Here is a 115343-nt window from a genome sequence, read left to right as displayed (position 1 = left end):
TGACCGGATAAAGGATAAAAAATAAATGGAACAGGGCTATGGGCAGTTCGCGTATAGTTATGATGCGCTGACCCAAAATATTGATTACGAAAAACGAGGTCGTTTCTTTCATCAAATCATGCTGGAAGCCGGCAAACAAACAGGAATATTAGTTGATCTGGCGTGTGGGACAGGCTCTTTGAGTGAGTATTTCGCACGCCTTGGTTATGATGTCATTGGAACTGACGCTTCGGAAGAGATGCTTCAGATCGCACAGGAAAAGAAGCTGGAGACCGGCAGCAATGTGCTGTATCTTTGCCAGCGGATGCAGGAATTGGATCTGTTTGGCACGGTGGATATCGTTTTATGCGCGTTGGACAGCTTGAACCATATTACGGACAAGCAGGAGCTTCAAGGCGTTTTTGACCGGATCTCGCTATTTCTGAATGAGGATTCACTGTTGATTTTTGATGTCAATACAGTCTATAAGCACCAAAATATTTTGGGAAATCATACCTTTGTGTATGATTTGGATGACGTTTACTGTGTATGGCAGAATACCCTGCTGGAAGATAATACAGTAGCGATCACGCTGGATCTTTTTGAATATGATGAGGAACACGGCAGCTATGACCGGTATCAGGAACAGTTTGCGGAGCGCGCTTACTCTATGCAGGAGTTGGAGCAAATGCTGGATCTGGCAGATTTTGATGTGATTGCGGTTTATGGAGACGACGAGTTCCATCCGCCCGAAGAAACGACCCAGCGGATGGTTTATGTTTGCAGGAATCGTTTCTGCAAAAACCAGGCGGCAGTATAAAGGAGAAAAATATGGGAAAAATGGTAAGGACCCTTTCGGCAGATGGGTTCGTGATGGCTTGTGCCATAGATTCAACAGATATGATCGCGCAGATGGAACAGATCCACCAGCCCTCTGCGGTAGTGACTGCCGCGCTGGGAAGACTGAGCACAGCGGCTTCAATGATGGGATCAATGCTAAAAAATGAAAAGGATTCTGTTACCTTAAGATTAGATGGCCATGGGGCCACCGGGGTATTGATCGCTGTTTCAGACAGCAACGGCAACGTCAAATCCTATGTGTCGAACCCGATCGTGGAGATCCCGCTCAATGAATATGGAAAGCTTGACGTAAAGGGAGCGGTTGGAACGGACGGAACGTTAAGTGTGATCAAGGATATTGGTTTAAAAGAGCCGTATTCTGGGCAGGTGCCGATCGTATCCGGAGAGATCGCGGAGGATATTACCCAATACTATGCGGTTAGTGAGCAAACTCCTACTGTCTGCGGACTGGGGGTATTGGTAAACCCGGACCTGACTGTGAAGGCGGCCGGTGGATACCTGGTACAGCTTTTGCCGTTTGCGGATGAAGCCTGCATTGACGTGATCGAGAAAAACCTAAAAACTATGCCGCCGGTGTCTTCAATGTTTGCAGAGGGGCTGACCCCAGAAGAGGTCTGCAAAAAATTGTTGGCTGGGCTGGACCCTGAGGTTCTAGATGAGTTTTCACCTGCATATCAATGTGATTGTAACCGTGGCAGGGTGGAGCGTGCTTTGCTTAGCCTTGGGGCAAGGGAACTGGAAGTTATGAAAGCAGAACAGGAACAGGTGGAAGTAGGCTGCCATTTCTGCAACAAGAAATATTATTTTACGCAGAAGGATTTAGAAAAAATGATTCGTGAAGCAAAGAAATAATAAAAAAGGTGTTGACAAATCCGCCGGGACATAGTATAATATAATACGTCGCTGAGGGAATCAGCTTCCCCGGTGGGTTTTGCAGGTTTAGCTCATCTGGTAGAGCGCCACCTTGCCAAGGTGGAGGTAGCGAGTTCGAGCCTCGTAACCTGCTCCAAAAATTTTATAAGGCGCCATAGCCAAGTGGTAAGGCAGAGGACTGCAACTCCTTCACCCCCAGTTCAAATCTGGGTGGCGCCTCCAAAAGGAAAAATCCTACAAACTCTTTTACAATGCGAGTTTGTAGGATTTTTTATATATTTCAGGACGGTCGTTATTTGAGCTATAAATTGGTATCATTTATTTTAAACAATGAGTTTATGAACAGCTTGGGATCTAGCTGTCGAGTTAAAACAATTGCCACTGACCAAGCCAGGCGGTCCCTGAAAGGAGGCATACGACCTGTACGGAAGACAACATGGCTGGTTGTTAGAGATATCTATAAAAATTGATTTTTCGACAGAGTATTGACACAAAAAGAAATAAAAGGTAAAATATATAACGATTAGCGAAATATTACACCTTTTCATTCTATAAAAATAACTGTTAAAACACCCTAAAAAGGGTGTTTTTTTTATGTTTTTTTCTAGAACGAAAAGGTGTGCTTTTCTGAGCATGATCCGTTTACGGGATCTAATTAGAGAACGTTTTTCTTGTTCGGGAAGCGCGTTTTATCGTGTGGATGGAAAAAATAACCGTTGTAATAGCAAAGGGAGGATGGGATTTTCAGGACAAAATAGTGCTGGGAAGTTATCAATAGGAGTTTAAAGATACTTGAATCTGTCAAAATATATAGAGGATAGAATAATTTATTTTACTTGGAGGGACTTTTTTGAATATTCAAATAACAGTACCTTGTATACAAAAGGTAAATAGTACAGTGCAGGACAATGATCTGTTGTTCCCCGTTTATTATGGGAACGGCTGGGTTAACGTGCAGGCATGCCAACCTGTCAATACGAGTGACATTCCGATCGCGGAGCATTTTGAGAGATTCCATGAATTGACCGTATTATACTGGCTTTGGAAACATGCAGACGCTGGATCTGAATACTGCGGCTTTTTTCAGGCGGATCAGTTTTTAGCCTTGCGGGACAAACGGCCTTTTGATGAACGGGACAACGACACGATTTCCTGCATCCGGTACCCATTTTTGGATGAACGGGCACTGGACATGTTTGGGATTCATCAGGAAGATTTAGAAATGGAATTGCGGGATGTGGATGTGATTCTGCCGCATTCTGTCGATGTGACCCGCCTGGTTTTTCCCAGAAGCACATTGGTGGAAAATGTAGATTACGCGGAAACCCTTTCCGGTGAGATCGTAGATCCATACCGTTCAGAACGACTGACTTTTCAAAATGCAGAACAGTATTATGAAAAAAATCCCCTGCAGTTTAATATGGAGGATCTTGATCAATTAAAGAAGTTGCTTGCTGACGAGGCTCCAGAATATCTACCGGATTTAGAACAGTATCTTTCTGGGAAAATGGTGGTTCATCGTATCGGCTTTGTGATGAAACGGGAGCTGTTAGATGGGTATTGCGAATGGCTGTTTAACCTTTTAATGCGTCTGGACAGGATCATGGATCAGTCCCAATACGGTGAGTTTAGACTTCATTCATTGTCTGGATTTGCAGCACTGCTTACGGAACTTTATTTTTCCAAGAATCGGGATTCTTTAAAGATACAACGCAGGAAATTTGTGCATTTTGAGAATATAGAAGATGGGGAACGGTTGAAGCCAGCTTTTTCTGAAAATAATATTGCTTTAATGTTTGTATCCAGCAATATGTATCTGCCTTATTGTTCTGTGTTAGTGCAGTCGGTGATCGAACATGCTTCGGAAGAGAATAACTACGACATCATTATTTTGCAAAGTGAAGAAGTGACCGACTTTAATAAGCGGGTAATGACAGCAATGGTTTCAGAAAGGCCAAATATTTCGATTCGTTTTTATAATCCAAAACGTTATCTTTACACTTATAATCTTCAGGCAGCAAAGCTGTATACCGAAACCACAATTTACCGTATCAGTGCCCCGTACATTCTGGAAGATTATGACCGGGTAGTTGTCACAGACAGTGATTTGGTATTTGAACGGGATGCTGCAGAACTATTTCACACCCAGATGGGTAATAATCTGATCGCCGCGGTAATAGATGACTGTACGATCGGAAGGATGGCGGGGGCTTCCCCCGGCCGGCTGGAATATTATACCGACGACTTGAAATTGAAAGAGCCATACCGTTATATCAACACAGGAGTAATGGTATGGAACCTAAAGGAATTTCGCAGGACATACAGCGAATCCCAGACGATGGAATTCGCGAGCAGCCGCCGCTTTTTGATCCAGGAGCAGGATATTTTAAATATTATGGCAGAGGGTAGGATCGAATATTTAGACAGACGTTGGGATACTTATGTGTTCGGTGGGGATTATAACCGTGTATATGGTTTTACACCAAAAGAAATCCACGATGGATTGATGGAAGCCAGAAAGGAGCCCTATGTTGTGCATTATGTAGGGCGTTCGGTCGTAAAACCAAAGCCTTGGGAAAATCCATTGATGGACTTTTCGGAGTATTTTTGGAAATATGCGCGCAAATCACCGTATTATGAAGCGCTGTTGTATCTGATGATGAAAAAACATGATGATACGTTATTAAAGCGCGCCAGAGGGCTGGTAAAAAGGGAAATTAGCGCTGCAAATGCTAACAGTCAAAAAAAACAGGTAAGGCGAACCAGATGGTATGACAGGATTTTGCCGATTGGTTCTAGGCGGAGAGGGTTCCTAAAAAAGATTTATAGGAAATTTGTGAAAACAGGGAAATAATGATACGGAAAGGGACGACGGGAACATGAAAGTAGTAATTTTAGCGGGTGGTTACGGCACGCGGATCAGTGAGGAAAGTCATTTAAGACCAAAACCGATGATCGAGATAGGGGAACAGCCGATCTTATGGCATATCATGAAAATATATTCTTCCTACGGATTTCAAGATTTTATTATCTGTGCGGGATATAAACAGCATGTGATCAAAGAGTACTTCGCCAATTATTATCTTCACCGTTCCAATATTACTTTCAATTTTTCTGATTCCAACCATCAGATTATACACAGTCATGAAACAGAACCATGGAAAGTAACAGTTGTAGATACTGGCCTGAATACAATGACTGGAGGACGGATCAAACGGATCAAGGAGTATTTGGATGATGAACCGTTTATGCTGACTTATGGGGATGGCGTGAGTGATGTGGATATCGATCAGCTGCTGGAATTTCACCGGAAGAAGGGAAAACTGGCAACGCTAACAGCGATCCAGCCAAGTGGACGCTTCGGTGTGATTGAGATCGCAGAAGATTCCCTGATCCACAATTTTGCGGAGAAGAAAAAAGAGGATACTGGCTGGATCAACGGGGGATTTATGATATTGGAACCAAAAGTCCTGGATTATATTGCAGATGACAGCACTACCTTTGAACGAGAACCGCTGGAACGGCTTGCGAAAGAAGGACAGCTTTCCGCTTATATGCACAGCGGGATGTGGCAATGCATGGATACATTGCGTGATAAGCTTTACTTAGAAGAACTGTGGCAAAGCGGAAAAGCTCCGTGGAAAAAATGGTGAAGAAAAGAGGTTGGGTATGGATCTGTCGGAATTAAAAGGGAAACGGGTATTGGTAACGGGCCATACGGGATTTAAAGGGACCTGGATGTGCATGGTGCTGCAGAAATATGGGGCGGTAGTAGCTGGATATGCATTACAGCCGCCGACCACCCCAAGCTTATTTGAATTGACCGGAATGGAACGTGAGATTTACCACGTAGTAGGTGATGTGCGGGACCTAGAGCACCTGCATGCTGTATTTTCGGATTTTCAGCCTCAGATCGTGGTGCACATGGCTGCACAGCCGATTGTGCGGGAATCTTATATAGATCCGGTGGGCACTTATTCTACAAATGTTATGGGCACGGTGAATGTGTTAGAGGCAATTCGCCGTTGCCCATCTGTCGTGTCTGTTATAAACGTGACCACTGACAAGGTTTATCAGAATTTTGAATGGGAGTGGGGGTATCGTGAAACAGATGTCTTAAATGGATATGACCCCTATTCCAATTCAAAATCCTGTTCAGAGCTGGTGACAAGCAGTTATATCAACGCGTTTTTCCGGGAAAAGGGGCTGCCCGTATCTACCTGCCGCGCGGGAAATGTGATCGGCGGGGGGGATTTTGCCAAGGACCGCATCATCCCTGACTGCGTCCGTGCTATGGAAAACGGAACAGAGATTCTAGTCCGCAATCCTTATTCGATTCGTCCATACCAGCATGTTCTGGAACCAGTCTGCACCTATTTAGAGCTGGCGCTGCGGCAGCTTGAAAACCCGCAGCAGTATCAGGACAACTATAATATCGGACCGGATGACAGCGATTGTGTTTCGACTGGGGAACTGGTGAAAACATTTTGCGATCATTGGGGAACTGATGCAGTTTGGAAAACCCAGACAGAGGAAAATGCGCCGCATGAGGCCAACTTCCTAAAACTGGACTGTTCTAAGATCAAGCGGAAGCTGGGCTGGAACCCACGATGGGACTTTAACAAGGCAATTGAAAAGACGGTGGAATGGAGCAAAGTTTATTTGGCGCATTCCTCAGGCCCAGAGCTTGTACGGGTGATGGAGCAGCAGATCGGGGAATACCTTTCTCCAGAGCGAAAGGGCGTGTAAGTATGAAAAAAGCGATTGTTACAGGGGCAAACGGCTTTGTGGGAAGCGCTGTTGTCAGGGAACTACTGCGCCATGGTGTACAAGTGACAGCACTTGACCGAACAGGCTGCTGTGAAAATCTGCCGCGAAATGAATTACTGCGCTTTATTCCGTGCGAACTGTCAGAGATGGACAGTTTGAAAACAACACTTCCCAAAGGGGAACATGACATCTTTTATCATTTTGCGTGGGCTGGCTCTGCAGGGCCGCAGCGCACAGATTCTGCACTGCAGATGCAAAATGCGTTATGGACATTAGACGCTGTGAAAACAGCTTCTGCATTGGGCGTTAAACGCTTTGTAAGCGCAGGAAGTATTATGGAATACGAAACTACAGCTGCCACCTTTACCCAAGGAAGCCGCCCGGGAATGGGATACATTTATGGGGGTGGAAAGCTGATCGCCCATGTTATCTGCAAAGCGTCTGCGGCAGAAATAGGAATGGATCTGCTGTGGGCGCATATCACGAACGCTTACGGGCCAGGTGAACGGTCTTTGCGCTTTGTGAATACGACGATCAGAAAAATGATCGAACGCCAGCCTTTACAATTTACTTCCGGTACACAGAATTATGATTTTGTTTATATCGACGATGTGGCAAGGGCATTTTACCTAATAGGGGAGAATGGAAAGCCGTTTTGTGAGTATATGATCGGTAGTTCCCATGCCAGACCCTTACGGGAGTTTATTGAAGAAATGGGACAGGCTTTGGCGCCCCAGCAGGAGCTTGTTTTTGGAGATGTCCCGTTTACGGGCACAGACCTTCCGCTTTGTCAGTTTGACTGTTCCGTCACAGAGCAGGATACTGGGTTTAAGGCGGAAGTTTCTTTTGCGGAAGGAACCAAAAGAACCATGGACTGGATCATAGAAACGGAGTATCAAAAATGAAAAAATTTGCGTTTAGTCAAACTGAAATAGAGGGTCTGATCATTGTACAGCCGTTTGTTTCCGAAGATTTGCGGGGAAGCTTTGTAAAAGATTATTCCAAAGAGGTGTTCGAGGCAAATGGACTGGAACATGACTTAATGGAAGTATTCTACACATACTCTAAAAAGGGAGTTGTGCGCGCTTTGCATTTCCAACGCGTCAAACAACAGCCCAAATTAGTACGTTGTGTCAGCGGAAAGATTTATGATGTGGTCGTAGATCTTAGAAAAGATTCTCCGACCTTTAAAAAGTGGCTCAGTTTTACCTTGACCGGGGAAAATACCCAGGAATTATTGATTCCGAAAGGATGCGGGCATGGGTACTTAGTGTTGGAGGATTCCGTTGTTTCGTATAAATGCTCGGAAAAATTTTATGGGGAATACGACGATGGGATTCTTTGGAATGACCCGGATATTGGGGTGGATTGGCCGACGGAGAAAGTGGAAAAGGTCATTCTTTCGGAAAAAGACATGGCTCTGCAAAGTTTCCGCCAGTTTATGGACCAATACCAAGGGTTTTAAGATTATAACAAATTGAAGGGTTTTTTAAGATGGAGCATTACGATATTATCGTTGTTGGGACAGGTTTCTGCGGAGCCACGGTCGCAAACTTGATGGCACGTTCTGGGAAAAGGATGCTGATGTTAGAACGCCGCATGCATGTGGCAGGGAATATGTATGATGAAGCAGTAGAGGGAATACTCGTCCAGCGGTACGGGCCTCATACGTTTCATACTAACAATGACAAAGTTTTCCAGTTTGTTTCCCAGTTTGGCGAATGGGAGCCATATTATCTGCGCTGCCAGGCTGTGATGAATGGGAAGGCTACCCCGTCTCCCTTTAATTTTAAGACGATTGACGATTTTTACTCTCCAGAAGAAGCGGCACGTTTAAAGAAACGGATCGCACAGGTGTATCCGGGGGAAAGCCAGAAGACGATTTTGGAACTGTTGGAATCTCCCGACGAGTTAATCCGGGGATATGCGCAGTTCCTATTTAAAAATGACTATGAACCGTATACTTGTAAGCAGTGGGGGATTTCGCCGGCGGAGTTGGATATCAGTGTCCTACGGCGTGTCCCGGTATTATTTTCCTATCAGGAACGGTATTTTTCCGACAAGTATCAAATGATGCCTAAGCACGGTTTTACAAAGCTGTTCCGTTTGATGCTGGATCATGAGAACATTACAATAAAATTTGGTACAGATGCGCTGAAGTTTTTTTCTGTCCGGCCAGATGGAATTTATTTATCCGGAGAGAGGACCACAGTACCAATCGTTTACACGGGAGCTATCGACGAACTGTTCCAATTTTGTTATGGGGAGCTTCCCTATCGTTCTTTACGTTTTGAATACAAGACTTTGCCGATAAGAGATTATCAAGACGCACCGATTGTAGCATACCCGCAGGAAAAAGGGTATACCCGGATCACAGAATACACCAAACTTCCAGTTCAGGAAGGCTTAGCACGGACATTCATTGCAGTGGAATATCCCCTGCAGTATGACCCGAAACAGGGACATGAGCCATATTATCCTGTCCCATGCGACAGTTCGCATAAGACTTATCAGCAATACTTGGAACGGGCTAAGCGATACGCTAATTTACATTTATGCGGGCGCTTAGCTGATTATCGGTACTATAATATGGATCAGGCGATCGCACGCGCTTTGTTTGTGACAGAACAATTACTTGACGGGGGGCGTTCTAATCATGACTAGAATGATTTTAGAAAAGCTGAAAAAGATGTTTCCAAAGTCGGAGCGTATAAAACGACAGCTGATATATGCCAAACAAAATGAGTACCGAAGATTTGCCGAATCAGTTCCTACACAGGAAAATTGGATCGTATTTTCCTCCTTTGCAGGAGGAAGCTATTCCTGCAGTCCCAGAGCAATATATGAATACATGCTGCAAAGTGATGATTACCGGGATTTTGAATTTATTTGGATCCTAAAAAATATAGATGAATTTCAATTTTTGAAGAAAAACCCCCGCACACAAGTTGTTAAATACTACTCCAAGGAGTTTTGGAAAGTATATGCCAGAGCGAAGTACTGGGTAAACAATTATACAATGTCCGTTTATCTGTATCCGAAAAAGGATCAGGTATATATCCATACTTGGCACGGAAAGCCAATTAAAAAAATAGGCTGTGACGTAAACGGCAGTTTGACAGAATGGAATAATTACCGGGATATTTTGTTCCGGTATACAAATGACGTGAAAAAAATGTCTTTTCTGCTTTCCTGTTCTGATTTTTACAGCGATTGTATGAGAACGGCGTTTCGTTTTGACTTGGCGGGAAATCCTGACGTTTTAGTAAAGACAGGGTATCCGCGCAATGATTCTTTATTCAAGTTTACGCAGGCTGATGTTGACCGCCTGAAACAGAGGATGGGAATACCTGTTGGAAAAAAGGTGATCCTGTATACTCCTACATGGAGGCCGGAGCATTACATCAAATCAAAAGGATTTGAATATAATCAGAAATGCATTGATTTTACCAAGCTGAAGCGTGCATTGGGAGATGAATATGTCATTTTATTCCGGACGCACCACATGACGGTGGTAAAGGATGTCCCGGAAGGGGTTATCAACATGAGTGACTGGCCGGATGTGAATGAAGTCTTTATTGTAAGCGACCTGATGATAGGAGATTATTCCGGAACGGTTTATGATTTTGCGGTATTAAAACGACCAATGGTTTTTTACTTGTATGACCGGGAAAAATATGAAAAACTGCCAGGCGTTTATATGGATCTGGATGAACTGCCGGGCCCGATCGTGTACCATGAAGAGGAACTGGGAAAGGCAATTGTTGAAACGCTGGCCAATTTCCAATATGATGAAAAATACCGGCGTTTTAATCAGAAATATAATCCATTGGAAAGCATCGACTGTGCCAAACGGACAGTTGAACTGTGTATTCCGCCCAAGAGAAAGGAATCTTCCGTTTAACGGACAGAGTACTTATTTGGTGGTAAAAAAATAGCGGTTGAAAAAAGAGGGAATAATTTGTTCCCTCTTTTTTACATGGGTAGTTCAATCATTCGTGTCCCTTCCTAAAAGTTCGGAAGGGTAACGTCTAAGCCGTGATGAGTTTTCTAAATAAATTTGCCTCAAATTTGACGGAATTTCATTTATATAGTTCTGAAAGAATGATTACTGTAAAACTTTCAAAAACTGAGCGCCTACCTTTTAAGGTAGGCGCTCAGTTTTTGAATAGGGCATGGACCGTTAAATCATTTCATATGTTTCAATACAAAAAATAGAATGATCAGAATTCCTGAAAACAACAGAAAACAGATTATCCAACACACTTTTTGCATGGGGTTAAACCGCGTGCTTTTGCTTCACTTAAAGTAGACTTAATATAAGTGCCTCCATTGCAATTACCGTTATAGTGATATCGCTTTCCGGTTTTAGTGATATATACTGTTTTTGAATTTGATTTATTACTTTCTTTTTTACTGCTGCTTGAGGAAGAGTTGGACTTGCTGCTTTCTTTTTTACCGCTGCTTGAAGACGAGCTGGACTTGCTGCTGCTTTTCTTACTGCTGTCCGAAGTGGATTTAGAAGCCGTTTGCTTCTTGGATTGGTTTTCTTTTAAGCTCTGATATGTCGTTTCAGCCTTTGTAAGATCTTCATAATTGCTTACGATTTCTTTGATTTCATCGGGGGCAGCATCATATTTTTCCCGCGCAGCCGCAATGGAATCCTTGCTGTCTAAGCTTACGGAACCAATGGAGGTGATCGATTCTTCGATTTCTTTTGCCTTTGTTTTGTTCTCTTCCAGAATCACTAATTCGCTGTATTTCTTTTCGGCTTCCACAAGTGAATCAAGGTTTTGTACAAGTGATTGCACCTGTTCTGAAGAATTGTCGTACTGGCTTCTCGCTGATTCTATCGCTTCCTTGCTATCCAGGGAAACTGTCCCGATATTGTTGATTAGCTCCATGATCCTTTCTGCTTCACTGATCTCAGCAGAAAGTTCAGAGGCTGATAATGTGGAAGACTCTGTAGGATTCGACACCGGCGAAGCACCTTCGCTGCCACAGCCGGCTATTGACAAGAGTATGATTGCCGAGAATAAAAAAGATAAAATTTTGTTTTTCACTTTATGTTCTCCTTTCAATTTTTGTCCTAATTAAAATTTGACCTATTTTACTCATGTTCATCATACCATATCTTTGACAGCGTTACAATAGCCTTCTTAAACCTAGAAAGCAAGAGAAAGAACTCCTTGATGGTATGGCAGTATGCCGCGCAAAAGAGAGTTCTTTCTCAAGTTAGCTTCTTATTTTAGGACTTCTAAGCAAAATAGCTGGCGTTGGTTTGATTGGCCAAGAAAATCATTTTCTGGATAGTTTTCATCCCCTGTTTAATAGGGAATTGATGCAGATAAGAATACATTTTGCAGATTCGGAGCCGGTTAAGAGGCAGCAATCAAAAAAGTCTTTTTTCCGACAGTTGCTGCATTGTTTTAAAACGTGTTTTAAAGGGCATTCATTTTGAAATGTAAGCTGACTATCAGTTCCATATAAAAGCTGTCCGCTTGGCACCTCCAATATTTCTGAGATCCTCCATAGTGTGGAATAACTGATATTTTTTCGTCCCATTTCAATTTGCCATATATAAGATTCACAGACGTCTGCCTGAACAGCTAACTGCTGGATCGTCATGTTTTTCCTTTGACGGTTTACACGGATCAATTTCCCAAGGGCTTTCATCTTATTGTCAAATTCATCTGGAAGTAACTGTCTTTTCTTGATCATGCATCTCACCTCTACTTCTACAGAATATTCCAAAATTTGGCATATTTCAATAAGTTTATAATCAATGTATTATAATAATATTACTATAGTCATAGTAGGATACATGGGGACCATCTCCCTTGCTTGATGCCTTTATTATATCATGGAAATATCTCATCAATATGCGAATGAAGTTTACTCTGAAAATTTATAATGTAAGAAAAGTCCGCCGGGACATGCACCGGCGGACTTTTTGGCTTTTTGATCTTCTATGACTCTAATTTTTTTTGAATATCGTGATTGAACTTAGTACGCCGATCTTCAGTATAGGTTCTGGCATTTTTTAATAGTTCGTCTACAAAGCCGGCAACATCTTTCCCGGTCACTTCTAAAACAGTTTTTCCTTCAGCTACGCCTTCTTCAAACAGATCGATCAACCCATAGTGCACTTCCATCATATCGTAGCCAGCCCCAGCGGTAAACTTCCACATGTGCTCCTGGATCTTTTTGAAAACATATTGATAATCTTCCGGCAAGGCGTCTACTCTTGCCATTTGCCGTTTATATTCCTGTTTGCTTTTTATGATTTTCTTGATATTAAAATAGTCTTGAAAAAAATTACTCATGTTCTTGCTTCTCCTTTAATTCATTGATTTTTGAGGATACAAAATCCCACTTGTTCCAGAACAGGCGCAATTCTTCCTGCCCTGCATCATTTAACTGATAAAATTTGCGTGGGGGACCTAGTTCTGAGGGCTTTCTTTGGACGGTTACCAGCTTGTTTTTTTCAAACCTTACTAAAATTGTATAAACGGTTCCTTCGACCACATCTTTAAATCCTAAGCGGTTTAACTGGCGGGTAATTTCGTAACCATATGTTTCCTTTCGGCTAATGATCTCTAAAACACAGCCCTCCAAAATTCCTTTCAGCATTTCTGTGATATGTTCCAATATGATCACCCTTTCTGTTATTTTACAGCATAGGTATTTTGTATTACTTAATACTGGTATATAATAACACGTAGTAGTTTGTTTGTCAACAGAAGGTAAAAAGAGGATATAAATTTGACGGTTGTGTACTGTTAAAGAGCAGGGGATAGAGGAGATTATCGGGTTTGTCTTAAATTTGTATTGACACATTCTCCAAAAGAGGTTATCCTAATTATCAGGAACCCTAAAAGGAGGATAAAACAATGAAATTTCAATCTGGTATTTATCATATGATAGAGGTCTTCTCCATGTCGAACGAGGGAAAGGAAGGGAAAATCCTTCTGATCGATTCCCAGGGAAAAACAGTTGAGGAACTTGCTGGGAACGGGTACCACCGGTGGATCAAATTGCCGCTTGCCGAAGATCAGGAATACACATTAGAGCTGGAGCATTGTGATGCCCCTCTCATCTATCTAAGTGAGTGTGAGAATATTCTGGAGAAAGGTATCTGTTACTTAAACGAACAGGTGGAGGGCAACTGCCTGACAAACGACAAGCTTGCCCGGTGGTATGATACGCCGTATCGGGAACAGTACCATTTTAATCCGTATCAGGGCTGGATCAACGACCCAAACGGCTTATGCTATTTTAAAGGCTATTATCACCTGTATTATCAATATAATCCGTTTGGACAGGAATGGAACAATATGTATTGGGGACATGCGACCAGCAAGGATTTGATGCATTGGGTACATCTCCCTGTCTGTCTGGAACCGCAGGAGGAGCTGCGGGGGAATACTCAGGCAAAAGGCGGCGCGTTTTCGGGGAGTGCGGTCGTCAGCGGGGATGAGATCCTTTTTTATCTGACCAGACATTTTGGCCCCTTAGAAGATGGACCGGAAACCATAGAATATCAGACGTTCACCCGAAGCCGCGACAGCATTCATTTTGAACCGGAACAGGTGATCGTGGAGCGTCCTGGTCCGGAAGTATCTTATAACTTCCGTGACCCAAAATTGTTTTTCTATGGTGGCAAGTGGAACATGGTGCTGGGGTCGGCTGTCAGCGGCGTGCCGGCATTGGTGAACTTTACCTCTGAAAACGGGATCGATGGCTGGGAATACCAAGGACCGATTTTGACCGATAGCAGAGGCGGGATAGAGACCATCGAATGCCCTGACTTTTTTGAGCTGGATGGAAAATATGTGGCAGTTGGTGACCTGATGTGGTACCATGACGCATATGGTCGTTATCAGCCGCTTTGGTATTATATCGGGAACTATCAGGATGGGAAACTGCAGGTCGAGCAAGACGGGCTTTTGGATTTTGGTACGAACTTTTATGCAGTGCAGTCTTTTGAACATGAAGGCCGCAGGATCGCGATCGGCTGGATCTCGGACTTTTATAGTGAACATCAAATCTTAGAACCGGGTGCATACGGCAGTATGTCGCTGCCCCGTGAGCTGCATCTCAAAAATGGGAAACTGACCATGCTTCCGGTACAGGAGGCCTACGCCCTGAAAGGGGAAGCACTCGCTTCTGTAAAACAGCAGGGATTACATTTGGAGCAGGTTCCCGGAAATTCCTATTATGTGAAGCTCTGCATGGAACGGCAGACGGATTTTGAATTAGTACTGGCTCAACAGCCGGGAGCTTCCCTGCGTTTTGTTTATCAAAACGGGGTTGCTGAGATCAAAACAGCCGGTGTTGCTACCGAATCGGTGCGTTTCCCGGCAGACGTGTCTGCGATCTGCACGGCGGAGATCTTTGTCGACCGCCGCACAGTTGAGATCTTCCTCAACGATGGGGAAGCAGCAGGGGCGAAGGTGTTTTATCTGGACAGCGCGGATGGAAGCTTTTCTGCCGAATTTGCAGATGCTGCTGCGGTTTCTGAGCTATCCGTTCACCGTATGAACTCTGTTTGGGGAAAATAAGCGGAATTTATCAATAAAAAGAGCCGCTGATGTGGAAGCAAAAATAAATGATGCTTCTGCCTTCCGTTTCTTTTGAGGTTAAGAGGTTATGGCTGCTCCTATTAGTAAAAAACCCGGATCCAGTTTTCTGGATCCGGGTTTTTTTATATGGAAAGATCGATTATTCTTGTACAAAGCCTTTGAAGCAGATGATGGTTGTGGCTGACGACCAGCATCCCCAAATCGCGTTTTTGTGCTTCTGCAATCAAAAAATCCCAAATTTGCGCCTGAGTGATTTGATCCAGCATAGCGGTGATCTCATCGCACAGCAAAAATCGCAGACCGGGCTGAAAAACCCGCGCAATGCAGAAACGCTGTAATTCCCCGCCCGAAAGCTCGGAGGGGAAGCGATTTAACCAAGCGGGATTGATTTGCAGGGCGTGCAAGGTAGATTCCTCTACCGGACCGGCTTCCTGAAGCGTCCTTTTCAGTTGAAGCAATGGATCTATAGCAAGCTCCGGATGCTGCCAGATCATTTGGACTGGACAAAATCCACGGTGACGGGAAAGTGGCTTTCCGTCTAGTAAGACCTGTCCATGATCCGGCTGCTCATACCCGGCAAGGAGCTTGCATAATGTCGTTTTTCCACGCCCGCTGGGAGCGATAAGCCCAACCCGTTCCCCGGAACGCAATGACAGAGTCACATCCTGTAGAACGGGAAAACTGCCCTTATGGCGATAGCTGAAACCCAGCTGTTTTCCTTCTAGGATCATACTATTCCCCCCTTTTTCGCGTTCAGACAACGGACATATCCTGCGCCTACAGGAGAGTAGGGAATATTTTTTTCTTGACAGTCCTTTGTGCGATCGGGGCAACGGGGGGCAAATAAACAGCCGGATACGATCTCCCCGGGATACGGCTGTGTTCCGGAAATTGGGACAAACCCATTTTGGGGAAGGGCGTTCCAGAGGGCTTTGGTATAGGGATGATAAATTTTTCCATTGTTAAAGTCCGTTACTGCCGCGTTTTCTATCGTTTCCCCTGCATAGATCACGGTGACACGGTCGGCAACCGACAGCGCTAGTTCCAGATCGTGAGTGATCAAAAGCACTCCGGCGCCATCGTCTGCCAATTCCCGAAAATGGGTTAGGATTCGTTTGGCCGCGGCAGCATCCAGCCCTGGTGTGGGTTCGTCGGCAACGATCAGCTTTGGGGATTCCACAGCGGCGGTGGAGATGAGCACCCGCCGCGCCATACCGCCGGACAGCTCAAAGGGGTACAGGTTTTCTGTTTCAGGCCCCAGACCATAGCGGTTCAAGACATTGCGGCAGCGTGTCAAGGCTGTTTTATCTTTTTTACCTTTCCGGATCTGTGCGCCGATCTTCATCAATGGGTCCAGATAGGCGACGCCCTGAGGAACCAAGACGATTTCAGTACCGCGCAAATGTCCTGCAAGCTGCGGGTCCAGTGGCTTTCCCTGATAACGGATCATTCCAGCCATGTGGGCATTATACGGCAGGATACCAAGAATCCCATGGGCGAGCAGGCTTTTCCCGGACCCGCTGGAACCCACGACTGCGACGATGCTCCCGGCTTCTATCGTTAGGGATAAGTCATGCACGACCTGTAGTTCCCTCTGCCGCATTCCGGTTTGATATTGGGTAAAGGAGATCGACAAATGCTCCACTTCTAATATTGGGTTCATCTTTCTCCTCCTTTACTGATGAACGTTTGCCGGATTAAGCAGACGGCGCAGGTGCTCACCTGTTATGGCAAACAAAATCACGACTAGAACTAACGCCAGCCCGGGAAACAGGGCGAGCCACCATTTTCCGGTGGTGAGGTAGCGCATGCTTTCCGATAGGATGACCCCAATGGCCGGTTGTTCCGGCGACAGGCCAAAGCCCAGAAAGGTGATGCTGGCTTCGTGCAGGACTGCGTGGGGAAATTGCAGGATCAGCCCGGTCAGAAACTGGGGCAGCAGATGGATCAGAATATGCCGCTTTGCAATGTTAAGGCGGGAAACTCCCAATTTTTCTGCCGCTTGAATATACGGCGCCTGCCTCAGCTGCAAAACTTCACTGCGGATGACACGTGCCAACGAGGGCCAATGGCTGAGAGACACCCCGGCGACTACGCCGAGGAATCCTTTCCCGCACGCCAAAGAGATCAGCATCACCAGCAAAATGTGAGGGATCCCCATACAAAGGTCGATACACCAGGAAATCACCGCATCTACTTTCCGGCCAAGCGTTGCGGCGGCGGTGCCAAGGATTAAAGCTAAAATAGAGCTGACCGCGGCTGTTAAGGCCCCGATACGAATACTCATCGAAAGGCCGGTAAGCGTCCGTGAAAGCATATCCCGCCCCATCCAATCGGTCCCAAACAGATGGGAAAGGGAAGGGGTAAGGTTTTTTTGTGTAAAATCGGTTTCCATCGCCTGTCCGGAAAGAATAATCCCGGCGGCGGTGACAGCGGCTAATAACAACCCAGTGATACAAACTAAAAAGACGGCAGACCGCCGGTTGTTCCAGTGGTGGTTCATTTCCGGGACGCCCCCTTTCGGATCTTGGGGTCAACTGCCCCGTAAAGAAGGTCTGCTGCTAGGTTTCCACCGAAAACCATAGCTGCGGTGACTACTGTGATCCCAAGAAGCAGGGGCAGATCACTACCCAGCCCGGCGGTGACAGCGGCCTGTCCCAGCCCGGGATAAGAAAATACCTGTTCCACCAGGACCGAACCGCCGATGATCTCACTGATCGAAGCAAATTGCAGGGTAATGGCGGGAAGCGCTACATTTCTCAAGCAGTGGCGCCAAAGGATAGAACGGTTGCTTTCCCCGCGGGCACGGGCAAACAGGATGTAATCAGAATCCAGTATATCGATCATTTTTTCCCTGGTATGCAGGGCGATATTGGCTACCCCTGTGATGCTCAAGGTAAGCGCAGGAAGGACCGCATGCTGTATACGATCGGCAAAGGTGATGCTGCCGGACTCCATTCCGATTGGAACGGAAAGGCCGATCGGGAAGATACCGAGCCATACCGAGAAAATGATCAGCAGTAAAAGGGCAAGCCAAAAGACTGGTGTGCTGGAAATCGTGAGACAGTATCCCCGGATCAGCTTGTCCGGCCATTTGCCGCGGTTCATCCCGGCGGCCATCCCAAGAAGCAGCCCCAAAATCCCGGATAGGACCCATGCAAAAGCCATCAGCCAGAAGGAACTGGCAAGGCGCTGGCCGATGACCTGAGCTACCGGCTGGCGGTACAGCAGGGAGGTTCCCATATCGCCTTGAAGGATCCCCCCCAGCCAGCTTAAATACCGCTGAACGGGAGGAGTATCCGTTCCCCAGTATGCTTTTAGATTTTCGATCTGTTCCTGGCTCATCGATCCCAGCGCCGCCTGCCCCACGTTTGTTTGGAGAGGGTCGAGCGGGGAAGCGTTGACCAATAAAAAAGCGGCCAAGCTGACACCCAACAGCAAAAGAGCCATACGGATCAATTTTTTCCCTGCAAATTGCAGCCGATGTTTCATTGAGAGAGATTCCTTTCGGTTTTTAAGACCAACTCCATTGGTCTACGTTATTGACAATGGACCAGCCGTGTCCATGGGGATGGATCTTCTGCTCCGCTACCTGAAGCCCGTCGCGGACCCAGTACAGGTGGCTGACATTTACCAGCCATACCCATGGAATATCTCCGTCCTGTGTTACGCCTGTAGTGCCATCCCACTGGGATTTCTGCCACAGTTGATAGGATTCCTCCAAATCAGAGCTTTTCAAAGCTTGGTCCATGTAGGTATCAACAGTTGGATTGGAGTAGGGGGAATACTGGGCAGAACCAGTATCTCCGATCGTGTGGTAGATGTTGTAAAGCTCCATAGGGGTATGAGCGCCCCAGCCCCAGATCAAGGGTTCTGACAAGGCGCGGTCATATGCCGTGTCCCAGCCTACGCCCTCGATGGTGCAGGAGATCCCCAGCTTTCCAAGCTGGTTTGCCGCGTCGGCGCAGAGGGCCTGACGGACAGAATCTTCACTGGAATAAAGCAGAGTAAGCTCTGCGCGTACACCGTTCTTTTCCCGGACACCGTCGCTGCCCATGACCCAACCTGCTTCATCCAAAAGACGGGTAGCCTCTTTAGGATCATATTCGACCTGAGAATCTGGGTTGTACCATGGCATCTGATCGCAGACGCTATAGGCCGGCGTTCCATAACCGTTCAGGACATGGTCGATCATTTCCTGCCGGTCTATCCCGATGTTGATGGCACGGCGTACTGCAAGATCCGAAGTGACTTCGTTTCCGGTAACGGGCAGGTTAAAGCCTCGGTTGTCCACACTGTCGCAGGAGAGCAACTGGAACCCGGAGGGAGTCTGATCCGAATAGGTGGCGGAAGTATAAGACAGATCTACCTGTCCGGCCTGAACAGCAAGAAATGCCGCATCCTCTTCCATAAAGAGGATCGTGACCTGCTTCATTTTAGGTGTTTCTCCATAATAATCTGGGTTTGCCTCCAAAATCACCTGCTGTCCACGGTCCCATTGCTTTAGAAGATACCGTCCGGACCCGATGGGGTTTTGCCCGTAGTCAGCACTGTCATAGGCGTGTTCCGGGACGATGCCTACGATCGCCATAGTATACGGCCAGATAGAAAATGGAGTGGACATATGGAAAAGCACTGTCGTATCATCAACAGCTTCCGCATAGTCCAACATGGTAAAATCGTTGACAGAGCTTGTTTTTTTCACGGTGTTGTAGGTAAAAGCCACGTCAGAGGCGGTCAGGGCTTCGCCGTCAGTAAAGGTCACGTCGTCTCGGATCGTAACAGTCCAAGTCAGCCCATCCTCGCTGGCAGAATAGCTGGTCGCAAGGTCGTTCCCGATCGTTAGGTCGGGATTTGTGACGGTCAGGGTGCTCTGGATCAGCGGTTCATGGACATGCTCCCCGGCGCCCCAGCCAAAAGCCGGGTCGAAGCCTGACTCAGGCTCTGAGGTAGGCCCCATAGCAACGATGACGGAATCCTTCGTCTGCGGTGTATCAGAAGCAGAAGGCGTGTCCTGAGCGCCCTGACAGCTGGAGAAGATCCCCAGCGTCAATGCAGCGCTTATCAGTAAAGTAAGCGGTCGCTTGATCATGATATGTTCCTTTCTTGATCCAGTATTAGATTGTATGAAACGCCAAAAAAGAAGAAGGCGTCTGCTTTCCTCCGGATAGCGGACACCTTCTTGGTATCATTGCAACAATATAAAACTGGCTGGTGTACTGAAAATAAAAATGTTTTTACAATGGTATAAGGCCCAACAACAGTTTCAGCTGCTCTGTTTCAGCTTCTTGCTGAATACAGGGGCGCGGGATACGGAAAAACTCCGCTCTAATTTTTTATTATAACGGATATGCCTTTAAAAATCAAATATTTCTAAAAATAAAATTTAATAATCGATCCGCATCAGAATATTTTGCGGATAGTCCCCGTATTTCTCCCCAAAGAGATTGATCCCGCCCTTAAATTTGGCGTCGTGAGAAATCCCTATTTGAAAGGAAATATAGTTGTTCGATGCAAGACGGAGCTCCTGCAACGTGTAGGAACGCGGGATCGGCGTACCATCCAGATAACAGCCGTCGTGCCTGACGGTAAAGGTTTTTAACAGACCGTATTGTGTAGAACCGGTCCGCCAGCATTCGGGGGTAAGTTTTCCTCTTCTGGCGCCAAAATCCCCGGGTGAGCGGTAGACAAAGCAGGGAAGCCCATTGATGCTGACTGTTATGTCCGAGGGCCAGACCTCCTGATAACCGGGGGCTTCTGAGCAGAGCTCCAAACTAAAGCTAATGGCTTGGAGGGTCCCGTCTTCAATGCAGGGATAGCAGTTGGGGAAACGGTACTCCACAAAGCCCTCCTGAAACCAAAGCAGCTGCGCTTTGCTCCTGCTTGGGGAATAAAAGGCGCGTGGGTTGTCATAGACATTCAGCACCCCGTCTTCGTCCGCCATACCGCAGGTGGGCTTCACATCACAATCGGAAAAATTTCCGATGGGCATGTCCACAGTAATGTTGCGCATTTGAGGGAACACATTGTCGATCGCAGTATGGATCAAAATAGAATTTACACAACTCATTGAGATCCTCATAGAACCGCGTATTCCGGGCTGAGTTTTTGTAATGATGAGTTTAGCCTCCTCCAGACACTTTAAATGGAAAGCAGTGGAGGACACCGGAAGATTTAATTGACTGGCGATCTCAACCACGGACATGGATTTGATGCGCAGAAGATTTAAGATCTCCATCCGCACTGGAGAAGAGATCGCCTTTCCTAATTTTTCAAAATAAGGGTAGGTTTCCCGGTTCCCAATATCCAGAATTAGGTTTCGTTCAGTGGGAATTTCCTCATAGGATACAGCAGCAGGCACAAAAAACACCTCTTAATTACGATATTATTGAAATAATAGAATCGTATAATTACAAGAATATTGTAATTATATACAAATAAATATTGAAAAAATAAAAAATATTTGTTGATTTATTTTAAATCAGTGGTATAATTACAACAGGAACTGTTGTGATTTATCCTTATCATACAACGGAGTGGAAAAATAATCAACAGCTTTTTCTGATTGATCATTGAGGAGGAGAATACAAATGAACGATATGCCAAGGCCGGAATATCCAAGGCCAAATTTAGTGCGGGAGCATTGGGTAAATTTGAACGGGGTCTGGGAATTTTCTTTTGACGCCCCGGTATTTGACCAAAAGATCTTGGTACCGTTTTGCTACCAAAGCCAAAAAAGCGGGATCGGAGATGAAACAGAGCACGGTACGGTTTGGTACCGGAGATCCCTTTCCCTGAAAGAAACAGATTTTGCGGGGAAACGCGTGCTGCTGCATTTTGGCGCGGTGGATTATGAATGCAGAATCTATTTAAACCAGCAGCTGGCAGGGACGCACCAAGGCGGAAACAATGCGTTTACGGTTGACATTACCAAATGGGTGCAAGATGGCGAGAACGAACTAACAGTAGAGGTGAACGATTCTTACCGGCAGTCTCAGCCGCGCGGAAAACAGCGTTGGAAGGATCACAGCTTTGGCTGCTGGTACACCCCTGTTACCGGGATTTGGAAAACTGTTTGGCTGGAATATGTAGGGGAAACTTACATAGAAAAGGTGCATTTTACTCCTGATATTGACAAAAACCAGGCTGTGGCGGAGCTTTTTTTGAATGGGACAGAATCAGCTGAGGTCACAGTGCAGGCCTATCTTTCAACAGATGGAGAAAAGAAGCTTTCAGCAGAATGCACTGCTTTTTGCCGCTGCGGCTATGGAAAAGCAGTACTGGATTTCCCGGATCTTGATGTAAGGACAGGGGAGGAACTGCTTTGGTCGCCAGAACACCCTAACCTGATCGATGTAGACGTAACGGTGCGCCGGGACAATACGGTGGTGGATCAGGTGTCCACCTATTTTGGGATGCGGAAGATCCAGGTGATGAACGGTCAGGTATATCTGAACAATATGCCGCTGTTCCAACGGCTGATCCTGGATCAGGGATATTGGAAAGAAAGCCTGCTTACCCCGCCTTCTGATGAAGCGATCCGGCAGGACATTGAGTTGACCCTAAAAATGGGCTTTAACGGCGCCCGGAAACATCAGAAGATCGAGGACGCCCGGTACTACTATTGGGCTGACCGTATGGGGCTGCTGCTTTGGGCAGAACTGCCAAGCTGTTATGAATTCAACACCGAGGCGATAGGGCGTTCGATGCAGGAAATGAAAGAAGCCGTTGATTCGCATTACAACAGTCCTTCCATTATTTTCTGGACGCCGCTGAATGAAAGCTGGGGGATCAACAAGGTTTTGTGTGATCCACAGCAGCAGGATTATGTCCGGGCGATGTATTATTACTTGAAATCATTGGATCCGACCCGGCTGGTAAGCTCTAATGACGGCTGGGAGCAGGTCTGTGAAAACGACATTTGTGCGATCCACGATTATCATTTGTTCCCCAGCAATGTAGATAAATATGCCGATATGGGGAAGATCTTAGATACCGTGGCTCAGGTACGGAAGCTTTACGCAGAGGGGAACGCCTATCAGGGAGAACCAATCTTGCTGACCGAATATGGCGGGATCGCCTTTGAGGATCAGTGCGAGGGGGAAAACTGGGGATATTTTGGGGCTGTCAGATCAGAGGAAGAATTTTTTGACCGTCTTGCCCCCGTGACCCGGTACCTGTTCGATAGCGGGAATTTCCAGGGCTTTTGTTATACGCAGTTGACAGATGTACAGCAAGAGATCAACGGGCTGCTGACCGAGGACAGGAAGCCTAAAGTATCTATAGAATGGCTGAGACAGGTATTTGGCGGAAATTTATAACAAAAAAACGGACATCAAAATGATGTCCGTTTTTTTGTTACTCCGCTTTATTGATTTGTTTCAATGCTTTTTTGAACTGGAATGTAAAGAGCACTGCAGTAAAGGAAACTGCCAAAAAGTCCGCGATCGGTTCAGCCATATACACAGCCATTGTCTGGTTCGAGGTCATGATCCTTGGCAGGATATAGATCAATGGGATCAAGAGGATAAATTTCCGCATGACAGCCACTAAAATAGAGGCTTTGGCGTTTCCAAGGGAGGTGAAGGTCATCTGACAGGCAAGCTGAATCCCGAACAGGAGGAGACATGCCATATAGATCCGCAATGCCGTTTTGGTGAACGCAAGGAGTTCTGCATCAGCGGTGAACATTGCGGCAAACCCTTGTGGGAAAATCAATACAAGGAGCCAGAGCACGGTTGCATAGCACATGCTTGCCTTTAAAAGCAGGCGAAAAGCCGCTTTGACCCGTGTGGCATTGTGTGCTCCATAGTTATAGCTTATGATTGGCTGCGCGCCTTGCCCCAGTCCCTGCAAGGGAAGCATAGCAAACTGCATCACACTGGTAAGGATCGTCATAGCGCCAACCGCTACATCCCCGCCGTACCGAAGCAGGGAAGAGTTGAAGCAGATCGAGATGATGCTTTCACTGGCCTGCATGATAAATGTAGAAAGTCCCAAAGCAAGACTGGGCAGAATGATATGCTTTTTCAGGAACAGGTTTTCTGTCCGGATCTTTAGGTGAGTTTTTTTGCCAAACAGGAAAGAAAGCACCCAAATACAAGACAGTGCCTGCGAAATGATCGTAGCCAGCGCGGCACCCTGCACGCCCATCTGGAAGGCAAAGATAAAGATCGGGTCTAAAATGATATTGGCGACCGCACCGATCAAAACGGAAAGCATTCCGGTCTTGGCAAACCCCTGCGCTGTGATGAAGGCATTCATCCCCAGCGTGACCTGGACAAAAATGGTACCAATGGCGTAGATATTCATATAAGCGACACCATATTCAATGGTATTTTCACTGGCGCCGAATGCCAGAAGCAGATCTCGGTTCCAGATCAATAAGACAGCCGTTAAAAAAATGGAGATGAGAATCTGTGCGGTAAAGCAGTTGCCCAAAGTTTTTTCGGCAGCTTTATGATCCCCTTTTCCCATGAATATTGAGGCTCTGGGCGCGCCGCCATACCCTGCAAACGCCGCAAATGCGGTTACGATCATAATCAGCGGCATGCAAACGCCCACACCAGTGAGCGCCAGCGCCCCGGTTTTTGGAATGTGTCCAATATAGATACGGTCTACGATATTGTAAAGCATATTGATGATCTGCGCCGCAACGGTGGGAAGGGCCAGCTTTAGAAGGAGCCTGCCAACAGGCTCCTTCCCCAAAAAGTCTTTTTCTTCGTTCATTTTTCATCTCTCCCAGATAATGCGTATTTTGTATTTTCTATGATTTTATCATTGATACGTTCAAACAGTTCCCGTTCTTCACTGGAGATACCGGAAAAAACGATCGTTTCAAATTGCCGCCACAGCAGGTCCATGGAATGCAGGATCGGAAAGGCGGAAGGAGTCAATGACAGATGTATCTTTCGGCGGTCTGATTGGTCCGGCTTACGTCTAAGAAGCGATTTTTGGATCAGGCTTTCCACTGCCTGTGACACATTCCCTTTGGACAGCATCCGCAGTTCAACGATGTCGGCCGCGGTATCCTTTTCGGGATTGTTGTGCAAAAAGCTGATGATTCTGGTTTCGATGGGGGTAAGCTGGTATTCCTCCCCTACCTTTTTGAGCATGCCTTCATGTAGCTTAATGATCCGCCTGAGGTTGGTTAAAAATTCTGTGATTCGGCTCATTTTAGCACCTCTTTAGATATAGTTTTTATAAAAACAGTTTTAAAAAGAACTTAATGCAATTTTATTTTAAAGGATTTTGTGCCATTTGTCAAGAAGCAGAAATATTTTTAACGAAAATGATCGGATTTTATTTAGGTTTTATCGGAGTGGCTCAAATTTTTAATGAATAAAGAAGGAAGGTGGGAAAATTCATTGTCGAAATTTTGGGGATAAAAATTAAAGTAAATTTATTGGTATTTTTATCCAAATATTTTTCTAATAATTGACAATTAAGAAAATTTAAGGTAAAATATTTAGGTATAGTAAATCTCCTAAGTTTTCATTCAGTATGAAATAGCCTTAAAGCACCCTTTTAGGGTGCTTTTTTTATGTCATTTTCCAGCGTTTATCAATGAACGAAAAGGTAGACTTTTTCAGTCTTTTAGAAAGATATTAAAAAATGCCCTAAAAGGGCAAAAACAATATCATTTTGATTTGACCGAAAAACTCTACCTTTTCCATTTGAAACCCTATTTTTGCAGAAATGAAAGAGCGTATTCCTAAAAACGGACAAAAGGGCGGAGGGAATTCCTTGAGGGTATGCCGTCAAACCATATAAGCGCCAGCCTTCCAAGGATTTCAAAATATACCGCGATCCAAAATTGGGGACAGGGTATCCCGAAAAAGAAACAAGGGGGAATATTCATGGGAAGATGGCGACCTAGGGAAACTGGGAAACGATTTTTGTCGGTATTTCTCAGCCTTTTGATCATCATGGGCTATGTGATGTCAAGTTTACCGCTGAACGTTATAGCATCTGACCCGGATGCCGGAAGGACAGTCGGATACCAAACAGAGACCGACCCGGAAACACATACGGACTGGACTGACAGCTTTGGCCCGGATGCTTCCGACACATCAGATGCCGGACGGATTTGGACTGATAAAACTGTTTGGGACAGCAATGTTAATTTGCAGCCGGCCGGGATCAATGTGGTAAGAAGCAGCGCAGAAAATCTGCTGGTTGGATTATCCGCAATCTCTTCTAATAAAAGCGTATTAGGGGAGTCGGCGCTCCCGGTTGACGTTGTGTTTGTACTGGACATGTCTGCTAGTATGAATGGCAGCCGGTTTAATAACATGTACCCAGCGGTGAACCAGGCGATTGATAAATTGTTAAATGATGAACGCCTGCACCGCGACAACCGTGTGGGGATTGTGACCTATAGCACTGATACGACCGAATTGCTGCCATTGGGAGAATATACCACAGTAAACGGCCAATATGTGAACGGGAACAATAATACGCTCAGCCTGAACGGAAACCTTAAAAACGAAGACGGAAGCAACGTGACTTATGCGCAGGTGAGGACCGGCAGCGCCACCAATATTCAGGACGGGATCCTGCGAGGCGCCGAAATGCTGGAACAGGCGGATGGCAAAGATGTGGAGGGTGTAAAACGTATCCCGATTCTGATCGTGATGAGCGATGGGGTTCCCACTACTGCCAATGAAAACTATACGGGAGAAGGCCAAAATGGAACGAACGTTTCCAGTCGCTTCGACAGATTAAGCGAACCTTTGGCGGGATTTTTGACCCAGTTGACCGGGCAGTATGCTAAAGAACAGGTGGCCGACGCTTATGGCCGGGATGCTTTGGTCTACACGCTGGGGCTGGCTGTTAACAATGATGGACGGGCTGTTTTGGACCCGACGAACTACCGCAACAACAGTGACTTAAACGACCTGTGGGATGCGTTTTCCAGCGTTGGAAAAGGGGACCGTTATACAACATATAACAGAAGCCCGATCGAACGTTATGAAGACACCTTGACCACCAATAAATATAACGACCAATATTTTGCCTCGGCTGAAGGGGAGCTGGAAAGCGCCTTTGACGCGATCGTGGAACAGATCATCATTCAGTCGCGGTATTACCCAACAGACAACGAAACGGTCGGCGGGGAACAAAACTTTACCGGCTACCTGACCTTTGAAGATGAGATCGGTCAGTTCATGGAGGTAAAAAATATCAATGGGATCGTTTCCGGGGACCAGATGATCTCCGGCGCTGCGTTCGCAGATGCGATCGTAAACCATGACGGTTCTTACGGCACCGCGACAGGGGATAACTTTGTGTGGTCGATCCAACAGCGTCTCGGCTTTCAAGAGGGAGAAGCCGGCCGGGAACAGGCGCGGCAGCTGATTATTGACGCCTACAATGACGGACAGATTTCCTACACAAATGATACAGATTACAGTAACTATATTGCGTGGTATTCTGATGCTGATAAAGACTACTTAGGCTTTGCAAAGAAAGACATGTCCAACAAAACGGACGACGCGGTGTATTTTAACCGTTCCTACACCTTCTACGGGGCAGCCGCGGGGGTACAGGACAGCACCGATCTGATGTATGTAACTGTCAGAGTGGAAACCGAGATCGCGACCGGGAACCAAAAAATGATCGTTAAGATCCCATCTTCTTTGGTACCGCTTGTGATGTATGAGGCTTCCATCAGAGGAGATAATGTTTCGGAAGCGGATACAGGGGAAATTTCCAGAAAAGCCGCCTATCCGATCCGTTTGTTCTACGAGGTCGGGCTGCGCAGCGACATCAATGAATTTAACGTGAAGGACAAGGTGGGTGGCAGCTATCCTTATCAGGATCAGAACGACAGCGACCTGTATCATTTCTACTCCAACGCATGGACAGATGCGGATCACGCAAATACCCTTGTCACCTTTGATCCGAACGAGATGAACGAGTTCTACTATTTTAGCAAGAACACCACGATTTATACAGATCCTGACTGCCGGAATCCCCTGAGGTCAGAACCACAAAAGGGAAGAACATACTATTATCTGAAAAATGTTTTCAGCGTTGACGACAGTGCGCAAACTGGAGAAAAGCACCCCTCTACCATTACTCATAAAGGGGTGGAGATAACGGAAGAATCTTTATTTGGCGAGGACGGCGCTCATAAAAATTATACGCGAAGCGACGACGGTTCTTATTATGTAAAGATCGGCACTCCAAAAACAGCAACGGGGACATACCAGCGCTCCAAAACGCAAAACAGTACTGGGACAGCAAGCCACTTTATTTATCCAACGATTGGTTATGATAATCAACAGGATATACATGTCAATGTCCGCCTTGGAAACAACGGGCGTTTCAGCTTGGAACAGCAGGAAGGTATCATGATTGAAAAGCAGTTCGACGCCGACGCGCCGAACCCTGATCCAGAGCAGTCGTTCACCTTTACGGTAAAGCTCGCTGGCAGAAATATTGCAGCTAATTACCCAATGACGGTCTTTACTGCCGACGGGGAACGGATCGACAGTAAGGCACAGGTTCAAAACGATACCATTACTTTGAGTCTAAAAGAAGGAGAACGGGCTTATATCACCGGTCTGGAAGCAGGCGTTACTTATACGGTGAGTGAAAATGACGTTGCCGGTAATACCGATTACCTGTTAAAAGAGGTAACGAAAGACGGCGTTGAGGATCAGGACAAGCTGGTGGAAGGCACGATCGCGGCAGATAAGATCGATGAGCTCGTATTTGTCAACCAGTACGTGGAAACCGCCCAGATCACCGTTATGAAAACGGTGAGCGGAAACTATGTGGACCCGAACCGGTCATTTGCCTTTGACATGACGGTAGACGGTGAAGCATACCCCGGATTTTCTTTGAAGAATCAGGGCAGCACGACCATTCGTGTGCCGGTCGGAGCTGAGATCGTGATCCGGGAAACGAATGCGGCAAACTATGACACAACAGTCACAGCGAATCCACAGGTCGGTTCTTCCAACGGACAAACCTTTACTCTGGACACTATGCCGGACGAGAATGTTACGGTCACCTTCAACAATGCCTTTGATGCGCAGCCGGTTTCTGTTCCGATTGCATTTGACGGGATCAAAACGATCATTGACCGGGAATTTTTGCCGGGCGATAATTTCTCCTTTGAGGTACGCGACGCGAATAATAATGTAGTGTCAAACGGCACGCTGGGTGATACGATTGACGAACACAACAAAAAGATCGAGTTTGACCCGATCCAGATTGCCCATCCTGGAACCTATACTTATACGGTTGCTGAAGTGATTCCAACGCAGGGAGGGCTGCACGGGATTTCCTACGATCCATCTACCTACCGACTGGTGATCGTTGTAGAGGAAGCTTCTAACGGCGGGCTGACCGTAGCCAGCCAGACTCTGACGAAAAACGGTGCTGGCGCAGATGAGATCCTTTTTGAAAACACCTACACCCCGGATGAGATCAATGTACGGCTGCAGGTGAACAAGGTCATCAACAACCAAAGCGGAGCCGATGTGGATTACAAAGACTTTGAGTTTGTCGCCACAGGAAACGGCGGAACTTATAACGGCGTTGTTGATGACAACGGCAGAGTCACCTTTACTGTTCCGGTCAAAAGTGACGGCACCTTTACCTATCAAATTACCGAAACACCGGGAAGCGACGCTGCCATTGCCTATGACGGAAAAACGGTCACCGCTACGGTAATAATCAACGCGGATGATCAAACAGGCGATCTGTACGTTGATGATATTACCTATACCAATCAGGCAACCTTCACTAACACAGTGACCGGAAATCCGGACTCTGTCACGGTAAACGGCACCAAAACACTGGATGGACGTAATTTCCTGCATGGGGATGACTTTGTCTTTCAAGTATATCCATCTGACGCCAATGGCAATATCAACGGCGCAGGGGAAAACGCTGTCTTTTCCAAGACTTCGGATAATACTGCAAACCTGACCTGGAGCAAGGAATTTGACAAGGTTGGCACCTACTATTTTGTGTTTGACGAAGCCGAAGGATCGGTAAAGGGGATCAGCTATGATAAAACCCGTTACCTGATCCAGGTAGATGTAACGCACGACCTGCAGGATACCTCTTTGGACGCAACCGCCAGCATCATCAAAAAGACCGATGCGGATGGGAACTTCCAGACAGTTACCGGGGTGACCAGCGCTGACTTTACAAATACCTATCAGGCCGCGCCGACTACACTGGATCTGCCGTTCAGCAAAACCATTGAAGACAACGGAACAGGCAGAGGCTGGCAGGATAACGACAGATTTACCGTTGTCCTTTTCAGAAGTAATGACGACACGTTCCAAACAGTTACTTATGCAGAGAATAAAACCCTGACCAAGACGGCACAGAACGGTAAATTTACCGTCCAGGTGCCTGGGGATGGGACCTATTATTACCAGATCCGGGAAAACCGCGAAAACCAGCTTCCGGGCTTCAGCTATTCTACGGCAGTTTATAACCTGATCGTAACAGCCGATACTAACCCGGCAACCGGACTGTTGGAAGCAGATTATGAAATCGTTGATTCTGCCGGCAAGGATATGGAATTTGTCAACGAATACCGGGCAGTTCCGGTTTCTACAACGATCCAGGCAAGCAAGGTGTTTACTAACTCGACCAACTATATGGGCAAGAAGATAACTGATTTTGAGTTTGAACTTTCCCGCTCCGGTTCTCCTACACAGACGGCAAAACCGGACAGCCGCGGAAATATTTCCTTTGCTACAGAAACCTTTGACAAAGTCGGAGAGTACGTTTACACCCTGCGTGAGATCCCGGGCACTGACGGGATCGACTATGACCCGAGCGAGTATCAAATCACGGTAAAGGTAAGCGACAATAAGACTGGAAACCTGGTCGCAAGTGTCGACTACGGCACTGCAGGAAACACCCCTGTCCAGTTTAAAAATACCCTCTCCATTAAGGAAAAAGCGCAAGTAACTGTGAAGGGGGTAAAAAATCTTGACGGAAGGGATTTGAAGGACCAAGAGTTCCAGTTTATGATGCAGCCTTCCAACTCTGCCGGAGAAGTGGCGGGGGATCCGGAGGAAAGTATCTTCCTGACAGCCAGCAACGACGCTGATGGGAATTTTGCGTTTGATTTGACCTTTGACAGTTTAGGTGAATTTTACTATGTGATTTCGGAAAAGAACAACGGTCTTGGCGGAGTAGGCTATGATGATACCAGATATCTGGTGAAGATCAACATTACCCACAAAGACGGCGACCTTTCCAAACTAACTAGTCAGACAACCATTACAGAACTGGGTGGGAACAGAACTTCTGTAGAATTTGACAATACCTATCAGGCAACGCCTGCTAAGGCTGGGCTGACTGTCAATAAGGTGTTAGATGGACGCGATTGGCAGGACGATGATTCATTTGATTTCCAGCTGACCAAAATGAGCCGGTTCCTATTCTGGAATCTAAAAGGCGACAAGGAAGTATTCCAGCTGACAAAGGATGCAACCTCCTGCAATGTTTTTGACGGTATGGAATTTGAAGAGGGAACGTATACCTACCTTTTGGAAGAGTTGAAACCGGATGACGCGGATCCGAACCTTTCTTATGATGATACACAGTATAAGATCGTGATTGATGTGACAGATGATGCGGAAGGTTCCTTGAAAGCGAAATTGAGTATCTTCGATAACAAGGACAATACGCTCATTTATGAAACAGAAGACTATACGGCGCAGGCGGAAGGGAAAGTGACCTTTACAAACGTATATACGGAACCTGAGCCAGAACCGGTACCACCGGAAGAGCCTTCGAATCCTGAGCCGGAAACAGATCTTCCTAAAACGAACGACGATCTGAAATTATGGCCGTTTGGCTTGGCGATACTGGTGAGCGGAGGTGCGCTGACCTGCTTAGTCTGCATAAAACGCAGACGTAAGCACGACTGATTTTGATTATCTCTTAGGCAGAGTTGCCCTATAGGAACAGGCGGCAGAATTGCCCCCCTGATCCGCAGTGTAGAACGGCGCTACACTGCGGATTTTTTTATTCAGGTTTATTATGGCTACGGATGTAAAATATTTGTAAGTTCTATTGACACGGAAAGAAAATTTTTCTATAATAACACCATTATCATCTTTACATAGGGAGAAAGGAATTATTTTTTATGGAAAACGTGGATGACGGTACTGATCAAAGTAACTGCCATAACGGATATCATTCTATAAAAGTGGAAACGATAAGGCATGGTCCGCATTGATCAATGGCGGGCTATGCCTTTTTACGTTTTGGTATCTGAAAGTAATTTGAAGGAGTGTTTATGTTGAGTTCTATCCCACAGCAGTTATTGCTGCAGGTTTTATTGATTTTGTTAAATGCGTTTTTTGCCGCGACGGAAATTGCGGTGATCTCTTTAAATCCCACTAAACTGAAAAAGCTGGAAGAGGACGGGGACCGGAAAGCCGCACGCCTGTTGAAGATGGTAGAGCAACCAGCAGGGTTCCTTTCGACGATACAGATCGGGATCACGCTGGCCGGGTTTTTAGGAAGTGCGTTTGCTGCGGATAACTTTTCAGATTATCTGGTTTCCTGGGTCTATGACGACCTTGGCGTACGTGCGATCCCTCTTGGGGTTTTAGATACTTTATCTGTGATCGTGATCACCCTGATCCTGTCTTATTTTACCTTGATTTTAGGAGAATTGGTGCCAAAGCGGATTGCTATGCAAAAGCCAATGCAGGTTGCAAAGATCTCCTGTGGAGTCGTGTCGGCGGTAGCTTTCGTCATGAAACCGGTGGTGTGGTTTTTATCGTTTTCTACCAACCTTGTCTTAAAGCTGCTTCATATGAAAACAGAGGCAGAAGATGAAACTGTGACAGAAGACGAAATTCGAATGATGGTAGAACTTGGGGAAGAAAAGGGGACTATCGACACGGGAGAAAAAGAATGGATCCAGAATATTTTCGAGTTTGATGACACCTCAGTGCGGGAGGCGATGACCCGTCAGCCGGACGTAAAAATGTTTTCTGTAGAAGCTGAAACAAAAGAAATTTTACAGACGATCGAAGAGACCGGGCTGTCGCGTTACCCGGTATACGGAAAAAACACAAACGATATTTTGGGAATATTAAATGCCAGAGAATTTTTGTTGGACTTAAATCGGGAACAGCCAAAGGGACTGAGAGCTTTGCTCCGGCCGGCATACTTTGTGTCAGAGATGATCCACACAGATGATCTGTTCCGCGATATGCAGCAGAAAAAGGTGCATATTGCAGTAGTGATCGATGAATACGGAGAGATGAGTGGAGTCATTACCATTGAAGACATGCTGGAAGAAATCGTGGGGAATATCTATGATGAGTTTGACCCGGCAGAACTTCCGGAGATTGAGCAGCTTGGGGAAAATTTGTGGCGTGTTTCCGGCGGGATAGACGTAGACACTCTTTCGAAAGAACTAGACATTGAATTGCCGGAAGACGTGGAATACGATACGGTAGGCGGAATGGTGTTTAGCTGCTTGCACACCATCCCAAAAGACGGCACCCAGCCAACTGTACAGATAAATGGGTTGGAGATCCAGGTACAGAGGATCGAAAACCGTAGGATCGAAGAGGCGCTGGTAAGGAAAATACTGCCGTCGTCTGAGAAAACTGATTCAGGGAATATGGCATAAAAAAGCCAACAGGGGGATACCCCTGTTGGCTTTTTGCTTGGCAAGAGCGCCCTTATGGCTGATTTCGTTAAGAAAACCGGATAAATTTTATGTTTGCTTCGTTCAGAAATAACTACCTGATCTTCTTTTTTAAAGGGGGCCCGCTAAAACGTGTTTGCCAGATGACAGGAATTAAATTTGATGGCAGACTGTACGATATGGCACTTTTTATTTCCAGTTTGAGGCGCATTGATGTTCTTTTTTATTTTTCCGAACGATCCAGGCAGTGGAAGCATCCATTGCGGCCCTGCATGCTGCGGATTGATCCAATGCATTGAGCATGACAAAATCGTGGATCGTCCCCTGAATCAAAAGGTCGGTCACTTCAACGCCTGCACGGCGCAGTTTTCTGGCATAGGCCTGCCCCTCGTCGCGCAGGACGTCGGCTTCTCCGTTGATGATCATGGCATCCGGAAGCCCATGCAGCTGCCGAAGAGAAGCGCGCAAAGGAGAGGCCGTTACCTGCCGGCGGTCCCTTTCATTGGGGGCGTATTGATCCCAAAACCACTGCATTCCAGCGCGGTATAGGTAATAGCCGCATGCAAATTCTCGGTAGGAACCAGTGTGAAAACAAGCGTTGGTGACAGGATAATACAAAAGCTGTTTCTGGATTTTTGGACCGTGGCGTTGTTTGGCCAGAAGTGTCATGACAGCCGCCATATTTCCGCCTACACTGTCCCCAGCTACGGTAAAGGTCGAAAAGTCGAGCTTCAGCCCAGCTTGGCGCGCTAATCCAGGCGCCTGGCACAGTACAGAATAGCACTGTTCGATCGCAGTGGGATATTTTGCCTCGGGAGAAAGGCTGTATTCCGGGAAGATCACCACACAGCGGGAGCGGGAGGCCAATTCCCGCACTAATTTATCATGGGTGTGCAGGCTTCCGAATACCCAGCCGGCTCCATGGATATAAAAGATAGCGTCGGCTGGGGTACTGATCCCATCTGGGATCACAAAATGTACTTTTATTTGCCCCCATTGGCCGGTGTCCGCCATGCAGGTGACCGTGTGTGCGGGGTATTTTTTTATAGGCGTGTCTTGCGCTTTTTCCAAGGAGGCGCGCCCTTGATCAGGGGGCAACTGAAAGATAAACGGCGGGCAGGCGCTTTCTTTACTGACCTTTTCCGCCGCCGGTTCTAAAGGGAGATGTCGTTCCATATCATTCCACCTTTCACGGAATATTTCCAGATCATTTTAGTCTATTCCGATGAAGAAACTTTTGTGCCGATAGAAAGAAGGAAGATAATCTTTGAAATCTGCAAAAAGATATTTACTTTCTGTCCAAATCGAGGTAAAATAAAGACTGGTTAGAAAGCTGGCCGGCAGGGAACGGCAGAAGAACGGAACACCTGCTTTAAATTTGAGGAAAGAGAGTGATTAACATGGCAGAAAAAGATGTTAAGGACGCATTTAAAAACCTATCTAAAGCAAGAAAAGAGGTCGATACCTCCCGCAAAATGAAGGTTGGTATCATTGGGACAGGCTGGATTGCGGAAGCGCATATCGCCGAATACAAAAAAATGCCTGATGTAGAAGTCATTGCGATGGCGGATTTGATCGACGGGAAAGCCGAGGCCTTTGCAAAGCAGTTTGAAGTGGAAAACGTCCGCTTCTACAAGGACCATAAGGAACTGATCGACAACGAAAAGGATTTAGACCTGGTCAGCATTTGTACTTATAACAGGACCCATGCGGAGTGTGCGATTTATGCACTGGACCACGGGGTAAACGTGATCTTGGAAAAACCGTTCAGTGTAACGGTAGAAGAAGCTGCTGAAGTGATGAAAGCGGAAAAGAGAAGCGGAAAGATTTTGTCTATTGGTTTCCAGCCGCGGTTTGACGCAAACATGCAGCAGATCAAACGGATCGTGCAGTCTGGTATGCTGGGCAAAATCTACTACATCCAGACTGGCGGCGGCAGACGGGTTGGGATCCCGTTCCCATACGGCACCTCTTTCCTGGAAGATAAAACGGCAGGGATCGGTTCTATGGGTGATATTGGATGCTATTCATTGGATATGGTGCTCAACGCGATCGGTTATCCGAAACCGCTGACCGTTTCCGGCTATACCTCTAATTTCTTTGGTACCAGCCCAGAATATGCAGGCTATATTCAAAGCGGGCACGAGGATTATGCCAAAGTATTTGAAGTAGAAGACTTTGCGGCTGGTTTTGTACGCTTGGAAGGGGATATTATTTTAGACTTCCGTATTTCCTGGGCAATGAATATGGACAGCATGGGCGATACCATTATTTTGGGTACCAAGGGCGGATTGAAGATCCCATCTGCGGAATGCTATAATGGCAGTTTTGACCGTCCGTTGAAAGTGTTCCACAACATCGCAGGCAATCCTGTAGAAACTGAGATCCCGCTGTCTACCGAACCGGATACCGCGTTCTATGACAAAATCAGAAGCGTTTTGGATGCGATCAAGGAAAACGGGACTACGCCGATCCCATCCTCTGAAATTATTTTGAACCAGGCGATTATCAACGGAATCATTGATTCTGCAAAACTTGGAAAAGAAATCGAAATCACCATTCCAGAGATCTGATCGGGAGAGTTATCATGAAAATTTATTTACAGCTTTGGTCTGTGGCCGACGCAACAAAACAGGATTTCTTCGGCACTTTGGAAAAGGTCGCCCAAATGGGGTATGCCGGTGTGGAATTTGCTGGGTTTGGCGGTATTCCGGCTAAGGAAATGAAGAAAAAACTGGACGAATTGGGTTTGGAGGGGATCTCCGCCCATGTCGGCTGTGACTTATTGCGGGATGACTTGGATGGGGTGATTTCCGACCTCAAGACGATCGGTGCAAAATTTTTGATTTGCCCGTCAGCAGAGCTCCGTACCTTGGAAGACGCAAAGAAGCTTGCCTCTTTCTTTACAGAGATCGGGAAAAAGTGCGCCGAAAACGGGATCGTGTTTGGATACCATAACCATGATTTTGAACTCGCGGCACAGGACGGGGAATATCCCTTGGACGCGTTGTATGGGTATGCTGACCCGGCGTTTGTAAAACAGCAGCCTGACGTATTTTGGCTGGAATATGCCGGTGTGGATGCGATAGAATACCTAACGCAGCACAAGACACGCTGCCCGATGATCCACTTAAAACAGATCCGCGGCAAGGACAATGTTGATGCACAGGACGGCACGATCGATTTTGCGAAGATCGTGGAAATGTGCCCGGAAGCGGTATTTGTCTACGAACAGGAAGAATACCCGAACGGAACCTCCATGGAATGTGTGGCAAGATCGGCAGAATATCTAGTGACACTTTAACGAAATAAAGCCCCCGCAGCATTTGCTGCGGGGGCTTTATTTCGTTAAAGGAAACGGCCGCATTGACACGTTAAAAAACTTTTCGTAAAAACAGCTCCATCGGCTGATGAAAGGGAGTATCATGAAAGGTGATCCCCCCGCAGTCGACATATCCTAATTTACGGTAGAAATGCTGTGCGCTTTCATCGACCTGTGTTGAGATCAAAGCCATTTTAAATCCCTGTTGTTTCATTTCATGTTCCCAGGCTTTGACTGCATTGCTGGCATAGCCCTTTCCGCGATGTTTTTCCTCTATATACAAAAGATTCATAAAAGGCAGATTATCCCATAAAATGCAATGGACTATGATACCGACACGATGTTCGTTTTCCCACAGGACATAACAGGATTTCGTATAGACACGGTAATCAAAACTAACGTCAGTGACATGCCTGTCAATATGCATGACATACTGCTTGTCGTCGTGCGTGACTGCTTTTAATTCCATTTTGCTTCTCCATGAACGGCGGTTTGCTCCCGAAATTCGTTTTCCCATGATCATCGAGATCCAGGGCATTTTCGGTTTGGATCGTTCTAGAATCGTTATTCCATGAAAAACACCTGTTGTAATTTTGGCTGTGCGCCGGTAACAGGATCCATTTCCATGGTCATCACATCTTTCATGTACTCGTTCCATTTTGCTACGACAGGGCTTTTGGCCTGTACTTTTGCGGCGTAGTCGGCGCCTTGCTCGCATTCATAATAGCCGAATAATTCATCCCCAACATTCCAGATGGTGTAGTTGCGGATCCCCGCCTCTTTTAAAACTTTCAGCATTTCCGGCCAAATTTCGTTGTGGCGGCGCTTGTATTCCTCCAAACAACCGGGGTTTATCAGCCCTTTCCATGCGTATCGTTCCAAATTGCTTCCCTCCCTGCATAATTTGCCTTTATTATAGCATGAGGGACAAATAAAATCCAGTCCCCCAGACGCTCCGCCAGCAGAGTATTTTTTCTTTTATTTTACAGTTTTCTCTTGACTCTGTAAAAGGAGGGTGGTACAATAAAAACAAAAAGCGAAACGTTTCGTTTTTATTGTAAGGAGAGAGTAACATGCCATTGGAAACAACGCAGGAGATGTTGAAAAAAGCACAAAAAGAGGGCTATGCTGTTGGCGCGTTCAACGTGGAAAACATGGAGATGGCGCAGGCGATCATATCGGCGGCGGAGGAAATGAAAGCGCCTGTGATGCTGCAGACGACACCCTCCACGGTAAAGTATGCGAGCCTTGGCTTATATTACGCGAATGTAGAAGCGCTGGCAAGAAACGCAAAGGTACCGGTAGCGATCCACTTAGATCACGGGAGCAGCTTTGAACTGGCCGTGCAGGCCATCCGTGCGGGATACACTTCGGTGATGATAGACGGCTCGCACGAAGCCTTTGAAGAAAATATCGCACTGACCAAACGGGTGGTGGATGTGGCAAAGCCAAACGGGATTCCAGTGGAAGCAGAGCTTGGAAAGGTCGGCGGAAAAGAGGACGATCTGGATGGAGGAACGGGCGGATACACAGAACCGCTGGAGGCAAAGGAGTTTGTGGAGCGAACCGGAGTAAGCTCCTTAGCGGTAGCGATCGGAACAGCTCATGGGGTATATGCAGGAGAACCAAAGCTTGATGTGGAAAGGCTCAAAGAGATCCGGAAAGTGGTGGAGATCCCACTGGTACTGCACGGGGCCTCCGGATTATCAGATGAGGCGGTGCAAAGCTGTATTCGGGAAGGTATCTGCAAGGTGAACTTTGCGACAGAGCTGCGGATCGCATATACCGAAGGCGTGAAGGCGGTATTAACCGAAAAGCCGAAAACGATAGATCCAAAAGCATATGGAAAAGCTGGAAGAGAACGGGTAAAAGAACTAGTAAAGAACCGGATCAGCGTTTGCAAAAGCGCAGGGAAGGCATAAGCTTGAAAGGAAGAGGAACATGGCCGCGACCATGAAGGATATTGCCAGCCGGACTGGGCTTGGACTGGCAACGATTTCAAAATACCTAAACGGCGGAACTGTCCGGGAAAAGAACCGGATCGCGATTGAAGAGGCCATCAAGGAACTGGATTTTACGGTAAATGAATTTGCGCGCAGTTTGAAGACGCATCAGTCTAAAACGATCGGTATCGTGATCCCGGAATTGAGTAATGTGTTTATTACCTCGATTATTTCTGTGATGGAGGATGTGCTTCGGAAAAAGGGATATGGGATATTGGTGTGCGACAGCCGGACCGATGAAGTACTGGAACGGCAAGCGGTCCAGTTTTTGCTGAATAAAATGGTAGACGGGATCGTGATGATGCCGGTTTCCCGCAACAGCCATGCATTGGAACCGGCTCTTCAGAAAAAAATCCCGATCGTCCTGATTGACCGGATGATCGACGGGACAGAGCATTTTGTGGATGCCGTACTGGTCGATAACCACAGGGCTGCCTATGAAAGTACTTCCTACCTCATTGAACAGGGGCACCGAAAGATCGGGATCTTGGTAGGTCCAAAAGACGTGTCAACTTCCTTGCAGCGTTTGCAGGGATACCGGGAAGCGTTGCAGGAGAACGGACTGCCGGTTTTAGAATCACTGATCTATTATTCTGATTATACGCTTCAAGGCGGCTACCAGGCGGCAAAAGTCTTTTTTGAACAGGAAAATCAGGCGACCGCGTTATTTGTTACCAATTATGAGATGACGCTGGGAACGATTTTACGGGTCAATGAGCTCGGGCTTTCGATCCCGGAGCAAATATCCTTAATAGGATTTGACAATCTGGAGCTTGCAAGGATCGTAAATCCGGCGCTCACTATTGTGGAACAGCCGATCCACAATCTTGGCGTACAGGCGGCCGAAATGCTGCTTTCCCGTTTTTCCGGCGGACAGCGGGAAAAGGCGGTCCGTCTGGTGCTGCCTACCACCTTAAAATTCGGCCGTTCTGTAAAGAAAATCATAAAACAGGAATAGGGGGGAAGATATGCCAAAGTTATTGGGAATTGACATTGGGACATCTGCGTGCAAGGTGGCGGTCTTTGATGAAAGCGGCAATGTACTGGCACAGCAGAATGAAGAATATCCGGTTTACTATCCCCAAAGCGGATGGGCGGAACAAAACCCAGAACACTGGTGGGAGGCTGTGTGCCGGGCGATACGGGCGATACTGGAAAAAAGCGGCGTGCAGGACGGCGGGATCGCAGGGATCGGGGTAGACGGGCAAAGCTGGTCTGCGATCCCTATGGATAAAACCGGGAGAGTACTGGCAAACACGCCAATTTGGTTTGACACCCGCTGCAAGGAGATCTGCAACAGGTTAAAGCAGGAAATTGGGGAGGATCAGATCTTTGCTTTGTGCGGGAATCCTGTCCAGCCAGGGTATACCCTGCCCAAAATCCTTTGGTTTCAGAATGAATATCCGCAGATATACCGGCAGGCGGCGCAGTTTTTGCAGGCAAACAGCTTTTTGGTGTACCGGCTGACCGGTGTGTTTTCTCAGGATAGATCTCAAGGATACGGGCTTCACTGTTATGATATGAAAAAATCTGCTTGGGATCAGACAATGTGCGCCGCAATGGACGTTGATATTACAAAGCTGCCGGATATTTACGCCTGCCATGATATTGTTGGGCAGGTAAGCCGTGAGGCGGCAAAGCAGACGGGGCTTTTGGAAGACACCCCTGTTGTGGCCGGCGGACTGGACGCCGCCTGCGGCGCTTTGGGGGTTGGGGTGCTGTATCCCGGCGATACCCAGGAGCAGGGCGGCCAAGCCGGTGGGATGAGCATCTGCATTGATTCTTATCATGCTGACCCAAGGCTTATTTTAGGAAACCATGTCGTGCCCGGGCGGTGGCTTTTGCAGGGCGGTTCTGTTGGCGGAGGCGGCGTGATGCGCTGGATGGAACGGGAACTTGGCGCGGAAGAACGCCTGATTGCCCAAGAAAAGGGAACAGACCCGTTTTATGAAATGGACCAAAAGGCGGCGCGGATACCGGCCGGCTGCGAGGGCGTCGTATTCCTGCCATATATGGCGGGGGAGCGCTCTCCAATTTGGGACGAACAGGCCAAGGGCGTGTATTACGGTCTGGACTATGCCAAGACAAGGCCGCATTTGATCCGCGCCGGTATGGAGGGCGTTGCGTTTGCCCTGCGGCACAATTTGGAAGTGGCGGAAGAATGCGGGGTAACAGTGCAGACGCTCCGGTCTATGGGCGGTGCGGCCAACAGCCGGATCTGGACGCAGATGAAAGCCGACGTTACAGGAAAGCGGGTCGTGGTGCCTTCCTCTGACACTGCGACGACCTGGGGCGCCGCTATGCTGGCTGGCGTTGGTATAGGGCTGTACCCAAGCTTTGAAGAGGCGGTGGGAAAAACTATCCGCGTGACGAGAGAACACCTGGTAAATTGGGAAGAACATCGTCGATATGAAGACAGCTACCAAACCTATTTATCGTTATATCAGGCATTAAAGCCAGTTATGGACCGTTAGAAGAAAGGGAGAAACAAAGTATGAAAGCGGCAGTTTTATATGGGAACGAAGACATTCGTTATGATGATTTTAAGACCCCGGAAGTAAAACCGGGTACTGTGAAGGTGCGGGTACGCGCAACCGGGATCTGCGGTTCGGATATTCCGCGGGTACTTCACAATGGGGCGCATTTTTACCCCGTGGTGCTGGGACACGAATTTTCCGGGGATGTAGTGGAAGTAGGGGAAGGCGTTACCAAGGTAAAGGTAGGAGATACGGTTTCAGGCGCCCCGCTTTTGCCCTGCCTTGCCTGTGACGACTGCCAGAACGGGAATTACTCGCTGTGCAAGCATTACAGCTTTATCGGTTCCAGGGAACAGGGCAGCTTTGCAGAGTATGTGGTGATGCCCGAACGCAATGCCATTCCTTATGATTCCTCTATTCCCTATGAACAGGCGGCGATGTTTGAACCCTCTACCGTTGCGCTGCATGGATTGTTCTGCAACGACTATCAGGGAGGAGAAACTGTAGCGGTGCTGGGAGGCGGGACGATCGGCCTGTTTACCGCGCAGTGGGCTAGGATTTTCGGTGCGAAAAGGGTCGTGGTATTTGACATTGTGGATTCCCGGCTGGAGCTTGCCAAAAAGCTTGGAGCAGACGAGGTGGTCAATACTGCGCAGCCTGATTTTATGGAAAGGGCCATGGAACTTGCCGATGGAAAGGGATATGGCTATGTGTTTGAAACCGCTGGAAATACGGCGACTATGCAGATGGCGTTTGACTTGGCGGCAAATAAGGCGAAGGTCTGCTTTATTGGCACGCCGCATTTAGATCTGACCTTTACCCCAAAACAGTGGGAAAATATGAATCGTAAGGAATTTAAGCTGACCGGTTCTTGGATGAGCTACAGCGCGCCGTTCCCGGGAAAGGAATGGGACTTGACCGCCCACTATTTCGCAACCGGCCAGCTGCGGTTTGACCCGGCGCTGATTTATAAGACCTTCCCGTTGAGCAAAGCAGATGAAGCGTTTGCACTGTATAAAATCCCCGGCGAGGTCAAAGGGAAGATCATGCTGGTAAACGAAAAGTAGAAAGGAAGAGCAACATGTTAAAAGGGATTCCAAGTATTTTACCGCCGGAACTGTTAAAAATCATGATGGAAATGGGGCATGGCGATGAGCTGGTGCTGGCAGACGGAAATTTTCCCAGATCCGCTCATCCGGAGCGTGTTGTCCGTTGTGACGGACACGGTATTCCGGAATTATTAGACGCGATTTTAAAATTTATGCCGCTTGATCCCTATGTCGAGCATCCTACTATTTTGATGGACGTTCTGCCCGGGGAAGAAATTCCTGTCATTTGGGAAGAATACCGAAAAATTATTGGACAGCATGAAACAAACGGCGCGCGGGAAGAAGCGATCGGGCGGTTTGATTTTTACAACCGCGCCAAAAAGGCATATGCCGTAGTGACCACCAGTGAATCCGCACTGTATGCCAACGTGATCTTAAAAAAAGGCGTAGTGATAGAAAAATAAGAAAAGAAAGGCAAGGGAACTGCTATGAAAGAACGGATTGACCCGGCAATAGTGCCGAAGCGGAAGTTGTATACTGGGGAAGAGATCCCCTGTATTGGAATGGGCACGTTTGGTTCCGACCGCTTTACTGCGGAGCAGGTGTCGAGCGCAGTATACGGCGCGATCCGGTACGGATACCGCCTGTTTGACTGTGCGGCAGTATACCAGAATGAAGATCAGATCGGGAACGTGTTCGAAAAGGCATTTCGGGAAGGAATCGTAACACGGGAAGAACTGCACATCACCTCCAAGGTATGGAACGACATGCACGAACAGGGCGATGTACTGTTATCCTTGGCAAAAACCTTAAAGGATTTGAAGCTGGATTATATCGACACATTTTTTGTGCACTGGCCGTTTCCGAATTACCACGCGCCAGGCTGTGACGGGGATTCCAGAAACCCGAATTCCAGACCGTTTTCTGTCGAAGAATTTATGACGACCTGGAAACAGATGGAACAGATCCAGAAAATGGGGCTGTCACGGAATATCGGGATGTCGAATATGACAGTGGCAAAACTTAAAAAGGTGTTGCCTCTGTGTGAGGTCAAGCCGGCTTTGATCGAAATGGAACTGCATCCCTGTTTCCAGCAGCCGGAATTATATGATTATTGTGTGGAACAGGGGATCCAGCCGGTGGGATTCTGCCCGATCGGTTCTCCCACTCGTCCGAACCGGGATAAAACAGAAGGGGACATTGCGGATATTCAAGTACCGGAGCTGGTTGAGATCGCTAAAGCGCATGACGTACATCCAGCTGTGATTTGTTTGAAATGGGCTGTCCAGCGCGGACAGGTGCCGATCCCATTTTCGATTCATGAAAACGAATATGCCAGCAATCTGAAATGCACCACCGAAGACCCGCTCAGTGAAGAGGAAATGAAAACATTAGCTGGGATCGACAAAAACTGCCGTCTGATCAAAGGGCAGGTGTTCCTATGGCCGGGTGCAAAGAGTTGGGAAGACCTTTGGGACTTGGACGGGACCATCACAAAATAGGAGAAAGGGAGCAGCGAGATGAGCCAAAAGTTTGAGGCAAATTTTGATTCTTTATCAAACTATCAGTGCCCGAACTGGTTTCGGGATGCCAAATTTGGGATCTGGAGCCATTGGGGGCCGCAGAGCGTGCCCATGTTCGGCGACTGGTACGCACGGTTTATGTACATTCAGGGGACCCCGCAGTACCGTTATCACCTGCGGCACTACGGGCATCCTTCCAAGTTTGGCTACAAGGACATCTGCAAGCTGTGGAAAGCGGAAAAATTTGACCCGGATGCATTGATGGAGCTTTATACCCGCGCAGGGGCAAAATATTTTGTTGCGCAGGCAATGCACCACGACCATTTCTTCAATTATCCGTCCCAGTATAACCGCTTTAATTCAGTGGAGATAGGACCGCATAAAGACATTTGCGGGCTGTGGAAAAAGGCGGCGGAAAAGCACGGCTTGCCGTTTGGGCTTACCGAGCATCTGGGTGCGTCTTTTTCTTGGTTCTCCACCAATAAGGGACGCGATACATACGGCCCGTTTCAAGATGTTCCTTATGATGGAAACGATCCGGAATACCGTGACTTTTATTATGACAACGGGGAGCATTATCAGGAATTTCCCCAACCTACTCCGTTAGAGCCGTGGTATACCTCAAACAGGAAATTCTGGGATTACTGGCTCAAAGTGATGAAAGAAATGATTGACAAGTATCAGCCTGACATGCTGTATACCGATGGCCCGCTCCCATTCGGGGAGATGAACAAGGAATTACAGGCTTCGGAAAACTACCGGCTGGGACTGGAAGCGGTTGCGCATTTGTATAATCGTTCGATTGAAAAATATGGGAAAAACCATGCGGTATACACGCAAAAGGACCGCCGGCCGGAGATCTATCAAATCGGCGTGCTGGATATTGAAAAAAGCCAGCTTCCTGGCATCCAGGCCGCGCCCTGGCAGACCGATACCTGCATCGGCAACTGGTTTTATGATGCGGCATGCGAGTTTAAAAAGGCCGGGCATATCATCGAAATGCTGGTGGATATTATCTCGAAAAACGGGACGATGCTCTTAAACATCCTGCAAAAGCCGGATGGTTCTATTGACGAGGAAACCACCTATCTGCTGGAGGAATTGGCGGATTGGTTCCCGGTCTGCGGAGAAGGGGTATATGGCACCCGGCCGTGGCGGGTCAATGCTGAGGGAGACAGTAGGGTCGTGATCAACGGTTTTCAGGAAGATGCGGTAGCTTGGAACCCTTCAGACTTCCGGTTTACCCAAAAGGGAAGTACGGTTTACGCGTTTATGATGCGGGTTCCAGAAAACCGTGTGGCAGTACTGAAAAGCTTTACCCCGGACGAAAAGGTGAAACGGGTGCGCCTGCTTGGTATGGGAGAAGTGCCGTTTGAGCAGTCCTTTGGTGTGCTGACTGTAAAACTGCCGGAAGCTCTGCCTACAAAATACACGAATTGTTTTGCGGTTGAATTATAAAAAAGGCTCCTGACCATTTGGTCAGGAGCCTTTTTTATAATCTGTTACGAAACAGTTGTTTCGCGTTTTCTTAGTTGCAGGAAAAGAAAGATCCCCAAAATCAGGATCACTGGGAAAACTGTAGCGGCTAAGATACCGATTTTCAAGTTATTCTGGAATGCACCGGAGATTAGCCCCACAAAAGTAGGCCCGCTGGAGCAGCCAAGGTCACCTGCTAAGGCAAGGAATGCAAACATAGCGGTACCGCCCCGAATAGATGCTGCCGCAGAACTAAACACACCCGGCCACAGAATACCCACAGACAGCCCGCACAGGCCGCAGCCCACAAAACCGAGGACAGGAAACGGCGATAGGGAGATGATCAGGTAAGAGCAGATACAAAGACCGCCGCTCAACAGCATAAAACGCTGCAGATTGATCTTTTCCCCGTATTTTCCATAATAGAGACGGGATAAGCCCATCATGGTCGCAAACAGCATAGGGCCTGCCAAATCACCGATCGTTTTGCTGACGCCAAGCCCCTGCTCTGCAAAAGCAGATGCCCATTGGCTGACAGCCTGTTCACAGGCGCCTGCACAAAGCATCAGGAGCATAAATACCCAAAAAAGTTTATTTCGGATCAAGGAGGTCACAGGAATCGTGGAGCCCTCCTCTGTACTTGGGGAAGCGATCGGGACCTTGGCAAATACAAAGGTGTTCACGAGAGGGACCAGCGCCCACAGCAGAGCCAGAAGCTTCCAGTTGGAAATACCGAAGACCGCAAAAAATAAGGTGGAGATCAGCACAACGCCTACATGTCCCCAGCAATAGAATGAGTGAAGTAAGCTCATCGTCTTTTCCTTATTGTCAGACGGACAGGACTCCACGATCGGGCTGACCAGCACCTCTAGCAGCCCGCCTCCCGCCGCATAGATCAATACGGAGATCAATAATCCCACAAAAGGATCGGGGATCAATTCAGGGAGTACGGTCATTCCTGCTAGACCCAGAACCGACAAAATATGAGCCAGCATAATGGAAGCACGGTACCCAATTTTATCTACAAAACCGGCGGACAGCAAATCAACCAAAAGCTGAAGCCCGAAGTTTAGGGTGACCAGCATGGTGATCTTGGAAAGCGAGATCCCATAACTGGATTGAAAGGTCAAAAATAAAAGCGGTGCAAAATTGTTGATGATCGCCTGCACAATGTAACCGGCAAAACAGGCGCGGATCGTGCCTTGATAATGAACTGTCATAACAAAGATACCTCACAAAACATACTTTTTGTATTATATCAAATCCTCCCGGGGATTTCCAGCTTTATTTTTTGTGTTTGGCCTGAAAAGTGATTTGAGAAACCCTTTTCTTAATGGGTCAGCGCTTTCTGAAAATCAGATATGCCCTATGATACAGTACCGAACGCCATCTGGCGTCCGGTACTGTATTTCAAAAAATCAGTCTTTCACATATTCAGCGATGTCTTCTAATTTGCAGTTGAGTGCGGCGCATAACTTATTTAATGTTTTTGTTTCTATATTTTCATTGGCTTTCAGCCTGCGGATCGTTTTGCTGTCTATTCCGCATTTTTCCCGAAGCTGGTAGGTAGAAATGCCTTTCTTTTCCATAGCCTCCCATAATTTGTCAAATACGATCATCTTTCTATCCTCCCTTGACAAGCTTTATTATGGGGGTTATAATCTTTTTTTGTTAAGGGGATATAATCCCCATGTATTGGAGCGTTTTATGGACTTATATTTCCGGATTTGAAACTTTCCACAAGAGATTTAAGCGACGTCGTACCAAGCTTTGCGGCAGATCAAGGCGATCTTAGAGGATGACAGCTTGGAAGCCCCGGAATGTTTCATGAAAATAGAAGAAACGATCCATCAATTGGAGTCAGTTTAGAAGCAATGGGGGGAATCGGCATGATTTCTTATAAAGTAGGAGCCGGTTTCTAAAGGGTTGTTTTTCTAAAATATATAAAATAAATGAGGAACTTCTCCCAGCTACTTGCAATTTCAACTTTGCCTTTGCTATAATATGGTTATTGCATCAGGGAACAGGGGGCGGAAGCGTGAAACGGGAAAGACAATTAACAAATGGGATCACAGAAGGAATAATTTGGAAACAGCTTTTGTATTTTTTCTTCCCGATCGTTTTGGGAACGTTTTTTCAGCAGCTTTATAATACGGTAGACGCAGTGATTGTCGGAAATTTTGTCGGCAAGGAGGCGTTGGCGGCAGTTGGCGGTTCCACTTCAACACTGATCAATTTGCTGGTGGGCTTTTTCGTCGGGCTTTCCTCCGGTGCTACGGTCATTATCTCCCAATTTTATGGGGCAAGAAAGGCCAAGGAAACCAGTCAGGCAGTACATACGGCGGTTGCGCTTGGACTGGTAGGCGGGGTGCTGTTTACCGTGGTTGGGCTTTTATGCTCCGAGTGGGCGCTTAACTTGATGGAAACGCCTGAAGAGATCATGGACCAGTCTTTGTTATACTTGCGGGTCTATTTTGGCGGGATTATTTTTTCACTGTTATACAATGTCGGCGCGGGGATTTTGCGTGCGATCGGGGATTCCAAACGCCCGCTTTATTTTTTGATCGTCTGTTGTATCGTAAATTTAGTGCTGGATCTTTTGTTTGTGGCGGTCTTTCACTGGGGTGTTTTTGGTGCGGCTTTTGCAACCACATTATCGCAGGTGACGAGTGCAGTTTTAGTCATGGTTTCCCTGCTGCGCAGCACAGAAATGTATGGTTTGGCGATCAAGCAGATACGGTTCACGGCTTCTATTTTAAAAGATATGATTCGTATCGGTTTTCCTGCTGGGATGCAGTCTGTGATGTATTCGGTTTCTAATGTGATTATACAGTCTTGTATCAACACCCAAGGAACAGACGCGGTTGCGGCATGGACTGCGTTTGGCAAGATCGACGGGATATTCTGGATGATCATGGGAGCTTTTGGGGTATCTATCACCACCTTTTCTGGGCAGAATTTTGGGGCGCAGAAGTACGATCGGATCAAAAAAAGTGTTCGGGTCTGCCTGTTGATGGCCTTTGCTGTTTCAGCGCTGATCAGTGTGATTTTGTTGTTCGGCGGGCATTATGTGATGCGGCTCTTTACCGATGACAATGCGGTCATTGCCTATGGTATGCGGATGATCCGGGTAGTGTCGCCGTTTTACTTTACCTATGTCTGCATCGAGGTACTGGCAGGCGCGGTGCGCGGCGCGGGAGATTCGCTGCTGCCGATGCTGATGACCTGTATTGGGGTGTGTTTGTTACGTGTTGTTTGGGTATGGACCGCAGTTCCGTATTCTAACACCATTGAAACGGTGATCTTTAGCTATCCTTTAACTTGGGCGATCACATCGGTGATGTTTATCATCTATTATTTGCAGGGTGGTTGGCTGAAACGATGTATCCGAAAAGCAGGCTTCCCAATACCGAAAAAAAAATAAAACTAATACAAAAAGCCAGGTGGAGAAATCCATCTGGCTTTTTGATATATTTTTTCTGAATCTAAAAATAAGGGGATTCTTGATAAATCCAGGCGTTTGCGGTATACTGAAGAAAGCGGTTGTGTCATTAGAAACCGGCCAAAAAGCAGGGGAGAAGAGCATGATAAAATTATTGAGATATTTGAAATCATACCGAAAAGAAAGCATTTTGGGGCCTCTTTTTAAATTGCTGGAGGCGTCTTTTGAACTGCTGATCCCGTTGGTCGTTGCGCAGATCATCGACGTTGGGATTCCCAATGAGGATGTGCCTTATATTATAAAAATGTGCTTGTTGATGGTACTGCTGGGAATCATCGGGCTTGTCTGCTCCCTGACGGCCCAGTATTTTGCGGCGAAGGCGGCAGTTGGCTTTTCTACAGTGATTCGGCGGGATTTGTTCGCGCATATCCAAAGCCTTTCCTACTCTGAATTAGACCAGATCGGAACCTCTACCTTAATGACGCGGATGACCAGCGACATCAATCAAGTTCAAAATGGAGTAAATCTGGTATTACGGCTGTTTTTGCGTTCCCCGTTTATTGTGTTCGGCGCCATGGTAATGGCATTTACCATTGATATAAAATCCGCGGGAGTATTCGCGGTGACCATCCCGGCACTTTCGGTAGTCGTATTTGGTATTATGCTCGTCAGCATCCCGCTTTACCGGAAGGTACAGGCTAGGCTGGACCGTGTGATGCAGATCACCCGGGAAAACTTGGCAGGCGCCAGGGTAGTGCGCGCCTTTAATAAGGAAGCGGATGAGATCGCTGCCTATGACCAGGCTGGGGAAGAATTAAAAGGGGTACAGGTTTTTGTGGGGAAAATCTCCGCCCTGCTAAACCCGGTCACCTATGTAATGGTAAACCTGGCGATCGTGGTGCTGATCTGGGTCAGTGGGGTACAGGTCGATGTGGGGAACCTCTCACAGGGGGAGGTTGTCGCGCTGATCAGCTACATGTCCCAGATCTTAGTGGAACTGATTAAGCTTGCCAACTTGATTATCTCCTTTACCAAAGCGATCGCATGCGGCAACCGGATCCAGAGTATCTTTGAGATTCAGCCCGGCATGAAAGAAACTGAAAAACCGGTTGTGAAGATGCCAGTGACAGACAGCGTGGTGGAATTTCATGACGTTAGCTTTACCTACCAAGGGGCAAAGGAAGAATCTTTATCTGGAATCCACTTTACTGCCAAACGGGGCGATACGATTGGAATTATTGGGGGAACAGGCTCCGGGAAAAGTTCGTTGGTAAACCTGATTCCCCGTTTTTACGACGTCACTGACGGCGAAGTGCTGATACATGGGGTAAATGTGAAAGAATACCCGTTTGAACAGCTCCGGGATAAGATCGGGCTGGTGCCGCAGAAGGCGGTGCTGTTTCAGGGTTCTATCCGGGACAACCTGCGCTGGGGGAAAAAGGATGCCACCGAAGAAGAAATGAACCGCGCCCTTGAAATCGCGCAGGCAAAGGATTTTGTGGATGCCAAGGAAAACGGGCTGGATTCAGAAGTCCTGCAAAATGGGAAAAATTTATCCGGAGGGCAAAGACAACGCCTGACGATCGCGCGGGCGGTTATCAAGAAACCGGAAATTTTGATTTTAGACGACAGTGCTTCGGCGCTTGATTATGCGACCGACGCGCGCTTAAGGAAAGCGATCCGGGAAATGGACCCGGATATTACGGTGTTTTTAGTATCGCAGCGCGCGGCGACGATTCAGTACGCAGATCAGATCTTGGTGCTGGATGACGGGGAATTGGCAGGGATTGGAACCCATCAGCAACTGTTGGACACCTGTGAGGTTTACAGGGAAATTTACTATTCTCAATTTCCAAGAAAGGAGAGCGGCCATGAAAGCAACGAACCTGTCTAGCGCACAGACGATCCGCAAGGTGCTGGGCTATATCAAGCGGTATTGGTTTTTGTTGGCGCTGTCCATCTTCTTTGCGGCGGTAACCGTTATTTTAACGCTCTATGCGCCGATCCTGATTGGGTACGGGGTGGATAAAATTGTAGGAAAGGGGAATGTGGATTTTGACGGCCTGAAAGGGATCATGCTCCAGATCTCGGTGGTAGTTGCGCTGACTGCGGCGGCACAGTGGATTATGAACACCTGCAACAACCGCATTACCTTTCAAGTCGTTAAGGATATTCGTGATAAGGCGTTCCGTAAGCTGGAACGGATGCCTTTAAAATATATTGACCAGCATCAGCACGGGGACCTGGTCAGCCGGATCATTGCGGATGTAGACCAATTTTCGGATGGCCTTTTGATGGGCTTTACCCAGTTTTTTACCGGTGTGATGACTATTTTGGGAACGCTGGTATTCATGCTGGTGATCGACTATAAAATTGCGTTGGTAGTGGTTTTGATCACCCCGGTATCGTTGTTTGTGGCAAACTTTATTGCTAAAAAGACCTTTTCCATGTTCCGCCTGCAATCCCAGACCAGAGGGGAGATTACCTCTCTCATCGACGAGATGATTGGGAATCAGAAGGTGGTCAAGGCGTTTGGGTACGAGGACGACGCCATGGAGCGTTTGAATGAGATCAACGGCAGACTCCAGTCGTGCAGTCTGCGGGCCACTTTTTTTTCCTCGATCACGAATCCGTCTACCCGGTTCGTCAACAGTTTGGTTTACACCGCGGTGGCCTTGGTAGGTGCTTTATCTGTGATGAGCGGCTCGTTAAGCGTGGGGTTGCTGACCAGCTTTTTAAACTACGCGAACCAGTACACCAAGCCGTTTAACGAAATTTCCGGGGTGGTCACGGAGCTGCAAAATGCTCTTGCTTCCGCTTCCCGGGTCTTTGAACTGATCGAAGAGCCGTCGGAAACACCGGACGCGGAACATGCAACAGTGCTGGAAGAGGTAGACGGGAGCGTCACCTTGGATCAGGTATATTTTTCTTACCGGCAGGACCGACCGTTGATCGAAAACTTAAACCTGTTGGTCCGGCCGGGACAGCGGGTGGCGATCGTAGGCCCGACGGGCTGCGGGAAAAGTACGGTCATCAACCTGTTGATGCGCTTTTACGATGTTGATAAGGGCGCTATCAAAGTAGCGGGTCTGGACATTCGGGAGATCACCAGAAAAAGCCTGCGGGAAAATTACGGTATGGTGTTGCAGGAAACATGGTTAAAATCCGGTACCGTGCGGGAAAATATCTCGTTTGGAAAGCCGGAGGCAACGGAGGAGGAAGTGATTGCGGCGGCAAAAGCCTCCCATGCGCACAGCTTTATCAAGCGTTTGCCCAATGGATACGATACCGTTATCACCGAAGACGGCGGGAACCTTTCCCAAGGACAGAAACAGCTTTTGTGCATTACCCGCGTAATGCTGAGTTTGCCGCCCATGCTCATTTTGGATGAAGCGACCTCGTCGATCGACACCCGGACCGAAATCCAGATCCAGAAGGCATTTGCCAAAATGATGAACGGAAGGACCAGCTTTATTGTTGCGCACCGCCTGTCCACCATTCAGGAGGCGGATGTGATTTTGGTGATGCGGGATGGGAAGATCATCGAGCAGGGGACTCATGATCAGCTTTTGGCACAGCAAGGGTTTTATTATGAGCTTTACAACAGCCAGTTTGCGGTGTAAGGGAGGGAAATGCAATGCCGACTCCGCTTTCTGAACAGGAAGTTTCAGCTCGTGGGATCATGCTCCGGCACGAGAAGATGGACAACGGGGAACTGCGTTTCCGTTTGGCAGCCCCAGACGGCACCTGCTATATCCGCTGCGAGAACCCGGGTGGGGAAACATGGGAAAACAGCCATTCCCATGCCGCCTTGCAGGAATGGACGGTGGTGCAGAAAGGCCAAGTCATCTATGCGGAACAATACGGGGAAAAGACCGTTTACCGTTTGCTGGATACTTGGGATACAGTGATTACTACGCCGGGGATCCCGCACAATATCTGCATGGGCCCGGACTCTGTGATTTTAACAGTGAAATTTGGGGATTGTGCATCCCCGGATTGGGTCCCCTCCGAATTATTGGACCGGCGCACCAAACCGTTGACCTTTAAGCAGGCGCAAAAGCTTTGTGATACAGGAATATAAAGTGTAAAAAGCCCTCTTTTTAAAGAGGGCTTTTTCTATTTACCTTTGTTTTCTGGGACATGTTTGATCCTTACACTCAGATCAGGAAATAATTTTGTATTCTGGACAACAACAGAGTAAAAAATCACATTCATCACAAAAACATTCTATCCAATTTCCATAGTTGTCATATTTTGTTCCATTTTTAGGGCAATCTAAACCAGAATTCCCTGGCATTAGTTGAAAATTTACTGGTTTCATGATTGGAGTCGCAGCCTTTTCTTACAAATAGTTATGTTTTCATTATATAATGTAACAATCTATATGTAAAGAGGGAAAATAAGATATGATCCTATTAAAACATAGATGATGGAGAAATATCTGATGATTAGGTTACGGGTATTGGAGCTTTTGGAAAGTCAGGGAAAAACAAAATACTGGCTTTATAAACAACTGGGGATGAGCTATCAAAACTTTAATAATATGGTGCAGAATAAAACGCAGTCCATCCGGTATGAGAACATTGAAACGATCTGCCGGCTGCTTGGCTGCACACCGAACGAATTGTTTGAGATCACCGATGAATAAAAAAGCCTGTCTGGAATATTCCAGGCAGGCTTTTTCTATGGCTCACATTTTACATATACATACCGCTGTTCTGTAGACAGATTTTTTTGAAACAGGTAGCCGTTCCAGGAAAATCCGCGCAGGAGTTCGGGCTTGGATACCTTGTTTTGAATGATAAAGCGCGCCATTTCGCCCCGCGCCATTTTGGCTTCTGTAGCAAGTGCGATCAGCTTGCCGCGGCGGGGAAGCAAAAATTCACAAGTAATTAGCCGCGGGATCAGGTAACGATAGGGGAGCAGAAGCTTTGCATATTCGGCAGAAGCAAGGTTTATCACGGTATCTGTTGTTTGGGAAAGCTGCCGGGCGACGAGATCGCCCCAGAATGCATACAGGCTTTTCTGATCCGGCTTAAAACGGCATAAAAATTCCAAGCGGTAAGGCTGTAAGCTGTCCAACGGGCGCAAAAGCCCGTAAAAGGCGCTGAGTATCCTAAGGCGCCGGTCGGCAAACAACAGGCTTTCATCGCTTAGATCCTGAGCATGAAGATGCTGGTATGCCAGCCCATGATAGGATAAAATAGCAGGAGGTCCTGTGTTTTCCAGAGAAAAATTTTGATAATTTGTGTATGCTTTCATGGCAAGCTCTGGGTTTATCTTTAAAAGTGCCTCCAGTTCCCATGGGGAAAACCGGGAAAGTTCCTTTTGAAGGATGCCTGCCTGCTGTAAGAAAACCGGCTGGGAAACAGGCAGGGATTCCCGAACAGCAGGCAGCATCTGTTTGGCTGGGGACAGCACTGCGATCATAATAAGCTTCACCTCATGGTCGATTATATCATGAAAGGACAGCGGACAGCAAGCAAAACCGGCAGTTTTTTAAAACTGCCGGTTCTTTTTATTTGGATTTTTTTGTTTTTTTGGATACAGCTTCCTTTTGCGGCCTTGGGATGGGATAAAGATCGGTATAAGATTCAGCTTCTGCCTCGGATTCTGGGGGCGTTGGGATCAGTCCGGTACACTCGGTCATACTGGCGACATCGTCTAAATCAAAATAAAAGTCTTCTACGTTATTAAGCGCTTGTTTGTCAACTGGCTCCTGATCGATCGGTTTTGCTGGCATGTAAAACATCTCCTTTTCTGTTTTAGATACCATTAGTATGGACCGGAAAAATGGAAAACATACCAGTTAATGGAGCAGGGAAGCAAACCATTTTAAATCTTCTTTTTTTAAGCAGGAGAAGAGGAATAAAAATAACAGATAACAGCCGATCAAAAATAGAATGCGGACTGCCAGTATTTCGGGGAAATGTTCATTGGTCCACGATCCGGGAAACCACAAAATCCCGCAGGTAACAGCGGTACAGGCCACACAGCATAATGGCTTTATCACCGTTTCCTTTAAGGATATCTGAAGCCGGGTGATTTTAATGAGCCTGCCCAGGCTTAGGGAAAAGTTTAATACCTCCGAAACCATCACAGTCATCACATAACCCTTGATGCCGAATATTGGTAGCAGGAAGTAGACCATGCACACGCTGGCAAACGAATCGATCACATTGTACTTCATAGATTGGTACTGTTCGCCCAGCCCCTTGAGCATCCCATCAACAATGGTGTCCATATACATGACCAGCACCAGCGGGGAAAACAGCTTGACGTAAAAGGATACTTCCCCGCTTTGGTAAAAGGTCAGTCCAAGCGGTTCGGAAAAACAGAACAGCACTCCCATTACACAGACGGCAAACAAAAAACTTAATTTTAATACCCGTGTGACGATCCAGCTGATGCGCTCTTCGTTATTTTGGACCTGGCATTCGGTCAACTCGGGGATCAAAAGCTCCGCAAGCACGGTAAGCAGGGCAGACGGATACAGCACCAAAGGGAGCACCATGCCGTGGACAGTGCCGTAGGCGGTGAAGGCCTGTTCTTGGGAAGCGCCCCATTTTTTCAGTCCGCGGGGGATCAGGATATGCTGGAGGGTGGATAAGGCGGACCGGGCATAAGCGCTTAAGGCAATGGGAATGGCAATTTTGAACATCCGTTTTGGGATCCCATGGCCCGAATCGCCGGAAGCCCCGCGCTTTTTTTGATCCCAAAGGCAGCAGAGGAATAAAAACAGGCAGGCGGCCGCCTCAGACAAACAGGAGCCGGCAACCATGGCAATGCAGCCGTATTCCAACCCCTTTGGAAGGAGCAGTCGAAGGCCGGTGATGGTAACGGCGATCATGACAAATTGATCCGCGATCTGGATAAACGCACAGCGGTTTACCTGCCGGACTGCTGTCAAATATCCGCCGACCACTGCGGAAACCGCAATAAACGGCAGACCGATGGGAAGGATACGCAGGGAGGACACGGTACGGGGGTCATCCAGCCAGACAGTACCGATCCACTCCGCCCCAAAAAAGAGTAGGGCGGCGGTGGCAAAGCTGAACAAGAGACTGTACATCAGGCAGCTTCTTAATGCCTTGCGCACACCAGCGGGATTCCCTTTTCCTAATTCTTCGGAAACAAGGCGGGTCGCGGTAAATTTGATTCCCGATGTGGCAATGGTGATCGCAAGCGTATACACCGACATGATGAGCTGATAGATCCCGATCCCTACCGAACCAACGGTACGGAAAAGATAGGCAGAAAAAAAGACGCCCGCAGTGCGGATCAGCAATGCGGTGGCAGTCATTAAGATCATATTATAGAATAGTTTTTTCCCTTTTTTCATTGCATACACCCGTTCTTTCTGCTAAAGTATATGCGTTGAAAAAAAGGAATAGTATTCCTGCTCTGCCGGAAAAGGCTTTACTTTCCCAATATGTTATGGTATCCTGAACGTGAAAGGATCATATGAGAAAGGGAGTGCTCTGATGAAACGAAAACGGCTGTGGATCGCATTGGCAGTTGTTTTGGCCATTTTGATGATTCCCGTACCCAGCGTCTTGAAAGACGGCGGGACAAAGGTCTACACAGCGGTTCTGTACCGGATCGTGATATGGCATCAGCTGGACGAGGACGTCCCGGGCGGATACCGCACTGGAACAGAATTTGAAATTTTCCCGTTCCACTTTTTGCATTCCATTTAAAAATGCTGCCTGCTTTCTTTGCAGGCAGCATTTTCTATATCGTAGCTTATTGCCCCAGCCGGATCATTTCGTCGATCGCACGCTTTGCGTTTTTGCGGATCGTTTCGTCTAATTCGATCACATCCCCGCCTTCACCTTTCATGGCTTTCAGGATGTCGGCAAGCGTTGTGACCCGCATATCCGGGCACATCAGCTTTTTGGAAAGCAGGTGATAGTGACAGCCTGGTTTTTCCAGTTTTAAGGTGTCCGCAATGCTTTTTTCGGTGCCGATGATACAGTCTTCGTCAGACTGGCGGGCATATTTTAAAATGTCGGCTGTGGAGCCCACTACATCCGCGTATTGCAGAACGTCGGCAGGAAGCTCCGGATGCATCAGCAACTTGGCGTTGGGATAAGCCTGCTTTGCGGCAAGGCATTCCGCTTCAGTCACACTGTTGTGGACAGGGCAGCAGCCATCCCAAAGAACGATGTTTTTATCCGGAACGTTTGCCTTGACATAGGAACCAAGGTTTTTATCCGGAATAAAGAGGATATTCTTGGCCTCCATATTTTTTACAATGTTCAGTGCGCTGGAACTGGTGACGCAGACGTCGCAGACTGCTTTCAGCTGGGCGGTCGTGTTGACATAAGCTACCACCTGATAATCGGGATGTTCCTCCTTAAATTGCAGTACCCGTTCTGGGGTGATCTGTTCCGCCATCGGGCAGGTGGCGTCCGTTACTGGCAGGATCACCTTCTTTTCCGGGGAAAGGATCTTCACCGTTTCCGCCATAAAACGGACCCCGCACATCACTACTGTTTGTTGAGATAGTTTTTCCGCCGCTACGGAAAGGGCGTACGAATCCCCCTTGCAGTCGGCAATTTCCAGAATATCCGGCGACTGGTAGCTGTGCGCCAGAATGGCGATGTCCTGTTCTTTCTTTAATTGTATGATCTGATCCTGCAATGTCCTGAGCATCCAATCGAACCCTTCTTTTTAGTTTATCCCCATTTTACCATGGGGTGAAATGGTTGTCAATTTATGGGGGCATTTGCCTTTGGAAAAAGAAAAAACCGCTGATTTTTTTCGGCGGTTTTAAAAATTTTTATCCTTTATGACCTCAGTGTGTCGATCACTGCCCGGATCGTTTTTTCCGGAACCTCCAAAAAGCGTTCCCTTTCTGCGATGTGCTCCAGATAATGTGCGTCGGAATCGGTAATGATCCTCCCGGAAAAATCCCCGGAAAACGGCGGATTTTTCACCTCGATACAGGGGAAACCGTACTCCGGCGGCAAAAACCCCAAATTTGCGATGATAGAATAAGAAGACTTGTCTACATGTGCCGGAATGGCAAAGCCGCCGTATTCCGGCAGGACGGAAAGCAGCCGGTCAATACTCAGGCTCGCGGCGTTGATCAGCAGTTTGTCTACACTGCCCACAACCTCATCCTGCTCGTTCATGACCCACTGCTCTCCGAAAATATCAGGCTGGTTCATCACCGGTGGAAGCAGATCGTACAGATATTTTCCAAAGGCTTCACACTGCTCAAAGCTGTAAAACAGGCAAAGGATATGCACCTCTTCCATGGTACAGACCTCAATGGCCGGAATGACTAAAAGCCCGGTGCCTTCTGCGACTTTCCGCACAGCCTGAATGTTCTTGGCGGAATTATGGTCAGACAGGGCGATCACATCCAACTCTTTGAGCAGGCTCATATTGACAATGTTGTTGGGCGTCATGTCCCGGTCCCCGCACGGGGAAAGGCAGGAGTGCATATGCAGGTCGTAATACAGCTTCATAGCGCGCAGAACTCCGCGATCTTGCGGGAAAGCTCAAAGGTGGGCAGGTCGCTTTTCAAAATGCACACATCCTGCTCCTGTGCCTTGGCGATACTTTCTTCATCGATCCCCATCCCCTCGGATAAGACGATGCAGGAAACATCGGCCAGCACCGCGACCGCGACCGCGTTGATGTTCCCCATTACGGTGATCCATGCGTCGTCTGCTTTGGCACGGCCCATTACGATGCTCAACAGGTCGCAGCAGTATACACCGTGGATCTCACGCACTTCGGCTTCTCCTTTCGATATAATCTCTAAATGAAGTTCTTTTGCCATTTCCAGTACAGTCATTGATCTTTACCTCTTATTTCTTTTCAGGGTCATCTGGCTTTTCCCGATAGGATTGCGGGAATGGGAATTCCAGCTTGTGGATATTGTCTACAAAGGAAGCGACATTTTCCCGGAATTTAAAGATGCAGTCGTCTACCGAGGCGAACCCGCGGACAACATCCTCCGCCAGCGCTTTGCAGCTTGGCGCCCCACAGGAACCGCAGTCCAACCCGGGAAGGGAAGCTTCGATATGCTCCATCTCGTTCATCTTGTTCAGCGCTACATGGAAATCAGCGTCCAGCTCCATGACCGGGGTGAATTCCAGCGGTTCGTCCCATTTCATCTGGTCGGGGATCTGGGACAGGTGATTTAAAGAAACCGGCAGATACTTGCGCAGGCGTTTTAGCTTGGTCCGCGCGATATATGGGTTTTCCACATTCAGCACGCCGCCCACACATCCTCCGTTGCAGGCGTTGAGTTCAATGAAATCCAGGTTCGAAAACTTTTCATCCTCCAGGTCTTCCAGTACCCGGATCACATTTTCAATGCCGTCTGCCGCTAAGTAATTGTCGTTGAGCAGGGCAGAAGATTCCCCGGCGCTGGACGCCCAAGCAACCCCCATTTTCCCGGAATCGGAAAGCCCCTCCCGATGGTTTGTATGGTCCATGTATTTTAGCAGTTTTGGGTACACCTCGCTGACAGCCAATACTGCGGAGATCTCACTTTTCTGGGTGCCAAGGGGCATTTTTGCCGCAGTTACTTTCGCCGGGCAGGGCGAAATAAAGACCGCGCCGATCTTTTCAGCCGGCAGGCCGGTTTTTTCCATTGCTTCCTGCTTGGCAAGGCGAGCCGCCACCTCGACCGGGGCGTTTAAGTCCAGGATATTGTCGATCAGGCTTGGAAACCGTACTCGGATCAGACGGGTAACGGCAGGACATGCCGAGCTGATCAGCGGTTTTGGGCAATCCGGCTGGTGCAGGATCTTACGGGTAGCGTCCGAAACCAGTTCGGCGGCTTTGGACACTTCAAATACCGCATCGAACCCAAGGTCGATCAATGCGCTCAGAACAATATCCACATCGTCCAGATTGTTAAATTGTCCATAAAAAGACGGGGCGGGAAGCGCAATGGTGTATTCATATTGGTCAATGACCGAAAGCGGGTCAAAAATCGCTTTTTTGGCATGATGCGGACAAACACGGATACACTCCCCGCAGTCGATGCATCGTTCTGAAATGATCTTTGCTTTTCCGTTCCGTACCCGGATCGCTTCCGTCGGGCAGCGTTTGATACAGTTGATGCAGCCCATGCATTTATCCCGGTCCAAGGTCACAGAATGGAAAAATTCTTTCTGCTTCATAGGAAGCCCCTCCTTTCCAATAAAGTCAAAAGGCCGGTTAGGGGATATATACGGTCATAGTCACCGTGGTCCCCACCCCGACAGTGGAATCGATTTCCATTTCATCGCTGTATTTTTTCATATTGGGAAGTCCCATCCCCGCACCGAAACCAAGGCTCCTCACCTCGTCCGGTGCTGTGGAATAGCCCTCCTGCATCGCCTTTTCTACATCTGCGATCCCTTTTCCGTGGTCTTTGAGCACCATGGTAACATGTTCCGGAGAGATCTCCACATCGATCACACCGCCTTCAGCATGGATCACCATGTTGATTTCGCCCTCGTAAAGTGCGATCGCCACCTTGCGGATCACCTCGGGAGGGACACCAAGCTTGCGGAGACTTTTCTTGACATTGGCGGAGGCTTCCCCGGCACGGGTAAAATCATCCCCGTCAACTTCATAAGACAGTTGGATCAGATTCTCCATAAATATCATTCAGACCGTTTCACCAAAGGCAGAAACCGTCTTCTCCTTTCCAATTATTCGTAATAAGCCGTGGGTAATTGGTTTAGCCTTCGCCGCGCAGGCCATTTTCCCAAAGCAGCCCGCAGGCGGTGAACATTCTGAGGGAAGTGGACATCAGCGCGATCTCCCTTTCTTTGGCAAGCTCAATGATATCTTCATCGGGACATTTTCCGCGTACAAAGATGATACAGCGGATGTCCATCATATCTGCGGTGCGGACGACCTGAGGATTTACAAGCCCGGTCAGCAGGACGGACTGGTCCTTGACAAAGGCGAGGACATCGCTCATCATATCCGATCCGCAGGCGGTGTGGATCTCCTGCTCCATCAGCCCGTCACCATAGATCACATCAGCGTTTAAAATGGATTTTACATCCTGGATTGTCATAAATCTCCCTCCGTTTGACTCATAAGGATTTTGGAATATTTCCCAAATCAGTATTTTTGATCTGAGCGATTTCTCATATCAAATTCAAGATATTGGATATATTGAAAATCATATGTATTTCGTGTGTTTTTTCTAATAGAAAGAAAAATTTTAAATCGACATTTGTATTATATCACTATAGATGTAAGCTCTACAACTCTATTTCTTATTTTTGAATCAGAAAAGTATTTTTTTGTCTGTTTTCTACAAAAAATATAAGTTTGTTTATACTTTAACAACATAGATTTTAATCGGAAGAAATGCTATAATAAATTGTATCTGAATGCGCGGGGGCACCCCGTGCGCGGAAAGTAAGTCAGATCAGTTTTGCCGTAATTTTGAGGTTTCTGCGGCAGGGCATTGATATTTTAAGGAGGTTATACAGTATGGCTGAAAAAAAGGGAACAGTACCTTTTAGCGGTACGCCGGAGCAGGAAGCGCAGCTTATGCAGGTGATCGCTCAACACAAAGAAGATAAAGGTGCTTTGATGCCGGTCATGCAGAAAGCGCAGGACATTTACGGCTACCTTCCTATTGAAGTTCAGACTATGATCGCAAAAGGATTAGGCGTTTCTTTAGAGGAAGTTTACGGCGTAGCAACGTTTTATTCCCAGTTTTCCCTGTATCCGAAAGGGCAGTACAAGATCTCTGTATGTCTTGGGACCGCCTGTTATGTAAAAGGCGCGGGCGACGTGTTTGACAGGCTGGTACAGAAATTGGGGATCAAAAGCGGTGAATGTACTCCGGACGGAAAATTTTCTTTGGAAGCGTGCCGCTGCATCGGCGCCTGTGGCTTGGCGCCGGTCATGACCGTAAACGACGACGTTTACGGAAAGCTGACAGTAGACGACATTGACGAGATTCTTGGAAAATACAACGCGTAATCCTGATTCGGCAGGTATTGTGCCTGAAAGGGAATCATCATGCAGGAATTATCTTTAAATATACTGGATATTGCGCAGAACTCGATCCGTGCTAACGCCAGCCTGATCACGATAGAGATCATTCGTTCCACAGCGGAAAACCAGATGACCATTTCGATCGAGGATAACGGCTGCGGAATGAGCAAGGAAAAGGTAGAACAGGTGATCAATCCCTTTTTCACTACCCGGACTACCAGAAGCGTGGGACTGGGCGTTCCCTTTTTTAAAATGTCGGCGGAGATGACCGGCGGCAGCTTTTCGATTGACAGCGAAGTTGGAAAAGGGACAAAAGTGACGGCGGTATATGTGTTGGATCACATCGACCTGATGCCGCTGGGGGATATGGCTTCCACCATGGTGAGTCTGATCTCAGTGAATCCGGACATTGATTTTGTGTACCGGTACCAGTACAATGATGCTGAATTTACCCTGGATACCCGGGAAGTAAAGCAGATTTTAGAGGGATTACCTGTTAATTCGCCCCAAGTGCTGGTGTTTATCAAAGATTTTATTGAGGAAAACACCCGGCAGGCGGAGCGTCCAGAAATTGAATAAAGGCGTTTAAAATGTTTTAAGCGCATGTTTGTGCCTTAGACGCTTTTTCAGCGGTGCTGGTCAAAACAGCTGTTGGGCACGACTTTGAGAGAGAGGATGGTCATTAAAATGAAAAGTTTAGCAGAATTAAAAGCAATCCGCGATAAAATGCAGGCTTCTGTGAACGTGAGAGACAACGCCGACGACACGATCCGTGTTGTTGTTGGAATGGCTACCTGCGGGATCGCAGCCGGCGCCAGACCGGTTTTGAATGCTTTTTCTGAAGAAGTAGCAAAAAGAGGATTAAATAATGTCATGGTAACACAGACCGGCTGTATCGGCATCTGCCAGTATGAACCGGTAGTGGAAGTATACACCAACGACGGAAGCAAAACTACATATGTAAAGATGACCGCGGAAAAGGTTGCAAGGGTGGTTTCCGATCATCTGGTCAACGGCAATGTGGTTGAAGAATATACCATCGGCGCAGTCGCGAAATAATAAGGGAGGTAAATGCTCATGTATCGTTCTCATGTACTGGTGTGCGGTGGTACTGGTTGTACCTCTTCCGGCAGTGAACAGCTTGTTTCTGTACTGGAACAGGAAATTGCAAAACAGGGACTTTCTGAAGAGGTAAAGGTTGTAAAAACCGGCTGCTTCGGCCTGTGCGCATTAGGACCAATTATGATCGTATATCCAGAAGGTTCTTTTTATTCTATGGTAAAGCCGGAGGATATTCCGGAAATCGTTTCTGAACATCTGTTGAAAGGACGTATCGTAAAACGCTTGCTTTACTCTGAAACAGTAGCGGACGACAGCGTAAAATCCTTGAATGAAACAGATTTCTATAAAAAACAGCAGCGTGTCGCGTTGAGAAACTGCGGCGTCATCAACCCGGAAAATATTGATGAATATATCGGTTTTGACGGGTATCAGGCTTTGGGAAAAGTTTTGACTGAAATGACCCCGGATCAGGTAATCCAGACCATTAAGGACAGCGGACTGCGCGGCCGCGGCGGCGGCGGGTTCCCGACCGGACTGAAATGGTCCTTTGCCGCTGCAAATGATGCAGACCAGAAGTATGTATGCTGTAACGCCGATGAAGGCGACCCGGGAGCGTTCATGGACCGTTCCATTCTGGAAGGCGACCCGCATGTACTGATCGAAGCAATGACGATCGCAGGCTATGCGATCGGCGCTTCTCAGGGTTACGTTTATATCCGTGCGGAGTATCCGATCGCTGTTAAACGTTTGCAGATCGCGATCGATCAGGCGCGTGAATACGGCCTGCTGGGCAAAAATATCTTTGATTCCGGCTTTGATTTTGATATGGAACTGCGTTTAGGCGCAGGGGCGTTCGTCTGCGGGGAAGAAACCGCTTTGATGACCTCCATCGAAGGGCACCGCGGTGAACCGCGTCCGCGTCCTCCGTTCCCGGCTGTAAAAGGCCTGTTTGGCAAACCGACAGTCCTCAATAATGTAGAAACTTACGCAAATGTTCCGCGCATCATTTTAAACGGTGCAGAATGGTTTGCTTCCATGGGTACTGAAAAATCCAAAGGTACCAAGGTGTTCGCTTTGGGCGGCAAGATCCACAACACCGGGCTGGTAGAAGTTCCGATGGGTACCACCCTGCGCGAGATTATTGAAGAGATCGGTGGCGGTATCCCAAACGGCAAGAAATTTAAAGCGGCTCAGACCGGCGGACCATCCGGCGGCTGTATTCCAGCTAATTTGATCGACACTGAAATCGACTATGACAACCTGATCGCGATCGGTTCTATGATGGGCTCCGGCGGGCTGATCGTTATGGACGAAGATACCTGTATGGTAGACATCGCGAAGTTCTTCCTGGAATTCACCGTTGATGAATCTTGCGGAAAATGTACGCCGTGTCGTGTCGGTACTAAACGGATGTATGAAATGCTGGATAAGATCACCAAGGGCAACGCGACCATGGAAGATCTGGATAAATTGGAAGAGCTTTGCTACTTTGTAAAAGCAAATTCTTTGTGCGGTCTGGGACAGACTGCTCCAAACCCGGTACTCTCTACTTTAAAATATTTCCGTCATGAATACGAAGCGCATATCAAGGATAAAACCTGCCCGGCAGGCGTATGTAAGGGCTTGGTACGGTATAGCATCGACGCGGATAAATGTAAAGGTTGTACTTTGTGTGCAAGAGTTTGTCCGGTTGGCGCGATCGAAGGTACTGTGAAGAATCCGCATGTGATCCACACAGAAAAATGTATCAAGTGCGGCGCTTGTATGGAAAAATGTCGCTTTGATGCGATTTCTAAGAAGTAGGAGGGTACCAGAATGGAACAAGTAACTTTAAAGATTAACGGCATTTCTGTCACTGTGCCGAAAGATTATACCATTTTGCAGGCTGCCCATGATGCTGGGATTGAGATTCCGACCCTTTGCTACCTCAAAGACATCAACGAGATTGGTGCCTGCCGTATGTGCGTAGTTGAGGTAAAGGGTGCCAGAAGCATGGCTGCTGCCTGTGTGCATCCGGTTTCGGAAGGCATGGAAGTTGTTACTAACTCCCCGGCTATTCTGAAAGCGAGAAAAACAAACCTGGAACTGGTTTTGTCTACCCATGAAAGAAAATGTCTTTCCTGTGTTCGCAGCGGTGACTGCGAGCTGCAGCGTCTGTGTAAAGAATACGGCGTAGATGACGAAACGAAATATGCTGGCGATAATCAGCATTACGATATTGATGATTCCGCTCCGCATATGTTCCGTGACAACAATAAATGTATCCTGTGCCGCCGTTGCGTTGCCGCTTGTAAAAACAATCAGGGCGTTGCAGTGATCGGTCCGAACGAAAGAGGTCAGGCAACCCACATTGGCTGTGCGTTTGAAACGCCGCTGGGCGAAACCAACTGCGTCAACTGCGGCCAGTGCATTACTGTCTGCCCAACTGGCGCACTGGGCGAAAAAGACAGTACAGATGAAGTATTTGCCGCGATTGCAGACCCGACCAAGCATGTTGTCGTACAGACCGCTCCGTCTGTCCGTGTTGCATTGGGTGAAGCATTTGGAATGCCGGTAGGCACCAATGTAGAAGGAAAAATGGCCGCTGCGCTGCGCCGTTTAGGTTTTGACAAAGTATTTGATACCGACTTTGCGGCTGACCTGACCATTATGGAAGAAGCAAACGAGTTCTTAGACCGCTTTAAAAATGGCGGTACTTTGCCGATCATCACTTCCTGTTCTCCTGGATGGGTCAAATTCTGTGAACATTTCTTCCCGGAATTTATCCCGAACCTTTCTTCCTGCAAATCCCCGCAGCAGATGTTTGGTGCGGTTACCAAAACCTACTACGCTCAGAAAATGGGGATCGACCCGAAAGACATTGTCTGCGTCAGTGTAATGCCGTGTACTGCGAAAAAGTTTGAAATTGGCCGTGAAGACCAGAGCGCTGCCGGGGTTCCGGACGTTGATATTGCGATCACGACCAGAGAATTGGCTCGCATGATCAAACGTGCCGGACTGATGTTTGATCGCCTGCCGGATGAAGGTTTTGACGATCCGTTGGGCGAATCCACCGGTGCCGGCGTCATCTTTGGCGCAACAGGCGGTGTTATGGAAGCTGCTCTGAGAACCGCTGTAGAGACCCTGACTGGGGAAGAACTGGGCAAGCTGGACTTTAACGATGTCCGCGGAACTAAGGGAATCAAAGAAGCTTCTTACAAAATTGGCAATATCGAAGTAAAAGTTGCCGTTTGCTCTGGCTTGGCAAATGCAAAGAAACTGTTGACCGACATTAAGGAAGGCCGTGCAAATTACCACTTCATCGAAGTCATGGCATGTCCTGGCGGATGCGTCAACGGTGGCGGACAGCCGATCCAGCCAGCTTCTTTGAGAAACTTCGTTGATATTCGTGAAGTTCGTGCAAAGACGATTTATGAACTAGATGCGAGTATGCCGCTGAGAAAATCCCACGCGAACCCATCTGTTCAGAAACTGTATCAAGAATTCCTGGGCGAACCAGGCAGCCACAAAGCGCATGAGATTTTACATACCTCTTATGTAGAACGCGACTTATATTAATCGTTAAAACCCCCGGAGATTTCTCCGGGGGTTTTGTTTCGATTGGAAATATGGTATAATAACGTGAAACGGGTCGTTTCACGTCCAGAAAAACGGCTGTCGGAACGAAGTTCCTTCTTGCCTTATGGCACCGCTGTTTTTATCCCGGAAGGCTTGTGTGGAATGATAGCTGTGAAGCTTGTTTTACGTCCGGAAAGCCGAGGTGTAGCTTTTTCCTTGTGATTCAGGGAAGAGTCGTTTTTGGGAGGATTGGCCGGGAATGTTAAGGCAGTCTAAAATGATACGGTTCATCCGCAAAAATCAATTAAAGTGGGTAGATTATGATGAAGTTAAGTTGTCCAGTATGCAATATGCCATTATTTCCGGAAGAAGGGCGTCTTGTATGTGAAAAGAACCACAGCTTTGACCGCGCAAAAAGCGGTTATGTGAATTTGCTGCTTTCTAATGGGAAGCACTCGAAACTGCCGGGGGACAACAAGCTAATGGTGAATGCTCGGCGGGATTTTTTGCAAAAAGGGTATTATGCTCCGCTGGCGAAAGCGCTGTGCGAGGAAGCTATGTCCCTGTACCGGGAAGCGGAAACGCCGGAATGGGCTGTTCTGGATGTAGGATGCGGAGAAGGCTACTATACCAATGCGGTATTTGAAAGCCTTAGCGACCTTGGCAATATACAGGTAGCGGGGATCGATATTTCAAAATTTGCGCTGAATGCGGCGGCAAAGAAAAACAAACAGGTCGAATATGCGGTGGCAAGCGCCTTTCATCTGCCGGTGGCGGATAGATCGGTGGATCTACTGCTGAATCTTTTCGCTCCCTACTGCGGGGAAGAGTTTTGGCGCGTTCTAAAGCGGGGCGGGCTGATGCTCATGGTGATCCCCTCTAAACGCCATTTGTGGGAATTAAAACAAGCTGTTTATGATTCCCCTTATGAGAATGAGGTAAAGGGGTATGATTTGCCGGGATTCGAGCTTTTAAAGGTACGCAAGATAAAGGATACTATTACCTTAGAATGTCAGCAGGATATTCAAAACTTATTTATGATGACTCCGTATTTTTACAAGACTTCTGAGGAAAATACTCAGCGGCTTGCAGCACTGGAAAAACTGACCACAAAAATAGAATTTGAACTGCTGATTTACCGGAAAGGGGACTGTCAATGATTGAATTGGGAAACGAGTGGGATGAACTCTTAAAAAGTGAATTTGAACAGGAATATTATCAAAAGCTTCGCCGGTTTCTGGCGCATGAATATAAAACGCGGACTATCTACCCAGGTATGTACGACATTTTTAACGCGTTTCGGTACACTTCGTATTCTGATGTGAAAGTAGTTATTTTGGGACAGGATCCTTACCATGGGAAAGGGCAGGCGCATGGGCTTTGTTTTTCGGTACAGAAAGGGGTGCCTCAGCCGCCTTCCTTGAAAAATATTTTTCAGGAGATCCGGGACGATCTGGGTATCTCAATGACAGAAGAACACGGAGATCTGACCGCTTGGACAAAACAGGGTGTTTTGCTGATGAATACCGTGCTGACCGTGCGTGCCGGACAGCCTAACAGCCATAAAGGTATTGGCTGGGAAACCTTTACCGACCACGTGATCCGGCTGTTGGACCAGAGGGATAAGCCGGTCGTATTTTTGCTGTGGGGAGCAAATGCCCGTGCTAAAACTTCTTTCATTAAAAACCCTAAGCATAAAATCTTTACTTGTGCCCACCCAAGCCCGTTTTCAGCAAATAACGGCTTTTTTGGCTGCCGGCATTTTTCCAAGACGAATCGCTTTTTGCAGTCGGTAGGGGAAACGCCGATTGACTGGCAGATCCTGTAAGCGGCAGGTTGAAATATACAGGTAATATAGAAGGCAGAGCGTTATTTATGGGAAATTTTTTTATGCTGTTGATATATGTTATTTTTGCGTTTATTTTAGGAATTTTAGCATTTGTATTAAAAAGCATGCTCAGTCAGTTTCTCTTATCCCCAGTCATAAAAAACCGGGCGGTGTGTATCTTATGATACACACCGCCCGGTTTTTTATGATGAAAGCCTTGTAAAAGTAATACTCTTATTCAGCGTCGTCCATTGCAAGATAGTAGTTTGCAACGACGAGGTCCATGATGACTGCATCAACACGGCCTGTTTTCAGCTCGTTCAGGCAGGCAACATTATCTGCCAATTCTACGGTTTCTGCATTGATACCGGAAGCTTCGTATGCCTCTACTGCGGTAGACGCTTTCTGCATAGCGACCTTTTTGCCCTCCAGATCGGCGGAAGACTTAATATCAGAATCCTTAGGTACGATGATCGCCTGTGCATTTTGCATGTAGGCTTCTGTGAAAGACATAGCGGCTAACCGTTCATCGTTAATGGTCAGCCCGTTCCATAATACGTCAACCTTTCCTGCGGCAAGCTCCGCTTCTTTGTTAGACCAGGTGATCGGCTGGATCTGAAGTTTTTTACCCATTTCGTCTTCAATAACAGCTTTGGCAAGATCAATATCGAACCCTACCACTTCATCGCCGTCTTTAAAGCCCATTGGTGCAAAGTTTACATCGCATCCCAATACGATGGTATCTTTGTCATAAGTGGCATTCGGATCTGGTTCAAAGGTTTTGCTTTCCGGTTTATAGATAGTATCGGAACCAAACCATTTTGTGGCGATCTCGGCGGCGGTGCCGTCTTCAATAGCTTTGTCCAACCCGATCTGGATCATATCGCGCAATGCAGTGTTATCCTTTGCGGTAGCGATCCCATATAATTCGTCAGCCAGTGATTCGTCAAGAACTGTTAGGTCCGCGTTGGTCAGGTTTGTTTTGCCGCAGCTGGCCAGCAGAACTGTGGACATCATCCCCGCAAGAATCACCGATACAAGCCGTTTCATTTTCATTCTTATGTTCCTCCTTGATTTGTCGCTTTCATCAAATGATAGATTATCACTTTAATCTGTAAAAATCACAATATTTATTCTACACAAAACTGATAAAAAAAGCAAGAGGTAAAATAAATTTTTTTAAAAGATCCTTTCTTTTCCAATCACGCATATTCGCTGGACAGCCTGAATAGATTGATAATACTAGGAAATAAGAAAGGGCGGAATGTGCTTGAGTTTATTGGATGTATGGAAGGAAAAGAATGCTCAGCCGCAGCATGGCAAGGGGTTAAGCACCAAGCAGGCACAGCAATTGCTTGCCGAAGGCGGGAAAAATCAGCTAAAACAGAAAAAGGCAGTCAGTCCTGCCAGAATCTTTGTCAATCAATATAAGGATATTTTGACAATGATCCTGCTGATCTCTACTGTAATTTCCCTGTTTTTACAGGAATACGTGGAGGCAATCGCCATCGCGGCGATCGTTCTGCTCAACGGGGTGATGGGGTTCATTCAGGAATACCGGACCGAACGTACATTGGAAGCCCTGCGTAAAATGGCGGCTCCTACCGCGAAGGTTTACCGTGACGGAGAGATCACTGTGATCCCGGCAGATGAGGTTGTGCCGGGGGACGTCGTTTTGCTGGAAGCGGGCGACCGTGTGTGCGCGGACCTGTGTGTGACGGAATGCTTTAGTTTAAGCGCCGATGAGTCGATTTTGACAGGGGAATCCCAGCCGGTCAATAAAAAGGTATGCCGGCGCAGGGTGACGGAAAATGAGCTCAATTGTGATGACCTGATGTATATGGGTACGACCATTACCCAAGGACATGGAGAAGCCGAGGTACTGGCAACCGGGATGGACACCCAGATGGGGAAGATCGCCGGGATGCTCCACCAAATTGAGGAGGAAGAAACCCAACTGCAAAAGAAATTAGGCCAGCTGGGGAAATTTATCGCCATTGGATGCCTGATCATTTGTGTGATCGTTTCGGTCACTGGGATTCTGCGGGGGGAGAATCCGCTGGATATGCTGGTAGTCGGGGTATCGCTGGCAGTGGCGGCAGTTCCAGAGGGCTTGCCCGCGATCGTAACGATCGCTTTGGCATTGGCTGTTGGGCGGATGGTAAAACAAAAGGCGTTGGTGCGTAAACTCCATTCTGTGGAAACGCTGGGGTGTACCAATGTCATCTGTTCGGATAAGACCGGCACGCTTACCCAAAACCGCATGACAGTGACCCAAATCAGCACTCTGGAAATGGCTATCCCATTAGACGACAAGCTGCGCTTTCCGGAAAGGAGTGTGGAACATCGTGCGGCGCTGTGCTGTGCGCTGTGCAACAATGCGGTGCTGAACAACGGAGAGCTGTACGGGGAACCGACGGAAAACGCGCTGATGTTCTTTGCAGACCGGAACGGCACCCCTTTAAAAGAGGTACTGAGGAACTACCGCAGGATCTCGGAGATCCCGTTTGACAGCAAGAGAAAATGTATGTCTGTCATTACAGAGGACTTGTCCGGAAAGCGGATGCTTTGGATGAAAGGTGCCTTTGACGTCATGGCGGACAAATGCAGCCAGATCCAATCGGCACAAGGGGAACGGGTATTTTCCGCTTCTGTCAAACGGAAAATGTCCGAGGAGAATGACAAGATGGCTGGGAAAGCTTTGCGGGTCATCTGTACTGCTTATAAAAAGCTGGATCCGGGCGTGCCGCCGACCGAAGATGGGCTGACGATGCTGGGTTTAGTCGGTATGATCGACCCGCCGCGGCCAGAGGTGAAAAAAGCGGTGGCGCTTTGCAGCAGGGCAGGGATCAAAACAGTGATGATTACCGGCGACCATAAGCTGACCGCCTGCGCTGTGGCGAAAGAAATCGGCATTTACCGGGAAGGGGACACCGTTCTGGACGGAAAACAGCTGGAAGCGATGAGTCAGGAAGAGCTGGAGCGGGAAGCGGAATATACCACAGTGTTTGCACGGGTAAGCCCCAAGCACAAGCTTTCGATCGTGACTGCCCTGCAAAAGCGGGGCAATGTGGTTGCGATGACCGGAGATGGGGTAAACGATGCGCCAGCGGTAAAACAGGCGGACATTGGGGTAAGCATGGGTATTACAGGGACAGACGTCACCAAAGAAGCCTCCGATCTGATTTTGCTGGACGACAACTTTGCAACGCTGGTTAACGCCGTGCGGGAAGGTCGCGCCATCTACGCCAATATCCGGAAGTTTATCCGTTACCTGCTCTCCTGCAATATCGGTGAAGTGATCACCATGTTTTTGGGAATGCTGATGGGGATGCCGGTAGTGCTACTGCCGATCCAGATTTTGCTGGTCAACCTGGTCACCGACGGGCTGCCCGCCATTGCGCTGGGGCTGGAACCGCCGGAAAAAAACACGATGAACGTCCGGCCGAGGCAGAAAAACGAGGGAGTGTTCTCCAACGGATTGCTTTCTAAAATCGTGTTCCGGGGGATTTTTATCGGACTTTCCACCCTTGCTTCTTTTGTGACCCTGCTTGATATGAGCGGGGGAGATGTTAACGTGGCGCGCACCGGGGCATACTTTACCTTGGTAGTGACCCAGCTGATCAACGTCTTTGAATGTAAAAGCGAAACCAGAAGCCTGTTTGGTATCAGTTATTTTAACAACAAAAAACTGATCGGCGCCGCGCTGATTTCATTGGCGATTTTATTGTGTACGATCTATGTCGCCCCTTTACAAACGATCCTAAATACAGTATCATTACAGAAAGGGTATCTTGGCATTTTACTGGGGTACTGCTTTATTCCCACTTTGATGAACACATTAAGCTTTTGTGTTCGGAGAAAATCTAAGGGAACACGGTGATGCAATGAAAAAACGGATCGGGACGATGATAATTGCCTGCTTTTTGCTGTTTGCGGTAGTCCAGTTTGAGGAATCGCAGAAAAGTGAAGAGGGTTTTTGGCGCTCCCTGGCTTCGGCTCTGGAGGGGAAGTATCACGTCACGAACATGGAATATATGGATGTCACGCAGATGTCTGTATCAGAACAGGCTTATCAGAAGTTGCCGAATCGTTTGAAAAAGGCTTACAGGCAATTAGATGAATATGTTTATAAATTTTATGATAATATTGACGATATCGTCATCCCAAAAGACGATTTCCAAAAGGTGCTTTCCTATTACCGCGCGGACCATCCGCAGGCGTTTTGGGTAAGCAGTGCGTACCGTTACCAGTATGACGCGCGTACAGATAACCTTTCCCGCGCGACTCTTTCTTTCAGTTATCCGGACCCGGAAACCAGAAAAGAAAAAAGGATCTCGCGCAGTAAGGCGGAAAAGATGGCGCGGGAAGTGCAGGAAAAGGCAGAACTGATCCTTTCCGGGATCACCGAGGAGATGACCGATTATGATAAGGTGCTTTACCTGCATGATTACCTTGCCTCCACGGTGGCATACGACGACACCGCGCCGTACCAGCACACGGTTTACGGCGCGCTGGTAGAGGAAAAGGCTGTCTGCGACGGATATACCTCGGCGATGCAGTACCTGCTTCTTCAGGCCGGGCTGGACAGCCAGATCGCCTATGGATATGACAAGGCGGATACCTCTCAGCAGCATGTTTGGAATGTAGTGAAGATCGAAAATGAGTATTATCATCTGGATATTACCTGGGATCTCCCTCCCGAGGGAGGAACCGTACCTGTTTATGCCAATTTTCTGCTGACGACCGAACAGGTGGAAAAGAGGCACAAGATCCTTTCACCGATCGAGGGCCGGCAAGAAGAGGGAAAAGAAGATTCCATCTACCCGCCGATCGCCGACTGTACGGACGGGAGCCTGAACTATTACCTGCAAAACGGATGTTATATCACCGATTTAAGCGACGACAGCGTGGCAAATATCCTGCTGAAAACCAATATCGCTTTGATCGAGGGGGAAGAGCAGGTCCAGTTTTTATTTGAGAGTTCTTATGATTTGAACCGATTTTTGAACGAGGTAGAGGAAAATGTGCCGAGGGTAGCCAGGGCGTTCCCGTACAGCTGTGAGCAGTATGATACCAGCATGATCACCTATGTGGAGGACAATATCCTAGTTTTACAGTTCCGGTATCATTAAAGAAGGACAGAAAAAAGCACGGAAACACCGATTCAGTGGATCCGTGCTTTTTTTGTATCAGCCGATCAGTTCCTGTACCAGCTCAAATAATTCGGAGGCGTGGTTTGCCACCCGGTCTGCGTCAGAGATCTCCGGCGCATTGTAGCCGTATGCACAGCCGATAAAGGGAAGGCTGTTTTCGCGTGCGGCCTCTTTGTCATAAACGCGGTCGCCGATCATCACCGCCCGGTCCGGAGATGTCCGCTCCAGCAAAAGACGGAGGGTATCGGCTTTGATCAACCCGGGAAGCAGGGGCTGGATCTCGTCGACTAGGTCAAGCACGCCGATCGTTTGGGTGACCAGACGGATATACCGTTCTGAGGCGTTGGAGCAGACCGCGGTCAGATAGCCTGCTTTTTTTAAGCGTTCCATACTGCCGCGGGCACCGTCAAATGCTTTTCCGCAGGTTGGCAGCAGTTCGTTTTCGTATTTGGATTCCAGTTCAAGGAATTTGCGGTGAAGCGCCTCGTCTCCATTCGGCAGGTATATTTTTACATAGTCTGCGGGACGGGCGCCGATCTGCGCGCAGATCTCTTCATCGGTAAGGTGGGTCACGCCAAGGTCTGCCAAAGCATGACGGATCGCCTGAACACCGTAAAGCCTGGTCTGGTTTAAGGTGCCGTCCAGATCAAAGACAACTAATTTCTTCATCGTAAAAACCTCCGGGATTTGAAATAAAAACCTGTTTGGTTTTTCATTGTACCACAATTTGTCATAAAAGAAAAGTTTTTCTGTGGGCAGTACTTGAAATTCGATCTCAAAAGCTTTATACTAATAATAACTAGAAAAAATTTGAGGCAGGGCGGGAAGTGCCTGTCCCTATAGGTCGGGAGGAAACAGCATGGAAATGAAATCTTTTAAAACTGCGGCGTTCGGCGGCTTTGATAAGCAGGACGTTTTAAATGCTTTTGAAGAGCTTAGCCGTGAATATAAAAAAGAAAAAGAAGAGATGCAAAAAGAGATCACACAGCTTAAGGCCAAACGTTTTGAAGCGGTGACTCAACTGGAAAAATTAAAGGCTGGGGACAAGGATAGAAGCGACCTGATTGGGAAATTACAGCTTTTGATCAAAAAGCAGAATGCTGATAATGATAAATTAAAACAACTCAATATCGCAGTGGAAAAACATGCGAAGGAGATCAAAACACAGAATGAACAGCTGCAAAAGCGGCTTCAGGATGTGGAGGGACGTACGGCGAATGAAACGGCCCGGCTGAAAAAATTTGATGAGTCCGGCTACACCGCAGAGCGCATCCTTTCCGAAGCTAACGCCCGCAGCGCCTCTACCTTAGCAGATGCAAATAACCGTGCTTCTTTGATCCTGACCGAAGCGGCGAAAAAGGCTTCTGCCAATATCGCCCAATCCACAAAGCGCGCGGAAGAGATCATTGCCAAGGCGGAAGAAGAAGCGGAAAAGCTGAAGCTGGCTGCGCAGGATTACAACCATCAGGCTCAGAAACGGATCAGCGACCGGGAAACGGAACTTGCTGATAAGGAAAAACGCACCACGATCCGCTCCGGGGAAATTATCCGGGAGGCCAATGCCCGTGCGGACGAGATTGTAAAATCTGCCAAAATCAAAGCGGATAAGGCAAACGAAGAATACACTCGCTTTGCCAAACAGTTGGAAAGCATGAAGCTTTCGATCTTTGAAGTGATGCAGCAGATCCATAACCAGGTCGACGGGCTGGAAAAGAATATGCCAAACAGCCTGCAAGTAGACGATGTGCTGCAAACAGAAGTAAAACAGGATGAATTTTTGACCGACCAGTTATTCAAAGAGCAAATGCTGAAAGAGGGGATCCTAAAGGCAGAAGACCTTCAGGAAGAAACGGAAAAAGCATCTGAGGATGGTAGCTATCCAACTCCGGAAAAAACCTTAGAGGAATTGTTCCCAGAACATTCTGATTCTGACTTTTTTCGTTAAGCCGCAACAATCCGTTCTATCAGGAGAGATCGAGCTTCCCGAAGTAGAGGACGGTAGCGGCGAATTATTGGAAGCGTACCAAAAAAAGATCCAGCATGCCAACGCGTTGCTGGACGATATTTATGAAAAGATCAGGAGTTTGCAGTAATACTATGGCAACTTATCATCTGGACGCCGCCCAGCTAAAGGAAGCGGCGCCGACTTTAAAGACCTTTGACCGCGTTTATTTAAGCGGTACTGTTTATACGGCAAGGGACGCCGCCCACAAACGGATCGCAGCATTGATCCGGGAGGGGAAAGAGCTTCCTTTCCCTTTGGAGGGAGCGGCGATTTATTATGCGGGACCTACCCCGTCGCCGGAGCATCTGCCGATCGGCTCTTGCGGGCCGACCACATCTGGAAGGATGGATGTTTACGCGCCCCAGCTTTTGGATTTAGGGCTAACTGCTATGATCGGTAAGGGAGAACGCAAACCTCCGGTCGTGGAGGCGATCGTCCGGAACAAGGGAGTTTACTTTTGTGCGGTCGGCGGTGCGGGCGCGCTTGCCTGCAAGTCGATCACTAGCTGTGAAGTGATCGCGTTTGAGGACTTGGGCTGTGAATCAGTAAAGCGTTTAACGTTGCGGGAATTTCCGCTGATCGTTGCTATTGACAGCGAGGGCACGGACATTTTCCGATCCGGCAGGGAAGAATATCTCAAACAAAAATAGAGCTTCTGAAAAGTATTGAAAAACCGGCAGAAATTTTTCTGCCGGTTTTTTGCAAGATGATTGGGGTTGGTATCTTGCACGGACTCCGGGCGGGCAGTGGGAATTATTGTCCTATGGCTTTGTATGATCATCGCGGCTGCAAAAACAGTGCGGAGATCTCTGCATGTCGGAAACAAGTATTTTACAGCGGGAGCAGTCCGTTTTTAACCGGTAAAACAGCGGTATACGGGCAGACTGGATATTTAGACATAGAGAGGAAACAGGGATAACTGTGAAGTGTCCCTGCTTCTTTTTTTGAATAATTTTTTGTTTTAACTTGCATTTTTAGGAGAAACAGGATACAATACAGTATAGAATAATACGGTTCTAAGGAGTATGAAAAATCAATGAAAAATGATATTTTATATGACATTGCCCAGAAGATGGACGAAATGTCAAAAGGGCAGAAGCGGATCGCCTCTTACATTTTGGACCACTATGACAAGGCTGCGTTTATGACAGCGTCAAAGCTGGGCGCCATTGTTGGAGTCAGTGAATCCACTGTGGTGCGTTTTGCCTTTGAACTGGGTTATGACGGTTATCCAAAACTGCAAAAGCAGCTTCAGGAAATGATCCGCAACCGCTTGACTGCCGTACAGCGGATTGAGGTAGCAAGCGAGCAGTTGGGGTCGGAAGAGATTTTAGACAAGGTGCTGAACCTAGATATTGAAAAGATCCGCCGTACCCTTGAGGAAACCTCCAGGGAAGATTTTAACAGCGCGGTCCAGTCGATCGTTAAGGCGCGGACCATCTATATTATTGGCTCCCGCAGTGCGGCGACGCTGGCAAGCTTTATTTCCTTTTATTTCAACCTGATCTTTGAAGATGTCAAGCTGGTGCAGACTACCAGCGCCAGCGAAATGTTTGAACAGATTTTGCGGATCAATGAAGAGGACATTATGATTGGCATCAGCTTTCCGCGCTATTCTAAAAAGACGATGAAGGCGCTCAATTATGCGCATACCAAACGGGCAAAGGTCATTGCGATCACCGACAGCGCTTCTTCTCCGTTGGTGAAAGAGGCGGACTACTTTTTGCAGGCGCGTAGTGAAATGGCTTCCTTTGTGGATTCTCTGGTCGCTCCGCTCAGTTTGATCAATGCCTTGATCATGGCGGTCGGTCTTCAGAAGCGGGAAGAGTTAAAACAGACCTTCGACCATTTGGAACAGATTTGGGACGAATACGATGTATATGAAAAGGTAGAGAATCAAAATGAAAAAAGCTGATGTGATCGTCATTGGCGGCGGGGCTGCCGGTATGATGGCAGCCCATACCGCGGCTTTGTACGGTAAGCATGTTCTGCTGCTGGAGCGTAACAGCCGTTTGGGGAAGAAAATACTGATTACCGGAAAGGGCAGATGCAATGTCACCAATCGCTGTGACATTGACACGTTTATCAAGAATGTACCGACTAACGGCCGTTTTTTATACAGTGCGGTGAACCACCTTTCCCCGGAGGAAACCATCGCTTATTTTGAAAACAGCGGGCTTTCTTTGAAAACAGAACGGGGAAACCGGGTGTTTCCGGTATCGGACCGCGCGGCGGATGTTTCGCGGGTGCTGGAAGAAAATATCCGGCAGGCTGGTGTGCGAATCGCTGAGGAACGGGCCAGTGAGATCCTGACAGAAGCAGGGGACGTTTGCGGGGTGCGCTGTGAAAGTGGAGAGATTTATCATGCGCCGGCTGTGATATTGGCAACCGGAGGGAAATCTTATCCGGGAACAGGCTCTGCCGGGGATGGGTATGCCATGGCTCAGGAGCTTGGGCATCGGATCATACCGTTAAAACCGTCGTTGATCCCAATCGTTACCGAAGAGGACTGGTGCAGAAAGGCGCAGGGGCTTTCTTTGAAAAATGTGACCCTTTCTGTCACGGATCAGAAACGCAAAAAGGTGATCTTTTCAGAACTAGGAGAAATGCTTTTCACCCATTTTGGGGTGTCTGGGCCGTTGGTGCTCAGCGCGTCTTCCCATATTAGGGAACCAGAGCCTGAGCGTTATAAGCTTGAAATTGATTTAAAACCGGGTTTGACTGACCAGCAGCTCGACGTAAGGATTTTACGGGATTTTGCGGAACAGGCAAATAAAGATTTTGGAAATAGTTTGGGCGCTTTGCTGCCGCGGAAGATCATTCCGGTGATCGTGCGACTGTCCGGCATCCCCTATGAGCAGAAGGTCAACCAGATCACTAGGGAGATGCGGGGAGATCTGTGCCGCCTCCTCAAGCATCTGTCCCTGACCGTGGCGGGATTCCGGCCTATTGAAGAGGCTATCGTCACCTCGGGCGGGGTGGACGTCAAAGAAGTAAACCCAAAGACAATGGAATCTAAAAAAGTTGCCGGGCTTTTCTTTGCCGGAGAAATTTTAGATGTGGACGCCTATACGGGCGGGTTCAACTTACAAATTGCTTTTTCTACAGGATACACCGCCGGGCTTTCCTGTTAAAGGGAAAGCTATTGGTTTTTTCTGGAAAAATTTCATGAAATTCTAAAGAATGGCTTTACAAACAGGAAAAAACGGTGTAAAATAAATTTATATGCAGAATCGGGGATTCTGTTTTATAAGGAGAAGAAAATATGAGAGCCATTGCCATTGACGGACCTGCGGGTGCCGGAAAAAGTACGATCGCCAGAAGAACGGCGGCAGAATTGGGTTTCATTTACGTGGATACCGGGGCGTTGTACCGCACCATTGGATATGCGGTCGACCATTTTGGCCTGTCCACTAAAAAGGAAGAAGATATTATAAAAGCGCTTCAAAAGATCCATGTAGAACTGCGCTTTATCAATGGGGAACAGCGGGTTTTCCTGAATGGGGAAGATGTTTCCGATTATATCCGCACACCGGAGGTTTCGATGTTTGCATCCGAGGTTTCTGCAGTCCCAAAGGTGCGGGAATTTTTATTTGACCTGCAGCAGGAGATCGCGCGCAATAATGATGTGATCATGGACGGCCGGGATATTGGCACGGTAGTGCTGCCAAATGCCGATTTGAAAATTTTCTTGACTGCTACTGCGGAAGACCGTGCAAAACGCCGGTACCAGCAGCTGTTAGAGTCCGGCACGATCGTGGATTTTGACCAGCTGCTAGAAGAGATCAAACAGCGTGACTATAATGATTCGCATCGGAAGATCGCGCCTTTGCGCCAAGCAGAGGATGCGCTTTTGGTCGACACGACGGGGAACACCCTGGCGGAATCCATTGATTTATTGCAGCGGATCATCCGCAACAGATTAGGCTTGGAGTAGGAGTAACTTGCTGTGAGTAAAATGACAAAGTTCTACCGCTTTGCCAAGGCGGTCTGCAATGGTGCCCTTACATTGTGGTTTCGGATAGAGGTGCACGGTGTAGAGAACCTGCCGGCAGAGGGCGGCTATATCGTGGTGGCGAATCACCGTACCTATTTGGATCCTGTCCTTGTTGGGATCCGTATGAAACGCCAGGTGAATTTTATGGCGAAAGCGGAACTGTTTTCCAATAAGCTTTTAGGGCCGATCATTAAACGGTTGGGTGCTTTTCCGGTGTCCCGGGGAACAGGGGATTCCTCTGCGATTGAAAAGGCAGTGGATACGGTGAAGCACGGCGATGTGCTGGCTCTGTTTCCGGAAGGAACGCGCTCCAAAACCGGCGAGATCATGCGCTTTAAATCCGGAGCAATCGTTGTAGCGGCACAGACCGGCGCTGATATCGTGCCGACTGCTATCTATTTTGAAAACTGCGCAAAGTTTCGGAGCAGGGTAGTGATCCGCTATGGAGCACCAATTCCCAACGGCGCGTTGCAGGTTGATATTAAGAAACCCCGAACCATCAAAGCGGCGAGCAATTTGGTAAGGGATGCCGTGTGCGCCTTGTGGGAAGAATCGGGAAGTAAAAATTCATGAAACCAACTATTACCGTAGCAAAGACCGCAGGCTTCTGCTTTGGTGTGAACCGGGCGGTAGACCTGGTTTATCATCTGGTGGAAGAAGTAACGTCAGTGAAAACCTTAGGCCCGATCATCCATAACCCGCAGCTTGTGGACGATCTTTCTCAAAAAGGGGTTTCTATTTTGGACAGCCCTCAGCAGGCCCGGTCTGGGGATACAGTCGTGATCCGGTCGCATGGGGTCGGGCAGCAGGTTTATGAAGAGCTGGAAAGACCGGGGATCCATTTGGTGGACGCGACCTGCCCGTTTGTAGCGAAGATTCACAAAATCGTGGCGGAGCATTCCGCTGCGGGAGAAACGATTATTATTGCGGGGGATAAAAACCACCCCGAAGTGTTAGGCATTCAGGGACATTGCCAAGGGGAATGTTACGTTGTGAAAGACGAACAGGAACTGCTGGAAGTCCTTAAAAATATCAAAAAACCAGCGATTATGGTCGCACAGACCACATTTCATGCGAATTTATGGAGAAAATGCGTAGAAATTGTAAAAAATCTCTGTACAAATCTTGTTTTTTTTGATACAATATGTAATGCGACTAATGAACGTCAAGCAGAAGCTGTTTTGCTGGCACAGCAAAATGATCTGATGATCGTGATAGGCGGAAAAGAAAGTTCCAACACAAAAAAACTCAAAGAAGTCTGTGCTGAATTTGCGGAAACTTATTTGTTAGAAACTGCAGAGGAACTGGACAAACTTCCGCCGCTTTGTCAATATGCTTCCATTGGCGTTACTGCCGGGGCTTCGACGCCGGCTTATATCATTAAGGAGGTTCTTAAAACCATGAGTGAAATGTTAAACAAGCAAGAAGGAGAAATGGACTTTGCTACCCTTTTTGAGCAATCTTTGGAGTCCGAAAAATTATATAACGGGAAAAGGGTAAAAGGCATCGTAACAACGATCGCTCCAAATGAAGTCCATGTGGATATTGGTGCGAAGCAGGCTGGGATCGTTCCGGCTGATGAGCTGACTGATGATCCAAGTCAGGCAACCTCTGATGTGGTATCCAAAGGCGACGAAATCGAACTGGTTGTACTGAAAGTCAATGACCAGGAAGGCATTGTTACATTGAGTAAAAAACGTTGCGATGCAGTTGCAGGGTTTGAAGAAATCAAAAAAGCAGCAGAAGACGGCACCGTTTTGACCGGTACTGTTGTAAATGTTGTAAAGGGCGGCGTATTGGTGCTTTCCAACCATACAAAAGTATTTATTCCTGCTTCCCAGGTTTCTGACAAGCGTGTAGAAGATTTGAACACCCTGCTGAAAACAGAGGTTCAGTTCAAGATCTTAGAAGTCAACGAAAGACGAAACAGAGCTTTGGGTTCTGTCCGTGCAGTTTTGGAAAGCGATAAGAAAGAGAAAGAAGAAAAGTTCTGGTCCGAAGTTGAAGTCGGCAAGATCTATAAGGGAGAAGTAAAATCCCTGACCTCTTACGGCGCATTTGTTGATTTGGGCGGCGTTGACGGCATGATCCACATCACTGAATTGTCTTGGTCCAAGATCAAACATCCGTCTGAGATCGTAAACGTTGGCGATATTGTAGAAGTTTATGTGAAAGACCTAGATCCGGAAAAACGCAGAATTTCTTTGGGTTACAAGAAATCTGAAGATAACCCGTGGGAAATTTTCAAACGCGATTATAAGATCGACGATGTTGTGAAGGTTAAAATCGTTTCCTTTACCAACTATGGTGCGTTTGCTGAGATCATTCCGGGAATCGATGGATTGATCCATATTTCTCAGATCGCAAACCAGAGAGTTGAAAAGATTTCTGATATTTTGGAAATCGGCCAGGAAGTTGAAGTGAAGATCATTGACATCAACTATGATGCAAAACGCGTCAGCCTGTCTATGAGAGCGCTTCTTCCGGAAGAAGACCAGAAGATTGCCAAAGAGGGCGACAGCGATGTCGTGTACTCTTCTGAAGATGGTGTGATCTCCGAAGAAATGGCGGCTGAAATCGAAGCAGCTGTGGCAGAAGAGGAATAATATTCCGGAGAAAGCACGATTTTCGTTTTACTGTTGTACAAAACAGCCGCCGTGGAATACGGCGGCTGTTTGAAACAGAATAGGAAGTTGTGTTTTCGAATTCCTAAAATATGGGATCTCTGCAAGAAAAAGCAATGTTTTTCGTTCAACAGAAATATTTATAATTGCGCCTGTTTTAGGCGCTTTTTTTATGTCTAATTCTCTTTTTTTACAATGCAAGAAAAACTTTAGGTTATGCAAAAAGAGAGGAGAAGACAAAATGAAACATTTAAGGAGAATCCTTTCCGTATTCCTTGCTTCTGCGGTAATAGTCGGCGGAGGGAGGTTAGGTGCAATGCCAGCCGTATCCGCACAGGAAGCCGGGGAGGGTACACAAAGCATCTGGTTTGGCCGCCCGGCAGAAATTATTCCTACGGCAGAAGGGGATCATGTTACAACCATAGGCGTGGGCGGAGAAGAATGGTATGTAGCTGGATACAACGGCTCTGGGATTCACAGTGAAGCCGGGAATGAAAACAATGTGACCCTGCTCCATAAGCTGGATGAGTATAGTGGAAAGGATGAAGATCTGCGTTACGGTTGGTATCCTTTCCGAGACTATGCGTTCCTGGAAGGAGACGGCAATGGGAATTTTGAACAATTTCAGGAGCACTGGGGGAAAAGATGGGTTCTGTATCTGGGTTCATCTGGAACAGTGATCAACCCGATGATGCCGGATGATACTCAAAATGGAACATATAAGAAAGAATTAAACCGTGCGTTATATTACGAGGTGGATGCTGATGCCCAAGATGGGGAACAGGGCTTTACTGAACCAACAGATTATTATGGAGGTTCTTTACAGCAGAGGATGGAGGAAATCGCCTCCTCTACAGAATATATGCTTTCCGGAGAATCTGAAAGAATGGTTCCAAGGACTTTGACCAGTGCCGATGGAATTGAGGGAAAAGACATTCCGGATCAAAAGCTATGGCCGTTATCGACCGCGGAATATAAGATGATTGCCAATACCCCCGCTGAAAATTATTTTGAACTGTTCCATTCCCGTACGCCTTCAGGAAACGGGCTGATGGATATTTTATTTGGGTATAATGGTATCGTCATACCCAACAGCTTGTATTCTGCTCATCAGCAGGAAGACCCGAATTCCGACAGACTGATCCCCAATGAAGATTTGACCGGCCCTGTACGTCCGGCGTTTAATTGGGATATTTCCGATATTTTATTTACCTCTGATGCAACGGGGATCAAAAGTACTGCCATGATCGGGGATGCACTTTATCAGATCCCTGCACTTCCCGCAGACAGCACCATCAAATTTACCATGAAAGACAACGATCAGACACTTTCTGTTCCTAAAGAAGAATTAGATGCCAGAACTGCTCTGGTGGATTCCACCTTGACATTTTCTTATTCCAATGCGAAGACTGGGAAAAACCAATATGTTTCTTGTATCTTATTGGATCAGGACGGAAAGATTATCCGATATGGGAAGATCGCTGATAGCTCGACCAATGCATCTGGGGACCTAATTGTTCCTTTAAAGGGGATTCCTGCCGGGAGCTATACTTTGGGGTTCTTTTCTGAACAGGCTAATGGGGACAATTATACCGATTTTGCCGGAGAGATCTTGGAAGTAAAGCTTACTATTCAAAAGCCAGTTGCCTCTACAGTTACTTATTATGGGAACGGCAATACCGGGGGGAATTTACCAGAAGTAAAAAGTTATCTAACAGGAGATACTGTAACCGTGAGCGGAGCAGGGGATCTTGTTAAAGAGGGATTTACATTTCAGGGCTGGAATACCGCCCCAGACGGGACAGGAACTTCCTACGCGGAAAACGATGTATTCACCATGGGGAATGAAGCGATTGCACTGTATGCGCAGTGGGAAAAAACACCGGTTCTCCCAATCCCGGAAGAACCAGAGCAGCCGGAAAAGCCTTCTGAAGAAACCTTTGAACCGGAACAGGATCATGAAAAAACGGAACACACTGCAAATCCCAAGACCGGAGACCCGTTGGGATCAGCTATTTTAGCCTCTCTGCTTTTGGCATCTTCAGGGTCATTGGTGGTTATAGCACGTAAAAAACTGAAAAAGGGCTGTTAGCAGACATGCCTTCATTAAAAAATACTCCGCAGGAGATCAACCTGCGGAGTATTTTTGTGGGTCATTTTGTTAAAAAGTCTATGATCTGTGTATAGAAAGCGGCAGGATCCTGTAAAACCTTTTCTTGAACTGCTTCTGCCTGCGCTTTGTCAGGAACGAACAAGTCCAGGCGGAGCAGGTCCATATCCGTGTCATGCATTACGACCTGTACCTGATAGCCGTTAAGTACTTCCTTGATCGCCACTTCGTTTTCGCGTTCCAGCTTGCGGCGTGCCAAAAGCTGTTTGGCTGATTGTGCAAGATGCTCCCGGACAGAACGGGGAAGGGTATGCGCCAGAAAATGCGCGGCTTCCCGTCCTAGAGGGTTAAGCTGGTAAGTTTCTTCTAATTCCGGTACGGCGGAAAGTTGCCCTTCCTGCAAAAGCTGGGCCAATGCGGTGGACAAGGTAAAGAAATTGACAAGATTATTTTCCTGAAACAATAAAGCCAGATCGCTTTTGGAAACTGGTTCTTGGAGAGTGTCCAGTAGATCGCAGATCAGAATTCGGACCTCGTGGACGTTTTGAAAGCCATCCGGCGATACGCCGGCAGCTAGTGGACTGGGGGGGTTCGGCATTTCCCTTCACGCTCCTTTCTTCTTAATTTCAGTATACTGAGGAAAAAGGGGATTGTCAACCAAAGATAAGTGCGATGTTCTTGACAATTTCTGTGAACTTTGCTAAAATAATTATAAATTTATGCTTTTAAAGGAGCGTGTTTATTTTGGGCGATATACCGCCGCTTATATTTGTGCTGTTGGTGTTTTTGATTGCAATGTCTGCATTTTTTTCTGGTACGGAAACCGCATTTGCAACAGTCAACCGAATCCGTATGAAGAATATTGCAGCAGCAGGCAATAAAAAGGCTAACAAGGTGATTCGGATCGCTGACGAGTATGATCGGGCTTTGTCTGCTCTGCTGATTGGAAATAATATTGTCAATATTGCTTCCGCTTCTATTGGTACTGTTATTTTTACGACATGGTTTGGCCCTTCTGGTGCAGGGATCTCCACTTTGGTTATGACGATCGTGGTGCTTATTTTCGGTGAGATCCTGCCGAAAACCTATGCGAAGCAAAATGCTGAATCCTTGGCATTGAAAGTCGTTAATATTCTGGATTTCTTTATTAAGCTTTTTTCTCCGCTGATTTTTTTGTTCTTGAAACTGACGAATTTGGTTACCCGCAATGGGGAAAGCACTCCTTCAGTTACGGAGCAGGAGCTGAAGTTTATTATTGAAGAAAGTGAAAATGAAGGCGTGCTGGAACAGCAGGAAAGCGAATTGGTACAGTCGGCGCTTGACTTTGACGAAATCACAGTAGAAGAGATCCTGACCCCGCGGGTAGACGTTGTTGCAGTGGAGGAGCAGGAGGACCCGGAAAGGGTGAAAAGCTTATTTTTTGAAGAGGGCTATTCACGGCTCCCGGTTTACAGCGGTAGTATAGACCATGTTGTGGGCGTAGTCCACAATAAAGACTTTTTCCGCGCTTATGTTCAGAATCAGCAGGTATCACTGAACGAGATCATGCAGAATACGGTATATGTACCACCGAAAAAACTCATTTCAGAACTGATGAAAGAGCTTCAGCGCTTAAAATCTCATATGGCGATCGTAACTGACCAGTATGGCGGGACGATCGGAATCATTACCTTAGAAGATATTATTGAAGAGCTGGTAGGTGAGATCTGGGACGAAAGCGATGAAGAAGAAACACCGGTGGTGAAGCTTTCGGAGAACCGTTATCAGGTTTCTGGGGATTTGGACCCAGAAGATTTTTTTGATGAGATCGATTATGATTACCCGGAACAGGATTTTGAGGAGCTAAATTCCTTTGCCGGCTGGGCTTTGGAAACGTTGGAACGGATCCCCGAGCCAGGCGCTTCTTTCACTTACCGCGATATGGAGATCCTAGTGAAAGAGGTTACCGATCAACGGATCGTGACATTGGAAGTGATTTTTCACCCAAAGGAAGAAATTACTGAAAAGATCTCCGAAAAATAGGAAATTTGGAGCGTTGTTCATGAAAAGTGAACAACGTTCTTTTGTGTATTTTGTTAAATTTTTCTTTGACAAATAACGCATAACATGGTATTATTAGATAAACAAAAGATTGTTAGCAGGCGAATAGCCTGATAAAAGAGATACGGGGGGACAATGGCCCCGGTTTTTTAATTTGCTAACCATCCATATTTTCTTTCTTCTTTGAAAAGGGGTCCTGCTTGATTTGGCAGGACCTTTTTTCATGGAAATCTTTCTTTTTTCGGTATTTTATGTTACCATGAAAGTACAGTTTTGAAAGGAGGCACCAAGCATGTTTCGTGTGTCGGTCATATTGGTCGCGGCGGGAAGCGGGACCCGAATGGGCGGCGTCCCAAAGCAGTTTTTACATCTTGGCAGCATGACTGTAGTGGAACACAGCATCCATACCTTTGCCCAGATCCCTTCTGTGGCAGAGATCATTGTTGTGACAAAAGAAGAAGAAATTTCGCGTATGAAATCCCTGCTAGATGAATATAATGAAGTGATCCCAATCAAAGTAACGGCAGGGGGAAGCACCCGGCAGGAATCTGTGGCCAGAGGTGTGGAAGCCTGCGGACAAGAGATCACCCATGTGGCGATCCATGACGCCGCAAGACCGTTGGTACGCCGGAGAGATGTGGAACACGTTTTTGCAGATGCGCTGGAATACCGTGCTGCGACCTTAGGGGTAGTGTCTAAGGATACCATTAAGGTAGTACATCACGGGATCATTGACGAAACACCGCAAAGAAGCACGTTGTACCTAACTCAAACACCGCAGGTTTTTGAGATCGCTCTGTATCGCCGGGCCATGAAGTTTGCCGCTTTGCATGAATTTGATTTTACTGATGATTGTCAGCTGGTGGAGGCGATTGGGGTACCAGTGCACATGACGCCGGGGGATTACCGGAATATGAAGCTCACCACTCCGGAGGATATTGCAGTGGCGCGGGCCCTGCTTGAGGAAGAGGAAAGGAAGTCATCTCGTATGAGAATAGGGCATGGATATGACGTGCATCGTTTGGTAGAAGGACGGAAATTGATCTTAGGAGGAGTGGAGATCTCCCATACAGTAGGGCTGCTGGGGCATTCGGATGCAGATGTACTGGTCCATGCAGTGATGGATGCCTTATTGGGCGCTGCAGCTCTGGGTGATATTGGACAGCATTTTCCGGACACTGATCCCGCATTTGCCGGGGCGGACAGCATCAAGCTTTTGGAATACGTCTGCGCGCTTTTGGCAAAACAAGGGTATCATGTTGGGAACATTGACGCGACCATTATCGCGCAAAAACCGAAACTAGCAGAATTTCTGCCCCAGATGCGGGAAAAAATCGCCACGGCTTGCAAGGTCGGACTTGACGCGGTAAACATAAAAGCGACGACCGAAGAAAAATTGGGCTTTACCGGGGAAGAACGGGGAATTGCTGCCCATGCGATAGTGCTGATCGAATCCTAATCCACGCAAAGAAAGAACAGGATATTATGCACAAGGGAACTTACTTTTCCATAGAATAAAAGAGGAGTGGAAACACTCCAAACTCTTTACGGAAAGGTGAAGGTTTATGAGTGAATGCTATCTCAGCTTAGTGTCGCTCACGTATGCATATAAGGCAAAGGAAAGTTTAAGACGACGGGGGATCTCATGCCGGATCGTTTATACTCCGGAACACCTGCACACCAGAGGTTGCGGCTATTCGGTGGCGGTACAGGGGGATTGCGAACGTGCGGCGCGGGTCCTTCGGCAGGATGGGATCAAAATTTTAAACTAAATCCATTTGCCTGAGGTGAGATGATGATATATCTAGACAATGCAGCCACAACCTTTCCGAAGCCACAAAATGTTGCAAGAAGCGTCATAGAAGCTGTTAAAACTTATGGCGGGAATCCGGGAAGAAGCGGACACAGCATTTCGATGCGCACTTCCGGAAAGATCTATCAGGTCCGAGAACTGGTAGGAGACTTTTTCGGGGTCAGCGCAGAACAGGTCGTGTTCGCTTCAAACTGTTCCCATGCATTAAACATGGCGATCAAAGGAGTCATGTCCTCTGGGGGACACGCGATCACTTCTACACTGGAGCACAATTCGGTCATGAGGCCTTTGTATGCGCTCAAGAAAAAAGGGATCATTGACTATGACTGCGCCCCGGTTTATGAGGGAGATGTAGAAAAGACATTAAGAAGCTTTGCCGCTTTGATCCGTCCCAACACCAAGGCGATCGTCTGCACGCATGCCTCTAATGTGACGGGACTGATCCTGCCGATCAAAGAACTGGGGGACTTGTGCCACCAGGCAGGGATCAAGCTGATCGTAGACGGCGCGCAATCGGCTGGGGTTTTGCCGGTCAACCTGCCTAGGATGAATATCGACATCTTTTGTACAGCTGGTCACAAAGGACTTTATGGAACTACAGGGACCGGGCTGATGTTGTTAAACGGGGATTTTGCGATGGACACCATTATGGAAGGCGGCACCGGAAGCGCTTCTGCCCAGCTAGAGCAGCCTGACTTTCTGCCGGATCGGTTTGAAAGCGGAACCATCAATACTGTAGGGATTTTGTCTGTCGGGGCCGGCCTTTCCCATATTAAACAGATCGGATTGGAAAAAGTGTATGAACATGAATTTGAACTATGTCGATTTTGTTACGAACAGCTTGCCTCGATCCGGGCGGTAAAAACATACCATTATTATTATGAAAAGGGAAGATATGCGCCGATCGTGTTGTTCAATGTGGGCGAACTGCCCTCAGTCGATGTGGTAGCACGGCTTTCTGCACGGGGGATCTGCGTGCGCGGAGGCTTGCACTGCGCACCGACGACCCACCGGGTATTACATACAGAGGAGAGCGGTGCAGTGCGGGTTTCGCCCTCTATTTTTAACACAAAACGCGATATGATGAATTTGATAAGGGAATTGAAACAAATTGCAAAATATTCTGAGAACGCTTGAATTTCGGGGGTAAAATTGTTAGAATAGAGATAGATTCATGAATAGACGTCATATGGGAAGAATATGAGTTAAAGCAGGAAAGAAAAAGGATGTTAACCAAATGCAAGTAATACAGAATTTTTTCGATGCAGTTTACAGCGTCATGAAGGGTTTTACCCTGTTTGACCTGCTGGACATTGCACTGATTTCTTATATCGTTTATAAAGCGTTCCGGATCGTTCGTGAAACGCGGGCAGAGCAGCTCCTTAAAGGGATATTGCTGCTCTGCTTGGCGTTTTTTGTCGCCAAGATATTTCAACTCAAAACCATGGAGTTCTTATTTACCAATCTGTTCCAGATCGGGATCCTGGCGTTGATCATCCTGTTCCAGCCGGAACTGAGAAGGGTTTTGGAACGGGTAGGACGTACTAAGGTGACATCGGTATTTACTTCAGAAGCATCGGACAAGCATGCGGGCGAATGGGGAAGGGTGATCCCGATCATTGTGGAATCGGTGCAGCGGCTTTCTAAATCCACCACCGGTGCTTTGATTGTAATTGAACGGCAAACGAAGCTGGGGGAGCAGATCGCAACCGGAGTTGAGCTAAATGCCAAACCCAGTGTAGAGTTGTTTGGAAATATTTTCTTTGTCAACACACCGCTTCACGACGGCGCTGTGATTATGCGCAATGCCAGAGTTTTAGCGGCTGCCTGCTTTTTGCCCAAGCCGCAAAAGGAAGAGCTGATCGCCACCCATTTGGGGTCTAGGCATCGGGCGGCGATTGGGATCAGCGAGGTATCGGATTCCATTACCATTGTGGTGTCTGAAGAAACTGGAACAGTTTCTGTTGCTGAAAACGGGGAATTGCAGCGGGGTTTTACCAGCGAAAGGCTGGCGACTTACCTGACAGAAAAGCTTGTGCCGCAGACAGATAAGGAAAGCAAAAAGCACACTTTCCTGAAGGGGAAGAAGAAATGAAAAAGTTTGAGTTTAGTAAATTATTTGAAAACAGTAAATTTTTAAAGGTGCTGTCTGTTTTAGTTGCGGTCGCGTCTTGGTTCGCGGTGACAACGCTGGTGAACAACGACGCGGTTTCCACGATCCGGGATATTCCGATCTCTATGAATATATCAGGAAGCGCCGCCGAAACAAATGGATTGAGCATCGTCGGTATCTCGAAGGATACGGTCGATCTGCGGATTATTGGGAAGTCCTATCAGATCGGGGGATTGGAAAAGGAAGATTTTGAGGCGACGCTGAATCTTTCTTCGGTGACCCAGCCGGGGCAGTATGAACTGCCGATTGAGATCAAACAGGTAAACACAGAAAAAAATGTGGATTATCAGGTAGATAAAATAAAGCCTGAAACAGTGACAGTTGAGTTTGACCGCTTGGTCGACGCTACATTAACGCCAGAAGCCTATGTACCGAATATCACGGCGGCAAAGGGCTGCTTTTTGGAAAAAGCAATGGTAACTCCGGACGAAATTAAGATCACCGGTCCGGAAAGTGTGATCAAACGGATCAAGACCACCCAGATCGTTAATGAGGAAAAACAGGAGATCTCGTCGTCTCAGACTGTTACTGGTACTTTGAGGCTGTTAGATGAAAATGATAATGAAATCGATCTTTCCAGAATCACATCTCAGCAGAATGAATATAAGATCACGATCCCGGTGTACAAGCAGGTCGAAGTGCCGCTGACCTTTGATTTTGTAAATGTACCGGCGGGGATCGATGCCGGCAAGCTGGAATATGAAATGTCGGCCGATAAGCTTTTGATCGGTGTTCCGGTAGATGCGGCAACAGATGTGAAATCTATCTCTTTAGGTGAGATCGACTTTAGGAAGATCGACATAGGTTCTGTATTCCAATTTGATGTGTCGCTGCTGGCTGGCTATATCAATATTGACGGCGTGCAGGAGGTAACGGTCTCTTTCCCAGATGAGGGAATGGGGTATGTGAAACTTAACTGCGACAATATCGTCATGAAGAACGTTCCAGCGAATTATAACGTGAAGCTGATCACGGAAAAAATCTCGGATATCAAATTTGTGGGTCCGATTTCTGTGGTGAGCAAGCTGAGTGCAGAAGATGTTGTGGCTACTGTTGACTTTGCCAATATCTCTCTTTCAAAGGGGGAAAAGCGGGTCGCCGCTAAGATCACTTTGGTTGGGGATCATCAGGCGTGGGCTGTCGGGACGGATTATTCCGTACTGGTCCGTGTCACGGAAAAGAAATAGAAAAATAAAGGCGGCTGATGGGCCGCCTTTATTTTTGGTTGGGAAGGATAAATATGTCAGTATTGGTAACAAATCTGAAAGCGGGGTTGTCTGCTCCAGAAGAGGTGCTGATCGAAAAAGGGATCCGGCGGCTGGGGGTAGAACGGGCTGCCGTTCAGGAGGCACAGCTTTATAAAAAATCATTAGACGCTAGAAAACGGGGACAGGTCTGTTTTGTCGGTTCTGTTTTAGTGAAGCTTTCGATCGATGAGGAAACGCTTTGCAGACGGTTGGCTGATAAAGACGTTCAATACCGCCCGGATACAGAACTTCGTTTCCCGCATGGGACACAACGGCTGAAGACGCCGATCTACATTGCCGGCTTCGGGCCGGCCGGGATCTTCTGCGCCTATGCGCTGGCGCAGGAAGGATACCGTCCGATCGTATTAGAGCGCGGCTATGATGTGGAGCGACGGGTAGAGGCTGTAGAGCGGTTTTGGAAACACGGGAAACTGAATACGGAATGCAACGTACAGTTTGGGGAAGGAGGAGCAGGCACTTTTTCCGATGGAAAGCTGACTACTCGGATCTCGGACGAGCGGTGCGGGTATGTGCTGGAACGTTTTGTGGAGTTTGGTGCGCCGCCGCAGATCGTAGCAAAGGCAAAGCCCCATATTGGCACCGACAAACTGCGGGGTGTGATCAAGCGGATGCGCCAAGCCATTATAAAGATGGGCGGAGAAGTGCGTTTCGGCCAGCGGCTGGATTCTGTCCGGATAGAAAACGGGAAGCTGAAAAGCATTACTGTGAATGGGGAAGAAGTGGAGACAGGTGTTCTGGTGGCGGCACTGGGGCACAGCGCACGGGATACCTTTCAGATGCTGTTAGAGCAGGGCGTCGCTATGGAGGCAAAAAGTTTTTCGATAGGGATGCGAATCGAGCACCTGCAATCAGAGATCGACAAGAGCCTTTATGGAGAGCTGGCAGGGCATCCTGCCCTGCCGGTAGGGGAATACCAGCTTTCTTACCGTGAAAACGGAAGGGGCGTATACACCTTTTGTATGTGTCCGGGCGGGCTGGTAGTCCCCTCCTCTTCCAGCGAGGGGACGGTCGTCACCAATGGGATGAGCGAATACCGCCGTGACCGGAAAAATGCGAATGCGGCGGTAGCGGTATCGGTCACACCACAGGATTTTGGCACCCATCCTATGGATGGGGTAAGGTTCCAGAGCTCTTTAGAAACATCGGCGTTCCGGCTGGGCGGCGGAGATTACCGTGCGGTTGGGACAACGGTTGGGGAATTTTTGAAAGGCGGGGCAGGGCTTTCGCTCGGCCGGGTGGAGCCAAGCTACGCGCTGGGGGTGACCGCGTGCAGCCCGGATAAGGTCTTCCCTCCCTTTGTAACAGAGATGCTGCGCAAAGGGCTTTTAAAGTTTGACCGGAAACTGCATGGCTTTGCGGCGCCAGACAGCGTACTGACCGGGGTAGAAACCCGAACCTCCTCTCCGCTGAGGATCCTGCGGGACGGGGAGAGCATGGAGTCTATCTCTGCAAGCGGGATTTATCCCTGTGGTGAAGGGGCAGGATATGCAGGCGGCATCATGAGCGCCGCCGTGGATGGGCTGCGAGTGGCGCAGAAGATCATTTCCGTTTATGCGCCCAAAGACTAGGAACCGCCTAAAGCGCCTCAGCATAGCATGGTAGTGAATCAGTTTTGGTTTATTTTCTAAAACTTGGGGGCGCTGTGATGAAACTCGGTGTGATCGTACGGAATGACGACTGCATACAGGAGAAGATCGTAGAGGCCTTCGCATTCCTAAAGACCTGTGGAGCAATGCCGGCGGTCTGTCTGGTGCCGATGGAGGCCGCTGGACGGCTCCGCTTTTTAAGCCGGAGCATGCCGGTATTTATTTACTGCCATGATTTCTTTGGACAAACGGATACCCTAATTCCGTTAGACCGCCGAAAAAAGGGCCGGAGTAGGCGGTTCCTGAAAGGGAAAGATTCCGTTTGGAGCAGGAAAACGCTTTATACCTCCCGGTACATAAAAGAAAGCGCTCTGCTGCGCTTTTTGCGGGTTGCCGGCTGTGACCGGTATTTAGTGCTGGAGTCACACGGAGGGGGCAGAAACACCGCTCGGTGCTTCCGGTGGGACCTTTCCGCCTACCGTCCGCATGATCAGGAATCGGCGCGCAGGATGCAGGCAAAGCTATGTGATTTCCTTTATTTTTCTTCTTAAAATGATAAAACGGACAGCAGGAAAATCCTGCTGTCCGTTTTTGGTGGAGAAAATTTAATTGGGGAAAAAATAAATCCAGTTGCTGGAATGAAAATGTACAGGAGAAAACTTTTCCCCAAAAATTGATCATGGTTCTTCGAACCCAAAATATCGCATGGCATTATAGTAAGAAATATCCTGTACCATTTTGCCAAGATAGGGCAGATCGTCGGGGTACTTGCCCTCTTCCACCCACTTTCCAATGACGTCGCATAGGATCCTGCGGAAATATTCATGCCGGGTGTAAGAAAGAAAGCTGCGTGAATCGGTCAGCATCCCGATAAAATTGCCCAAGACGCCGGCATTTGCCAGATCACAAAGCTGTTTGCGGATTCCCGCTTCGTGATCATTGAACCACCATGGGCAGCCATGCTGTAATTTCCCTGCGGCTTCGGTTCCCTGAAAACACCCGATCACGCTGAGGATATATTCATTATCATTGGGGTTGAGGGAATAAACAACTGTTTTCGGCAGACTGTTTTCCTGTTCTAAAGCGTTCAGCAATGGAGCCAGTCCGGCGCCGTTAAAACCGGGGGCGATCGAATCGAATCCGGTGTCCGGTCCGAGCAGTCCATACCGGAAGGTGTTACAGTTGCGTGCGGCGCCATAATGGAGCTGCATCACAATATTATATTTTGCGTACTGTTTTCCTAAAAAGAGGAGCAGGGCAGTCTGATATTGGGCGGCTTCGGTATCGGTAAGGTCTGCTCCGCCGCGCCGTTTTTGGAACAATTCTTCCACTGTTTGAGCATCTGCTTCCTCAAATACAACTCTGTCCAGCCCATGATCCGCCGCCTTGCAGCCATGGAGAGAAAAATATTCGATCCGTTCTTCCAGTGCAGAACAAAGCTCTTCAAAACAGCTGACTGGGGTATGGCAGACCTGTTCCAGCTGGTCCAGATATTCATTAAACTCCGGCTTTTGGATATTCATTGCTTTATCGGGACGAAAGGCTGGAAATACTTTGGCAGAAAAGGCAGCGTCATGCGCTAGCTGCTCATGCTCCTGCAAGGAATCTATCGGGTCGTCGGTGGTACAGAGGACCCGAACGTTGGAATGCCGGATGATATTCCGGGCAGAAAGGGCGTGGGCGGCGCATTTTTTGGAACTGATCTCCCAAATGCGTTCCGCGGAGGATTCATTGAGCGGTTCATATATACCAAAATAACGCTGCAATTCCAGATGTGTCCAATGATAAAGGGGATTTCCGATCGCTTTTGGCAGGACCGACGCCCATAAACAGAATTTTTCATAATCCGTAGCATCAGTGCCGGTAATTTCTTCCTCCGGGATACCGTTTGCCCTTAAAAGCCTCCATTTGTAGTGGTCTCCCTCCAGCCAGAGCTGGGTCAGGTTTTGAAACTGCCGGTCCTGAGCGATCTCTGCCGGGCTGATATGACAGTGGTAGTCCACGATCGGCATGGGTTTAGCATATTGGTGGTACAGGATTTTTGCCGTGTCGGTCGACAATAAAAAATTCTGGTCCAGAAACGCCTGTTTCATCGAAATTCCTCCCTTTCAAGTCATTTACCTGAATTATACGCCTTTTTTCCTTTAGTTGCAAGGGTTTGACAATCCGTTAGAAACAGAATAAAATAACAAGGAAAGCAGGCCTGAATAGGATATGTACCTTTTCAAAATACAGGCTTACTGGGAATTTGTCAAATGAAGAAAGAGATGATGATAACATGGAACAACGGATCACAGGGAGCACAGTATTGCTGGGGCTGTTTGGCTCGCCGGTAAAACACAGTGTTTCCCCGATGATGCATAACCTCTCCTTTAAAGCGCTGGGGCTGGATTATGCTTACCTGGCCTTTGAGGTGGGGAGCGGCGAGGTGCCGCAGGCAATCGCAGCGCTGAAAGCTTTTCGGATGCGGGGGGCAAATGTGACGATGCCCTGTAAGACTGCGGTAGTTCCATTGATGGACAGATTGACACCTGCCGCTCAAATGGTTGGTGCAGTCAACACCATTATCAACGATGAGGGAATTCTGACCGGTCATATTACCGATGGGGAAGGCTATCTGCGTTCCCTTCGGGAAGAGGGTTTTGAGATCTCTGGGAAAAAAGTGGTTTTATTAGGGGCTGGGGGCGCCGCGACCGCGATCTGTGCTCAGGCTGCTTTGGATGGCGCCGCTCAGATTACAGTTTTCAATCGAAATGAAGAACGTGCCCGGAATATGGTTTCCCGGATCGAAGGCAAAACGAACTGCACCTTAGAAGTATTTCCCTTAAATGACAGGGAAGCATTAAAATACAGTCTGGACAAAAGTGAACTGCTGATCAATGCCACGCAGGTAGGGATGAAGCCCATGGAGGGGCAGTCGCCAATTCCGGATCAAAGCTTTCTGCATCGGGAACTGTTTGTAAGCGACGTGATTTATCAGCCACGGGAAACCCTGCTGCTGCAAATGGCTAAAGAAACCGGCTGCCGCACCATGAATGGGCTGGGAATGGTGCTGTATCAAGGAGCGGCTTCTTTTGAAAAATGGACCGGAAAGCCAATGCCGGTAGAACTGGTGAAAAAAGCGTTATTTCCCGAAAAATAGCAGAGACTTAAAAGTTAAAATCCAAAGAAGCTCCATTGTAAGGCTGATCGCCTTTACAATGGAGCTTCTTTACAATCAGGGCTATTGCTGATCAAGGTTTTTCAGGTATTCCTTTAAAATCAGATTGATGTATTGTGAAAGGGAACGGTCACATTCTTCTGCTAACGTTTTCAAATTTTTGATCACATCCTCATCTAATGTGATGCTGACTTTTTGTTTTAGTGGTTTCATAGCTATCCCCTCAGCTTAAAAATAATAATTATATTATACTATATTGTAGGATAAGATATTGACTATTCGCTTAAAGTGGTATAAAGTAGTATAGATGTGAGGAAGATGGAATTATATCAAGAGATCTTATTGAAAGTACTGGAACGGGAAACTGTACAGGTCACCTTTCCCGGCCTGCGCCTGAATGCGGATGAGATCATTCGGCAGGAAAGCTATCGGGCATTGTGCAACATAAAAAGGATTCTTGAAGATGACAGTTTGGAGGATTCGGAATGCTTCATTAAAATTGAAGAGATTGTCCGTACATTGGAAGAAGTGGGGAGTAACGCCGGAAACCGGCATGATTTTGGATAAAAATCTGCGCTGGTCCTTGACTAAAAGCATTTTCTGTGTGTTTCTTGTTTCACGGGCTTTTTTTCGGAACTGATTTATGGTACAATAAAACCTGTGATTTGAAGAAAGGAACAGGCTTTTTATGATAGAACAGCAATATTTTTCCCTGAAACGGGAGATCTTGGAATCGGAATACCATTTTTTAAATGAACAGCAGCGGGAGGCGGTTTACCGGGTAAATGGACCGCTTTTGATCTTGGCGGGCGCGGGAAGCGGAAAAACCACGGTATTGGTAAATCGGATCGGGCATTTGCTGGAGTTTGGAAATGCATGGTTTGATGATACGCTGCCATATGACCTTTGTGAGGATGACATTGCGTTTTTAAAGGACTATGCTGCCGGAAACAAGGAAAACCGGGAACGTATGGTAAGCCTTCTGGCTTCTCCAACAGTATCGCCATGGAATGTACTGGCCATTACCTTTACAAACAAAGCGGCGAATGAATTAAAGGAGAGGCTGACGCAGCGGCTGGGCGATAGAGGAGCCGACGTCCGTTCTGGGACGTTCCACTCTATTTGCGTACGGATCCTGCGCCGGGAGATCAGCGCTTTGGGATACACCTCTTCCTTTACGATTTATGATACTGACGACAGTGTACGGGTGATGAAAGACTGCTTGGCGGATCTTGGGGTAAGCGATAAGATGTTCCCGCCTAAAAGTTGTTTGGGGGAGATCAGCCGCCGGAAAGACAGCATGCAGACGCCGGAGCAGTTTATGGCAGAAGCGGAATCCGATTTCCGTTTAAAAACTATTGCAAACCTGTACGGGCAGTACCAAAAGCGGTTAAAAGCTTCTAATGCAGTGGATTTTGACGACATCATCCTGCTGACAGTCCAGCTGTTTGAGCAGTTTCCCGATGTGTTGGACCATTACCAGAACCTTTACAAATACATATTGGTAGACGAATACCAGGACACCAACCAGCTTCAGTACCGGCTGGTGAGCCTGCTTTCTCGGAAACATCAAAACCTCTGTGTTGTCGGGGACGACGACCAGAGCATCTACCGCTTCCGGGGAGCTACTATTGAAAATATTTTAAGCTTTGAACACCAGTTCCAAAACGCCGTAGTGATTCGGCTGGAGCAAAACTACCGTTCTACCCAAAATATTTTGGACGCGGCAAATGCGGTCATCAAGCATAACCTTGGCCGGAAGGGGAAAAACCTGTGGACAGACAACGGAGAGGGGGAGAAGATCACCCTGTTCCGCGGTCGGGACGACTATGAGGAAAGCCGTTTTGTCACCGATGTGATCCAGGAAGATGTTCAAAATGGGATGTGTTTTGCCGACCATGCGATCCTGTATCGTATGAACGCGCAATCCAACCAGATAGAGCGCGCGCTCATCAAAAGCGGGATCGACTACAAGATCGTGGGCGGCACCAAGTTTTTCGAGCGGAAAGAGATCAAAGACGTGCTGGCCTATTTCCAAGTCATCAATAATCATGCGGACAGCGTGCGTTTAAAGCGGATCATCAACGAGCCGAAGCGCGGCATTGGGGGAAGCACTGTAAAGGCGGTAGAAAGCATCTCTCTGCAAACTGGGATCAGCATGTTTGAGGTAATGCGCACTGCGGATGAATATGGTGTGCTTTCCAAAAAGGCGAGAGTACTTCAGGAGTTTGTGGACATGATCGAGGAAATGAGTGAATTGGCACTCTCCCTCCCGTTAGATGAATTATTGGATGAACTGATGGAACACACCGGTTACCGCATCGCTTTAATGGCGCAGGGGGTAGAGGGGCGCGTCCGTCTGGAAAATATTGAGGAACTAAAATCGAACCTGGTAAAATATTCGGAGGAAAATGGGGAGGACGCGACCCTTTCCGGATTTTTGGAGGAGGTTTCCCTTTACACCGATCTGGACAGTATGAACGCGTCGGATGACAAGGTCATCTTGATGACGATCCACTCCGCTAAGGGTCTGGAGTTCCCGGTGGTATTTTTGATTGGCATGGAGGACGGGATCTTCCCAAGCTACAACTCTATGCAGAGCCAGGAGGAAATCGAGGAGGAACGTCGTTTGGCCTATGTTGGGATCACCCGGGCGAAGCAGCGGCTTTATGTTACCAATGCCGGGCAGAGGATGATGTTTGGCAATACCTCCCGTAATCTGCCGTCCCGCTTTATTAAGGAACTGCCTCAGGAGGTACTGGAATGTAAAGATAATACGGTGCGCATCTATCAACAGGCTTCAGCTCAGGCTGTGCTGCGGCGTGCTGTTGAGCCAAAGCCGGCTGCGGGACTTTCCGGGTTTGCACCGAAGCAGGAAACGGTTGCTGTGGATTTTGCCCCCGGCGATACGGTTCGGCATAAGGTGTTTGGTACGGGAATGGTGTTATCCCTGACTCCAATGGGGAACGACACGCTGGTTGAAGTAGCATTTGACAAGGTGGGGACCAAAAAAATTATGGCAAACTTCGCCAAGCTGCTTAAAGTATAAAAAAGACAGTTTCAGCATTTGCTGAAACTGTCTTTTTTCTGTGGAAAATGCTCAAAAAGGGCGGATAAAGTTTTGTGGGATTTCTGTTTTGCGGATGCTTTACCATAAAGGGGAAGTATGATATAATCATCTTAATGCGTTCCTAACAGGAACGGTGTTTTTTTTATGCAGTTTTTATTTTACTGCCATTTCATTATGAGGGGGAAAAAGAGTGAGTACAAAAGCGTTGCAAATGTCGGAAAGCAAACAGTTTTACCGGTCGGTTTTCACGTTGGTAATGCCGATGGCTTTACAGAACCTGATTAATACAGCAGTAACCTCTGCGGACGTTATTATGCTTGGGAAAGTCGGGGAAACGGTGCTGTCGGCAGCTTCTTTGGCAAATCAGGTCTATTTCATCATGAACCTGATCATATTTGGGCTGACTTCGGGGGCGGCGGTGCTGACCGCGCAGTATTGGGGAAAACAGGATGTCCGCACGATTGAAAAGGTGATTGGGATGACCATGCGGATCTCTGTCTGCGTGGGATTTCTTTTCTTTATTATCGCGATGTTTTTGCCGCGTTATGCCATGCTGGTGTTTACATCAGACGAAGCGGTGATCGAAGAGGGGATCAAATACCTGCGGACTGTAGGGATCTCGTATCTGTTTTCTTCAGTGACGATGATCTATCTGAACATCATGCGCAGTGTGGAACGGGTCGTAATCTCGACTGTGATTTATTTTATCTCATTGCTGGTGAACGTCGGGGTCAATGCGGTGCTGATTTTTGGGATGTTCGGGATGCCAAAACTGGGGATCATCGGTGCGGGCATTGGGACGAGCGTTGCAAGGGCTGTTGAATTAGCTGCTACGATTTTTTATGCAAAAAAGATAAACCGGGACATTCGCTGGAGGCTCAAGGACTTGTTTGTCCGTGATCCGCTTCTGTTCCAGGACTTTTTAAGGTATGCGATCCCTGTTGTGCTAAACGAGATGTTTTGGGGAATCGGAAGCTCCATGAACTCGGTCATTGTAGGGCATCTGGGCACCTCTGTAGTTGCTGCAAATTCAGTAGCTCAGGTCACCCGGCAACTGGCTATGGTCATCGCCTTTGGAATCGCAAATGCAACGGCGATTATGCTGGGTAAAAGCATCGGTGCAGGCAGAACAGATGAGGCAAAACGCAATGCAAAGCGTTTTATCAAGATCACCATGATTGTAGCTGTTTTGGGGGCGGCGCTGATTTTGATTATCCGCCCGATCGCTATGGCAAACCTGACCCTGAGCGACGAGGCGCAGGGATACCTTTCGATGATGATGTATGTTATGTCTTATTTCTGTATCGCGCAGGCTTTCAATACCACGATGGTAGTAGGAATCTTCCGCTCTGGCGGAGATACCCGTTTTGGGCTGTTTATGGATGTGAGCACCATGTGGGGTGGTTCAATCCTATTTGGTGCTTTAGCTGCCTTTGTTTTCCGTTGGCCGGTAACGATCGTTTACATGATTTTGATGATCGACGAGATCTTAAAGATCCCACTTTCCATTTATCGGTATCGAAAAGGAGTCTGGCTGAGAGATGTTACCAGATAAAAAAGATTTACAAATTCGTATTTTGCCTGTATACTTAACATATAGATTGACTACAAGGAGGTAGGCTATGTTTTGTCAAAATTGTGGAAAAGAATTTGAAGGGAACTTCTGTCCGGATTGCGGAACTCCCGCACAACGGGCAGAAACCGTTGACCAATGGAAAGCTCCTGTTGTTCCTGAGGAAACACAAACTCCAGTAATGGAAGAAACGGAGGCACCCTCTCCTGATTTGTCAGAACCTCGGATGCAGGAAGCTAAAGATCCGGCGGGCGATCCGGTAATAGAACCCACTTATACAACAGGTGGAGTTACTTTGGAGCCCCCGCAGATGCCGCAAGGACAGGTGCCGCCGCAAATACCAATAGGCAGTCAGACACCTCAGCAGTGGAGTTATGCCTCGGGTCAGCCAACTCAGTTCCCGGGGGATCCGACGCAGCCAATTGGGCAGCAGCCGCCAAAGAAAAAACATACTGGTTTGATCGTGGGCTGCGCGGTCGGCGGAGGGGTCTTGATCCTGGTTATTGTGATTTTACTGGTTGTTTCTTTTACCAACAGCCTAAAAGACGCGGTGCAGGATCAAATGCTCAATGGGGATTATGATTACTATGAGGATTACAGTGAACCCGACGTATGGGAGGACACTGAACCCGATGTCGACGTCAATGAACCTATAGATGAAGGAACAACGTCTGCTTATCCAGGCCTTCCGGAAGGGGATTATACGGTTTACAAATCCGGAATGTATAAAGTAGGCGACACGATGCCGGCTGGAGAATATTTATTGCTTGCTAATGATGAATGGAGTAATTCCGGTTACTATGAAGTGACCAGCGATACCACCGGGGAATTAGATTCTATTATTGTCAATGATAACTTTGACAATAGGGGCTTTGTTCAGGTTGAAGAGGGGACTTATATCAATCTTCAGCGCTGTGTTGCGATCCCGGTAGATGAGGTTCCGCCGTATGAAGCGGAAAACGGATATTATCCGGAAGGAACCTACCGTGTTGGGATCGACATTCCAGCCGGGGAGTATACGCTTTCTCCAATTGACAGCGATATTTCCGGTTACTATGAACTGCGGGAAGACGCAAGCGGGGACTGGGATAAGATTATTTCCAATAAAAATTTTGACGGCGAGTTTTTCCTGACCATTAAAGACGGACAATATTTTACCCTGTCTTTGGCTGAAATAAAAGGAGAATAAAAAAGGACTGTACGAAAAAATCGTACAGTCCTTTTTGTTGTAGAAAATCAGCTTTTTTGGCAATGAAAAGGGAAGATAAGAATAACTTCTTTTGTGGGATACCTCCTGCCTATCTTGGATAGTAAAAGCCCCGAGTATATCGGGGCTTTTTGTTATTCCGTTTCTTTTGCGGCTTCCTCCAGCAATTTGCTGATATCGAACATATAGGTTCCATCACCGGATACCTGAGGCAGCTTTCCATCCCACTTTTCGATCCAGTCATTTAACAGGGTCTTATCGGTGATCTGCGCATTTTTTAATTTGTATGCTTCGGCTTCCGCCTTGGCTTCTTCTACCTTCTGTTCCGCCTCTACCTTGATACGCTCTAAGTCTTGTTCTGCTTTCAGGGCATTTTGCTGTGCGGTCTGTTTTGCTTCGATCGCGGCATTGAATTCTTCCGAGAAGTTAAAGTCCGTCATATTGAATACTTCTATGTACATACCATAAGAATCGATCTTTTCAGAAATGGCAGTTTTGATCTCCTCGCTGACATTCTGCCGTTTGGTAATCAATTCTTCCGCGGAATACTGTGCCATAACTGCCTTGATACATTCCGGGATAGCTGGGATCACCAAGGTATCTTCTACTGAACGGCCAAAGTTTTGGTATACCAGCGCGCTGCTGTCCGGGCTGATACGGTAGTTTACCGAAACGCTTCCTTCAACGGTCTGCAAATCACGGGAAGCAGAGGTAAACGGTACTTCGACCTTGGTAACGCGGTTATCCACTTTTACGACATTTTGCACGAATGGCACCTTAAAGTGCAGTCCCTCCTGTAGTACGGAATCGCTGACTGCCCCGAAGTTCGTAACAACCCCTGTATGTCCGGCTGGGATAATGACGATTGACAAAGCACCAATGACGAGCACTACAATAATAATTGCTGCAATGAGGATTGTTTTAAAGATTTTTTTCTCTTTCATAAAAAACTCCTTTTGAAATAATAAAAACATATGATGAAAAAACAGCTCTGTTCTTTATGTTTCTCATTATATCCGAGGAAAGAGAAAGATGCAATCACCACATTTGTTTGAAATTTAACAAAAACGTGTAAAACGGCTGATTTTGTGTGTTTAAATATCTCTTTAATATTAAGGATTTCTTTTTATATCTCTTGTTTTCTGTTTTATCCTTTTTTGAAGATCATTTTCTTTTGGTTTTTTCAGAAGCGGGTAGAAAGCAGAAAAATTTTAGAAATATCCGGAAAAAGTGAACCAATTTCTATCTTTTTCATAGTATGTATTAAAGCCGAACGCTTAATACTTTTCTAGGAGGATTCATATGCCCGATAATAATTTTGCTGCTCAGGGAAACTGCGGGAACTTCAAAGAAGCGGTCTGCATCAACGCGGGAAGGATCTACGATTCGTGTTCTGAAAAACAATAAACAAGATAGATCGACTACTTTAAAAAAACTTTTAAGTCAAAAGTTCCTATTTCAGATCCGTTTTCTTTGCGATAGTTGATATGGTCAACAACATCTTTTAGCATACGGTTTTTATCTCCCGGCTGGCTGGACCAGTAGTTCCTGAAGAGATATTCAAAGGCAGGAAGTAAATAAGACTTATCCTCTGATTTATGTTTCTCCTGTTCGCGAAGCAGTTCCTCTTTTTGCTGTTGTAATTTCTTTAATTTGTCATTTAGAATTGCAGAGCGTTTAACAAAGGTATCAATATCATAGATACCCTGTTCCAGCAAATCATGTAGACGCTCTAGTTGCGTTTCAGCAGTATGTTGCTCCTGTTCGACAACTGCAAGTGCAAGTGATCCAGAATCAGATGAATTATTCGACTTCTCTTTTGCCTTAGATTTGATTTCGATGAAACGTTCATATAACGCATCAATTACAGAGCGCTCTACTAACTCCATTCTATCATACGGGGTGCAGCCGCGTGTAACACAAATAAAGTTTACTGCGCGCTGCCGATTTCCAAATGAAGTATATTTTCTACGAACCATTTGTTTCCCACATTTATCACATACCATAATCCCAGATAGCGGGTTGTATAACACACCTGTATTATGAGGTGGGTGATATCTCTCGTTTAATATCTTCTGCGCCATATTGAACGTTTCCGGGGCGATGATAGGGGAATGCAAACCATCTACGACAACCCATTCTTCTTCAGGCAACTTAATGACCTTTCGGGATCCATCAGAGTTCTTTACTCGCTTAAATTGGTTCCATACAACCTTTCCGATATAAACCTGATTGCGTATGATTTTTAAAATGGAGGTTCGGGAGAACGCTGCTGATCGGTGCGGCTTCGCTCCCATACGGTTGATTTCCTCGGCAATACTCACGGCCCCCATGCCTTGGTTGACATACATATCAAAAATAAGACGGACGAATTTGGCTTCTGGTTCGTAAATCTCCAGAGTAGACAATTTCCCTTCTTTTGTTTTTTTATAACCATATGGTGCATTCGGGATATAAGCGCCGTCTTGAACAGAGCGTTCTATCCCTCGCCGCATTCTTCGCTTTATCAGTGATAATTCACGTCGGGCGATAAATGTTTCAAACTCAGTGTATTCTTCGTCAAATTCGTTATTTAGGTCATAGACTTTGCGCAGGGTGATGATTTTGGTATCAGAGGCTTTAAAAGTTTCTAAAATAACGCCTTGATCGCTCATTGCTCCTCTTCCAAGTCGGTCAATATCCATGCAGAGGACAGCATCATATTTCCCATTTTCCACATCATTGAGCAGCTTCAACATTTCCGGACGTGCATATAAGCTTTCGCCAGAAACAACTTCTTCATAAATATGTACAACGGTCAGACGGTTGTTTTTAGCAAATTCCAGAAGTGTTTCCTTGTGGCGTTGCAGAGTATCCTCTACGGTTGCGGTTGCTTCTTCTGCGCGTGATTTTCGCAGATAGATTGCGGTGTTCATTGAATATCACCCCTTTGATATCATTATATGGCTAAAATTACCCGGTGAGAAATCACCGGGATTTTTTTATTCCTCTACCTTTTCCACATCAACCGCGGTGGCGCTGGCAATTACTGCGATGATGTTGTTATAGATCAGTGGATAATCAAAATCTACGCCAATCAAAGCATTAGCGTTTAAATCAATCGCTTTTGAAATCAACTTGCTTAAAGAAGAGTCTTTCGCCTGTTCAAATTTCTTTGCGAATTTATCCGTTTCAGTTCCTAAAAGATTTGCGACACTGGCAGAAAACTCGCTGGCAAATCCAGTTCCCAAAACCGTTTCAGCCGAAATCACTTTGATGTATTTGGTGATACGCCAGCCCTCGAAATTAAAGCCGGAAGTTGTCATCATGTCACGAAACTTTTGATTCCATTCAGCTATTTGGGCCTCTTTGGCCTTTTCTTCCATTTCTTTTCTTATGATGTCTTTCGCCCACTCTTCATCTTCTTCAAATTTAGTTTGATATTGGTTATCCCAATCTTTAATCATACTATCTATTTCTTGCTTAACACTTGGGATTGGATCGGCAACACAAGATAAAAAAATTTCTTTAGCATTTGGGTAATTTTGGGTATTAAATTCGAGTGTTCTAATACAGCCTTGTTTTCGTTCTTCACAGGCGGCACAAATCCTGTTTCCGGGGTCGTTATCTGAAAGAGGGAAATCAGCAATAAATCCACTTTGCTTTTTCCCACAAATGCTACAAATAATTGCCATATAAACACGTCCTTTACTTTACGTCACTTTGGAAAGCGATTGCTTTTCCTAAAATATGAACCGTATCTAATTCATCGCCAGAGTAAATCAGCGGTGGGAAACTAGGGTTTTCAGCAACAAGTTGTAAAATACCAGACTTACGATTATAGTAAACTCTTTTCAAAGTAGCTTCATCATCAATAATAACTGCTGCAATTTCCCCGTCGTCAACACTTGGCTGTTTTCTTATAAAAACAATGTCCCCATCTAAAATTCTAGCATTTATCATGCTATCACCTTTAGCACGTAAACAAAAATCTGCTTTTATATTGGTTCCCACTTCAACATAACTTTCATGTTCTTCATCTGCATATATGGGAACACCGCAAGCAATTTCACCTAGTAATGGGATTTTATGTGTTTTGATAGGCAAGATGTTATCATATGAGAAAACATCAATATTATCGGTATCATCTTCAATAATGTCTGATTTTTTTACTTGAAAAAAATCAGCAAGATTTTGCATTGCACCCATTCTTGGCGTTTTTGTTTCTAATTCCCAAGATGAAACCGTTTTTCCAGAAACACCGATTATTTTTCCTAATTCATCTTGTGTCAGCCCTCTAGATTCTCTTAAAGATTTAATATTTTTCCCTATAGACATTACTTCACCACCTTTGAATTGATTATATACCAAAAGTAGAAAAAAAGCAATAAAAAATTTTAAAAATTCTACTAAAAGGTATTGACATTCTACTTAAAGTAGGATATAATACAAAACATAGGAGGTGACAAAAATGAAATTTACCTTGAAACAAGCCAGAAAACATGCAGATAAAACACAGCTTGAAATGGCAAAGATTCTGGGAATTAGTCGTGATACTTATATGAAATTAGAACGTTCTCCCGAAGAAGTTACAATAAAACAGGCTTTAATAATTTCTAACATTACTGGCATTCCATATGACGATATTTTTTTTACAAACTAATTCTACTTAAAGTAGATAATGCGTGAAAAAGTAATTGCGAAATCCGAAAAGGAGTGAGGAGAACGAATAGATGGGTGTGGCTTTTAGTAATTGTTATCATCTCAATATTGTGTATTGTTTTTTCTTATAAAAAGAAGTTGTTTCTAGGACATTGGTACATATGGTATGCGTTGACAATAGATATTTTATTTGCCGTTTTTTTGTTCTTTTATAAATCTTGATGTATATGAAGATAGACGTTTAGACAATTCTTGAAATTTTGGAAAAGCTAGTTGATTTTCATGGGCAAAGATCAATCTATTTAATTCTTCAATATCTTCCCAAAATTCAGTAGGCGTGTATAAAAAAATTTCTCCTGCGTATGTGCCAAGATCAACTAAATTATGTCTGGAGTCGCCCAAAGTTTTTCCAACATTTGATAGATAATTTTCAATAACTTCAAGTTTTCTTTTAATAAACATTTCTTCTTTTTTCATTTTAGCTTGATGCCTGTTGTTTAGTATGGTTGTGGCTATTGGAGAAATAAATGCAATTAGAGAAACAAGAAAAGCCAAAGTAATTGTAGAATCTATTTTCATCGTAACACGTCCTTTCACATGAATTATAGCATGTCAAATGAAAGGATACAATTTAAAATCGAAAGGAGTGAGGAGAATGATAGAAATAATAACAATTATACTGGTGATTTTGACATTAGCATTGAACGCAATAACTTTTTACATGAAGCGCTGATATTGATAGTTGGATTTCAGAATAGGACAAATTCAAAAAATCATAGAATCAATAGGAAAGGAGTTGTAAATATGCCTAAAAAATTTGATATGTCAAGATACAGAGATGAACCGGATTTCGTAACCACGACGAAGTATGGGGGAAAAGTAGAATTTTATACACCGATTGACCGGGAAAATGATGATTTCTATATTGAGCAGTTGCAAAAAAATAATAAGTTGTTTCAAAAACGTATCTATGATGATATTTATCATGGACGTCGAACATGGCAGGAAATTCTTGCTCAAATCAGAGAATATTATCCGGACTATAACCCGCCGATGGTCCCATGGGAAGAGATTTATGGAAAATAGTTCAAAAAGAAAGGACGTGCAAAGATGCAGGAAGTAATGACAGCTCTGATTAGCGGTCTGATCTTTGCCGGGTGGATACCGGCATGTATGATGATGGACAAGCTGAAAAAGGGCAGAAAAAAGCGCCCCTTCGTCTGCCAACGAAAAAGGCGCACACAAAATATTGTATACATACAGGATACACCAAAGGAGGCGTAAAGTCAAGTGGAAGATATGGGATACAACCAGCACGGCGATGATTTGCCTGAGCCAGACCTAAAGCTTGTGGGAATGTCAGAAGAATGCGAGCGCCTTTCTGATGAAAAGGACGAACTTGTGAAAGAAAAGAAAGATTGCGAGGATTTTTTTAAGGAGCTTCACTATTTAAACAATAATACCAAGGAAAGGATTTTGTCCGAATATGATGATAAGATCGAGAATTGTTCTGAACTTCATCGGGCGATCAGCGAGAGGCTTTGCGAATTGGGGTATTCAGCATGAACCCACAGCACAGCGGGGCAATGTACATAGGGTACTGGAATGGATATGAATATAGTATTCCCGCGAAAGCATTTGTTTGCTTTTACTGCGACCTGTGCGTGAAAACACCGATCCATCAAGCGTGGTTCTGCTTCGCGAATGGGTATTGGCTGTATAAAATTGACAAACAAAGAGGGCCGATGTGCCCGATAGAATGGAGGCTGGAAGATGGAAATCAGGACATTGCGGGCAGATGAAATAGAATGCCGGGCGGCAATGGTAAAAGAAAGAGGAGTAAGCCTGCTTTTGTATAAAGACGCCCGGTGCGATATGAGAATCCTTGATGAGATGTTTACGCCGTTTGGGTGGCAGAGACATCATGAAACAATAAACGGGAAAGAGTTCTGCACGGTGTCTGTAAAAAGTGAAACCGGGGAATGGATAGAAAAACAGGACTGCGGGACGGAATCCAACACGGAAAAGGAAAAAGGGCAGTCCTCAGACGCGTTCAAACGTGCCTGCTTTAACTGGGGGATCGGGAGGGAACTCTATACAGCGCCGTTCATCTGGATCCCGGAAGGGAAAGCAGAGATCCAGAAAAACAGCAATGGGAAATACTATTTGAAAAACAGCTTTGAAGTTTCAGAAATACAGTACGACAAAGATCGTAAGATCAGCGGGCTGGTCATTGTAGACGCTAAAACAAAGAATACGGTATATTCCATGGAGCAGGAGAATGCGGCTGTACAAGCCCCTCCGCAGCAATATATCTGCGAAAAGTGCGGGAAACCTGTCAAAGGCCAGCGGGGAACAAATGGAGAGATCATAACCCCAAAAACTGTTTATGAAAAAACAGGACATCTTTGCATGAGCTGCTGGAAACAGGAGAAACAAAAATGATCCTGCAAGGGAAGATCAAGGGATACGATGGGCAGGCGCTGACGATCCAGGCACCGTTTTCGGATACCTTTGGCTTTATCAAAAGGAAATACGGGGAGTGCGAGATCCGGCTGGACGATGGGCGCAGGATCAGCACAGACCAGCGGAGGAAGATCTACGCCACACTACGGGACATCTCAGAATACACAGGCCACGAGCCGGAATACCTGAAAGAACTGATGAAATATTCCTTTATGGCTAAAACGGGAAAAGAACATTTTAGCCTGTCAGACTGCGATATGACAACGGCAAAAGAATACTTGGAGTTTTTGATCGAGTTCTGTGTGGAATTTGATATTCCCTGTGCGGAAAGTTTGGCGGAACGGTCGCCGGATATTGCAAGATATATTTATGTCTGCCTGAAAAATAAAAAGTGCTGTATCACTGGGCAGAAAGCACAGCTGCACCATGTAGACGCTGTGGGAATGGGACGGAACCGGAACGACATCATTCATTTAGGAATGCGGGTCCTGCCGCTTCATTGGAAACTGCACCGGGAGGCGCACGATATCGGACAGGCAGAGTTTGATAAAAAGTACCATGTGTTTGGGATCAGGTTAGATGAAGAATTATGCAGAGTTTGGAAGGTGAGAAAAGGATGAGCGTTACAGAAGAAACCAGACGGGAGAGCTATTACAAAACAGACCGGAGCACCCGTCAGATTGAAGTGCTGGGAGCGTTTCGGAAATACGGCAAGATGACCGCTAATGAATGCGCCAAACGTCTGGGATATACAGACGGGAACCGGGTGAAGCCCCGGATCACAGAATTAAAGAACAAAGGGCTGCTGTTTGAAACAGGGGAAAAGAGATATGACCCGGATACAAAGCGGAATGGGGCAGTCTTTGATATTTATGATAAGGAGTTAAAATCATGAAATTAAATTTTAATGTGTCACAGGATATTGATGAAATTAAAGGGATCCAAGTGAAACGACGGGTGGGAGAAAAACATAAAATCATAGAACGTTTTATCAAAAGCAGACAAAACGTTGCAAAGGTAGAATGGAAGTCAGACTATAAAAATGCGGCAAGCTGTGTAAACTGTTTACGCACAGAGATTCGGGAAATGAAACAACCCGTCAAAGTAATCTCAAGAAACCGTGAGGTCTATCTGGTTAAGGAGGTATCAGAATGTTAAACAGAGTAATTTTAATGGGCCGTTTCGTTGCTGATCCGGAATTAAGGACAACACCGAACGGGGTATCGGTGACAGCGTTCCGCATTGCGGTGAACCGTACATATAACCGGGAACAGACCGACTGGATCGACATCGTAGCGTGGCGGCAGCAAGCGGAATTTGTCTGCAAGTATTTCCAGAAGGGGAGCATGATCGTTGTTGAAGGGTCTATCCAAACCCGCAATTACGAAGATAAGAACGGGAACAAGCGCACCGCCGTGGAGGTGGTTGCAGACCAAGTACATTTTGCAGAAAGCAAAACAAAGGAACCCGTACCGCATGAACCGAAGCAGGAAAGCTTTTCCGTTGGAAACATGGACGAATACGAGGATCTGGATACCGATGACGGCAGGTTGCCGTTTTAAGGCGGTGGCATATGGACCAGACGTATTTTAAAATGTTTGTTGATTATGAAAAACACTTAAAGCTGCTTGGGGCAGAGGGCTGCGGCCGTGTCGTTTTTGCATTATTCGACTATGAACATGGAATACAGCCAAAGCTGGAGGGAGCTGAATTGATGTGCTTTTCCTTTATCGCTTCGCAGATCGACAGAGATAGGGAAAGCTATCAAAAACGCTGTCAGAAGAACCGGGAAAATGTTCAAAAACGGTGGGAATCAAAAAATACGAGCGTATACGATTGTATTTCTGAAAATACGAAAAATACGAAAGATACCAAGACAAAGACTAAGACTAAGACAAAAGACAAAGACAATATAGATATAGCTCAACATGATCCCTTTTTTGAAAAATTTTGGGAAGCCTATCCGAAACATATGGGAAAAGAAAAAGCCAGGAAAGCATTCGCAGGTCTGCGGGTTAGTGAATCGCTTTTATCGGAAATGCTGGCTGCTTTGGAGGTGCAGAAGAAATTACCTCAGTGGCAGGACAAGCAGTTTATCCCATATCCAGCCTCGTGGTTAAACCAACGGCGCTGGAAGGACGAGGTAGAAGAAATCCCCCCGGAACGTGAAGACTGGAGAGGCGGAGGGCCGCGGCTATGATCCACTATGAACTGGAAGAAACGGTATTAGGGGGATTGCTCAGCAGGCCGGAGGAATACGACGAGTATTTTGAACAGCTGATACCGGAGGACTTTTTCGGAATCGGCTGCAGAGAGATCTTTGAGAAATGCGCGGTTTACCGGAAGAAACACGGGAAGGTAGTTCCGCTGGACCTTGGCCTAGACGAAGGGCTGAGAAAATACGCCGGGCATTGCAAACAGTGCTATATCAGCCCGTCGGCATTTCCGGACCATATCAGGATTCTGAAACAGAAAGCAAAGATCTGCCGGGTGAAGGAATCGGTGGAGGAGCTGCTTAACGGGGATTCAGAAGAACTGGTCCCGGGACTAAAAAAGGTGCTGGAGGACGAAGAGCAGGAGCGGAGCAGCCGGGACTATGAAACAATGGCGGTGGAACAGCTGATCCAGTTCTCTCAGGAATTATTCAGCAAATCGGAACGGGATAACAGGATCCTGACCGGCTTTAAACGGCTGGACGCGGCTTTGTCGGGCCTTAGAATGAGGACGGTGTCATACGTCGGGGCAAGGCCAAGCACAGGCAAGACGGCCTTTGCCCTGAATATCTTGAAAAAGCAGATCAAAGCGGGAAAGAAAAGCGTGTTTTTCAGCTTGGAAATGTCGGTAACGCAAATCTGTGAACGCCTTGTATCCGATATAGCGGCGGTGAACTACGGGAGGATCAACGCGGGGGAACTGAAGGAACAGGAAAAGAACCAGATGATCCAAACACTGGACCAGATATTCAGCCAAAAGAAAACGTTTATTATTGACGACCAGTACACGATCGAAGCGATAGGCGGGACGATCGCGGATCTTCGGCCCGATTTTGTGGTGATAGATTTTATCCAGTGTGTAAGGACAACCGGGAAATTCCAGTCACGGAGAAACGAAGTGGACTACATTTCCCAGGAATTAAAGCGTTTAGCCAAACGGTATCACTGCCACATCATGGGGCTGTCCCAAATGGCAAGAGGTGATAAAACGAACCAGCCGCCGAAAATGAGCGACCTGAAAGAATCGGGCGGATTGGAACAGGACGGGGACTATATCATGATCCTGCACAGGCCGTATATCATGGACCGGGAGCACTTTGAACCGGAAGATACAGATTTGCAGCTGGAGAAAAACAAATACGGCCGGACCGGCGGGATAGAGTTTTGTTTCAAGGGAGAATACCAGCGTTTTTTGGAGGTGGAAAAGCGGCATGAGTGAACTTGAGATTTACGAGGTACTCAAACAACAGCTGAAAGCGAAAAACTTAAAGCCACAGGAATATGAGGAATGTATCCGGGAGATCTCCGAATGGCTGGCAATTTGAAATACATGATCCCGGAAGTGCCGCCGAGCAATAACAAATATATTGGGAGAATGAACCGGTGGGAATATCAGGAGGAGAAGAAACGATGGGCGGCGCTGGTGCAGTTCCTGTGCAGCCCGAAGCCTGAAAAACCAATCCCAAAGGCGAAAGTAACCCTAACATACTTTTTCCCGACAAGGGTAAGGCGGGATCCCGACAATTATTCGGGAAAGATGATCCTGGACGGGCTGGTAAGATCCGGGATATTACTGGACGACAGTTTTTCCTGTATAGAGCTTGTCCTGCTGGGCGGATACGACAAAGAGAACCCAAGAACGGAAATAACGGTTGAGGTGAAGGAATGACCAATCAGGGCATACAAAAAGTATTAGACCAGTACCACGCCGGGATCCCGACGCCGGAGATCGTTACAGGCGTTATGCGGTCAGAACAGGTAAAAAAGTGGGAGGCAAAAGACCTTGTGGAGAGAATCATATACGAAGATTTGACCCGGAAAAGGCGGGAGAGAAAGAATGACGGAAAAGAAGTGTAAACTCTGCGGAAAACAATACACCGGCCACGGGAACAGCTTTTACTGCAAAGACTGCCGCGGGGAGATGGAGCGAAGCCTGCGCCGGAAACGGACAGGGTACGACCCGATGGGGTGGTATAAAAAGATCGTAGCAGACCAAAAGGCGGGGAAATACTCCGGTGTAAAGGGCGCTAAGATCAACAGCGATTTTTCTAAAATAGACCGAAAACACGCAAGGGGGAAATGAACGATGACAAATCAAGAATTAGAACAGATGATAGCATATGAAAATCAGGCCAACAGCAATGCGAACAGCGCGCAGCGCTGGCAAAAGCAGGCGCAGGAGCTTGAAAGGGAATTGGAACAGGTCAAGGCGGAGCTGGAAAGCCTGAAAGGGGAAACAGAGAGTGACAGAAGTTAAAACAGAGCTGTACCATGATAATTTTCAAAATTACAAGCGGTATCATATCCCCAAAGCGCAGCTAGTGATAGCAGATATTCCATATAACATCGGGAAAAACTTTTATGGATCTAACCCAACATGGTACATAGGTGGAGACCGAAAAAATGGAGAAAGCAAAAAAGCAGGGAAAGCAGCATTCAAGACAGATATCAATTTTAATATTGCCGAATACTTCCACTTCTGTAACAAGCTGCTGAAAAAAGAACCCGAAAAAAGCAACGGGCGAGGAAGATCATCAGATGCACCTTGTATGATAGTGTTTTGCGCATTTGAGCAGATAGAAACGGTAAAGGCATATGCTCAAAGATATGGTTTTAAGAATAGCATTCCCTTGGTGTTTTGCAAGAATTACAGCCCACAGGTACTAAAGGCAAATATGAGGATATGCGGAGCGACAGAATATGCGCTAGTGCTATACCGGGGAAAACTGCCAAAGTTTCGTAATCAGGGGAAGATGATATTTAACTGGTTTGAGTGGAAACGGGACAATCAAAAAGAATACCCCAAGATTCACCCGGCCCAGAAGCCGATAGGACTTTTAAAGCGGTTGATAGAGATATTTACAGACGCGGGGGATGTGGTGATAGATCCCTGTGCAGGAAGTGGGTCTACTCTGCGGGCGTGTATGGAACTGGGAAGAAACAGTTATGGGTTTGAGATAGACCGAAATTTTTATCGAGAAGCTAAGGAAAAGATGCTGAAGGTCACAGCAGGAAAGCAATTAACATTTGAAACAAAGGAGGGGCAGCCATGTACGAAACACTGACGTTCCGGGCGAAAGAAGCGGATCAGGAAATAAAGTCAGACGCGGGGAAATGGAGGATCACCCTAGTGCCGCCGCAGATCATCTTTGACATTGCCGAGGTACGGGAATACGGGGTGAAAAAATACAAGGACCCGGAAAACTGGAAACGGGTGGAAAAGGCGCGGTATGTCAACGCGTTGTTCCGGCACCTGTTTGCGTGGCTTACAAGCCCATATTCCAGCGACCGGGAAAGCGGGATCAGCCATTTAAAGCACGCGGCCTGCAATATGGCTTTCTTGTGCGAGCTGCAAGCCCGTGAAGAAAAGGAGCTGGAACGCTTGGAAGAGGAGATCACGGCATGACGGGGGAAGAACGGATAAAAATCCGTAAGGGGCAGATCATGCTGTGCCGGGTGTTGATTCAAAAGGTGCTGGCGATGAAAGACCAACGGATCGCTTGGAGAGAACAGGAAGCCATGCGATACGAAGCGATGATCGAAGGCTGGGAAAGGGAGGTCGAAGAACTTGAAAAACAAAACGGACAATCCTAGGAAGTTTATCAACCGTGTGATTGGTACGGCGAACGGGAAAGACCGGAGCAAAGCCGGGAGGAGGAAAAAGAGGAAATGAGGGAATGGATCAGCGTAAAGGACAGGCTGCCAGAGTTAGGAAACGGACAAGGCAAAAAACAATATCTTGTTTGCTATACTACGCCAAAAGCTAAGCGGAAACATGTTATTCAAAGCGGTTA

Annotated in this window: 116 protein-coding genes and 2 tRNA genes (2 of these 118 running past the window's edge); 82 read left to right on the top strand and 36 right to left on the bottom strand. The window is 47.0% G+C overall.

The window, feature by feature from the left end:
* The 12 genes from CIB36_RS07700 to CIB36_RS07645 form a co-directional block, all read left to right on the top strand.
* A protein-coding gene (locus CIB36_RS07700; RefSeq protein WP_093988925.1) for a YerC/YecD family TrpR-related protein crosses the window boundary here: on the top strand, window positions 1–25 show its final stretch. Its footprint begins 269 nt before the window's first position; the window shows 25 of its 294 coding nt (coding positions 270–294); the start codon falls outside the window, past its left edge; the stop codon is at window positions 23–25.
* A complete protein-coding gene (locus CIB36_RS07695) occupies window positions 26–799 on the top strand; it encodes a class I SAM-dependent DNA methyltransferase (RefSeq protein ID WP_093988924.1) in 774 nt (257 codons plus the stop codon).
* An 11-nt stretch (window positions 800–810) separates the two neighbouring features.
* On the top strand, window positions 811–1692 hold the full coding sequence (gene hslO, locus CIB36_RS07690; protein WP_093988923.1) for an Hsp33 family molecular chaperone HslO: 882 nt from the start codon (window positions 811–813) through the stop codon (window positions 1690–1692).
* A gap of 81 nt (window positions 1693–1773) precedes the next feature.
* Window positions 1774–1849: transfer RNA gene (locus CIB36_RS07685), tRNA-Gly, on the top strand.
* A 12-nt stretch (window positions 1850–1861) separates the two neighbouring features.
* A tRNA-Cys gene (locus tag CIB36_RS07680) sits at window positions 1862–1935 on the top strand.
* 628 nt (window positions 1936–2563) lie between these two features.
* Window positions 2564–4567 carry a glycosyltransferase gene (locus CIB36_RS07675; RefSeq protein ID WP_093988922.1) on the top strand — a complete coding sequence of 668 codons (2004 nt, stop codon included), beginning with the start codon at window positions 2564–2566 and terminating at the stop codon, window positions 4565–4567.
* A gap of 25 nt (window positions 4568–4592) precedes the next feature.
* A complete protein-coding gene (gene rfbF / locus CIB36_RS07670; RefSeq protein ID WP_093988921.1) occupies window positions 4593–5366 on the top strand; it encodes a glucose-1-phosphate cytidylyltransferase in 774 nt (257 codons plus the stop codon).
* 16 nt (window positions 5367–5382) lie between these two features.
* The gene (gene rfbG / locus CIB36_RS07665; RefSeq protein ID WP_093988920.1) at window positions 5383–6462 is read left to right on the top strand and encodes a CDP-glucose 4,6-dehydratase; all 1080 of its coding nucleotides are present in this window, start codon (window positions 5383–5385) and stop codon (window positions 6460–6462) included.
* Between the two features lie 2 nt (window positions 6463–6464).
* Window positions 6465–7388, top strand: a complete 924-nt coding sequence (locus tag CIB36_RS07660; RefSeq protein WP_093988919.1) for an NAD-dependent epimerase/dehydratase family protein — start codon at window positions 6465–6467, stop codon at window positions 7386–7388.
* The gene (rfbC, locus tag CIB36_RS07655; RefSeq protein WP_093988918.1) at window positions 7385–7948 is read left to right on the top strand and encodes a dTDP-4-dehydrorhamnose 3,5-epimerase; all 564 of its coding nucleotides are present in this window, start codon (window positions 7385–7387) and stop codon (window positions 7946–7948) included. Before CIB36_RS07660 ends, rfbC begins: the two co-directional genes overlap by 4 nt.
* A 29-nt stretch (window positions 7949–7977) precedes the next feature.
* Complete coding sequence (gene glf, locus CIB36_RS07650; protein ID WP_093988917.1) at window positions 7978–9147, top strand: UDP-galactopyranose mutase; 1170 nt, start codon at window positions 7978–7980, stop codon at window positions 9145–9147.
* The gene (locus CIB36_RS07645) at window positions 9140–10387 is read left to right on the top strand and encodes a CDP-glycerol glycerophosphotransferase family protein (RefSeq protein ID WP_093988916.1); all 1248 of its coding nucleotides are present in this window, start codon (window positions 9140–9142) and stop codon (window positions 10385–10387) included. Before glf ends, CIB36_RS07645 begins: the two co-directional genes overlap by 8 nt.
* A gap of 349 nt (window positions 10388–10736) precedes the next feature.
* Here the strand turns inward: CIB36_RS07645 and CIB36_RS07640 are convergent, their stop codons facing one another.
* From CIB36_RS07640 to CIB36_RS07625, 4 genes are all read right to left on the bottom strand, one after another.
* Window positions 10737–11546: a hypothetical protein gene (locus CIB36_RS07640; protein ID WP_093988915.1), complete on the bottom strand. Its 810-nt coding sequence runs from the start codon at window positions 11544–11546 to the stop codon at window positions 10737–10739.
* Between the two features lie 253 nt (window positions 11547–11799).
* Window positions 11800–12204, bottom strand: a complete 405-nt coding sequence (locus CIB36_RS07635) for a helix-turn-helix domain-containing protein (RefSeq protein WP_093988914.1) — start codon at window positions 12202–12204, stop codon at window positions 11800–11802.
* A 248-nt stretch (window positions 12205–12452) separates the two neighbouring features.
* The gene (locus CIB36_RS07630; RefSeq protein WP_093988913.1) at window positions 12453–12809 is read right to left on the bottom strand and encodes a DUF1048 domain-containing protein; all 357 of its coding nucleotides are present in this window, start codon (window positions 12807–12809) and stop codon (window positions 12453–12455) included.
* Complete coding sequence (locus tag CIB36_RS07625; RefSeq protein WP_093988912.1) at window positions 12802–13134, bottom strand: PadR family transcriptional regulator; 333 nt, start codon at window positions 13132–13134, stop codon at window positions 12802–12804. The genes CIB36_RS07630 and CIB36_RS07625 overlap by 8 nt, the downstream gene beginning before the upstream one ends.
* Before the next feature lie 242 nt (window positions 13135–13376).
* Between CIB36_RS07625 and CIB36_RS07620 the strand changes: the two genes are divergently transcribed.
* Window positions 13377–15047, top strand: a complete 1671-nt coding sequence (locus CIB36_RS07620; protein WP_093988911.1) for a glycoside hydrolase family 32 protein — start codon at window positions 13377–13379, stop codon at window positions 15045–15047.
* Between the two features lie 143 nt (window positions 15048–15190).
* Here CIB36_RS07620 and CIB36_RS07615 read toward each other — a convergent pair whose 3' ends face one another.
* The 6 genes from CIB36_RS07615 to CIB36_RS07590 form a co-directional block, all read right to left on the bottom strand.
* The gene (locus tag CIB36_RS07615; RefSeq protein ID WP_093988910.1) at window positions 15191–15799 is read right to left on the bottom strand and encodes an ABC transporter ATP-binding protein; all 609 of its coding nucleotides are present in this window, start codon (window positions 15797–15799) and stop codon (window positions 15191–15193) included.
* Window positions 15796–16731, bottom strand: coding sequence for an ABC transporter ATP-binding protein (locus CIB36_RS07610; protein ID WP_093988909.1), 936 nt, complete (start codon window positions 16729–16731; stop codon window positions 15796–15798). The genes CIB36_RS07615 and CIB36_RS07610 overlap by 4 nt, the downstream gene beginning before the upstream one ends.
* A gap of 12 nt (window positions 16732–16743) precedes the next feature.
* Window positions 16744–17571: an ABC transporter permease gene (locus tag CIB36_RS07605; protein WP_093988908.1), complete on the bottom strand. Its 828-nt coding sequence runs from the start codon at window positions 17569–17571 to the stop codon at window positions 16744–16746.
* Window positions 17568–18560: an ABC transporter permease gene (locus CIB36_RS07600; RefSeq protein WP_093988907.1), complete on the bottom strand. Its 993-nt coding sequence runs from the start codon at window positions 18558–18560 to the stop codon at window positions 17568–17570. Before CIB36_RS07600 ends, CIB36_RS07605 begins: the two co-directional genes overlap by 4 nt.
* 22 nt (window positions 18561–18582) lie before the next feature.
* Window positions 18583–20160, bottom strand: coding sequence for an ABC transporter substrate-binding protein (locus tag CIB36_RS07595; RefSeq protein ID WP_093988906.1), 1578 nt, complete (start codon window positions 20158–20160; stop codon window positions 18583–18585).
* A 294-nt stretch (window positions 20161–20454) separates the two neighbouring features.
* Window positions 20455–21429 carry an ArsR/SmtB family transcription factor gene (locus CIB36_RS07590; RefSeq protein ID WP_093988905.1) on the bottom strand — a complete coding sequence of 325 codons (975 nt, stop codon included), beginning with the start codon at window positions 21427–21429 and terminating at the stop codon, window positions 20455–20457.
* A 229-nt stretch (window positions 21430–21658) separates the two neighbouring features.
* On the opposite strand from CIB36_RS07590, the gene CIB36_RS07585 reads away from it, so the two are divergent.
* Window positions 21659–23389, top strand: coding sequence for a glycoside hydrolase family 2 TIM barrel-domain containing protein (locus CIB36_RS07585; RefSeq protein WP_093988904.1), 1731 nt, complete (start codon window positions 21659–21661; stop codon window positions 23387–23389).
* A gap of 37 nt (window positions 23390–23426) precedes the next feature.
* On the opposite strand, the gene CIB36_RS07580 is transcribed toward CIB36_RS07585, so the two are convergent.
* Together CIB36_RS07580 and CIB36_RS07575 are read right to left on the bottom strand one after the other, a co-directional pair.
* Window positions 23427–24797: an MATE family efflux transporter gene (locus tag CIB36_RS07580; protein WP_093988903.1), complete on the bottom strand. Its 1371-nt coding sequence runs from the start codon at window positions 24795–24797 to the stop codon at window positions 23427–23429.
* Entirely contained in the window at window positions 24794–25243 is a 450-nt protein-coding gene (locus tag CIB36_RS07575) for a MarR family winged helix-turn-helix transcriptional regulator (protein ID WP_093988902.1), read from the bottom strand. Before CIB36_RS07575 ends, CIB36_RS07580 begins: the two co-directional genes overlap by 4 nt.
* Window positions 25244–25927: 684 nt before the next feature.
* Between CIB36_RS07575 and CIB36_RS07570 the strand changes: the two genes are divergently transcribed.
* The gene (locus CIB36_RS07570; protein ID WP_158662624.1) at window positions 25928–31984 is read left to right on the top strand and encodes a Spy0128 family protein; all 6057 of its coding nucleotides are present in this window, start codon (window positions 25928–25930) and stop codon (window positions 31982–31984) included.
* Window positions 31985–32355: 371 nt separating this feature from the next.
* The gene (locus CIB36_RS07565; RefSeq protein WP_324612366.1) at window positions 32356–33708 is read left to right on the top strand and encodes a hemolysin family protein; all 1353 of its coding nucleotides are present in this window, start codon (window positions 32356–32358) and stop codon (window positions 33706–33708) included.
* 207 nt (window positions 33709–33915) lie between these two features.
* Here the strand turns inward: CIB36_RS07565 and CIB36_RS07560 are convergent, their stop codons facing one another.
* On the bottom strand, window positions 33916–34902 hold the full coding sequence (locus CIB36_RS07560; protein ID WP_093988900.1) for an alpha/beta hydrolase: 987 nt from the start codon (window positions 34900–34902) through the stop codon (window positions 33916–33918).
* 224 nt (window positions 34903–35126) lie between these two features.
* Between CIB36_RS07560 and CIB36_RS07555 the strand changes: the two genes are divergently transcribed.
* Entirely contained in the window at window positions 35127–36299 is a 1173-nt protein-coding gene (locus tag CIB36_RS07555; RefSeq protein ID WP_093988899.1) for a Gfo/Idh/MocA family protein, read from the top strand.
* 14 nt (window positions 36300–36313) lie between these two features.
* Window positions 36314–37030 (top strand): sugar phosphate isomerase/epimerase family protein, encoded by a 717-nt coding sequence (locus CIB36_RS07550; protein ID WP_093988898.1) that lies wholly within the window; start codon window positions 36314–36316, stop codon window positions 37028–37030.
* Window positions 37031–37100: 70 nt separating this feature from the next.
* Here the strand turns inward: CIB36_RS07550 and CIB36_RS07545 are convergent, their stop codons facing one another.
* Complete coding sequence (locus tag CIB36_RS07545) at window positions 37101–37565, bottom strand: GNAT family N-acetyltransferase (RefSeq protein WP_229408212.1); 465 nt, start codon at window positions 37563–37565, stop codon at window positions 37101–37103.
* A gap of 47 nt (window positions 37566–37612) precedes the next feature.
* Window positions 37613–37930 (bottom strand): L-rhamnose mutarotase, encoded by a 318-nt coding sequence (locus CIB36_RS07540; RefSeq protein WP_093988896.1) that lies wholly within the window; start codon window positions 37928–37930, stop codon window positions 37613–37615.
* A gap of 191 nt (window positions 37931–38121) precedes the next feature.
* Here CIB36_RS07540 and fba point away from each other — a divergent pair, with 191 nt between their 5' ends.
* From fba to CIB36_RS07505, 7 genes are read left to right on the top strand one after another with little or no spacing between them, the layout of a single operon-like run.
* On the top strand, window positions 38122–38970 hold the full coding sequence (fba, locus tag CIB36_RS07535) for a class II fructose-1,6-bisphosphate aldolase (RefSeq protein ID WP_093988895.1): 849 nt from the start codon (window positions 38122–38124) through the stop codon (window positions 38968–38970).
* A gap of 19 nt (window positions 38971–38989) precedes the next feature.
* On the top strand, window positions 38990–40009 hold the full coding sequence (locus tag CIB36_RS07530) for a LacI family DNA-binding transcriptional regulator (protein WP_093988894.1): 1020 nt from the start codon (window positions 38990–38992) through the stop codon (window positions 40007–40009).
* A gap of 10 nt (window positions 40010–40019) precedes the next feature.
* Entirely contained in the window at window positions 40020–41525 is a 1506-nt protein-coding gene (xylB, locus tag CIB36_RS07525) for a xylulokinase (RefSeq protein WP_093988893.1), read from the top strand.
* A 20-nt stretch (window positions 41526–41545) separates the two neighbouring features.
* On the top strand, window positions 41546–42595 hold the full coding sequence (locus CIB36_RS07520; RefSeq protein WP_093988892.1) for a galactitol-1-phosphate 5-dehydrogenase: 1050 nt from the start codon (window positions 41546–41548) through the stop codon (window positions 42593–42595).
* A 14-nt stretch (window positions 42596–42609) separates the two neighbouring features.
* Window positions 42610–43041, top strand: coding sequence for an RbsD/FucU family protein (locus CIB36_RS07515; protein WP_093988891.1), 432 nt, complete (start codon window positions 42610–42612; stop codon window positions 43039–43041).
* Between the two features lie 24 nt (window positions 43042–43065).
* On the top strand, window positions 43066–44079 hold the full coding sequence (locus tag CIB36_RS07510; protein ID WP_093988890.1) for an aldo/keto reductase: 1014 nt from the start codon (window positions 43066–43068) through the stop codon (window positions 44077–44079).
* 18 nt (window positions 44080–44097) lie between these two features.
* Window positions 44098–45558: an alpha-L-fucosidase gene (locus tag CIB36_RS07505; protein WP_093988889.1), complete on the top strand. Its 1461-nt coding sequence runs from the start codon at window positions 44098–44100 to the stop codon at window positions 45556–45558.
* Window positions 45559–45602: 44 nt separating this feature from the next.
* On the opposite strand, the gene CIB36_RS07500 is transcribed toward CIB36_RS07505, so the two are convergent.
* Together CIB36_RS07500 and CIB36_RS07495 are read right to left on the bottom strand one after the other, a co-directional pair.
* A complete protein-coding gene (locus tag CIB36_RS07500; protein ID WP_093988888.1) occupies window positions 45603–46796 on the bottom strand; it encodes an MFS transporter in 1194 nt (397 codons plus the stop codon).
* Window positions 46797–46994: 198 nt separating this feature from the next.
* Window positions 46995–47195: a helix-turn-helix domain-containing protein gene (locus tag CIB36_RS07495; RefSeq protein WP_093988887.1), complete on the bottom strand. Its 201-nt coding sequence runs from the start codon at window positions 47193–47195 to the stop codon at window positions 46995–46997.
* A 419-nt stretch (window positions 47196–47614) separates the two neighbouring features.
* Between CIB36_RS07495 and CIB36_RS07490 the strand changes: the two genes are divergently transcribed.
* The 5 genes from CIB36_RS07490 (at window position 47615) to CIB36_RS07470 (ending at window position 53669) form a co-directional block, all read left to right on the top strand.
* Window positions 47615–49000: an MATE family efflux transporter gene (locus CIB36_RS07490; RefSeq protein WP_093988886.1), complete on the top strand. Its 1386-nt coding sequence runs from the start codon at window positions 47615–47617 to the stop codon at window positions 48998–49000.
* A gap of 160 nt (window positions 49001–49160) precedes the next feature.
* A complete protein-coding gene (locus CIB36_RS07485; protein ID WP_093988885.1) occupies window positions 49161–50912 on the top strand; it encodes an ABC transporter ATP-binding protein in 1752 nt (583 codons plus the stop codon).
* The gene (locus tag CIB36_RS07480) at window positions 50890–52641 is read left to right on the top strand and encodes an ABC transporter ATP-binding protein (protein ID WP_093988884.1); all 1752 of its coding nucleotides are present in this window, start codon (window positions 50890–50892) and stop codon (window positions 52639–52641) included. The genes CIB36_RS07485 and CIB36_RS07480 overlap by 23 nt, the downstream gene beginning before the upstream one ends.
* A 14-nt stretch (window positions 52642–52655) precedes the next feature.
* Complete coding sequence (locus CIB36_RS07475; RefSeq protein ID WP_093988883.1) at window positions 52656–53102, top strand: hypothetical protein; 447 nt, start codon at window positions 52656–52658, stop codon at window positions 53100–53102.
* Window positions 53103–53465: 363 nt separating this feature from the next.
* Window positions 53466–53669, top strand: a complete 204-nt coding sequence (locus CIB36_RS07470) for a helix-turn-helix domain-containing protein (protein WP_093989025.1) — start codon at window positions 53466–53468, stop codon at window positions 53667–53669.
* A gap of 35 nt (window positions 53670–53704) precedes the next feature.
* On the opposite strand, the gene yaaA is transcribed toward CIB36_RS07470, so the two are convergent.
* From yaaA to CIB36_RS07455, 3 genes are all read right to left on the bottom strand, one after another.
* The gene (yaaA, locus tag CIB36_RS07465; RefSeq protein ID WP_093988882.1) at window positions 53705–54451 is read right to left on the bottom strand and encodes a peroxide stress protein YaaA; all 747 of its coding nucleotides are present in this window, start codon (window positions 54449–54451) and stop codon (window positions 53705–53707) included.
* A gap of 88 nt (window positions 54452–54539) precedes the next feature.
* On the bottom strand, window positions 54540–54764 hold the full coding sequence (locus tag CIB36_RS07460; protein WP_093988881.1) for a hypothetical protein: 225 nt from the start codon (window positions 54762–54764) through the stop codon (window positions 54540–54542).
* 66 nt (window positions 54765–54830) lie between these two features.
* The gene (locus CIB36_RS07455) at window positions 54831–56363 is read right to left on the bottom strand and encodes an oligosaccharide flippase family protein (protein WP_093988880.1); all 1533 of its coding nucleotides are present in this window, start codon (window positions 56361–56363) and stop codon (window positions 54831–54833) included.
* A 142-nt stretch (window positions 56364–56505) separates the two neighbouring features.
* Here CIB36_RS07455 and CIB36_RS07450 point away from each other — a divergent pair, with 142 nt between their 5' ends.
* Window positions 56506–56721 (top strand): hypothetical protein, encoded by a 216-nt coding sequence (locus CIB36_RS07450; protein ID WP_093988879.1) that lies wholly within the window; start codon window positions 56506–56508, stop codon window positions 56719–56721.
* A 46-nt stretch (window positions 56722–56767) separates the two neighbouring features.
* Here CIB36_RS07450 and nadA read toward each other — a convergent pair whose 3' ends face one another.
* The 6 genes from nadA to CIB36_RS07420 all read right to left on the bottom strand — a co-directional run bounded on the left by nadA (window position 56768) and on the right by CIB36_RS07420 (window position 61061).
* Complete coding sequence (gene nadA / locus CIB36_RS07445; protein WP_093988878.1) at window positions 56768–57679, bottom strand: quinolinate synthase NadA; 912 nt, start codon at window positions 57677–57679, stop codon at window positions 56768–56770.
* Between the two features lie 134 nt (window positions 57680–57813).
* Complete coding sequence (locus CIB36_RS07440) at window positions 57814–58500, bottom strand: PHP domain-containing protein (protein WP_093988877.1); 687 nt, start codon at window positions 58498–58500, stop codon at window positions 57814–57816.
* Window positions 58497–58832: a DRTGG domain-containing protein gene (locus CIB36_RS07435; protein ID WP_093988876.1), complete on the bottom strand. Its 336-nt coding sequence runs from the start codon at window positions 58830–58832 to the stop codon at window positions 58497–58499. Before CIB36_RS07435 ends, CIB36_RS07440 begins: the two co-directional genes overlap by 4 nt.
* Before the next feature lie 13 nt (window positions 58833–58845).
* On the bottom strand, window positions 58846–60171 hold the full coding sequence (locus tag CIB36_RS07430; RefSeq protein ID WP_093988875.1) for a [Fe-Fe] hydrogenase large subunit C-terminal domain-containing protein: 1326 nt from the start codon (window positions 60169–60171) through the stop codon (window positions 58846–58848).
* A 37-nt stretch (window positions 60172–60208) separates the two neighbouring features.
* Window positions 60209–60634 (bottom strand): ATP-binding protein, encoded by a 426-nt coding sequence (locus CIB36_RS07425; RefSeq protein WP_093988874.1) that lies wholly within the window; start codon window positions 60632–60634, stop codon window positions 60209–60211.
* An 82-nt stretch (window positions 60635–60716) separates the two neighbouring features.
* The gene (locus tag CIB36_RS07420; RefSeq protein WP_093988873.1) at window positions 60717–61061 is read right to left on the bottom strand and encodes a DRTGG domain-containing protein; all 345 of its coding nucleotides are present in this window, start codon (window positions 61059–61061) and stop codon (window positions 60717–60719) included.
* Window positions 61062–61486: 425 nt separating this feature from the next.
* On the opposite strand from CIB36_RS07420, the gene nuoE reads away from it, so the two are divergent.
* From nuoE to CIB36_RS07385, 7 genes are all read left to right on the top strand, one after another.
* The gene (nuoE, locus tag CIB36_RS07415) at window positions 61487–61984 is read left to right on the top strand and encodes an NADH-quinone oxidoreductase subunit NuoE (RefSeq protein ID WP_093988872.1); all 498 of its coding nucleotides are present in this window, start codon (window positions 61487–61489) and stop codon (window positions 61982–61984) included.
* 39 nt (window positions 61985–62023) lie between these two features.
* Window positions 62024–62578, top strand: coding sequence for an ATP-binding protein (locus CIB36_RS07410; RefSeq protein ID WP_207726133.1), 555 nt, complete (start codon window positions 62024–62026; stop codon window positions 62576–62578).
* Between the two features lie 108 nt (window positions 62579–62686).
* The gene (locus CIB36_RS07405) at window positions 62687–63058 is read left to right on the top strand and encodes a (2Fe-2S) ferredoxin domain-containing protein (RefSeq protein WP_093988870.1); all 372 of its coding nucleotides are present in this window, start codon (window positions 62687–62689) and stop codon (window positions 63056–63058) included.
* 12 nt (window positions 63059–63070) lie between these two features.
* A complete protein-coding gene (gene nuoF, locus CIB36_RS07400) occupies window positions 63071–64864 on the top strand; it encodes an NADH-quinone oxidoreductase subunit NuoF (RefSeq protein WP_456085493.1) in 1794 nt (597 codons plus the stop codon).
* 12 nt (window positions 64865–64876) lie between these two features.
* A complete protein-coding gene (locus CIB36_RS07395) occupies window positions 64877–66619 on the top strand; it encodes an NADH-dependent [FeFe] hydrogenase, group A6 (protein ID WP_093988868.1) in 1743 nt (580 codons plus the stop codon).
* 320 nt (window positions 66620–66939) lie between these two features.
* The gene (locus tag CIB36_RS07390) at window positions 66940–67779 is read left to right on the top strand and encodes a putative RNA methyltransferase (RefSeq protein ID WP_093988867.1); all 840 of its coding nucleotides are present in this window, start codon (window positions 66940–66942) and stop codon (window positions 67777–67779) included.
* A complete protein-coding gene (locus tag CIB36_RS07385) occupies window positions 67776–68447 on the top strand; it encodes a uracil-DNA glycosylase (RefSeq protein ID WP_093988866.1) in 672 nt (223 codons plus the stop codon). The genes CIB36_RS07390 and CIB36_RS07385 overlap by 4 nt, the downstream gene beginning before the upstream one ends.
* Before the next feature lie 234 nt (window positions 68448–68681).
* On the opposite strand, the gene CIB36_RS13290 is transcribed toward CIB36_RS07385, so the two are convergent.
* A complete protein-coding gene (locus CIB36_RS13290; RefSeq protein WP_154825622.1) occupies window positions 68682–69503 on the bottom strand; it encodes a transporter substrate-binding domain-containing protein in 822 nt (273 codons plus the stop codon).
* Window positions 69504–69717: 214 nt separating this feature from the next.
* Here CIB36_RS13290 and CIB36_RS07375 point away from each other — a divergent pair, with 214 nt between their 5' ends.
* Window positions 69718–72330, top strand: a complete 2613-nt coding sequence (locus CIB36_RS07375) for a cation-translocating P-type ATPase (RefSeq protein WP_229408211.1) — start codon at window positions 69718–69720, stop codon at window positions 72328–72330.
* A 4-nt stretch (window positions 72331–72334) separates the two neighbouring features.
* Window positions 72335–73582, top strand: coding sequence for a transglutaminase domain-containing protein (locus tag CIB36_RS07370; protein ID WP_093988864.1), 1248 nt, complete (start codon window positions 72335–72337; stop codon window positions 73580–73582).
* Window positions 73583–73639: 57 nt separating this feature from the next.
* Here CIB36_RS07370 and CIB36_RS07365 read toward each other — a convergent pair whose 3' ends face one another.
* Window positions 73640–74272 (bottom strand): HAD family hydrolase, encoded by a 633-nt coding sequence (locus tag CIB36_RS07365; RefSeq protein WP_093988863.1) that lies wholly within the window; start codon window positions 74270–74272, stop codon window positions 73640–73642.
* A 190-nt stretch (window positions 74273–74462) separates the two neighbouring features.
* Here CIB36_RS07365 and CIB36_RS07360 point away from each other — a divergent pair, with 190 nt between their 5' ends.
* The 9 genes from CIB36_RS07360 (at window position 74463) to CIB36_RS07325 (ending at window position 84321) form a co-directional block, all read left to right on the top strand.
* Entirely contained in the window at window positions 74463–75548 is a 1086-nt protein-coding gene (locus tag CIB36_RS07360) for a hypothetical protein (RefSeq protein ID WP_093988862.1), read from the top strand.
* 152 nt (window positions 75549–75700) lie between these two features.
* Window positions 75701–76258, top strand: coding sequence for a FumA C-terminus/TtdB family hydratase beta subunit (locus CIB36_RS07355; protein WP_093988861.1), 558 nt, complete (start codon window positions 75701–75703; stop codon window positions 76256–76258).
* Window positions 76259–76371: 113 nt separating this feature from the next.
* Entirely contained in the window at window positions 76372–76527 is a 156-nt protein-coding gene (locus tag CIB36_RS13285) for a hypothetical protein (protein WP_158662623.1), read from the top strand.
* A 117-nt stretch (window positions 76528–76644) separates the two neighbouring features.
* Window positions 76645–77523 carry a MurR/RpiR family transcriptional regulator gene (locus CIB36_RS07350; RefSeq protein WP_093988860.1) on the top strand — a complete coding sequence of 293 codons (879 nt, stop codon included), beginning with the start codon at window positions 76645–76647 and terminating at the stop codon, window positions 77521–77523.
* Window positions 77510–78742, top strand: a complete 1233-nt coding sequence (locus CIB36_RS07345; protein ID WP_093988859.1) for a BaiN/RdsA family NAD(P)/FAD-dependent oxidoreductase — start codon at window positions 77510–77512, stop codon at window positions 78740–78742. The genes CIB36_RS07350 and CIB36_RS07345 overlap by 14 nt, the downstream gene beginning before the upstream one ends.
* Before the next feature lie 131 nt (window positions 78743–78873).
* Window positions 78874–79545 (top strand): (d)CMP kinase, encoded by a 672-nt coding sequence (gene cmk / locus CIB36_RS07340; RefSeq protein ID WP_093988858.1) that lies wholly within the window; start codon window positions 78874–78876, stop codon window positions 79543–79545.
* 21 nt (window positions 79546–79566) lie between these two features.
* Entirely contained in the window at window positions 79567–80178 is a 612-nt protein-coding gene (locus tag CIB36_RS07335) for a lysophospholipid acyltransferase family protein (protein ID WP_093988857.1), read from the top strand.
* Window positions 80175–82211: a bifunctional 4-hydroxy-3-methylbut-2-enyl diphosphate reductase/30S ribosomal protein S1 gene (locus tag CIB36_RS07330; RefSeq protein ID WP_093988856.1), complete on the top strand. Its 2037-nt coding sequence runs from the start codon at window positions 80175–80177 to the stop codon at window positions 82209–82211. Before CIB36_RS07335 ends, CIB36_RS07330 begins: the two co-directional genes overlap by 4 nt.
* A gap of 259 nt (window positions 82212–82470) precedes the next feature.
* Complete coding sequence (locus CIB36_RS07325; RefSeq protein WP_158662622.1) at window positions 82471–84321, top strand: InlB B-repeat-containing protein; 1851 nt, start codon at window positions 82471–82473, stop codon at window positions 84319–84321.
* Between the two features lie 61 nt (window positions 84322–84382).
* On the opposite strand, the gene CIB36_RS07320 is transcribed toward CIB36_RS07325, so the two are convergent.
* Window positions 84383–84937, bottom strand: coding sequence for a DUF4364 family protein (locus tag CIB36_RS07320; protein ID WP_093988854.1), 555 nt, complete (start codon window positions 84935–84937; stop codon window positions 84383–84385).
* Between the two features lie 137 nt (window positions 84938–85074).
* On the opposite strand from CIB36_RS07320, the gene CIB36_RS07315 reads away from it, so the two are divergent.
* The 8 genes from CIB36_RS07315 (at window position 85075) to CIB36_RS07280 (ending at window position 93770) form a co-directional block, all read left to right on the top strand.
* On the top strand, window positions 85075–86361 hold the full coding sequence (locus CIB36_RS07315) for a hemolysin family protein (RefSeq protein ID WP_407657460.1): 1287 nt from the start codon (window positions 85075–85077) through the stop codon (window positions 86359–86361).
* Window positions 86362–86671: 310 nt separating this feature from the next.
* Window positions 86672–87838: a 2-C-methyl-D-erythritol 2,4-cyclodiphosphate synthase gene (ispF, locus tag CIB36_RS13665; RefSeq protein ID WP_093988853.1), complete on the top strand. Its 1167-nt coding sequence runs from the start codon at window positions 86672–86674 to the stop codon at window positions 87836–87838.
* 106 nt (window positions 87839–87944) lie between these two features.
* Window positions 87945–88151, top strand: coding sequence for a DUF3343 domain-containing protein (locus CIB36_RS07305; RefSeq protein ID WP_093988852.1), 207 nt, complete (start codon window positions 87945–87947; stop codon window positions 88149–88151).
* Between the two features lie 23 nt (window positions 88152–88174).
* A complete protein-coding gene (locus tag CIB36_RS07300) occupies window positions 88175–89329 on the top strand; it encodes an aminotransferase class V-fold PLP-dependent enzyme (protein ID WP_093988851.1) in 1155 nt (384 codons plus the stop codon).
* 100 nt (window positions 89330–89429) lie between these two features.
* Window positions 89430–90287: a diadenylate cyclase CdaA gene (gene cdaA / locus CIB36_RS07295; RefSeq protein ID WP_093988850.1), complete on the top strand. Its 858-nt coding sequence runs from the start codon at window positions 89430–89432 to the stop codon at window positions 90285–90287.
* The gene (locus tag CIB36_RS07290; RefSeq protein WP_093988849.1) at window positions 90284–91552 is read left to right on the top strand and encodes a CdaR family protein; all 1269 of its coding nucleotides are present in this window, start codon (window positions 90284–90286) and stop codon (window positions 91550–91552) included. Before cdaA ends, CIB36_RS07290 begins: the two co-directional genes overlap by 4 nt.
* Window positions 91553–91605: 53 nt before the next feature.
* A complete protein-coding gene (locus CIB36_RS07285) occupies window positions 91606–93201 on the top strand; it encodes an NAD(P)/FAD-dependent oxidoreductase (protein ID WP_093988848.1) in 1596 nt (531 codons plus the stop codon).
* Window positions 93202–93278: 77 nt separating this feature from the next.
* Complete coding sequence (locus CIB36_RS07280; RefSeq protein WP_093988847.1) at window positions 93279–93770, top strand: hypothetical protein; 492 nt, start codon at window positions 93279–93281, stop codon at window positions 93768–93770.
* Between the two features lie 126 nt (window positions 93771–93896).
* Here the strand turns inward: CIB36_RS07280 and uxaC are convergent, their stop codons facing one another.
* Entirely contained in the window at window positions 93897–95312 is a 1416-nt protein-coding gene (gene uxaC / locus CIB36_RS07275; protein ID WP_093988846.1) for a glucuronate isomerase, read from the bottom strand.
* A gap of 185 nt (window positions 95313–95497) precedes the next feature.
* Here uxaC and CIB36_RS07270 point away from each other — a divergent pair, with 185 nt between their 5' ends.
* Window positions 95498–96361 (top strand): shikimate dehydrogenase, encoded by an 864-nt coding sequence (locus CIB36_RS07270; RefSeq protein WP_093988845.1) that lies wholly within the window; start codon window positions 95498–95500, stop codon window positions 96359–96361.
* A gap of 81 nt (window positions 96362–96442) precedes the next feature.
* Here the strand turns inward: CIB36_RS07270 and CIB36_RS07265 are convergent, their stop codons facing one another.
* Window positions 96443–96592 (bottom strand): ribbon-helix-helix domain-containing protein, encoded by a 150-nt coding sequence (locus CIB36_RS07265; RefSeq protein ID WP_093988844.1) that lies wholly within the window; start codon window positions 96590–96592, stop codon window positions 96443–96445.
* Window positions 96593–96697: 105 nt separating this feature from the next.
* Here CIB36_RS07265 and CIB36_RS07260 point away from each other — a divergent pair, with 105 nt between their 5' ends.
* The 4 genes from CIB36_RS07260 to CIB36_RS07245 all read left to right on the top strand — a co-directional run bounded on the left by CIB36_RS07260 (window position 96698) and on the right by CIB36_RS07245 (window position 102211).
* Complete coding sequence (locus CIB36_RS07260) at window positions 96698–96946, top strand: hypothetical protein (protein WP_093988843.1); 249 nt, start codon at window positions 96698–96700, stop codon at window positions 96944–96946.
* A 121-nt stretch (window positions 96947–97067) separates the two neighbouring features.
* On the top strand, window positions 97068–99428 hold the full coding sequence (locus CIB36_RS07255) for an ATP-dependent helicase (protein WP_093988842.1): 2361 nt from the start codon (window positions 97068–97070) through the stop codon (window positions 99426–99428).
* Between the two features lie 232 nt (window positions 99429–99660).
* Window positions 99661–101004: an MATE family efflux transporter gene (locus CIB36_RS07250; protein ID WP_093988841.1), complete on the top strand. Its 1344-nt coding sequence runs from the start codon at window positions 99661–99663 to the stop codon at window positions 101002–101004.
* A 67-nt stretch (window positions 101005–101071) separates the two neighbouring features.
* On the top strand, window positions 101072–102211 hold the full coding sequence (locus tag CIB36_RS07245) for a zinc ribbon domain-containing protein (RefSeq protein WP_093988840.1): 1140 nt from the start codon (window positions 101072–101074) through the stop codon (window positions 102209–102211).
* Window positions 102212–102363: 152 nt separating this feature from the next.
* Here the strand turns inward: CIB36_RS07245 and CIB36_RS07240 are convergent, their stop codons facing one another.
* The 4 genes from CIB36_RS07240 to CIB36_RS07225 form a co-directional block, all read right to left on the bottom strand.
* On the bottom strand, window positions 102364–103173 hold the full coding sequence (locus CIB36_RS07240) for a prohibitin family protein (RefSeq protein WP_093988839.1): 810 nt from the start codon (window positions 103171–103173) through the stop codon (window positions 102364–102366).
* Between the two features lie 477 nt (window positions 103174–103650).
* Window positions 103651–105144 carry a recombinase family protein gene (locus tag CIB36_RS07235; RefSeq protein ID WP_093988838.1) on the bottom strand — a complete coding sequence of 498 codons (1494 nt, stop codon included), beginning with the start codon at window positions 105142–105144 and terminating at the stop codon, window positions 103651–103653.
* Between the two features lie 66 nt (window positions 105145–105210).
* Window positions 105211–105903, bottom strand: a complete 693-nt coding sequence (locus CIB36_RS07230) for a YbjQ family protein (RefSeq protein ID WP_093988837.1) — start codon at window positions 105901–105903, stop codon at window positions 105211–105213.
* Window positions 105904–105916: 13 nt separating this feature from the next.
* Window positions 105917–106546 carry a LexA family protein gene (locus tag CIB36_RS07225; protein WP_093988836.1) on the bottom strand — a complete coding sequence of 210 codons (630 nt, stop codon included), beginning with the start codon at window positions 106544–106546 and terminating at the stop codon, window positions 105917–105919.
* Window positions 106547–106679: 133 nt separating this feature from the next.
* Here CIB36_RS07225 and CIB36_RS07220 point away from each other — a divergent pair, with 133 nt between their 5' ends.
* Window positions 106680–106871, top strand: a complete 192-nt coding sequence (locus tag CIB36_RS07220; RefSeq protein ID WP_093988835.1) for a helix-turn-helix transcriptional regulator — start codon at window positions 106680–106682, stop codon at window positions 106869–106871.
* A gap of 185 nt (window positions 106872–107056) precedes the next feature.
* Here the strand turns inward: CIB36_RS07220 and CIB36_RS07215 are convergent, their stop codons facing one another.
* Window positions 107057–107449 carry a hypothetical protein gene (locus CIB36_RS07215; protein ID WP_093988834.1) on the bottom strand — a complete coding sequence of 131 codons (393 nt, stop codon included), beginning with the start codon at window positions 107447–107449 and terminating at the stop codon, window positions 107057–107059.
* Between the two features lie 225 nt (window positions 107450–107674).
* Here CIB36_RS07215 and CIB36_RS07210 point away from each other — a divergent pair, with 225 nt between their 5' ends.
* The 19 genes from CIB36_RS07210 to CIB36_RS07130 all read left to right on the top strand — a co-directional run.
* A complete protein-coding gene (locus CIB36_RS07210; protein WP_093988833.1) occupies window positions 107675–107956 on the top strand; it encodes a hypothetical protein in 282 nt (93 codons plus the stop codon).
* A 24-nt stretch (window positions 107957–107980) separates the two neighbouring features.
* Window positions 107981–108154 carry a hypothetical protein gene (locus CIB36_RS13280; protein WP_158662621.1) on the top strand — a complete coding sequence of 58 codons (174 nt, stop codon included), beginning with the start codon at window positions 107981–107983 and terminating at the stop codon, window positions 108152–108154.
* 6 nt (window positions 108155–108160) lie between these two features.
* Complete coding sequence (locus CIB36_RS07205) at window positions 108161–108436, top strand: hypothetical protein (RefSeq protein ID WP_093988832.1); 276 nt, start codon at window positions 108161–108163, stop codon at window positions 108434–108436.
* Window positions 108433–108672 (top strand): hypothetical protein, encoded by a 240-nt coding sequence (locus CIB36_RS07200; RefSeq protein ID WP_093988831.1) that lies wholly within the window; start codon window positions 108433–108435, stop codon window positions 108670–108672. Before CIB36_RS07205 ends, CIB36_RS07200 begins: the two co-directional genes overlap by 4 nt.
* On the top strand, window positions 108644–109315 hold the full coding sequence (locus CIB36_RS07195; RefSeq protein ID WP_093988830.1) for a hypothetical protein: 672 nt from the start codon (window positions 108644–108646) through the stop codon (window positions 109313–109315). The genes CIB36_RS07200 and CIB36_RS07195 overlap by 29 nt, the downstream gene beginning before the upstream one ends.
* On the top strand, window positions 109312–109956 hold the full coding sequence (locus CIB36_RS07190) for a putative HNHc nuclease (RefSeq protein WP_093988829.1): 645 nt from the start codon (window positions 109312–109314) through the stop codon (window positions 109954–109956). Before CIB36_RS07195 ends, CIB36_RS07190 begins: the two co-directional genes overlap by 4 nt.
* Window positions 109953–110231 (top strand): hypothetical protein, encoded by a 279-nt coding sequence (locus CIB36_RS07185; protein WP_093988828.1) that lies wholly within the window; start codon window positions 109953–109955, stop codon window positions 110229–110231. The genes CIB36_RS07190 and CIB36_RS07185 overlap by 4 nt, the downstream gene beginning before the upstream one ends.
* Window positions 110228–110494, top strand: a complete 267-nt coding sequence (locus tag CIB36_RS07180; protein WP_093988827.1) for a hypothetical protein — start codon at window positions 110228–110230, stop codon at window positions 110492–110494. The genes CIB36_RS07185 and CIB36_RS07180 overlap by 4 nt, the downstream gene beginning before the upstream one ends.
* Window positions 110488–110898, top strand: coding sequence for a single-stranded DNA-binding protein (locus CIB36_RS07175; RefSeq protein WP_093988826.1), 411 nt, complete (start codon window positions 110488–110490; stop codon window positions 110896–110898). Before CIB36_RS07180 ends, CIB36_RS07175 begins: the two co-directional genes overlap by 7 nt.
* Window positions 110899–110909: 11 nt before the next feature.
* Window positions 110910–111536, top strand: coding sequence for a DUF6291 domain-containing protein (locus tag CIB36_RS07170; RefSeq protein ID WP_093988825.1), 627 nt, complete (start codon window positions 110910–110912; stop codon window positions 111534–111536).
* Window positions 111533–112768: a replicative DNA helicase gene (locus CIB36_RS07165; RefSeq protein WP_093988824.1), complete on the top strand. Its 1236-nt coding sequence runs from the start codon at window positions 111533–111535 to the stop codon at window positions 112766–112768. The genes CIB36_RS07170 and CIB36_RS07165 overlap by 4 nt, the downstream gene beginning before the upstream one ends.
* 90 nt (window positions 112769–112858) lie before the next feature.
* Window positions 112859–113218, top strand: coding sequence for a RusA family crossover junction endodeoxyribonuclease (locus CIB36_RS07160; RefSeq protein WP_158662620.1), 360 nt, complete (start codon window positions 112859–112861; stop codon window positions 113216–113218).
* Entirely contained in the window at window positions 113215–113406 is a 192-nt protein-coding gene (locus CIB36_RS07155) for a hypothetical protein (protein WP_093988822.1), read from the top strand. Before CIB36_RS07160 ends, CIB36_RS07155 begins: the two co-directional genes overlap by 4 nt.
* Entirely contained in the window at window positions 113387–113632 is a 246-nt protein-coding gene (locus CIB36_RS07150) for a hypothetical protein (RefSeq protein WP_093988821.1), read from the top strand. Before CIB36_RS07155 ends, CIB36_RS07150 begins: the two co-directional genes overlap by 20 nt.
* Before the next feature lie 3 nt (window positions 113633–113635).
* Window positions 113636–113806: a hypothetical protein gene (locus CIB36_RS13275; RefSeq protein ID WP_158662619.1), complete on the top strand. Its 171-nt coding sequence runs from the start codon at window positions 113636–113638 to the stop codon at window positions 113804–113806.
* A gap of 64 nt (window positions 113807–113870) precedes the next feature.
* Window positions 113871–114614: a DNA-methyltransferase gene (locus CIB36_RS07145; RefSeq protein ID WP_407657459.1), complete on the top strand. Its 744-nt coding sequence runs from the start codon at window positions 113871–113873 to the stop codon at window positions 114612–114614.
* Window positions 114599–114955, top strand: a complete 357-nt coding sequence (locus CIB36_RS07140) for a dATP/dGTP diphosphohydrolase domain-containing protein (protein WP_093988819.1) — start codon at window positions 114599–114601, stop codon at window positions 114953–114955. Before CIB36_RS07145 ends, CIB36_RS07140 begins: the two co-directional genes overlap by 16 nt.
* The gene (locus CIB36_RS07135) at window positions 114952–115143 is read left to right on the top strand and encodes a hypothetical protein (RefSeq protein ID WP_093988818.1); all 192 of its coding nucleotides are present in this window, start codon (window positions 114952–114954) and stop codon (window positions 115141–115143) included. The genes CIB36_RS07140 and CIB36_RS07135 overlap by 4 nt, the downstream gene beginning before the upstream one ends.
* A gap of 75 nt (window positions 115144–115218) precedes the next feature.
* Window positions 115219–115343, top strand: the 5' portion of a protein-coding gene (locus CIB36_RS07130) for a DUF551 domain-containing protein (RefSeq protein ID WP_093988817.1). Its footprint extends 223 nt past the window's final position; the window shows 125 of its 348 coding nt (coding positions 1–125); it begins with the start codon at window positions 115219–115221; the stop codon falls past the right edge of the window.

Source organism: Massiliimalia timonensis, assembly GCF_900186585.1.
Lineage (GTDB): Bacteria > Bacillota > Clostridia > Oscillospirales > Ruminococcaceae > Massiliimalia > Massiliimalia timonensis.
Note: the sequence above shows the minus strand (reverse complement) of the source record. Positions and strands in the feature narration are given on the sequence as shown.

Bases quoted from the DNA above. Each gene is read 5' to 3' on its own strand.
- CIB36_RS07435 (WP_093988876.1), bottom strand. From the start codon at position 58,832: ATGACTGTACTGGAAATGGCAAAAGAACTTCATTTAGAGATTATATCG.
- CIB36_RS07460 (WP_093988881.1), bottom strand. From the start codon at position 54,764: ATGCCAGCAAAACCGATCGATCAGGAGCCAGTTGACAAACAAGCGCTT.
- CIB36_RS07335 (WP_093988857.1), top strand. From the start codon at position 79,567: ATGACAAAGTTCTACCGCTTTGCCAAGGCGGTCTGCAATGGTGCCCTT.
- CIB36_RS07300 (WP_093988851.1), top strand. From the start codon at position 88,175: ATGATATATCTAGACAATGCAGCCACAACCTTTCCGAAGCCACAAAAT.
- CIB36_RS07305 (WP_093988852.1), top strand. From the start codon at position 87,945: ATGAGTGAATGCTATCTCAGCTTAGTGTCGCTCACGTATGCATATAAG.
- CIB36_RS07330 (WP_093988856.1), top strand. From the start codon at position 80,175: ATGAAACCAACTATTACCGTAGCAAAGACCGCAGGCTTCTGCTTTGGT.
- CIB36_RS07265 (WP_093988844.1), bottom strand. From the start codon at position 96,592: ATGAAACCACTAAAACAAAAAGTCAGCATCACATTAGATGAGGATGTG.
- CIB36_RS13285 (WP_158662623.1), top strand. From the start codon at position 76,372: ATGGCTTTGTATGATCATCGCGGCTGCAAAAACAGTGCGGAGATCTCT.
- CIB36_RS07570 (WP_158662624.1), top strand. From the start codon at position 25,928: ATGGGAAGATGGCGACCTAGGGAAACTGGGAAACGATTTTTGTCGGTA.
- CIB36_RS07360 (WP_093988862.1), top strand. From the start codon at position 74,463: ATGGAAATGAAATCTTTTAAAACTGCGGCGTTCGGCGGCTTTGATAAG.
- CIB36_RS07420 (WP_093988873.1), bottom strand. From the start codon at position 61,061: ATGACAATCCAGGATGTAAAATCCATTTTAAACGCTGATGTGATCTAT.
- CIB36_RS07560 (WP_093988900.1), bottom strand. From the start codon at position 34,902: ATGGAACGACATCTCCCTTTAGAACCGGCGGCGGAAAAGGTCAGTAAA.
- CIB36_RS07245 (WP_093988840.1), top strand. From the start codon at position 101,072: ATGTTTTGTCAAAATTGTGGAAAAGAATTTGAAGGGAACTTCTGTCCG.
- fba (WP_093988895.1), top strand. From the start codon at position 38,122: ATGCCATTGGAAACAACGCAGGAGATGTTGAAAAAAGCACAAAAAGAG.
- CIB36_RS07585 (WP_093988904.1), top strand. From the start codon at position 21,659: ATGAACGATATGCCAAGGCCGGAATATCCAAGGCCAAATTTAGTGCGG.
- CIB36_RS07550 (WP_093988898.1), top strand. From the start codon at position 36,314: ATGAAAATTTATTTACAGCTTTGGTCTGTGGCCGACGCAACAAAACAG.
- CIB36_RS07450 (WP_093988879.1), top strand. From the start codon at position 56,506: ATGAAACGAAAACGGCTGTGGATCGCATTGGCAGTTGTTTTGGCCATT.
- CIB36_RS07215 (WP_093988834.1), bottom strand. From the start codon at position 107,449: ATGAAAATAGATTCTACAATTACTTTGGCTTTTCTTGTTTCTCTAATT.
- CIB36_RS07255 (WP_093988842.1), top strand. From the start codon at position 97,068: ATGATAGAACAGCAATATTTTTCCCTGAAACGGGAGATCTTGGAATCG.
- CIB36_RS07210 (WP_093988833.1), top strand. From the start codon at position 107,675: ATGCCTAAAAAATTTGATATGTCAAGATACAGAGATGAACCGGATTTC.
- CIB36_RS07520 (WP_093988892.1), top strand. From the start codon at position 41,546: ATGAAAGCGGCAGTTTTATATGGGAACGAAGACATTCGTTATGATGAT.
- CIB36_RS07615 (WP_093988910.1), bottom strand. From the start codon at position 15,799: ATGATCCTAGAAGGAAAACAGCTGGGTTTCAGCTATCGCCATAAGGGC.
- CIB36_RS07395 (WP_093988868.1), top strand. From the start codon at position 64,877: ATGGAACAAGTAACTTTAAAGATTAACGGCATTTCTGTCACTGTGCCG.
- CIB36_RS07165 (WP_093988824.1), top strand. From the start codon at position 111,533: ATGATCCACTATGAACTGGAAGAAACGGTATTAGGGGGATTGCTCAGC.
- CIB36_RS07140 (WP_093988819.1), top strand. From the start codon at position 114,599: ATGTACGAAACACTGACGTTCCGGGCGAAAGAAGCGGATCAGGAAATA.
- CIB36_RS07470 (WP_093989025.1), top strand. From the start codon at position 53,466: ATGATTAGGTTACGGGTATTGGAGCTTTTGGAAAGTCAGGGAAAAACA.
- CIB36_RS07605 (WP_093988908.1), bottom strand. From the start codon at position 17,571: ATGAACCACCACTGGAACAACCGGCGGTCTGCCGTCTTTTTAGTTTGT.
- rfbG (WP_093988920.1), top strand. From the start codon at position 5,383: ATGGATCTGTCGGAATTAAAAGGGAAACGGGTATTGGTAACGGGCCAT.
- CIB36_RS07345 (WP_093988859.1), top strand. From the start codon at position 77,510: ATGAAAAAAGCTGATGTGATCGTCATTGGCGGCGGGGCTGCCGGTATG.
- CIB36_RS13290 (WP_154825622.1), bottom strand. From the start codon at position 69,503: ATGAAAATGAAACGGCTTGTATCGGTGATTCTTGCGGGGATGATGTCC.
- CIB36_RS07630 (WP_093988913.1), bottom strand. From the start codon at position 12,809: ATGAGTAATTTTTTTCAAGACTATTTTAATATCAAGAAAATCATAAAA.
- yaaA (WP_093988882.1), bottom strand. From the start codon at position 54,451: ATGATCGCAGTGCTGTCCCCAGCCAAACAGATGCTGCCTGCTGTTCGG.
- CIB36_RS07515 (WP_093988891.1), top strand. From the start codon at position 42,610: ATGTTAAAAGGGATTCCAAGTATTTTACCGCCGGAACTGTTAAAAATC.
- cmk (WP_093988858.1), top strand. From the start codon at position 78,874: ATGAGAGCCATTGCCATTGACGGACCTGCGGGTGCCGGAAAAAGTACG.
- CIB36_RS07155 (WP_093988822.1), top strand. From the start codon at position 113,215: ATGACCAATCAGGGCATACAAAAAGTATTAGACCAGTACCACGCCGGG.
- CIB36_RS07175 (WP_093988826.1), top strand. From the start codon at position 110,488: ATGTTAAACAGAGTAATTTTAATGGGCCGTTTCGTTGCTGATCCGGAA.
- CIB36_RS07250 (WP_093988841.1), top strand. From the start codon at position 99,661: ATGTCGGAAAGCAAACAGTTTTACCGGTCGGTTTTCACGTTGGTAATG.
- CIB36_RS07385 (WP_093988866.1), top strand. From the start codon at position 67,776: ATGATTGAATTGGGAAACGAGTGGGATGAACTCTTAAAAAGTGAATTT.
- rfbF (WP_093988921.1), top strand. From the start codon at position 4,593: ATGAAAGTAGTAATTTTAGCGGGTGGTTACGGCACGCGGATCAGTGAG.
- glf (WP_093988917.1), top strand. From the start codon at position 7,978: ATGGAGCATTACGATATTATCGTTGTTGGGACAGGTTTCTGCGGAGCC.
- CIB36_RS07660 (WP_093988919.1), top strand. From the start codon at position 6,465: ATGAAAAAAGCGATTGTTACAGGGGCAAACGGCTTTGTGGGAAGCGCT.
- CIB36_RS07390 (WP_093988867.1), top strand. From the start codon at position 66,940: ATGATGAAGTTAAGTTGTCCAGTATGCAATATGCCATTATTTCCGGAA.
- CIB36_RS07500 (WP_093988888.1), bottom strand. From the start codon at position 46,796: ATGACAGTTCATTATCAAGGCACGATCCGCGCCTGTTTTGCCGGTTAC.
- CIB36_RS07195 (WP_093988830.1), top strand. From the start codon at position 108,644: ATGGAAATCAGGACATTGCGGGCAGATGAAATAGAATGCCGGGCGGCA.
- CIB36_RS07580 (WP_093988903.1), bottom strand. From the start codon at position 24,797: ATGAACGAAGAAAAAGACTTTTTGGGGAAGGAGCCTGTTGGCAGGCTC.
- CIB36_RS07410 (WP_207726133.1), top strand. From the start codon at position 62,024: ATGCAGGAATTATCTTTAAATATACTGGATATTGCGCAGAACTCGATC.
- CIB36_RS07635 (WP_093988914.1), bottom strand. From the start codon at position 12,204: ATGATCAAGAAAAGACAGTTACTTCCAGATGAATTTGACAATAAGATG.
- CIB36_RS07350 (WP_093988860.1), top strand. From the start codon at position 76,645: ATGAAAAATGATATTTTATATGACATTGCCCAGAAGATGGACGAAATG.
- CIB36_RS07545 (WP_229408212.1), bottom strand. From the start codon at position 37,565: ATGGGAAAACGAATTTCGGGAGCAAACCGCCGTTCATGGAGAAGCAAA.
- rfbC (WP_093988918.1), top strand. From the start codon at position 7,385: ATGAAAAAATTTGCGTTTAGTCAAACTGAAATAGAGGGTCTGATCATT.
- CIB36_RS07425 (WP_093988874.1), bottom strand. From the start codon at position 60,634: ATGGAGAATCTGATCCAACTGTCTTATGAAGTTGACGGGGATGATTTT.
- CIB36_RS07150 (WP_093988821.1), top strand. From the start codon at position 113,387: ATGACGGAAAAGAAGTGTAAACTCTGCGGAAAACAATACACCGGCCAC.
- CIB36_RS07325 (WP_158662622.1), top strand. From the start codon at position 82,471: ATGAAACATTTAAGGAGAATCCTTTCCGTATTCCTTGCTTCTGCGGTA.
- CIB36_RS07645 (WP_093988916.1), top strand. From the start codon at position 9,140: ATGACTAGAATGATTTTAGAAAAGCTGAAAAAGATGTTTCCAAAGTCG.
- CIB36_RS07280 (WP_093988847.1), top strand. From the start codon at position 93,279: ATGAAACTCGGTGTGATCGTACGGAATGACGACTGCATACAGGAGAAG.
- CIB36_RS07240 (WP_093988839.1), bottom strand. From the start codon at position 103,173: ATGAAAGAGAAAAAAATCTTTAAAACAATCCTCATTGCAGCAATTATT.
- CIB36_RS07135 (WP_093988818.1), top strand. From the start codon at position 114,952: ATGACGGGGGAAGAACGGATAAAAATCCGTAAGGGGCAGATCATGCTG.
- nadA (WP_093988878.1), bottom strand. From the start codon at position 57,679: ATGCTCAGGACATTGCAGGATCAGATCATACAATTAAAGAAAGAACAG.
- CIB36_RS07620 (WP_093988911.1), top strand. From the start codon at position 13,377: ATGAAATTTCAATCTGGTATTTATCATATGATAGAGGTCTTCTCCATG.
- CIB36_RS07475 (WP_093988883.1), top strand. From the start codon at position 52,656: ATGCCGACTCCGCTTTCTGAACAGGAAGTTTCAGCTCGTGGGATCATG.
- CIB36_RS07230 (WP_093988837.1), bottom strand. From the start codon at position 105,903: ATGGCAATTATTTGTAGCATTTGTGGGAAAAAGCAAAGTGGATTTATT.
- uxaC (WP_093988846.1), bottom strand. From the start codon at position 95,312: ATGAAACAGGCGTTTCTGGACCAGAATTTTTTATTGTCGACCGACACG.
- CIB36_RS07200 (WP_093988831.1), top strand. From the start codon at position 108,433: ATGAACCCACAGCACAGCGGGGCAATGTACATAGGGTACTGGAATGGA.
- CIB36_RS07225 (WP_093988836.1), bottom strand. From the start codon at position 106,546: ATGTCTATAGGGAAAAATATTAAATCTTTAAGAGAATCTAGAGGGCTG.
- CIB36_RS07270 (WP_093988845.1), top strand. From the start codon at position 95,498: ATGGAACAACGGATCACAGGGAGCACAGTATTGCTGGGGCTGTTTGGC.
- CIB36_RS13280 (WP_158662621.1), top strand. From the start codon at position 107,981: ATGCAGGAAGTAATGACAGCTCTGATTAGCGGTCTGATCTTTGCCGGG.
- CIB36_RS07190 (WP_093988829.1), top strand. From the start codon at position 109,312: ATGATCCTGCAAGGGAAGATCAAGGGATACGATGGGCAGGCGCTGACG.
- CIB36_RS07555 (WP_093988899.1), top strand. From the start codon at position 35,127: ATGGCAGAAAAAGATGTTAAGGACGCATTTAAAAACCTATCTAAAGCA.
- CIB36_RS07370 (WP_093988864.1), top strand. From the start codon at position 72,335: ATGAAAAAACGGATCGGGACGATGATAATTGCCTGCTTTTTGCTGTTT.
- ispF (WP_093988853.1), top strand. From the start codon at position 86,672: ATGTTTCGTGTGTCGGTCATATTGGTCGCGGCGGGAAGCGGGACCCGA.
- CIB36_RS07185 (WP_093988828.1), top strand. From the start codon at position 109,953: ATGAGCGTTACAGAAGAAACCAGACGGGAGAGCTATTACAAAACAGAC.
- CIB36_RS07405 (WP_093988870.1), top strand. From the start codon at position 62,687: ATGAAAAGTTTAGCAGAATTAAAAGCAATCCGCGATAAAATGCAGGCT.
- CIB36_RS07485 (WP_093988885.1), top strand. From the start codon at position 49,161: ATGATAAAATTATTGAGATATTTGAAATCATACCGAAAAGAAAGCATT.
- CIB36_RS07695 (WP_093988924.1), top strand. From the start codon at position 26: ATGGAACAGGGCTATGGGCAGTTCGCGTATAGTTATGATGCGCTGACC.
- hslO (WP_093988923.1), top strand. From the start codon at position 811: ATGGGAAAAATGGTAAGGACCCTTTCGGCAGATGGGTTCGTGATGGCT.
- CIB36_RS07480 (WP_093988884.1), top strand. From the start codon at position 50,890: ATGAAAGCAACGAACCTGTCTAGCGCACAGACGATCCGCAAGGTGCTG.
- CIB36_RS07440 (WP_093988877.1), bottom strand. From the start codon at position 58,500: ATGAAGCTGTATTACGACCTGCATATGCACTCCTGCCTTTCCCCGTGC.
- CIB36_RS07285 (WP_093988848.1), top strand. From the start codon at position 91,606: ATGTCAGTATTGGTAACAAATCTGAAAGCGGGGTTGTCTGCTCCAGAA.
- CIB36_RS13275 (WP_158662619.1), top strand. From the start codon at position 113,636: ATGACAAATCAAGAATTAGAACAGATGATAGCATATGAAAATCAGGCC.
- CIB36_RS07610 (WP_093988909.1), bottom strand. From the start codon at position 16,731: ATGAACCCAATATTAGAAGTGGAGCATTTGTCGATCTCCTTTACCCAA.
- CIB36_RS07220 (WP_093988835.1), top strand. From the start codon at position 106,680: ATGAAATTTACCTTGAAACAAGCCAGAAAACATGCAGATAAAACACAG.
- CIB36_RS07455 (WP_093988880.1), bottom strand. From the start codon at position 56,363: ATGAAAAAAGGGAAAAAACTATTCTATAATATGATCTTAATGACTGCC.
- CIB36_RS07355 (WP_093988861.1), top strand. From the start codon at position 75,701: ATGGCAACTTATCATCTGGACGCCGCCCAGCTAAAGGAAGCGGCGCCG.
- CIB36_RS07530 (WP_093988894.1), top strand. From the start codon at position 38,990: ATGGCCGCGACCATGAAGGATATTGCCAGCCGGACTGGGCTTGGACTG.
- CIB36_RS07320 (WP_093988854.1), bottom strand. From the start codon at position 84,937: ATGCCGAACCCCCCCAGTCCACTAGCTGCCGGCGTATCGCCGGATGGC.
- nuoF (WP_456085493.1), top strand. From the start codon at position 63,071: ATGCTCATGTATCGTTCTCATGTACTGGTGTGCGGTGGTACTGGTTGT.
- CIB36_RS07595 (WP_093988906.1), bottom strand. From the start codon at position 20,160: ATGATCAAGCGACCGCTTACTTTACTGATAAGCGCTGCATTGACGCTG.
- CIB36_RS07180 (WP_093988827.1), top strand. From the start codon at position 110,228: ATGAAATTAAATTTTAATGTGTCACAGGATATTGATGAAATTAAAGGG.
- CIB36_RS07170 (WP_093988825.1), top strand. From the start codon at position 110,910: ATGGACCAGACGTATTTTAAAATGTTTGTTGATTATGAAAAACACTTA.
- nuoE (WP_093988872.1), top strand. From the start codon at position 61,487: ATGGCTGAAAAAAAGGGAACAGTACCTTTTAGCGGTACGCCGGAGCAG.
- CIB36_RS07160 (WP_158662620.1), top strand. From the start codon at position 112,859: ATGGCTGGCAATTTGAAATACATGATCCCGGAAGTGCCGCCGAGCAAT.
- CIB36_RS07495 (WP_093988887.1), bottom strand. From the start codon at position 47,195: ATGATCGTATTTGACAAATTATGGGAGGCTATGGAAAAGAAAGGCATT.
- CIB36_RS07510 (WP_093988890.1), top strand. From the start codon at position 43,066: ATGAAAGAACGGATTGACCCGGCAATAGTGCCGAAGCGGAAGTTGTAT.
- xylB (WP_093988893.1), top strand. From the start codon at position 40,020: ATGCCAAAGTTATTGGGAATTGACATTGGGACATCTGCGTGCAAGGTG.
- CIB36_RS07565 (WP_324612366.1), top strand. From the start codon at position 32,356: ATGTTGAGTTCTATCCCACAGCAGTTATTGCTGCAGGTTTTATTGATT.
- CIB36_RS07600 (WP_093988907.1), bottom strand. From the start codon at position 18,560: ATGAAACATCGGCTGCAATTTGCAGGGAAAAAATTGATCCGTATGGCT.
- CIB36_RS07575 (WP_093988902.1), bottom strand. From the start codon at position 25,243: ATGAGCCGAATCACAGAATTTTTAACCAACCTCAGGCGGATCATTAAG.
- CIB36_RS07235 (WP_093988838.1), bottom strand. From the start codon at position 105,144: ATGAACACCGCAATCTATCTGCGAAAATCACGCGCAGAAGAAGCAACC.
- cdaA (WP_093988850.1), top strand. From the start codon at position 89,430: ATGCAAGTAATACAGAATTTTTTCGATGCAGTTTACAGCGTCATGAAG.
- CIB36_RS07290 (WP_093988849.1), top strand. From the start codon at position 90,284: ATGAAAAAGTTTGAGTTTAGTAAATTATTTGAAAACAGTAAATTTTTA.
- CIB36_RS07505 (WP_093988889.1), top strand. From the start codon at position 44,098: ATGAGCCAAAAGTTTGAGGCAAATTTTGATTCTTTATCAAACTATCAG.
- CIB36_RS07260 (WP_093988843.1), top strand. From the start codon at position 96,698: ATGGAATTATATCAAGAGATCTTATTGAAAGTACTGGAACGGGAAACT.
- CIB36_RS07365 (WP_093988863.1), bottom strand. From the start codon at position 74,272: ATGAAGAAATTAGTTGTCTTTGATCTGGACGGCACCTTAAACCAGACC.
- CIB36_RS07430 (WP_093988875.1), bottom strand. From the start codon at position 60,171: ATGAAGCAGAAAGAATTTTTCCATTCTGTGACCTTGGACCGGGATAAA.